The 115,343-nt window shown below is 41.7% G+C and carries 109 protein-coding genes, 1 tRNA gene, 3 pseudogenes and 1 CRISPR repeat array (2 of these 114 running past the window's edge); of the genes and pseudogenes, 101 read left to right on the top strand and 12 right to left on the bottom strand.

What is annotated here, in order from left to right; translation table 11 throughout:
- From J1C81_RS05245 to J1C81_RS05285, 9 genes are all read left to right on the top strand, one after another.
- Positions 1-325: the end of a uracil-xanthine permease family protein gene (locus tag J1C81_RS05245; protein ID WP_002900181.1), read on the top strand. 959 nt of this gene lie to the left of the window's left edge; only the last 325 of its 1,284 coding nucleotides appear in the window; its start codon lies beyond the left edge, outside the window; its stop codon occupies positions 323-325.
- A 107-nt stretch (positions 326-432) separates the two neighbouring features.
- Positions 433-1,350: an aspartate carbamoyltransferase catalytic subunit gene (locus tag J1C81_RS05250; protein ID WP_002914992.1), complete on the top strand. Its 918-nt coding sequence runs from the start codon at positions 433-435 to the stop codon at positions 1,348-1,350.
- Between the two features lie 114 nt (positions 1,351-1,464).
- Positions 1,465-2,541 (top strand): carbamoyl phosphate synthase small subunit, encoded by a 1,077-nt coding sequence (locus J1C81_RS05255; RefSeq protein WP_032909561.1) that lies wholly within the window; start codon positions 1,465-1,467, stop codon positions 2,539-2,541.
- Positions 2,542-2,564: 23 nt separating this feature from the next.
- Complete coding sequence (gene carB / locus J1C81_RS05260) at positions 2,565-5,744, top strand: carbamoyl-phosphate synthase large subunit (RefSeq protein WP_002914993.1); 3,180 nt, start codon at positions 2,565-2,567, stop codon at positions 5,742-5,744.
- A gap of 275 nt (positions 5,745-6,019) precedes the next feature.
- Positions 6,020-6,949: a metal ABC transporter solute-binding protein, Zn/Mn family gene (locus tag J1C81_RS05265; protein ID WP_002914994.1), complete on the top strand. Its 930-nt coding sequence runs from the start codon at positions 6,020-6,022 to the stop codon at positions 6,947-6,949.
- A gap of 9 nt (positions 6,950-6,958) precedes the next feature.
- A complete protein-coding gene (locus J1C81_RS05270; RefSeq protein ID WP_002914995.1) occupies positions 6,959-10,501 on the top strand; it encodes a pneumococcal-type histidine triad protein in 3,543 nt (1,180 codons plus the stop codon).
- Between the two features lie 154 nt (positions 10,502-10,655).
- A complete protein-coding gene (locus J1C81_RS05275; protein ID WP_002914996.1) occupies positions 10,656-11,183 on the top strand; it encodes a hypothetical protein in 528 nt (175 codons plus the stop codon).
- A 260-nt stretch (positions 11,184-11,443) separates the two neighbouring features.
- Positions 11,444-11,998: an NAD glycohydrolase inhibitor gene (locus J1C81_RS05280; RefSeq protein WP_002914997.1), complete on the top strand. Its 555-nt coding sequence runs from the start codon at positions 11,444-11,446 to the stop codon at positions 11,996-11,998.
- 40 nt (positions 11,999-12,038) lie between these two features.
- On the top strand, positions 12,039-12,614 hold the full coding sequence (locus J1C81_RS05285; protein WP_002914998.1) for a DUF6572 domain-containing protein: 576 nt from the start codon (positions 12,039-12,041) through the stop codon (positions 12,612-12,614).
- A 44-nt stretch (positions 12,615-12,658) separates the two neighbouring features.
- Here J1C81_RS05285 and pepT read toward each other — a convergent pair whose 3' ends face one another.
- Positions 12,659-13,882, bottom strand: a complete 1,224-nt coding sequence (pepT, locus tag J1C81_RS05290) for a peptidase T (RefSeq protein ID WP_002914999.1) — start codon at positions 13,880-13,882, stop codon at positions 12,659-12,661.
- Positions 13,883-14,020: 138 nt separating this feature from the next.
- Here pepT and J1C81_RS05295 point away from each other — a divergent pair, with 138 nt between their 5' ends.
- The 6 genes from J1C81_RS05295 to J1C81_RS05320 all read left to right on the top strand — a co-directional run bounded on the left by J1C81_RS05295 (position 14,021) and on the right by J1C81_RS05320 (position 19,535).
- Positions 14,021-14,791, top strand: a complete 771-nt coding sequence (locus J1C81_RS05295; RefSeq protein ID WP_002915000.1) for an SDR family NAD(P)-dependent oxidoreductase — start codon at positions 14,021-14,023, stop codon at positions 14,789-14,791.
- A gap of 2 nt (positions 14,792-14,793) precedes the next feature.
- Positions 14,794-15,936, top strand: a complete 1,143-nt coding sequence (locus J1C81_RS05300) for a glycosyltransferase (protein WP_002915001.1) — start codon at positions 14,794-14,796, stop codon at positions 15,934-15,936.
- Positions 15,929-16,576 carry a hypothetical protein gene (locus J1C81_RS05305; RefSeq protein WP_002915002.1) on the top strand — a complete coding sequence of 216 codons (648 nt, stop codon included), beginning with the start codon at positions 15,929-15,931 and terminating at the stop codon, positions 16,574-16,576. Before J1C81_RS05300 ends, J1C81_RS05305 begins: the two co-directional genes overlap by 8 nt.
- Complete coding sequence (locus J1C81_RS05310; protein ID WP_002915003.1) at positions 16,545-17,828, top strand: glycosyltransferase; 1,284 nt, start codon at positions 16,545-16,547, stop codon at positions 17,826-17,828. Before J1C81_RS05305 ends, J1C81_RS05310 begins: the two co-directional genes overlap by 32 nt.
- 195 nt (positions 17,829-18,023) lie before the next feature.
- Positions 18,024-19,118 carry a ferrochelatase gene (hemH, locus tag J1C81_RS05315; protein WP_002915004.1) on the top strand — a complete coding sequence of 365 codons (1,095 nt, stop codon included), beginning with the start codon at positions 18,024-18,026 and terminating at the stop codon, positions 19,116-19,118.
- 51 nt (positions 19,119-19,169) lie between these two features.
- Complete coding sequence (locus J1C81_RS05320; protein WP_002915005.1) at positions 19,170-19,535, top strand: TIGR02328 family protein; 366 nt, start codon at positions 19,170-19,172, stop codon at positions 19,533-19,535.
- 78 nt (positions 19,536-19,613) lie between these two features.
- Here the strand turns inward: J1C81_RS05320 and J1C81_RS05325 are convergent, their stop codons facing one another.
- On the bottom strand, positions 19,614-20,429 hold the full coding sequence (locus J1C81_RS05325; RefSeq protein ID WP_002915006.1) for a Cof-type HAD-IIB family hydrolase: 816 nt from the start codon (positions 20,427-20,429) through the stop codon (positions 19,614-19,616).
- Positions 20,430-20,551: 122 nt separating this feature from the next.
- On the opposite strand from J1C81_RS05325, the gene lepA reads away from it, so the two are divergent.
- The 14 genes from lepA (at position 20,552) to J1C81_RS05395 (ending at position 32,692) form a co-directional block, all read left to right on the top strand.
- The gene (lepA, locus tag J1C81_RS05330) at positions 20,552-22,375 is read left to right on the top strand and encodes a translation elongation factor 4 (RefSeq protein WP_032909703.1); all 1,824 of its coding nucleotides are present in this window, start codon (positions 20,552-20,554) and stop codon (positions 22,373-22,375) included.
- A 43-nt stretch (positions 22,376-22,418) separates the two neighbouring features.
- Positions 22,419-23,051, top strand: a complete 633-nt coding sequence (locus J1C81_RS05335; RefSeq protein ID WP_002915010.1) for a hypothetical protein — start codon at positions 22,419-22,421, stop codon at positions 23,049-23,051.
- Positions 23,052-23,380: 329 nt separating this feature from the next.
- Positions 23,381-24,172 (top strand): nicotinamide riboside transporter PnuC, encoded by a 792-nt coding sequence (gene pnuC, locus J1C81_RS05340; protein WP_002915011.1) that lies wholly within the window; start codon positions 23,381-23,383, stop codon positions 24,170-24,172.
- Positions 24,173-24,277: 105 nt separating this feature from the next.
- Positions 24,278-24,922: a hypothetical protein gene (locus J1C81_RS05345; RefSeq protein ID WP_080556974.1), complete on the top strand. Its 645-nt coding sequence runs from the start codon at positions 24,278-24,280 to the stop codon at positions 24,920-24,922.
- Positions 24,923-25,089: 167 nt separating this feature from the next.
- Positions 25,090-25,584, top strand: coding sequence for a YkgJ family cysteine cluster protein (locus tag J1C81_RS05350; RefSeq protein WP_002897432.1), 495 nt, complete (start codon positions 25,090-25,092; stop codon positions 25,582-25,584).
- 199 nt (positions 25,585-25,783) lie between these two features.
- Positions 25,784-26,617 carry an AraC family transcriptional regulator gene (locus J1C81_RS05355; protein WP_002915013.1) on the top strand — a complete coding sequence of 278 codons (834 nt, stop codon included), beginning with the start codon at positions 25,784-25,786 and terminating at the stop codon, positions 26,615-26,617.
- 51 nt (positions 26,618-26,668) lie between these two features.
- Entirely contained in the window at positions 26,669-27,595 is a 927-nt protein-coding gene (locus J1C81_RS05360) for a hypothetical protein (protein ID WP_032909704.1), read from the top strand.
- Positions 27,596-27,787: 192 nt separating this feature from the next.
- Complete coding sequence (locus J1C81_RS05365) at positions 27,788-28,477, top strand: YjjG family noncanonical pyrimidine nucleotidase (RefSeq protein WP_032909705.1); 690 nt, start codon at positions 27,788-27,790, stop codon at positions 28,475-28,477.
- Between the two features lie 175 nt (positions 28,478-28,652).
- Complete coding sequence (gene rpsP, locus J1C81_RS05370; protein ID WP_002895310.1) at positions 28,653-28,925, top strand: 30S ribosomal protein S16; 273 nt, start codon at positions 28,653-28,655, stop codon at positions 28,923-28,925.
- 19 nt (positions 28,926-28,944) lie between these two features.
- Positions 28,945-29,184: an RNA-binding protein KphA gene (gene kphA, locus J1C81_RS05375; RefSeq protein ID WP_002895313.1), complete on the top strand. Its 240-nt coding sequence runs from the start codon at positions 28,945-28,947 to the stop codon at positions 29,182-29,184.
- Positions 29,185-29,436: 252 nt separating this feature from the next.
- Positions 29,437-29,988 carry a putative immunity protein gene (locus J1C81_RS05380; protein WP_002915016.1) on the top strand — a complete coding sequence of 184 codons (552 nt, stop codon included), beginning with the start codon at positions 29,437-29,439 and terminating at the stop codon, positions 29,986-29,988.
- On the top strand, positions 29,985-31,334 hold the full coding sequence (locus J1C81_RS05385; protein WP_002915017.1) for a TrkH family potassium uptake protein: 1,350 nt from the start codon (positions 29,985-29,987) through the stop codon (positions 31,332-31,334). Before J1C81_RS05380 ends, J1C81_RS05385 begins: the two co-directional genes overlap by 4 nt.
- 10 nt (positions 31,335-31,344) lie before the next feature.
- Positions 31,345-32,010, top strand: coding sequence for a potassium channel family protein (locus J1C81_RS05390; RefSeq protein ID WP_032909706.1), 666 nt, complete (start codon positions 31,345-31,347; stop codon positions 32,008-32,010).
- Between the two features lie 160 nt (positions 32,011-32,170).
- The gene (locus J1C81_RS05395; protein ID WP_002915019.1) at positions 32,171-32,692 is read left to right on the top strand and encodes a GNAT family N-acetyltransferase; all 522 of its coding nucleotides are present in this window, start codon (positions 32,171-32,173) and stop codon (positions 32,690-32,692) included.
- On the opposite strand, the pseudogene J1C81_RS05400 reads toward J1C81_RS05395, so the two are convergent.
- Positions 32,671-32,925, bottom strand: a pseudogene (locus J1C81_RS05400) (VOC family protein); the annotation flags it as partial. The gene J1C81_RS05395 and the pseudogene J1C81_RS05400 overlap by 22 nt on opposite strands.
- A gap of 233 nt (positions 32,926-33,158) precedes the next feature.
- Between J1C81_RS05400 and J1C81_RS05405 the strand changes: the two are divergent.
- Positions 33,159-33,968 carry an alpha/beta fold hydrolase gene (locus J1C81_RS05405; RefSeq protein WP_002915020.1) on the top strand — a complete coding sequence of 270 codons (810 nt, stop codon included), beginning with the start codon at positions 33,159-33,161 and terminating at the stop codon, positions 33,966-33,968.
- 87 nt (positions 33,969-34,055) lie between these two features.
- Here J1C81_RS05405 and J1C81_RS05410 read toward each other — a convergent pair whose 3' ends face one another.
- Positions 34,056-34,514 carry a hypothetical protein gene (locus J1C81_RS05410; RefSeq protein ID WP_002915022.1) on the bottom strand — a complete coding sequence of 153 codons (459 nt, stop codon included), beginning with the start codon at positions 34,512-34,514 and terminating at the stop codon, positions 34,056-34,058.
- 198 nt (positions 34,515-34,712) lie between these two features.
- Here J1C81_RS05410 and rimM point away from each other — a divergent pair, with 198 nt between their 5' ends.
- The 3 genes from rimM (at position 34,713) to J1C81_RS05425 (ending at position 38,695) form a co-directional block, all read left to right on the top strand.
- Entirely contained in the window at positions 34,713-35,231 is a 519-nt protein-coding gene (gene rimM, locus J1C81_RS05415) for a ribosome maturation factor RimM (RefSeq protein WP_002915023.1), read from the top strand.
- Entirely contained in the window at positions 35,221-35,943 is a 723-nt protein-coding gene (trmD, locus tag J1C81_RS05420) for a tRNA (guanosine(37)-N1)-methyltransferase TrmD (protein ID WP_032909795.1), read from the top strand. The genes rimM and trmD overlap by 11 nt, the downstream gene beginning before the upstream one ends.
- A 190-nt stretch (positions 35,944-36,133) precedes the next feature.
- Entirely contained in the window at positions 36,134-38,695 is a 2,562-nt protein-coding gene (locus tag J1C81_RS05425) for a CAP domain-containing protein (protein ID WP_002915025.1), read from the top strand.
- 131 nt (positions 38,696-38,826) lie between these two features.
- Here the strand turns inward: J1C81_RS05425 and J1C81_RS05430 are convergent, their stop codons facing one another.
- From J1C81_RS05430 to J1C81_RS05440, 3 genes are all read right to left on the bottom strand, one after another.
- Positions 38,827-39,663: a sugar ABC transporter permease gene (locus J1C81_RS05430; protein ID WP_002904608.1), complete on the bottom strand. Its 837-nt coding sequence runs from the start codon at positions 39,661-39,663 to the stop codon at positions 38,827-38,829.
- Positions 39,663-41,021 (bottom strand): carbohydrate ABC transporter permease, encoded by a 1,359-nt coding sequence (locus J1C81_RS05435; protein WP_002915026.1) that lies wholly within the window; start codon positions 41,019-41,021, stop codon positions 39,663-39,665. Before J1C81_RS05435 ends, J1C81_RS05430 begins: the two co-directional genes overlap by 1 nt.
- Positions 41,022-41,102: 81 nt before the next feature.
- Positions 41,103-42,359 (bottom strand): extracellular solute-binding protein, encoded by a 1,257-nt coding sequence (locus tag J1C81_RS05440; protein ID WP_002915028.1) that lies wholly within the window; start codon positions 42,357-42,359, stop codon positions 41,103-41,105.
- Between the two features lie 364 nt (positions 42,360-42,723).
- Here J1C81_RS05440 and uvrC point away from each other — a divergent pair, with 364 nt between their 5' ends.
- From uvrC to J1C81_RS05590, 30 genes and pseudogenes are all read left to right on the top strand, one after another.
- Entirely contained in the window at positions 42,724-44,553 is a 1,830-nt protein-coding gene (gene uvrC / locus J1C81_RS05445; RefSeq protein ID WP_002915029.1) for an excinuclease ABC subunit UvrC, read from the top strand.
- Positions 44,554-44,706: 153 nt separating this feature from the next.
- The gene (locus tag J1C81_RS05450; RefSeq protein ID WP_002915030.1) at positions 44,707-45,252 is read left to right on the top strand and encodes a hypothetical protein; all 546 of its coding nucleotides are present in this window, start codon (positions 44,707-44,709) and stop codon (positions 45,250-45,252) included.
- Between the two features lie 259 nt (positions 45,253-45,511).
- Positions 45,512-46,117, top strand: a complete 606-nt coding sequence (locus J1C81_RS05455) for a nitroreductase family protein (protein ID WP_032909707.1) — start codon at positions 45,512-45,514, stop codon at positions 46,115-46,117.
- A 69-nt stretch (positions 46,118-46,186) separates the two neighbouring features.
- A complete protein-coding gene (gene pepV, locus J1C81_RS05460; protein ID WP_002915036.1) occupies positions 46,187-47,593 on the top strand; it encodes a dipeptidase PepV in 1,407 nt (468 codons plus the stop codon).
- 53 nt (positions 47,594-47,646) lie between these two features.
- A complete protein-coding gene (locus J1C81_RS05465) occupies positions 47,647-48,231 on the top strand; it encodes a uracil-DNA glycosylase family protein (RefSeq protein WP_002915038.1) in 585 nt (194 codons plus the stop codon).
- An 11-nt stretch (positions 48,232-48,242) separates the two neighbouring features.
- Positions 48,243-48,731 (top strand): prolyl-tRNA synthetase associated domain-containing protein, encoded by a 489-nt coding sequence (locus J1C81_RS05470; RefSeq protein WP_002915040.1) that lies wholly within the window; start codon positions 48,243-48,245, stop codon positions 48,729-48,731.
- Between the two features lie 275 nt (positions 48,732-49,006).
- On the top strand, positions 49,007-49,969 hold the full coding sequence (locus J1C81_RS05475) for a zinc-binding alcohol dehydrogenase family protein (protein ID WP_002915042.1): 963 nt from the start codon (positions 49,007-49,009) through the stop codon (positions 49,967-49,969).
- Complete coding sequence (locus J1C81_RS05480; protein WP_002915044.1) at positions 49,962-50,276, top strand: rhodanese-like domain-containing protein; 315 nt, start codon at positions 49,962-49,964, stop codon at positions 50,274-50,276. The genes J1C81_RS05475 and J1C81_RS05480 overlap by 8 nt, the downstream gene beginning before the upstream one ends.
- Positions 50,277-50,374: 98 nt before the next feature.
- Positions 50,375-51,412 carry a DUF6574 domain-containing protein gene (locus J1C81_RS05485; RefSeq protein ID WP_002915046.1) on the top strand — a complete coding sequence of 346 codons (1,038 nt, stop codon included), beginning with the start codon at positions 50,375-50,377 and terminating at the stop codon, positions 51,410-51,412.
- A 15-nt stretch (positions 51,413-51,427) separates the two neighbouring features.
- Positions 51,428-53,155, top strand: a complete 1,728-nt coding sequence (locus J1C81_RS05490) for a TcaA second domain-containing protein (RefSeq protein ID WP_002915048.1) — start codon at positions 51,428-51,430, stop codon at positions 53,153-53,155.
- Positions 53,156-53,159: 4 nt separating this feature from the next.
- A complete protein-coding gene (ldcB, locus tag J1C81_RS05495; protein WP_412774826.1) occupies positions 53,160-53,954 on the top strand; it encodes an LD-carboxypeptidase LdcB/DacB in 795 nt (264 codons plus the stop codon).
- 29 nt (positions 53,955-53,983) lie between these two features.
- On the top strand, positions 53,984-54,274 hold the full coding sequence (locus tag J1C81_RS05500) for a cupin domain-containing protein (RefSeq protein ID WP_002895366.1): 291 nt from the start codon (positions 53,984-53,986) through the stop codon (positions 54,272-54,274).
- 703 nt (positions 54,275-54,977) lie between these two features.
- Positions 54,978-56,885: a hypothetical protein gene (locus J1C81_RS05505; RefSeq protein ID WP_002915053.1), complete on the top strand. Its 1,908-nt coding sequence runs from the start codon at positions 54,978-54,980 to the stop codon at positions 56,883-56,885.
- Positions 56,886-57,188: 303 nt separating this feature from the next.
- On the top strand, positions 57,189-57,485 hold the full coding sequence (locus J1C81_RS05510; RefSeq protein WP_032909709.1) for a WXG100 family type VII secretion target: 297 nt from the start codon (positions 57,189-57,191) through the stop codon (positions 57,483-57,485).
- A 79-nt stretch (positions 57,486-57,564) separates the two neighbouring features.
- On the top strand, positions 57,565-57,975 hold the full coding sequence (locus J1C81_RS05515; protein WP_002915058.1) for a hypothetical protein: 411 nt from the start codon (positions 57,565-57,567) through the stop codon (positions 57,973-57,975).
- Between the two features lie 11 nt (positions 57,976-57,986).
- Positions 57,987-58,286 (top strand): hypothetical protein, encoded by a 300-nt coding sequence (locus tag J1C81_RS05520; RefSeq protein WP_235787735.1) that lies wholly within the window; start codon positions 57,987-57,989, stop codon positions 58,284-58,286.
- Positions 58,286-59,005 (top strand): DUF4176 domain-containing protein, encoded by a 720-nt coding sequence (locus J1C81_RS05525; protein WP_002915060.1) that lies wholly within the window; start codon positions 58,286-58,288, stop codon positions 59,003-59,005. Before J1C81_RS05520 ends, J1C81_RS05525 begins: the two co-directional genes overlap by 1 nt.
- A complete protein-coding gene (locus tag J1C81_RS05530) occupies positions 58,998-61,148 on the top strand; it encodes a T7SS effector LXG polymorphic toxin (protein WP_002915061.1) in 2,151 nt (716 codons plus the stop codon). Before J1C81_RS05525 ends, J1C81_RS05530 begins: the two co-directional genes overlap by 8 nt.
- Before the next feature lie 14 nt (positions 61,149-61,162).
- Positions 61,163-61,633 (top strand): hypothetical protein, encoded by a 471-nt coding sequence (locus J1C81_RS05535; RefSeq protein WP_002915062.1) that lies wholly within the window; start codon positions 61,163-61,165, stop codon positions 61,631-61,633.
- A gap of 9 nt (positions 61,634-61,642) precedes the next feature.
- Positions 61,643-62,029 (top strand): Imm48 family immunity protein, encoded by a 387-nt coding sequence (imm48, locus tag J1C81_RS05540; protein WP_002915063.1) that lies wholly within the window; start codon positions 61,643-61,645, stop codon positions 62,027-62,029.
- Positions 62,030-62,342: 313 nt separating this feature from the next.
- Positions 62,343-62,546 (top strand): hypothetical protein, encoded by a 204-nt coding sequence (locus J1C81_RS05545; protein WP_155114771.1) that lies wholly within the window; start codon positions 62,343-62,345, stop codon positions 62,544-62,546.
- A gap of 36 nt (positions 62,547-62,582) precedes the next feature.
- Positions 62,583-63,557: a hypothetical protein gene (locus J1C81_RS05550; RefSeq protein ID WP_002915065.1), complete on the top strand. Its 975-nt coding sequence runs from the start codon at positions 62,583-62,585 to the stop codon at positions 63,555-63,557.
- Between the two features lie 4 nt (positions 63,558-63,561).
- Entirely contained in the window at positions 63,562-64,038 is a 477-nt protein-coding gene (locus J1C81_RS05555) for a hypothetical protein (RefSeq protein ID WP_002915066.1), read from the top strand.
- 12 nt (positions 64,039-64,050) lie between these two features.
- Positions 64,051-64,590 (top strand): annotated as a pseudogene (locus J1C81_RS05560) (T6SS immunity protein Tdi1 domain-containing protein).
- 186 nt (positions 64,591-64,776) lie between these two features.
- On the top strand, positions 64,777-65,121 hold the full coding sequence (locus J1C81_RS05565; RefSeq protein ID WP_002915069.1) for a hypothetical protein: 345 nt from the start codon (positions 64,777-64,779) through the stop codon (positions 65,119-65,121).
- Between the two features lie 32 nt (positions 65,122-65,153).
- A complete protein-coding gene (locus J1C81_RS05570; RefSeq protein WP_002915070.1) occupies positions 65,154-65,348 on the top strand; it encodes a hypothetical protein in 195 nt (64 codons plus the stop codon).
- 36 nt (positions 65,349-65,384) lie between these two features.
- Entirely contained in the window at positions 65,385-66,239 is an 855-nt protein-coding gene (locus tag J1C81_RS05575; protein WP_002915071.1) for a DNA/RNA non-specific endonuclease, read from the top strand.
- 12 nt (positions 66,240-66,251) lie between these two features.
- A complete protein-coding gene (locus J1C81_RS05580; protein WP_002915072.1) occupies positions 66,252-66,695 on the top strand; it encodes a hypothetical protein in 444 nt (147 codons plus the stop codon).
- Between the two features lie 266 nt (positions 66,696-66,961).
- A complete protein-coding gene (locus tag J1C81_RS05585) occupies positions 66,962-67,687 on the top strand; it encodes an HNH endonuclease signature motif containing protein (protein ID WP_002915073.1) in 726 nt (241 codons plus the stop codon).
- A 12-nt stretch (positions 67,688-67,699) separates the two neighbouring features.
- Positions 67,700-68,143, top strand: a complete 444-nt coding sequence (locus J1C81_RS05590; protein ID WP_002915074.1) for a YrhA family protein — start codon at positions 67,700-67,702, stop codon at positions 68,141-68,143.
- Between the two features lie 361 nt (positions 68,144-68,504).
- Here J1C81_RS05590 and J1C81_RS05595 read toward each other — a convergent pair whose 3' ends face one another.
- Both J1C81_RS05595 and J1C81_RS05600 read right to left on the bottom strand, forming a co-directional pair.
- Positions 68,505-68,747, bottom strand: coding sequence for a type B 50S ribosomal protein L31 (locus tag J1C81_RS05595; protein ID WP_002895374.1), 243 nt, complete (start codon positions 68,745-68,747; stop codon positions 68,505-68,507).
- Between the two features lie 107 nt (positions 68,748-68,854).
- On the bottom strand, positions 68,855-69,790 hold the full coding sequence (locus J1C81_RS05600) for a DHH family phosphoesterase (protein ID WP_002915075.1): 936 nt from the start codon (positions 69,788-69,790) through the stop codon (positions 68,855-68,857).
- Between the two features lie 105 nt (positions 69,791-69,895).
- Here J1C81_RS05600 and J1C81_RS05605 point away from each other — a divergent pair, with 105 nt between their 5' ends.
- The 11 genes from J1C81_RS05605 to csn2 all read left to right on the top strand — a co-directional run bounded on the left by J1C81_RS05605 (position 69,896) and on the right by csn2 (position 80,645).
- Positions 69,896-70,336 (top strand): flavodoxin, encoded by a 441-nt coding sequence (locus J1C81_RS05605; protein WP_002915076.1) that lies wholly within the window; start codon positions 69,896-69,898, stop codon positions 70,334-70,336.
- A 124-nt stretch (positions 70,337-70,460) separates the two neighbouring features.
- Complete coding sequence (gene sufB, locus J1C81_RS05610) at positions 70,461-71,843, top strand: Fe-S cluster assembly protein SufB (protein ID WP_002915077.1); 1,383 nt, start codon at positions 70,461-70,463, stop codon at positions 71,841-71,843.
- Positions 71,844-72,494: 651 nt separating this feature from the next.
- Positions 72,495-72,758, top strand: coding sequence for a chorismate mutase (locus tag J1C81_RS05615; protein WP_002915078.1), 264 nt, complete (start codon positions 72,495-72,497; stop codon positions 72,756-72,758).
- Positions 72,758-73,132 carry a fluoride efflux transporter CrcB gene (gene crcB / locus J1C81_RS05620; RefSeq protein ID WP_002915079.1) on the top strand — a complete coding sequence of 125 codons (375 nt, stop codon included), beginning with the start codon at positions 72,758-72,760 and terminating at the stop codon, positions 73,130-73,132. The genes J1C81_RS05615 and crcB (J1C81_RS05620) overlap by 1 nt, the downstream gene beginning before the upstream one ends.
- Positions 73,129-73,455 (top strand): fluoride efflux transporter CrcB, encoded by a 327-nt coding sequence (gene crcB / locus J1C81_RS05625; RefSeq protein WP_002915080.1) that lies wholly within the window; start codon positions 73,129-73,131, stop codon positions 73,453-73,455. Before crcB (J1C81_RS05620) ends, crcB (J1C81_RS05625) begins: the two co-directional genes overlap by 4 nt.
- A gap of 118 nt (positions 73,456-73,573) precedes the next feature.
- Positions 73,574-73,921: a 50S ribosomal protein L19 gene (gene rplS, locus J1C81_RS05630; protein ID WP_009660455.1), complete on the top strand. Its 348-nt coding sequence runs from the start codon at positions 73,574-73,576 to the stop codon at positions 73,919-73,921.
- Positions 73,922-73,961: 40 nt separating this feature from the next.
- Positions 73,962-74,033: transfer RNA gene (locus J1C81_RS05635), tRNA-Arg, on the top strand.
- Positions 74,034-74,607: 574 nt separating this feature from the next.
- On the top strand, positions 74,608-78,786 hold the full coding sequence (gene cas9 / locus J1C81_RS05640) for a type II CRISPR RNA-guided endonuclease Cas9 (protein ID WP_002915084.1): 4,179 nt from the start codon (positions 74,608-74,610) through the stop codon (positions 78,784-78,786).
- Positions 78,786-79,652, top strand: coding sequence for a type II CRISPR-associated endonuclease Cas1 (gene cas1 / locus J1C81_RS05645; RefSeq protein WP_002915085.1), 867 nt, complete (start codon positions 78,786-78,788; stop codon positions 79,650-79,652). Before cas9 ends, cas1 (J1C81_RS05645) begins: the two co-directional genes overlap by 1 nt.
- Positions 79,649-79,993, top strand: coding sequence for a CRISPR-associated endonuclease Cas2 (gene cas2, locus J1C81_RS05650; protein WP_002915087.1), 345 nt, complete (start codon positions 79,649-79,651; stop codon positions 79,991-79,993). The genes cas1 (J1C81_RS05645) and cas2 (J1C81_RS05650) overlap by 4 nt, the downstream gene beginning before the upstream one ends.
- Positions 79,983-80,645, top strand: coding sequence for a type II-A CRISPR-associated protein Csn2 (csn2, locus tag J1C81_RS05655; protein ID WP_002915088.1), 663 nt, complete (start codon positions 79,983-79,985; stop codon positions 80,643-80,645). The genes cas2 (J1C81_RS05650) and csn2 overlap by 11 nt, the downstream gene beginning before the upstream one ends.
- Before the next feature lie 90 nt (positions 80,646-80,735).
- Positions 80,736-81,431: a CRISPR direct-repeat array (repeat unit 36 nt; unit sequence GTTTTAGAGCTGTGTTGTTTCGAATGGTTCCAAAAC).
- Positions 81,432-81,528: 97 nt separating this feature from the next.
- Here csn2 and mnmE read toward each other — a convergent pair.
- Positions 81,529-82,902, bottom strand: a complete 1,374-nt coding sequence (mnmE, locus tag J1C81_RS05660; protein ID WP_002915091.1) for a tRNA uridine-5-carboxymethylaminomethyl(34) synthesis GTPase MnmE — start codon at positions 82,900-82,902, stop codon at positions 81,529-81,531.
- A 176-nt stretch (positions 82,903-83,078) separates the two neighbouring features.
- On the opposite strand from mnmE, the gene rpiA reads away from it, so the two are divergent.
- From rpiA to csm6, 15 genes and pseudogenes are all read left to right on the top strand, one after another.
- Entirely contained in the window at positions 83,079-83,756 is a 678-nt protein-coding gene (gene rpiA, locus J1C81_RS05665) for a ribose-5-phosphate isomerase RpiA (RefSeq protein ID WP_002915093.1), read from the top strand.
- Positions 83,757-83,769: 13 nt separating this feature from the next.
- On the top strand, positions 83,770-84,981 hold the full coding sequence (locus tag J1C81_RS05670) for a phosphopentomutase (RefSeq protein ID WP_002915095.1): 1,212 nt from the start codon (positions 83,770-83,772) through the stop codon (positions 84,979-84,981).
- A 29-nt stretch (positions 84,982-85,010) separates the two neighbouring features.
- Positions 85,011-85,823 carry a purine-nucleoside phosphorylase gene (locus J1C81_RS05675; RefSeq protein WP_002915100.1) on the top strand — a complete coding sequence of 271 codons (813 nt, stop codon included), beginning with the start codon at positions 85,011-85,013 and terminating at the stop codon, positions 85,821-85,823.
- A gap of 335 nt (positions 85,824-86,158) precedes the next feature.
- Positions 86,159-86,872, top strand: coding sequence for a purine-nucleoside phosphorylase (gene deoD / locus J1C81_RS05680; RefSeq protein WP_032909800.1), 714 nt, complete (start codon positions 86,159-86,161; stop codon positions 86,870-86,872).
- Complete coding sequence (locus tag J1C81_RS05685; RefSeq protein WP_002915105.1) at positions 86,869-87,630, top strand: hypothetical protein; 762 nt, start codon at positions 86,869-86,871, stop codon at positions 87,628-87,630. The genes deoD and J1C81_RS05685 overlap by 4 nt, the downstream gene beginning before the upstream one ends.
- A gap of 11 nt (positions 87,631-87,641) precedes the next feature.
- Complete coding sequence (locus J1C81_RS05690; RefSeq protein WP_002915110.1) at positions 87,642-88,379, top strand: NAD-dependent protein deacylase; 738 nt, start codon at positions 87,642-87,644, stop codon at positions 88,377-88,379.
- A gap of 102 nt (positions 88,380-88,481) precedes the next feature.
- Positions 88,482-89,483, top strand: a pseudogene (gene cas1, locus J1C81_RS05695) (CRISPR-associated endonuclease Cas1).
- A gap of 2 nt (positions 89,484-89,485) precedes the next feature.
- Complete coding sequence (gene cas2 / locus J1C81_RS05700) at positions 89,486-89,812, top strand: CRISPR-associated endonuclease Cas2 (RefSeq protein ID WP_032909710.1); 327 nt, start codon at positions 89,486-89,488, stop codon at positions 89,810-89,812.
- 3,116 nt (positions 89,813-92,928) lie between these two features.
- On the top strand, positions 92,929-93,663 hold the full coding sequence (gene cas6, locus J1C81_RS05705; protein WP_002915117.1) for a CRISPR-associated endoribonuclease Cas6: 735 nt from the start codon (positions 92,929-92,931) through the stop codon (positions 93,661-93,663).
- Positions 93,644-95,941 carry a type III-A CRISPR-associated protein Cas10/Csm1 gene (gene cas10 / locus J1C81_RS05710; RefSeq protein WP_002915119.1) on the top strand — a complete coding sequence of 766 codons (2,298 nt, stop codon included), beginning with the start codon at positions 93,644-93,646 and terminating at the stop codon, positions 95,939-95,941. The genes cas6 and cas10 overlap by 20 nt, the downstream gene beginning before the upstream one ends.
- 130 nt (positions 95,942-96,071) lie before the next feature.
- Positions 96,072-96,461 carry a type III-A CRISPR-associated protein Csm2 gene (gene csm2 / locus J1C81_RS05715; protein WP_032909801.1) on the top strand — a complete coding sequence of 130 codons (390 nt, stop codon included), beginning with the start codon at positions 96,072-96,074 and terminating at the stop codon, positions 96,459-96,461.
- Complete coding sequence (gene csm3 / locus J1C81_RS05720; protein ID WP_002915121.1) at positions 96,458-97,168, top strand: type III-A CRISPR-associated RAMP protein Csm3; 711 nt, start codon at positions 96,458-96,460, stop codon at positions 97,166-97,168. The genes csm2 and csm3 overlap by 4 nt, the downstream gene beginning before the upstream one ends.
- A gap of 11 nt (positions 97,169-97,179) precedes the next feature.
- A complete protein-coding gene (gene csm4, locus J1C81_RS05725; protein ID WP_002915122.1) occupies positions 97,180-98,088 on the top strand; it encodes a type III-A CRISPR-associated RAMP protein Csm4 in 909 nt (302 codons plus the stop codon).
- On the top strand, positions 98,085-99,221 hold the full coding sequence (csm5, locus tag J1C81_RS05730; RefSeq protein WP_002915123.1) for a type III-A CRISPR-associated RAMP protein Csm5: 1,137 nt from the start codon (positions 98,085-98,087) through the stop codon (positions 99,219-99,221). Before csm4 ends, csm5 begins: the two co-directional genes overlap by 4 nt.
- Positions 99,218-100,534 (top strand): type III-A CRISPR-associated CARF protein Csm6, encoded by a 1,317-nt coding sequence (gene csm6, locus J1C81_RS05735; protein ID WP_002915124.1) that lies wholly within the window; start codon positions 99,218-99,220, stop codon positions 100,532-100,534. Before csm5 ends, csm6 begins: the two co-directional genes overlap by 4 nt.
- A 117-nt stretch (positions 100,535-100,651) precedes the next feature.
- On the opposite strand, the gene J1C81_RS05740 is transcribed toward csm6, so the two are convergent.
- The gene (locus J1C81_RS05740; protein ID WP_002897493.1) at positions 100,652-101,560 is read right to left on the bottom strand and encodes a LysR family transcriptional regulator; all 909 of its coding nucleotides are present in this window, start codon (positions 101,558-101,560) and stop codon (positions 100,652-100,654) included.
- A 308-nt stretch (positions 101,561-101,868) separates the two neighbouring features.
- Between J1C81_RS05740 and J1C81_RS05745 the strand changes: the two genes are divergently transcribed.
- The 11 genes from J1C81_RS05745 to nt5e all read left to right on the top strand — a co-directional run bounded on the left by J1C81_RS05745 (position 101,869) and on the right by nt5e (position 113,501).
- Entirely contained in the window at positions 101,869-102,726 is an 858-nt protein-coding gene (locus J1C81_RS05745; RefSeq protein ID WP_002915127.1) for a hypothetical protein, read from the top strand.
- Between the two features lie 206 nt (positions 102,727-102,932).
- Entirely contained in the window at positions 102,933-103,739 is an 807-nt protein-coding gene (locus J1C81_RS05750; RefSeq protein ID WP_032909711.1) for a dihydroorotate dehydrogenase electron transfer subunit, read from the top strand.
- Positions 103,740-103,750: 11 nt separating this feature from the next.
- The gene (locus tag J1C81_RS05755) at positions 103,751-104,689 is read left to right on the top strand and encodes a dihydroorotate dehydrogenase (RefSeq protein WP_002915130.1); all 939 of its coding nucleotides are present in this window, start codon (positions 103,751-103,753) and stop codon (positions 104,687-104,689) included.
- Positions 104,690-104,936: 247 nt separating this feature from the next.
- Entirely contained in the window at positions 104,937-105,629 is a 693-nt protein-coding gene (gene pyrF / locus J1C81_RS05760; RefSeq protein ID WP_032909712.1) for an orotidine-5'-phosphate decarboxylase, read from the top strand.
- A gap of 77 nt (positions 105,630-105,706) precedes the next feature.
- Complete coding sequence (pyrE, locus tag J1C81_RS05765; RefSeq protein WP_002915133.1) at positions 105,707-106,336, top strand: orotate phosphoribosyltransferase; 630 nt, start codon at positions 105,707-105,709, stop codon at positions 106,334-106,336.
- Between the two features lie 111 nt (positions 106,337-106,447).
- Positions 106,448-107,986: a glycosyltransferase family 39 protein gene (locus tag J1C81_RS05770; protein ID WP_002915134.1), complete on the top strand. Its 1,539-nt coding sequence runs from the start codon at positions 106,448-106,450 to the stop codon at positions 107,984-107,986.
- Positions 107,983-108,735, top strand: coding sequence for a DUF4336 domain-containing protein (locus tag J1C81_RS05775; protein WP_002915135.1), 753 nt, complete (start codon positions 107,983-107,985; stop codon positions 108,733-108,735). The genes J1C81_RS05770 and J1C81_RS05775 overlap by 4 nt, the downstream gene beginning before the upstream one ends.
- 36 nt (positions 108,736-108,771) lie before the next feature.
- A complete protein-coding gene (locus J1C81_RS05780) occupies positions 108,772-109,425 on the top strand; it encodes a uracil-DNA glycosylase (RefSeq protein WP_002915136.1) in 654 nt (217 codons plus the stop codon).
- 8 nt (positions 109,426-109,433) lie between these two features.
- Positions 109,434-109,898: an NUDIX hydrolase gene (locus tag J1C81_RS05785; RefSeq protein WP_002895418.1), complete on the top strand. Its 465-nt coding sequence runs from the start codon at positions 109,434-109,436 to the stop codon at positions 109,896-109,898.
- Between the two features lie 12 nt (positions 109,899-109,910).
- Positions 109,911-111,179 (top strand): dihydroorotase, encoded by a 1,269-nt coding sequence (locus J1C81_RS05790; RefSeq protein ID WP_002915137.1) that lies wholly within the window; start codon positions 109,911-109,913, stop codon positions 111,177-111,179.
- A gap of 162 nt (positions 111,180-111,341) precedes the next feature.
- Positions 111,342-113,501 (top strand): cell surface ecto-5'-nucleotidase Nt5e, encoded by a 2,160-nt coding sequence (nt5e, locus tag J1C81_RS05795; RefSeq protein WP_002915138.1) that lies wholly within the window; start codon positions 111,342-111,344, stop codon positions 113,499-113,501.
- Between the two features lie 39 nt (positions 113,502-113,540).
- Here nt5e and plsY read toward each other — a convergent pair whose 3' ends face one another.
- Positions 113,541-114,191 carry a glycerol-3-phosphate 1-O-acyltransferase PlsY gene (plsY, locus tag J1C81_RS05800; RefSeq protein WP_002915139.1) on the bottom strand — a complete coding sequence of 217 codons (651 nt, stop codon included), beginning with the start codon at positions 114,189-114,191 and terminating at the stop codon, positions 113,541-113,543.
- Positions 114,192-114,381: 190 nt separating this feature from the next.
- Here plsY and parE point away from each other — a divergent pair, with 190 nt between their 5' ends.
- Positions 114,382-115,343, top strand: the beginning of a protein-coding gene (gene parE / locus J1C81_RS05805; RefSeq protein WP_002915140.1) for a DNA topoisomerase IV subunit B. 988 nt of this gene lie beyond the right edge of the window; the window shows 962 of its 1,950 coding nt (coding positions 1-962); it begins with the start codon at positions 114,382-114,384; the stop codon falls past the right edge of the window.

Here is a 115,343-nt window from a genome sequence, read left to right on the forward strand (position 1 = left end):
TGTCATTGCTGGCGCAGCAGTGCTGGCTATTGTCATGAGCTTTGTTGGCAAGGTATCTGCATTGCTCCAATCCATTCCGAGTCCTGTACTGGGTGGTATTTCCATCGCCCTCTTTGGGGTAATTGCTTCGAGCGGTCTCAAAATTCTGATCGAAGCACAGACCAACTTTGACAATAAAAAGAACCTCTTGATTGCCAGTGTTATCTTGGTATCTGGTATCGGCGGTCTGACCTTGCAGCTGTCGGGTCTGCAAATCTCAGGAGTTGCCTTGTCAACTATTCTGGGAATTGTACTCTATCTTGTCCTGCCTGAGCCCAAGGATTGAGCTAGGTGCTAAATCATTAACTTTCGTTCAAAAATAGCTTGCTCTCAGAGCGACTTTACTTGCAGCACTCTGGAAGCCCTCATTCTTTCATAAAGGAGAATTACATCATGTCATCCAATCAAATCGCTCTTAAGAACCTTGTTTCTATGGAAACTCTGTCAAATGAAGAAGTTATGGCCTTGATTAAACGCGGAATCGAATTTAGAAATGGCGCTAAAGTCCATTATGATGAGCAGCATATCGTTTCTAACCTTTTCTTTGAGTCATCTACACGGACCCACAAGGCCTTTGAGGTAGCAGAGTTGAAGTTGGGTTGCGATCTTCTGGACTTTGATGTCAAGACCAGCTCGGTCAATAAAGGAGAAACCTTGTATGACACTATCCTGACCATGTCTGCCCTTGGCGTCGATGTTTGTGTCATTCGCCACCCAGAAGTGGATTATTACAAAGAGCTAGTGGAAAGTCCAACCATTACGACTTCTATCGTTAACGGTGGAGACGGTTCTGGTCAGCATCCTAGCCAAAGCTTGCTGGATTTGATGACTATTTATCAAGAGTTTGGTCGCTTTGAAGGACTAAAGGTTGCGATTGCTGGTGACTTGGACCATTCGCGCGTGGCTAAGTCAAACATGCAGATTCTCAAGCGCTTGGGGGCAGAGCTCTACTTTGCTGGTCCGGAAGAATGGCGGAGCCAAGAGTTTGCGGACTATGGTAAGTTTGTCACCATTGATGAGGTAATTGAAGAAGTGGATGTCATGATGTTCCTGCGCGTGCAGCATGAGCGCCATGACTACGAGTCCATCTTTTCTAAAGAAAATTACCACAGACTGCATGGGCTGACTCAAGAGCGGTATGACCGTATGAAAGATACAGCGATTCTCATGCATCCAGCTCCAGTTAACCGCGATGTAGAAATTGCGGATCATCTGGTCGAAGCACCAAAATCGCGTATCGTTGAACAAATGACCAACGGCGTCTTTGTCAGAATGGCTATTATCGAAGCGGTTCTGAAAGGTCGTCAATAATCTCGGACAGTAGGCCGGGAGTGGGTGAAGCTATGTGAAGCAATCCCACTCCCTATTATTATATATCTTATGTGGATGGTCATGGGCGGTCTGCATCTTGGACAGGAGGGAACAATGGCAAAGAGACTTTTAATATTGGAAAACGGCATGATTTTCGAAGGGGAAGCTTTTGGAGCGGATCTTTTTGTGACAGGTGAAATCGTCTTTAACACAGGCATGACAGGCTATCAGGAATCGATTACGGACCAGTCTTATAACGGCCAGATTTTGACCTTTACCTATCCCTTGGTTGGAAATTATGGTGTCAATCGAGACGACTATGAATCCATTCTGCCAACCTGCAAGGGAGTGGTGGTCTATGAGTATGCACGTCGTGCCAGTAACTGGCGCCAGCAATTGTCTTTGGATGAGTTCCTCAAAATCAAGAAGATACCAGGCATTTCGGGAATTGATACAAGGGCACTAACCAAGATTATCCGCCAGCATGGAACTATGCGGGCAACTATTGCCAATGCGGATGATAGTATTGAGCATTTGCAAGACCAGCTGCAGGCGACTGTTCTGCCAACTGATAACATCAAGCAGGTGTCTACCAAGCAGTCCTATCCAGCTCCGGGAACGGGTCGCAGTGTGGTATTGGTTGACTTTGGTCTCAAACATTCTATCCTGCGGGAGTTAGCTAAGCGCAACTGCAGCGTGACAGTGGTGCCTTATGATACCAGAGCTGAGGAAATTCTCCAGCTCAATCCTGACGGCGTCATGCTCTCAAATGGACCGGGAAATCCGGAAGATGTGCCGGAGGCTCTGGACATGATTCGTGGTGTTCAGGGCAAGATTCCAATTTTTGGGATCTGTATGGGACATCAGCTCTTCTCCATGGCTAACGGTGCTAAGACGCATAAGATGAAGTTCGGCCACCGTGGCTTCAACCATGCGGTACGCGAGATTGCGACAGGCCGAGTTGACTTTACCAGTCAAAATCACGGCTATGCAGTCAGTCGTGAGGATTTGCCAGAATGCCTGATTGTGACTCATGAAGAAATCAATGATAAGTCTGTCGAAGGTGTGCGCCATCGGGATTATCCTGCCTTTTCTGTGCAGTTCCACCCAGATGCTGCGCCGGGACCGCATGATGCAGACTATCTCTTTGACGAGTTTATGGAAATGATGGATGCCCATCAGGCTTACTAGGAAGCAAGATTGAGAGGTGCACTATGCCAAAACGTAAAGATATTCAGAAAATTATGGTCATCGGTTCTGGTCCTATCGTTATCGGTCAGGCTGCGGAGTTTGACTATGCAGGGACTCAGGCTTGCCTGTCCTTGAAAGAAGAGGGCTACAGTGTTGTCTTGGTTAATTCTAATCCAGCGACCATCATGACGGACAAGGAAATTGCGGACCGGGTTTATATCGAGCCTATCACGCTGGAGTTTGTTGCGCGGATTTTGCGTAAGGAGCGACCAGATGCTCTGCTGCCTACTCTGGGTGGCCAGACCGGACTCAATATGGCCATGGAATTATCCAAGTCAGGACTTTTAGAAGAGCTGGGAGTGGAACTCTTGGGAACCAAGTTATCGGCCATTGACCAAGCGGAAGACCGGGATCTCTTCAAGCAGCTAATGGAAGAGTTAGGTCAGCCCATCCCTGAGTCAGAAATTGTTAATACAGTTGATGAAGCACTGGAATTTGCAGCTGAAATCGGCTATCCAGTCATTGTCCGTCCGGCATTTACACTGGGAGGAACTGGCGGCGGTATCTGTAGCAATGAAGAAGAGCTGCAGGAAATCGCAGAAAACGGCCTCAAACTCTCTCCAGTGACTCAGTGTCTGATCGAGCGCTCTATAGCAGGCTTTAAGGAAATCGAATACGAAGTCATGCGGGATGGTGCCGACAATGCGCTGGTCGTATGTAATATGGAAAACTTTGATCCAGTCGGCATTCACACAGGTGATTCTATCGTCTTTGCACCTAGTCAGACTATTTCAGACTATGAATACCAGATGCTGCGGGACGCAAGTCTCAAGATTATTCGAGCACTGAAGATTGAGGGCGGCTGTAATGTGCAGCTGGCTCTGGACCCGCATAGTTTCAAATACTATGTTATCGAGGTCAATCCACGGGTTTCCCGCTCATCAGCCCTTGCCTCTAAGGCGACCGGCTATCCGATTGCCAAGCTGGCGGCGAAAATCGCAGTCGGACTTACATTGGATGAAATCATCAATCCAGTGACAGGCTCTACTTATGCTATGTTTGAGCCAGCTCTGGACTATGTGGTCGCTAAAATTCCACGCTTTCCATTTGATAAATTTGAGCAGGGTGAGCGCCGTCTGGGAACCCAGATGAAGGCGACGGGGGAAGTCATGGCTATTGGTCGCAATATTGAGGAGAGTCTGCTCAAAGCCTGCCGCTCTTTAGAAGTTGGTGTGGACCACAACGAGTTGCCTGCTCTCAGTCAAGTAAGCGATGACGAGCTGATGAGGAAGATTGTCAAGGCGCAAGACGACCGGATTTTCTACATCTCAGAGGCTATTCGCCGTGGTTATAGTCCGGATGAAATTGCCGAACTGACCAAGATTGATGTCTTTTTCCTGGATAAGCTGCTCCATATTTACGAAATTGAGCAGGAGCTGGCCAGTCATATCGGAGATAGCTATGTGCTTAAGAAAGCCAAGCAAAATGGTTTTGCGGATACTAAGATTGCATCCTTGTGGGACATGACAGCCGAGCAGGTGCGTCGCATCCGGCAGGAGCAGAAGATTGTGCCGGTTTACAAGATGGTGGATACCTGTGCCGCTGAGTTCGAGTCTGCGACACCTTATTTCTACTCTACCTATGGCTTTGAAAATGAATCTGTCAAATCCAGCAAGGAATCTGTTCTGGTGCTGGGCTCTGGTCCTATCCGAATTGGTCAGGGAGTGGAGTTTGACTATGCGACTGTTCATTCTGTAAAGGCTATCCAGGCAGCTGGCTACGAAGCGATTATCATGAACAGCAATCCAGAGACTGTATCGACTGACTTTTCTGTCTCTGACAAGCTCTACTTTGAGCCGCTGACCTTTGAAGATGTCATGAATGTCATTGAGCTAGAGCAGCCTAAAGGTGTTATCGTTCAGTTTGGCGGGCAGACAGCCATTAATCTTGCAGAGCCACTGTCCAAGGCTGGTGTGAAGATTTTAGGTACCCAAGTGGCGGACTTGGATCGCGCTGAGGATCGGGATCTCTTTGAGCAAGCTCTGAAGGAACTGGATATTCCACAGCCGCCGGGTCAGACAGCCACTAATGAAGAGGAAGCAGTAGAGGCTGCTCGTAAGATTGGCTTCCCCGTTCTGGTGCGGCCTTCCTATGTTTTGGGTGGCCGTGCCATGGAAATCGTAGAAAACGAAGCGGATCTACGCTCTTATATGCGGACAGCGGTTAAGGCCAGTCCAGACCATCCGGTTTTGGTGGATTCTTACATTGTTGGTGATGAGTGCGAAGTGGATGCCATTTCTGATGGCCGTCAGGTCTTGATTCCTGGGATTATGGAGCATATCGAGCGGGCAGGAGTTCACTCAGGGGATTCCATGGCGGCCTATCCTCCACAAACCCTATCTCAGAAAGTCAAGGATACTATTGCAGACTATACCAAGCGTTTGGCTCTGGGACTCAACTGTATTGGCATGATGAATATTCAGTTCGTCATCAAGGATGAGCAGGTCTATGTCATTGAGGTCAACCCGCGTGCCAGCCGGACTGTTCCTTTCTTGTCCAAGGTGACTGATATTCCGATGGCGCAAGTGGCGACTCGTTTGATTCTTGGGGAAACTTTAGCAGAGCTGGGCTATGAAGATGGTCTTTATCCAGAAAGTTCAATGGTTCATATCAAGGCGCCAGTCTTCTCCTTTACCAAGCTGGCGAAGGTTGACAGTCTTTTGGGACCTGAAATGAAGTCTACCGGCGAAGTCATGGGCAGTGACCGCACGCTCGAAAAAGCACTCTATAAGGCTTTTGAGGCTTCCTATCTCCATCTGCCAAACTTTGGAAATATCGTCTTTACTATTGCAGGCGATAGCAAGGAAGAAGCCTTGCAGCTGGCTCAGCGTTTTGCCAATATTGGCTATGGTATTTGGGCAACCAAGGGAACAGCCTCTTATTTTGAAAATCATGGCCTACACGTCCGTCTGGTGGAAAAAATCGGCAGTGATGATGATAAAGACATTCCAGCCTATATCCGCAAGGGTAAGGTTCAGGCTATTATCAACACAGTCGGAACCAAGCGGACAGCAGATAAGCATGGCCAAATTATCCGCAGCTCAGCTATTGAGCATGGAGTACCACTCTTCACAGCCTTGGACACAGCTGATGCCATGCTGAAGGTGCTGGAAAGCCGTAGTTTCACTACAGAAGCGATATAGAGCTGGAGTTTTCAGTTCCAGATTGTCATTTGACAGTCTGAAAAGTAATCTCATACAGCTAAGCTTGAGAAAAGCATCAGTCCAAGCTTATACTGTCATTGAATAGTAATAGCAAATAATGTTTCAAATATATTGAAATTAAAAGCAAAGTGGAAGTGGGAAAGAATCCTACTTCCTTTTTGCTTTATTTTCTTAAAAAGCTTGACAAAGAAGTTGACAAAGTGTATTATATTAACCAGTTAATAAACCGGTTAATAATGAGTTAAGGAGATATTGTGAAACGAGCTTTAAAATTCTTAGCCTGCCTTAGTCTGCTGGCCCTGGCCTTGTGTCTATGGGCTTGTCAGTCTCAAAAGGAATCCAGTCCCTCGCAAGGATTGAGGATTGTAACCAGCTTTTATCCTATCTACTCTATGGTCAAGGCTATATCGGGCGATCTGAATGATGTGCGCATGATTCAGTCTAGCAGCGGCATTCATGATTTTGAGCCTTCAGCCAATGATGTGGGAGCCATCTATGATGCAGATGTCTTTGTCTATCACTCACGGACCTTGGAGTCCTGGGCTGGCGAACTGAATCCTAGTCTCAAGAATTCCAAGGTTCAAGTTCTTGAGGCTTCCCAGGGAATGGAGTTGGATCGAGTCGCTGGCTTGGAAGATGTCCAAGCGGGAGAGGGAGTGGATGAGAAGACGCTCTATGACCCCCATACCTGGTTGGATCCTCAGAAGGCCGCAGAGGAAGCTCAGATTATCGCTGACAAACTGTCGGAGCTGGATAGCGACCATCGGGATACTTATCAGGCCAATGCTCGAAAATTTCAAGAAGAGGCCAAGGAGCTGACAGAACGCTATCAGGAGATTTTCGATAAAGTGCCCAACAAGACCTTTGTCACCCAGCATACAGCCTTTTCTTATCTAGCCAAACGCTTCGGGCTGACCCAGTTGGGCATTGCTGGTATTTCACCGGAGCAGGAGCCTAGTCCGCGTCAGCTGACAGAGATAGAAGACTTTGTCAAGGAGCATCAGGTGAAGACCATTTTTGTGGAAAGCAATGCTTCTTCCAAAGTGGCTCAAACCTTGGTCAAGGAGACAGGTGTACAAATCAAGGAGCTGAATCCTCTGGAAGCAGACCCAGCCAACCAACTATCTTATTTAGAAAATTTAGAAAAGAATCTAGCTGTTTTAGCTAAAGATTTGAAAGGATAAAAGACAACCATGAAAAAGAAATATTTCCTTGTTTCAGCAGCTGTATTAGCTCTCGGCGTCGGAACTTATGGGCTTATCCAATGGCAAGCTCAGCCCCGACCTCAGACCAAAGATAACAAAGTAGCCTATATTGAGGACAAGACTTCGGGTGACAAGACGGATAAAAATAAAAATTTGACATCTGAGCAATTCAATGATGAGGAAGGTATTGAAGCAGAGCAGATTGTCGTGAAAATCACAGACAAAGGCTACGTCACTTCTCATGGAGACCATTATCATTACTTTGACGGGAAGGTGCCTTTTGATGCCATTATCAGCGAAGAGCTGATTATCCGAGATCCTAACTACACGCTGCAGGAAGCAGATATTGTCAATGAGGTCAAGGATGGTTATATCATCAAGGTGGAGGGGAAGTATTATCTCTACCTCAAGGATGCCAAGCATACCAGTAATGTCCGCTCGGTGGATGAGATTGCTCGGCAGAAGAAGCTGCATAAGACCAAGGAAGAAGGCGATAGTGGCAAATCTTCCACAACAAAATCAAGTAGGACTCGCGATTTCAGCCAGCCCAGTAAGTCCTTAGCTGCGGGAAAGACAGCCGCAGACCTTGCAGGAGTTTCTTACCAAGGTCAAGGGGGATATAGGACGGATGATGGTTATACGTTTAGTCCCTCTGACGTCATCGAGGATACTGGCGATGCATTTATCGTGCCGCATGGCGGGCATTTTCACTATATTCCTAAGAGCGACCTGTCACCAGCAGAATTGGCTGCGGCTCAGAGCTACTGGAATAGCAGGCGGACCGGCGGAAGTGTGAATCCGCCTAACTACGGTAGGACAATAGCTTCTTCCAACACATGGAATCAGAATAGTGCTATCAATCAGGGTGGACTCGTCTCAAATCCGTCTCCACAGCTGCCAAATCATTCAAAGATTGAGCAGCCAAGTCCTGGCTTAGCGGTTACTCAGCCGAATTCATCTAATCCGCTTCTGCCGTCTCAGCCATCCTTGCCAAGTCTGCTGCAGCAACTCTATGCCCTGCCTCAGTCTCAGCGCTATCATGAAGGGGACGGCGTGGTGTTTGACCCGCTGAAAATCAGCCGCCGGACAGACAAGGGAGTTGTTATACCTCATGGAGACCACCATCATTTCATTCCTTATGACAAGCTATCAGACTTGGAAGCGAAGATTGCCCACTTGATTCCTATTGGCTATACTTACGAGCCGCTGGGCGATCCACTGCAAGCTTTGAAGCCTCAGCTACCGTCACAGCCTGATCACGACCATGGTTTTCATGCGGAGGCTGTCATTGGCAAGGACGACCAAGGCTACATGGTATCGCACGGAGACCATGCTCATTATTTTTACAAGAAAGACTTGACTTCTGAACAGATTCAAGCAGCGGAGCAGGTCTTGGCCAAGCAGCAGCCAGCAAAATCGTCTGCAGCAGTCAATGACGCTGAACGTTATTCACGCGATGCCAGCGATGAGGAAAAGATTGCTTATATCTGCCAAACCTATGGCGTTCCCAAGGAAGCAGTTCGCATCTCAAATGGCTTCTTTGTCTTTAATAACCCTGACCAAGCCTATGATCCGACTCATATCCACCCATATGCTGTTCGCAAGGAGCATGTCCGCATTCCTCTGGTAACGGGCAATGCAGAGCTGGACTTCATGAATGAGCTCTACACAACAGCCTTGCGCTCAGGTCTTTCGCCTTACAGTCTGCAGGTGGAAGATGGTCAGTTTGTCATTCCTCATGGCGACCACAATCACTATATTAAGATCCAGTCCAAGGGCGCAGCAGAAGCCTTGAAAAATCGTCTGCCTCAGATTCAATCTAAGTATGAGCAGGGCGATTATGATGAGGCCGCTATTTTGCAAAAAGTAGAAAGCCTAAAAGCAGACAGTCAGCGTCTCTATGCCGATGATCCTCTTATGCAGCGACGGATTGAGCTGGCTTTGGGGCAGTTTGTGGAAACCATGAAGAAGCTGCCTAGCAACTCAACAGCTGGTTATCTGAGCAGTCTGGATAACTTTGATAAGCAGTTTATCCATGTGGATCAGACGGTCAAGCCAATCCAAGAGACCGAGCTAGACAAGACCTATCAAGGACTTTTGGAGAGAATGAACCGGCTTGATACGGATAGCTATGGACTGAAGAAAGCTGACTTGCTGCAGCGTCTGCAAAATGCTTATGCTGGCCAGAATCAAGCTGAAATGGCAGAGCTAGGACAATTACTATCAGCTTTAGAAGATTATCATGATCGGACAGGCGTCACAGCGGTTGATTATATTCGTTATTTCTACCAAGCTTTAGAGGATGGGCGTTTGAGCCCTGAGCTGCGCAGAAAAGCAGCTGGGCTGACCTTGACACTTTATAAGTCTCAAGCCTTTATAGAAGCGACCAATCTTCAGCAGCTTTTCCCTGCCCTATATCAGACTAAAAAAGAGATTGCAGCAGCCCTTGCTAGCGGCCAGCCTTCTCCGTCCTATGAAAAAACCGAGCTGGATCAGGGAGAGCCAAATCAGCCAACCTACAAAGCCATGATTTATGACTTTTTGAAGGGGATTTATGATGATTTTGGCACCTCGGATGATAGCGAGAAGAGCGCTCAAGCGCTTGTCTTTCTTGGAAAAGCGCAGGAACTGCTTGGAGAGGTAAAGGACCAAAACAGCCGAGCAGACTATGCAGCTAGAATCTTAGAATTAGACAAGGAATTAAAGAGCAGCAGCTCAGATAAGCAAGCTCTGCTGGCAGCCAGTCAGAAGCTTTTGGATCAGATGAGCCGGACCATTGCCGGACAAAAGGAAGAGCCAGCTAATACGGAAAATCAGGAAGTTTATCAACAGCTTTATAATCTGCTCATGTCTATTCATCAGTATTTGGAAAAGAATCAAGGAAGTGAGCAGCAATACCAGCAGCTGGACCAGCTTTTTGATAAGCTCGGACAGAGAGCTACAGACAAGAAAGAGCTGCTTAAGGAAATCCTGGCCTTCCAGCAGTCACTCGTCCATCCTGAGAGAACAAACGAGTCTGATTCTCAGCATAGGGAAGATGATGACTATCATTTTAATCTGCAGGATATGGTCGGAGCGGATGAGCAAGGCTATCGGGTAGCCCATTTGGATCACGAGCACTATATTTACAAGAAAGACTTGTCAGAAGCCGAGCGTCAAGCAGCAGATGCCTATGCGGTGCAAAAAGGTTTCTTGAAAGCACCGGTTGAACAGCCTTCTTCTGCTCAGCTAGCAAGTAGCAGTGTTTCAGAAACTGCGCAAAGTGATAATCTACTTTCCGAATCTGCCACTAGAGAAGCAGCTCAAAACCAATCTGACAAACCAGCAGAAGCTTTGACAGCAACAAACCCAATTGGTCAATCAAGCTTAGCTGCGAGTTTTGGCATGACAGAGGAAGCATTCAACCAGAAATTGCAGGAGCTTTCTCAGCTCTACGGTGTCAGCCCAGAGGCTTTCAGCTACAATCCAGCAACCAGAAGCATCAGCTTTACAGGAGCAGATGGCCAGCTAAAAACTGTTCAGATTAGCTAAGCTTACATTTTGATGTAAAACAACAATAAAACGAATGATGAAGACCAAGCCAAGTCTAAAACCATCATTCGTTTTTGATTTTCACAACCCTATACTTATTTGATTGATATTGTGTTAAAATAAACAGAGACTGATAGATGAAAGGATTATCACCGTGAGAGAAAAAGAACTACCCATCAAAGAATATCTTAGAGTAAAAAAAGAAGCTATTTATAGCCGTGTTATTTTTTTGCTGACGGCCATTACAGGAGCTATTCTATCCTTTATTTTGATTCATTCAGGATCTAGGAATCTAATCTTTGAAAATGTTTCAATTGGCTTCGTTGTTTTTGCTGGTATTGTTATATCAAGGCCTTATTGGACAAAAAAGCAACAATACGAGGCCCAGTATCCAGAATTGAAAGGAATGTCTACAAGAGGTGCTGAAGCTTCTGGGAATTTTTGGGGAAAACATCTGATTGTATATCCAGCCATTCTTGTTTATATGGTTTGGGCCTTTTTCGCTTATTATCATCCTGTTCAAAATCAGGAAATAATAGATGTTGATCTTCCGGTGATTAGTACAGAAACTGAGTATAGTTTGGATTTTCCAAAATCAGATAGTTCAGCCAGCACTGGAGACAGTCAAGGAGACAATCAATCAGATGCTTCGTCGGTCGGACAAGATGAAAATGGAGAGTAGAGATAGATAAAGTTATAATTTGAAAGTTAGATTAAGGGATTGATTGCTAAAAAATTGTAAAATATTTAAGTAGTGAAATTTGAATCATAAAAAAAGAAACGAGAGAAAAATGAACAAAGAAGAATTCTTACGATGAATTTTTATCTGCGATTGAACGTCAAGGATACTATGAAATCAAAAATCCACGTGTCTATAAACCAGGCACTAATAAAATTGAGCAAGTTGAAGGAATTTTTAGAATTAACCAATGGAGTAACTAAATGAAGACATACAAACTCAAAAATAAAGAAAATTATAAACACTTTGTCAAACATTATCTAGAAGTAATGAGGGAAGGAAAAGAAGCAGAAGCTTTTCTAGGAACGGAAGCGAAGTATTGTTTTCGACAACGGGATTCTTATGAAGTGGATAGCACAGATATTAACGTATTAATGGAATATTGCTTGTACCCTCTGTATGTAGAAGGTGATAGGGATATAGCGCGCAGAACCTTTGATATCTTGAAAAATTTTAGCTTATCGATTGACTTAGTCAAATTAGATAAGGTGACTGATTTTATCTCTATTCAAAACTGGTTTTTAACTGAATATTCTAATCTTCCCTTTACCATTGAGACGGATGAATTGGTAAGAAATATTATAGAAAGTATCTCAAAATTATCAGATGAGCAGAAACGTACTTATACCTATGAAAGACTCTGTAATGTATCAGACCGTAGTCCATTATACAGACAGTGTGATGTAGAAAAGGTAGAGAAGATCCTTAAAGAATTCAAGGAAAAATACTACAATCCACCTAAGGTAGTAGAATTGTAGGAAATTAAATTAAGGATGTAGGGAGAATGGAGGAATTTTGATGACAAAACAGGAATTATTAGACTTTTTAAAATTTAATAGCAATAAGCCTAGATATTATACTGTACACTTAAATAAAAAAGTTTTAGAGCAGTTTGCGATAGGGTATTATCAGGATTTAAGTGCAAATAGATTTATAGTGTATGAGGTTACTGAACGTCAACAGTTACATGAAAAAGCTAGTTTTGAAAGAGAAAAGGATGCTATTGAAGAATTATATGAGATTGTAAAGTTTAGATGTAGGATTAAAAGTATACCTATTCAGTTAGATGTTTCAGAGATTGATGCAATCGGAACAAGTGATAAAGACTTGGAACTTTTATTAATAGATGGCAATCTTTGGCTTCCGGATACCGAAGAAGAGCATCTCTTGAGACTTCAAGAAAAACTCAACAACTATATCTACTTCCTCGAAAGCAAGCAGTATGTAGAACGATATGGTGATAACTTTGATAAAAAAGTCATTCATATCACATTACAGTATTCTCCATCTGACAACGGTCTAGCCTTTCTCGCAGCTGTTCAGAAAGTGTTACAACCTACAGATATGAGCTTGAAGGTAGAATTGCCAGAGTGAGAAAAAACCACAGAAATTCTTCGTGAACTTCTGTGGTTTCTTTTTTAATCTTGATAGGAAACAATGCCGATGATGGTATCGACAGCGCGTTCCATGGTTTCTAGGCTGACATATTCGAAGCGGCCATGCATGTTCTCGCCGCCGGCAAAGAGGTTAGGAGTCGGGATGCCCATAAAGGAAATTTTAGAGCCGTCAGTTCCGCCGCGGATAGGCTCGATAATAGGCTGGATGTCCAGACTTTCCATGACTGCTTTGGCGATATGGATAGGTGTCATGTCCTTTTCAATGACCTGCTTCATATTGTAATACTGGTCTTTGAGGGTCAGGCTAATGCGCTCGCTGCCCAGCTCTTGGTTCATTTTATCAGCAATGGCCTGCATAGCAGCTTTGCGATTTTCAAAAGCCTCTGTCTCAAAGTCGCGGACAATGTAGCTAGCTTGGGCTTCTTCGACAGTACCGGTCAAGTTCATCAGGTGGTAGAAGCCTTGGTAGCCCTCGGTCTTCTCTGGTCGGTCGGCTTCTGGCAGCTGGTTGTGGAAGTCAATAGCCAGCTGGAGAGCATTGACCATCTGGTCTTTAGCAGTTCCTGGATGGACATTGAGGCCTTGGAAGGTCAGCTCTGCTCCAGCAGCGCTAAAGGTTTCGTACTGGAGTTCTCCTAGAGGGCCGCCGTCTACTGTATAGGCAAAGTCCACATCGAAGTCTTCAGCGTCAAACTTATCAGCCCCGATACCGATTTCCTCATCTGGTCCAAAGCCAACTCGGATTTCTCCATGCTTGATTTCTGGATGGGCAGACAGGTATTCGATAGCAGTCATGATTTCAGCAATACCCGACTTGTCGTCTGCTCCCAGAAGGGTGGTTCCGTCAGTTGTAATTAAGGTTTGGCCCTTGTATTTATGGAGACTGGCGAAGTCTGCCGGATCTAAGTTAAAGTCGGACTGACCAAGCGGAATCACACCGCCGTCATAATTCTCAATGACCTGCGGCTGGATGTTTTCTGCGTTGAAGTCCGCCGTATCCATGTGGGAAATAAAGCCAATCTTGCGGGTAAAGCTAGGGTCGTTAGCAGGCAGAGTTCCAATCGCAAAGCCGTTGGGCAAGTAGTAGACATTTTCCAATCCAACCCGCTTCATTTCAGGGATAAGGACATTTTTGGCGAAGTCCACCTGACTTTGGGTGCTGGGTGTAGTAGTAGATGTCTCGTCTGAGCGCGTGTTGACCTTGACATAAGTCAGGAAACGCTCTAAAAGATTAGGATATTTCATAAATGCTCCTTTTTCATTTCATTTAAGTCTATTTTAGCATATTCAGGAGAGAGTGAGAAATGTTTTTCGTTTCTTGAGGGCAAAGGTAAAATCTAGCAATTAGTTTTATATCTTGTCGAAATCTGGTAAACTATATCTATGCAAATGGAAAAAACAATCAGCAAAGCTGTGATTTTGGGGGCTTCGGGAGGTATAGGTCGTCAGTTGGCTAAAGAACTGGCTCAAAGGACAGACCAGCTAGTCTTAGTCGGCAGAGATAAAGTTAAACTTACTCAGCTGCAAGAGGACTTGTCTGGAGTTCAGGCCAAGCTTTCCTGTAGAGTTTTGGATTTGTTGGATGCGGCTGCGGTAGACGATTTTGCTCAGCAGCTAGAGGCAGATCTACTGATTAATTGCTGCGGTCTGGCGAACTTTGGTCCAGCGCTATCTCTTTCGGAAGCAGATGAAAATGCCCTATGGCAAGTTAATTACCAAGTGCCAATTCGGCTAATGAAGCAAGTCGCAGAGCGCAATCGCAAGATAAGTCTTGTCCAGCTTTCTTCTTTAGCTGCCTTTTGTCCCCATCCTTATTTGGCAGCTTATAGCGCAAGCAAGGCCGCTTTGCAGACTTACTGTCTAGCCTTGCAAGAAGAGCTGCAACTTAAAGGCTCTGAGGTGACGGTTTGTCTTTACGTTTTAGGACCGGTTCGGACTGCTATCTTTCCTCCAGAGCTACAGGATGCTTTGGGTGGAAGTCAGTTGCAGATGAGCCCAGAGATAGCAGCACGGCGCATCATTAGACTTCTTCAGCAAGGCAGTTCTTATGCGATAGTGGGCAAGAGATATCGATTACTGGCTTGGCTCATGAAGCTACTTCCGCAAAGATGGATTATCCGTTTTATTGGTGCTTATCTACGAAAGGGGCTTTAATCATGAAACTTATTTTTTTCCTGCTGGCTACTGCTTATCTGCTTCTCTTTATCTTGCGTTGGCTCTTGTCTTTGGCTTATTTGAAAAAAGGGCAGAGCTCTGCATCGGACTTTCAAGAGGAGCTTTATACGGTGGTTCAGCCCATCCTATCTGGTGACCCTCGTTTGGAAAATGATTTATTAGCCAATCTCCAACAGACAGAAGCGGTTGAGTTTTACTGGCTGATTGATCAGTCTGACCCAGAGGCGCAGCGAGTGGCTGACAAGATTTGTCAAAATCCTTCTTATGCTCAGCGCATTCGCGTTTTTCTCATGGAGGATGTCCCTCAGGGGATTAATCCTAAGAGTTATAAGATTGAGCAGATTATAGATGAGCTGACTCGACCATATCTGATTGTTCTGGACGACGACAGCGTCATTGATTTTTCAAAAATGGGAGAATTGACAGATTATCTGGGTGAGAATGTTATTTTGACAGGCATTCCCTATAATCAGGAGCGAAGTAATTTCTGCTCCAAGCTAGTAGCAGCTTTTGTCAATGGAAATTCTTTCATTACTTATTTTACCATGGCAGAAGTCAAAGCCAATCACTCGATTAATGGAATGTTCTACATCCTACCACTTGAACTGGCTAGGGAGCAGAAGCTTTTCAGTGCTATAAAAGACTACCTATGTGATGATTTGGCTGTAGCTGATTTTCTGCGCAGCAAGGGAGTGGAGATTATCCAGACGCGGGTGACTTGTAATGTCCGGACTACCATCAAGGATGCCAAGCAATATTTGCTGCAAATGAAGCGTTGGCTACTTTTTAGCTCTATCTATCTGAAGGAACACTTGGACTGGAAGGTTATTATTTTAATTGCTCTACCTAGTTTCCTGCCCCTTCCAGCCTTGCTTATTAGTTTCTTTCTTGGTTGGTCTTTTGTACTGCTGGCTTTGCTTTTGCTCTTGGTCAAGGCGGTTTGGATGCTGGCTTATCGTCGCCTTATCCTAACCGGCCGGCCGTATCTGGATGAGGTGTTTTACGAGGTACTGAATGACCTTATCTTGCCTTGGCTTTTCCTCTATGTCTTGCTTAGTCCGCCTCTGATTAACTGGCGGGGAAGGAAGATTCGAGTGACGGATGGGAAAATCCGCTATGAGTAAGATGAAGCAGTACTTGGATAAGTTGGATTCTCTGTCGCCAGACCAAACCATGTTGAAATCTAGTAAGGTCTTGTTTTTTCTCAGTGGCAGCAGTCATTTGGAGAGCGCTAGTCTGACAGCAGGACAGCTTGAGTTTCTTGAGCAGATTTGTCCACCAGATTTCTCAGTAGTGCCCAGTAATTTTCCATTTAATCAGGGATTTGAGCACGGGAGAAAAACCCAAGTTTCCTTGTTGACAGCTTCCATTTCCAATATCCGTTACTATTGGCATACTCTCTACAATTCTCGCTTTCAGGAGGCTTTGCAGCGTCACTTGTCTCCTTTACTGGATGTTGAGGAGGCTGTCATTATCTGCAAAAGCTCAGGACTCAATATGCTAACCCAGTGGCTGGAGGATTTGGGTGAGGAAAATCTGCCGATCAGACTGAGAGTGATTGCGCTGGGGCCTGTTTCACGGAGACTCCTAAATCGCAAGGATATTGACTTGCTGGTCATCAAGGGCAGGAAGGATATTTACAGCAGATGTCTAGATGGCCATCTAACTGATGTGATGGTGGATAGCAACCATTTTGATTATGAATACAGGGAAGATGTGAAAGGATTAGTTTATGACTGGATTAGAAAAAGTGATAAAGATTGATGTGATTAGTGTGCCATTTAGTGGGCATTTGCTGCCTACTTTGACCTTAGTCAAGCCTCTGCTAGCGGATCCGCGTTTTCAGATTCGGGTCATCACTGGATGCCAAAAGAAAGAGTTAGTAGAGGAAATCGGTTTTGATTGTCTAGCACTCTTTCCAGAAAGACCGACAGTGATGGAGGACATCGCCAACACCCCGCAACAAAGCAATCCCCTGATTACCTATCAGCAGTTTCGGGCTAATTCTAGACTAATTCCAGAAGTTATAGACGAATTAAATCGAATTTGGCAAGAGGGCAGCAAACCGGATTTGGTCATAGCAGATTTTGTTGCTTCGCCAGCGGGAATGATTTCTGATCGCTTTGGCATTCCCTGGATAACTACGATTCCGAGTCCGGTTGCAATTGAGTGCCGGACGACAACGCCGACCTATTTGGGAGGATGGAAACCTCATCAGGGTGTTTTATACAAGTTCAGAGATGCCTTAGGCAGGCAAGCTATTCGCTGTGGAAAGAAAATGGCCTTTGCCTTGGTCCGGAAGAGTTTGGGAGACTATCAAGATTTTAAACTCTATCGGGAAGATGGGACAGAAGCCATTTATTCGCCTTATTCTATCTTGGCTTTGGGCATGAAAGAGCTGGAGTTTCGAGATGATTTTCCTAAGCATCTTCGCTGGGTTGGCTACAAATGCCTGTCCTTTGATCGCCTGCCTGCAGATCATGAGTCTTATTTTGAGACCGATAAGAAGAGGGTTTTAGTGACTTGCGGTACGCATTTGAAATGGGAGAAGGAGCGCATGGTGGAGCGAGCGAAAAAGCTGAGTCAGCTCTACCCAGATTACCTCTTTTACGTCACCTTGGGAGAAGCTAGTGGCTTGGGAAATGTTCCGAAGAGACTGGCGGAAAACCTGCTGCTCTTTGACTATCTGCCTTATACAGATATTCTGGATAAGATAGATTTTGCCATTCACCATGCGGGGACGGGTATCATGATGGCCTGTATTGAGCATGAGATTCCCAGTCTCATTTTGCCGCAGGATTATGACCAATTTGACAATGCAGTTCGTGCTGAGCTAGCCCAAGTAGGGCTGGTAGCTCGCAGAAAGACCGATGCAGAAGTGCTGCGCATTTTTAAGGAATTGACGAATCGCACGGACTGGTCTCAGTTGAAAATCCTTGCCCAGAAAAGTAAAGAATATCAGCCTACAGAGATTCTCTATCAGGAGCTGGGGCGCCTGCTCAAGCTTGATTTATAACTGGAGAATTCAACAAACTATTAAAGCATATCTCCAACATTAAAATATCTGAATTATTAAATTTCCCTATTCTTTTCAAGGAATAGGTTTTTTGGTCTATTCAAGTCTTTTTTAAGATGTTAAAATGAAAGTGATTACAAGAAAGTCGTTGGAAAGTCAACTTGGCTTTCTCGGTGTGACTGAAGAGGAAAGATAATGAAGAAAGCAATTCTAATGATGACTTTTGGCTCGCCAGAGGAGATTAGCTTTGAGGGAGTGGCTGAATTTTTTACCAATATTCGCCGCGGTGTCAGGCCGCAAGACCATGAGATTCAGACCCTCTATGATAACTATGTCCTCATCGGTGGAACGCCTCTGCAGCGTATCAGTCTAGAAGAGGTGGAAAAGGTCCGTCAGCGTTTATCTGGTGAGTATGCGGTTTATTTTGCCAATAAATTCTCACGTCCTTTTATCCCAGACGTGATCGAGCAGATGGAAGAGGATGGTATTGAGGATTGTATCTGTTTGATTCTAGAGCCGCATTTTTCTTACTATTCTGTCATGGGTTATGAGAAGTTTATCCAGAGTGATCGTATCCGCTTTAATATCATTAAGGAATGGTATCAGGAAGAAGCTATTCTTGGTTATTGGGCAGAGGAGCTGAGAAAGATTCTTACAGAAGAGGTTAGAGAAGATACCTTCAAGATTTTCTTTTCAGCCCACAGTGTGCCTATTCTGGCCTTGGATTTCGGAGATCCTTACATTGATCAGATCTATGACAATGCCCGTTTGATTGCTGAAAGGTTAGGTCTGACAGAAGAGGATTATCTCAATGTTTGGCAAAGTGAGAGTGACATCGGACTCCCTTGGATCAAACCTGACGTGCTGGACTACATGCGCCAGCAAGAAACACATCCGCAGCATTATATTTTTGTGCCGATTAGCTTTATCAGTGAGCATATAGAGGTCCTTTTTGACAATGACGTGGAGTGTAAGGAACTTTGCGATGAACTGGGTGTTGCTTATCACAGACCTCCTATGCCCAATGCAGACGACCGTTTAATTGAGGCCCTGATTCAAACTATCCGTCGCCATGAGCATGAACCCTTCAAAGAATGTTTTCCAGAAGAAGAAACCTTCGATGAATTGCAGCCGTCGGAGGAGAGCAGCCAGATTCTTGCAGAGGATGAAGAGCTGAAAATGCCAGATTTCGTCAAGAAACTGATTGAGAAAAAAGGGCGCGAGAATGTTAAGATGCCGTATTTTGTCAAGAAAATGCTGGAGAAAGCAGGAAAGCTGCCCAAGAGTTGATTGTTCATATTCGTTGATGATTTTATAAGATTATTCTAGAAGGAGAAAACCGTGAGACTTTGGCACCAAGATTTGATTGAAAAACTTCCGCGCCAGCAGCTTTTAGGCCAGCATCGAGAGTGCGCAGCTTTACGTGGACGAGGTTGGGGCAAGCCGCATGCGACGGTCAACTATGTTTTTGAGCACAGCCCTTATCGTCTATATGCTTATCACCTGCTTATTATGGGGGAGATGCAGAAGCGGGGCTATCAGCCAGATACCCTTTGGATGGACAAGGACTACCGTGGCAAGACCTGCCCGCCTTACCATGAGTTGCCAGCTGAGGAGCTCGAACATCCCATTTATCCGGAGCATGACGCAACCTATCTGCAAGAATGCTTGGAAAATCTGAAAGAAAAGGGAATAGAAATTTTTTGATTTCCAAGTGCCAAGACGGCATGGTATTAAGGTTATAGAACAAAAAAAGGAAGAGACGTTGCTCTTCTTTTTTGACTTTTACAAATTCAAAATAAACTTTTCAATAGCAGTAGCAACCCCATTTTCTTCACAGCTGTCTGTGACGGCATCAGCTAGGCTTTTGACATAGTCTGAAGCATTTCCCATGGCAACACCGAGACCTGCATATTCCAGCATCTCGATGTCGTTGTTGGCATCACCGATTGCCATGATTTCCCGAGGGGTGATGTCTAATTGTTTAGCCAATCGCTCTAGGGCAAAGGCTTTGGTCACACCGGCTGGCATGGCCTCGTAAATGACTGGCTGGGAGCGAACGCCGCTGAAACGCTGGCAGATTTCTTGGCCAAAGTCAGCTTCAAAAGCATCAACCTGCTCTTGGCTGCCTAAAAACATAGCTTGAAACATTCTGTGTTGACCGCTGCAAGCCTCATCGAGACTAATCTCGGTTGGAGAAGTAAAGACCAAGCTAGCATCATTCACGACATAGGAACTGGCTTTTTCTCCGACGACGAAATAATGCTCTTCATCAAAGAGAGTCAGCTGGACAGGGCTATTTTCAGACAGGGAGTAGAGATAGCGAATATCCTGACCGCTCAGCTCTTGCCAGTCCACCAGACTCCAGTCGCTGGTCTGGTGTGTAGCGCAGCCATTGTCCACGATGACATATTCGTTTTCTTGTGCAAGGCCCAGCTTGTCATAATAGGACTTGACGCCAAACAAGGGACGGCCTGTGCAGAGAACCAATTTGACTCCTTTTTCAATAGCTCTGTGCAGAGCTTCGATGTGAGCCTGGGGAATTTCTTTTTTGCTGTTGAGCAAGGTGCCGTCCATATCAAGTGCAAGAATTTTTATCATAAAGTGTCTCCAAAATTATTCTCTGACTAGTATAGCATAATTTATAGAGAAAGTCCGAGTCTATAGGAAAAATAACTGGTCTTGTGTTATAATAAATAGAATACCCTAAAAGGATGAGAAAAATGAATTTAGAAGATTTGAAAAAACGTCAGGAGAAGATCCGCAATTTCTCCATCATTGCCCACATTGACCACGGGAAATCAACCTTGGCTGACCGAATTTTGGAGGCGACTGAGACGGTTTCCAGTCGGGAAATGCAGGCCCAACTCTTGGACAGCATGGACTTGGAGCGGGAGCGCGGTATCACCATTAAGCTCAATGCTATTGAGCTCAATTATACTGCCAAGGACGGTGAAACCTATATCTTCCACTTGATTGACACGCCGGGACACGTGGACTTTACCTATGAGGTATCGCGGTCGTTAGCGGCCTGTGAAGGGGCTATTTTGGTCGTTGATGCGGCTCAGGGGATTGAGGCTCAGACCTTGGCCAATGTCTATCTAGCACTGGATAATGACTTGGAAATCCTGCCAGTCATCAATAAGATTGACCTGCCAGCTGCGGATCCAGAGCGGGTGAGGGCAGAGATTGAAGACGTGATTGGGTTGGATGCTAGCGAAGCCGTATTGGCTTCTGCCAAGGCTGGCATCGGAATTGAGGAAATTTTAGAGCAGATTGTGGAAAAAGTTCCAGCTCCGACTGGAAATGTAGAAGCACCACTCAAGGCCTTAATCTTTGACTCGGTCTATGATGCCTATCGTGGGGTAATCCTGCAAGTGCGGGTGATGGACGGTGTGGTCAAGCCGGGAGATACCATTCAGCTCATGAGCAATGGCAAGACCTTTGACGTGACTGAGGTCGGCATCTTTACGCCCAAGGCCATTGGACGCGATTTCCTAGCAACAGGGGATGTTGGTTATATCGCAGCCTCTATCAAGACGGTACAGGATACTCGGGTCGGAGATACAGTGACCTTGGCGGACCATCCAGCTGCAGAGCCACTAGCTGGCTACAAGCAGATGAATCCTATGGTATTTGCCGGACTCTATCCGATTGAATCTAACAAATACAATGACCTACGCGAAGCTTTGGAAAAACTCCAGCTCAATGATGCCAGTCTGCAGTTTGAGCCAGAAACATCACAGGCATTAGGATTTGGTTTCCGTTGTGGTTTCCTGGGTTTGCTGCACATGGATGTCATTCAGGAGCGTTTGGAGCGTGAGTTTAATATCGATCTCATTATGACGGCACCGTCCGTTATCTATAAGGTCAATATGACAGATGGGGCGTCTATTGATGTGTCCAACCCGAGCGAGTTTCCAGACCCGACCAAGATTGATTCCATCGAGGAGCCTTATGTTAAGGCGCAGATTATGGTTCCCCAGGAATTTGTTGGAGCGGTGATGGAGTTGGCTCAGCGCAAGCGTGGGGATTTTGTGACCATGGACTATATCGATGATAATCGGGTCAATGTCATCTATCAAATCCCACTTGCTGAAATCGTCTTTGACTTCTTTGACAAGCTCAAGTCCTCTACTCGTGGCTATGCTAGCTTTGACTATGAAATTTCTGAGTATCGCTCGTCCAAGCTGGTGAAGATGGATATTCTCCTCAATGGCGACAAGGTTGATGCCCTTAGCTTTATCGTTCATAAGGAATTTGCCTATGAGCGTGGCAAGCTGATTGTAGACAAGCTCAAGAAAATCATTCCTCGTCAGCAGTTTGAAGTACCTATTCAAGCCGCTATCGGACAGAAAATCGTGGCTCGGACAGACATCAAGGCCTTGCGTAAGAATGTCTTAGCCAAGTGTTACGGTGGTGATGTTTCTCGGAAGCGCAAACTCCTAGAAAAACAAAAAGCCGGTAAAAAACGGATGAAAGCTATCGGTTCTGTCGAAGTCCCACAAGAAGCCTTCCTCAGTGTCCTGAGTATGGATGAGGAATAAAGTCTTATAGCCCTAGGTAATATATCCTAAAAGGAGGAAAATCATGAAACGATCGTATCTGCTTGGAGCAGTTCTGGCATTAACTTCACTTACTCTTGCATCGTGTGCCAATTCTGGACAAAAGACTGGTCAATCTAGTTCTTCAACCAGTTCCAGTGCACAAGTGAAAAAGAAGTCTTCAAATTCTTCTTCTAAAAAAAGCAAGAACAAAACCAATCAAGAAACAAAACGTGTTGGTTCTCCAGAGTTTGGTTATATCGATATCCCAAGTAAATGGATTAAATTTTTTGATGCAGAGGTTGAGGGACTTATCCAATATACCGACGGTTCTGCTTATAATATCGTTACCATGAATGCTGTTTCCAAGGCAGAAGCTGAAGTAGCAGATGGTGAGACTTTCAATGCAGAAACAATTGCTCAGCATGTAGCCTATAATTGGAGTCAAAAAGATAATATTGAGAAGATGTGGGGCTCTAAAAGTACTGTCTCAGGAATAGAAGCCTTTCAAATAAACATCATTCTGAAATCGGGGCAACTTGCTAATACATTAGTTTTCCAAAAAGATGACAAAGTCTATATACTATCCTTTGAAGGCGACGAAGAAACTCTTGATGATTTCATTACAAACATGAAAGATACTTGGAGCCTTGATGGCAAGGGAGCAGTCAGCGAATAATAGTTTAAAAAACAAGAGGCTTATTTAGTAAGTCTCTTATTTTTTCAGTGTAGAAGCTAATTATGTTTCACAAAAATATAGTAACAAATCAGAAAAAACGTTCAACTACTATCAAATCTAAGTAAAAAGGCTTACAAAAATTTGTAGGTCTTTTCTTAAAATCCGAACGTTAGGAAATCTTTTTTTGATTTTACTTGACATTTTCTGAAATAGGAATATGATAAAATGTGAACACTGCATAAGACAAATCTTGTGCGTGTTCGAAAATAATAGAGCGTTGCATCCGTAAGTCAATTTGACACGGCTCTTAAAAAACAAAAGGAGAAAGAATGAATACTTATATCCAAAAGAAAATCGCAAACATGAAGCTGACGCTTTCTGAAATGTCTGGTGGCTACAAACGAATGGTGACTAGCATGAAGAAGCTCGGCTTTTCTGGTACCTTGAAGCTTATCTGTGACGATTTGTTTGCTCATCGCAGTCTAGGTCAATGGGTTTATCTCTTGATTCTAGGGAGTTTTCCGCTCTGGCTAGAGCTGATATATGAACATCGCATCGTGGATTGGACAGGGATGATTTGCAGTCTGACTGGGATTATCTGTGTGATCTTCGTTTCTGAAGGACGGGCTAGCAATTACCTCTTTGGTTTGATCAATTCTGTGATTTACTTGATTTTGGCTTTACAGAAAGGCTTCTATGGCGAGGTTCTGACGACTCTTTACTTTACCATCATGCAGCCAATTGGCCTCTTAGTGTGGATTTATCAAGGTCAGTTTAAGAAAGAAAAGCAAGAGTTTGTTGCTCGTAAGCTAGATGCTAAAGGATGGACAAAATATCTATCACTCAGTGTGCTTTGGTGGTTGGTCTTTGGTTTGATTTATCAGTCTGTGGGGGCCAATCGTCCTTATCGTGATTCAATCACGGATGCGACAAATGGTGTAGGACAAATCTTGATGACGGCTGTTTATCGCGAACAGTGGATTTTCTGGGCAGCGACCAATATTTTTTCTATTTACCTCTGGTGGGGTGAAAGTCTTCAGATTCAAGGAAAATATTTGATCTATTTAATCAACAGCTTGGTCGGATGGTACCAGTGGAATAAGGCTGCTAAAAAAGCATAGTCCTATAAACGGAAAAAGAAATCGGATGCTACAATATCTCTCTTTCCTTTTGTCCTAAAAATATGGTAAACTAGTATTAGTAAAATTTATTAGATTTAGGAAGGAATGACCATGAAAAAGAAGTACTTTCTGCTCTCCCTGACAATCTTAGCCGGTCTCTCTCTATCTTCCTGTAGCCTTATTAAGAGCTATAGCAGTCGGAAACCATCTGATTCTTCCAGTCGGGTTTCCCTGAGAGATGACAGCGATACAAGCAGTAGTAGTCGTAGAGAAAAAGATTCGTCAAAGACAACTGGTACTATGCGCGTCGGCTCTGATGATTATGGCTATATCAGTATTCCTGATAATTGGATTAAGTTTACAGACGTAGATGGTGGCGACAGTGTCCAGTATACGGATGGAAGTGGCTATAACATTGTCACGATGAACGCTTATACAAAAGAAAAAGCCAATATCGGAGAAGGTGAAGAATTCAACGCTGAAACCATTGCCCAACGTATTGCCTACCACTGGAAGGATAATAAGGAAGTTGATGATTTTTGGGGAGCAAAGAGTACTGTAGCCGGCAATGAAGCCTTTCAGATTAATGTTATTTTAAAATCTACTCAAAATTTAACGGTTTGGGTCTTCAAACAAGGCGATAAGGTCTATATGATGTCCTTTGAAGGCGATGAAGATACTCTGTATGAGTTTATCCCCTATATCGAAGATACATGGAGCGTCAGCAAGGACGGTGGAAAAAGCATTTAGCAACCGCATTTGATAATTGCTCTCTAAGTTCATAAAAAGCAAATCTGGGACTCGTTCTCAGATTTTTTTGTGAGATGGATTATATCATATTCTTTGAGTTTGATAAGATTTAAGAAGGCTCATTTTATGATATAATAAAAAGAATTTGAATAAAGAAAGAAAAATATATGACTCAAGAAATCGACCTTGAAAAGTACCATCAGTTAGCTCTGCAGAAGCAGAAAGAGCACCGAAAATTTTTAGCCAGTCTCAAGAAAAAGCCACCAAAAGACCTCGATAAGATTGCCCAGCAAATCCATGATGAGGTCTTTGAGGAGATTGACTGTACAGCCTGCGCCAATTGCTGTAAAACTCTGGGGCCAGACTTTAAAGAAGCCGACATTGTCCGCATTGCCAAGTATTTCAAGATGAAGCTGCCAGCTTTTGAAGAGGAGTTTCTGCAGGTGGACGAAGACGGTGACAAGGTTTTCAAGGCCATGCCTTGTCCTTTTTTAGGTGGTGACAATCTCTGCTCAATCTACGATGTCCGTCCCAAGGCCTGCCGTGAGTTCCCTCACACAGACCGCAAGAAGATTCATCAGATTAATCATCTGACAATCAAAAATACCCTGACCTGTCCTGCGGCTTATCTCTTTGTGGAGAAGCTGAGGGATAGGTTGTAGAATCCCCCCCTCTAAATCTTGTACAAAAATTCTAGGGCGGAAGTACCTTATATCTGTTAGACTATAGTTAGAATTGAACACGGTCTAAAAGCTGTGTGAAAAAGATAAAATTTTCTCGGAGCAGGAGCCCCTCCGTCAATTATCCAATTTTCACTTTGCTTTTAACGGCCTTAGTATCTTTTGTGAGGTGAAAAAGAATATGATGCATCAATTCAATCGAACCATGGAATATCTGGAAAGCAAGTTGGACGCAGAAGTGGATTTGCAGCAATTCCAGCAGCTGTCAGGCTATTCTTATGCTCTCTTTAGCAGACTCTTTTCTATTCTAGCAGATATGACTTTAGCAGAATATCTACGCAATCGCAGGCTGTCAGAAGCTGTGACGGACTTGCGGGAAAGTTCTGAGAAAGTCATTGATATAGCACTGAAATACGGCTATGAGTCTGCGGATGCCTTCAGCGCAGCCTTCAAGAAATTCCATGGTGTGACCCCCTCAGAAGTTCGAAATGGAAAACCTTATCGGGTCTTTCCTAGACTTCAATTATCCTTAAAGATTACAGGAGGAAAGAACATGGATATCAAGATTCAAAAGAAACCTGCTTTTACCGTGGCAGGCGTCCTATTGGAAGCTATTGACAATAGTCAGTGCCCGTCTGCATGGGAGCAGCTCTATGCAAATCACAGCTTTGAAAGCCTAGAAAGTCTGGGCAGTGGCCAATCCTTTGGTGTCTGCTCGGATGTCAAAGAAGGCGAAATCATCAACTATATGGCTGCCTATGATGTGAAGAATAAAGCTAAAGCAGAAGAACTAGGTCTGTCAATTAAAGAAATAGCAGAAGCCGAGTATGCCATCGTACCGGTCAAAGGGGCTATACCAGCCAGTATCCACCATGCTTGGAAATATGTCTTGGAAGTCTTTTTTCCAGAAACTGGCTATCGCCACACAGGAGCACCAGACTTTGAAGTTTACACAGAGGGAGATATGTCCTCGCCAGACTATCAAATGGAACTCTGGATACCAGTGGTGAAATAAAATGGTGATTTCAAGTCGTTTTAGGTGTTGATTACAGAGGAGGATGATGCTATGCAGATGTATTTTGGGGACGTTTCTCTTTGTTATACATATTCACTTGCGATGGCGCTGCATTCGTATGGTTATGATGTTCGCCCTGAGTTTTTGGAAGCCATTATGGTGATGGGAAATGGCGCTAGTATTGTAAAGGAAGATGAAAAACACCCGCTAGTCTTCTTTGATAATGGGATGCCAGATAGTTCTATCAGTCATTCTTTAAACATTCTGGGTTTTACCTATGATGAATACTATATAAAGGATTCTAATACAGTGAATCTTCTGTCTATCAGAGAAATGTTAAGTAAGTTTTTGCTAAGTGGCCCTGTTGTTCTTGGCCCTTTGGACATGGGTTATCTCACTTATAATCCCAATCATATCCATTTGTATGGGGTGGACCATTTTGTTTCGGTTTATGATCTAGATGATGACTTTATCTATTTGCATGATCCAGCAGGCTTTGCTTGTATGAAAATGAGTTTCTCAGAATTTTCGAAAGCCTGGGAAGCCAAAAATATCGACTATAAAAGAGGTTCTTTCTCCATGTGGGGAAACTTTAAAAAAATCAAATCTCCTACTTCCAAAGAAGTTTACCAGAAAACATCTATGCTGATGAAGCAACAATATGAATGTGGCGAGGAGAACGTGATAGTAAGATATGCTAAGTCGGTAGCGGACAATGGCTTGAATGAAGAACAAAAACATCTTCATCAATACTTTAGTTTCAAATTAGCTTCTATCAGAAATTTATACATGAGCAACTTCTTAAAAGACCACGATACGGTCAGATCTGAACTAAAAGAAAATTTAGCAAAATTGTTCGGCCAAGCTCATCTATGTTGTATCAAGGAAGATTACCAGAAACTATCAGAAGTCTTGTTTGATATTGCAGCACTAGATAATAAATTTAGAGATTTGTGCCTTCGCTATAAAGTAGAGTAGAAGAAGTGGGAAAAACGAAAATGCTGTTTGGTAATGTAGCAGGATCGAAACAAGAGCCACCAGACTATCAAATGGCTCTCTGGATACCAGTGGTGAAATAGATTAGAAACCAGCCGTTCGTTTTTGAGCGGCTGATTTTTTGGTGGCTTGTGGTATAATGAAGCTACTACAGTTACAGAAAGGATTTCAACCTTGTCATACAAATTTCTACTATTCGACCTTGACCATACGTTGCTGGATTTTGATACGGCTGAAGATATTGCCTTGACTCATTTTTTGGAGGAGCAAGGCGTAACGGAGATTCAGACCTACAAAGACTATTATATTCCCATGAACAAGGGGCTTTGGCGGGAACTGGAGCAGGGTAAAATTACCAAGCCAGAGCTGGTCAATACTCGCTTTTCTAGACTTTTTGCACATTTTGGTATTGAGAAGGATGGAGCAGAGCTGGCCTTTCTTTATCAGCAGCATATTGCTCAGCAAGGACAAACTTACGCTGGTGCTAGCGAGCTTTTGGACAACTTGACAGCTGCTGATTATGAGATTTACGGAGCGACCAATGGCATCACGGCTATTCAGACCGGCCGCATGGCCCATTCCGACATTTCTCCTTATTTTAATCATATTTTTATCTCGGAAAAGATGGGGACTCAGAAGCCTGAAGCTTTATTTTATGAAAAAATAGCAGAGCAGATACCAGATTTTGACCTGTCTCAGACTTTGATGATTGGAGACTCCTTGACAGCTGATATTGCTGGCGCTAATAATGCCGGACTAGACTCTGTCTGGTACAATCCCAAGCAGTTAGAAAATGAAAGTCTTTTTCAACCGACCTATACCGCTTATTCTTATGACGACATTATCAGACTATTGGTTCCATAAGGAGACTGCAAATGAAAAACTATTGTTCTTTTAAACAAGAAAGACTAATCTAAAAAAATTTTAACTCTGTCAAGAAAAAAACTTGACAGCTGTTTTTAATCTGCTATAATAGAACATGTGCTTAATAGCTTTGCTATTTCACCAAAAGAAAAAATAAAGAAAAGAGACCTTAATAATGGCAGTAAAAATCCGTTTGACTCGTATGGGTTCTAAGAAAAAACCTTTCTACCGTATCAATGTTGCAGACTCACGTTCACCTCGTGACGGACGTTTCATCGAAACAGTTGGTACTTACAACCCACTTGTAGCTGAAAACCAAGTGACTTTGAAGGAAGACCGTATCCTTGAGTGGTTGGGTAATGGTGCACAACCTTCTGATACTGTACGCAACATCCTTTCAAAAGAAGGCGTATTGAAGAAATTCCACGATTCAAAATACTCTAAATAATAGAAGCGTAGGTTGACATATGGACACGATTGAAAATCTAATTATTGCGATAGTGAAACCTTTGATTTCACAGCCTGATGCCTTAACTATCAAGATTGAGGATACACCTGAATTTTTAGAATATCACCTGGATCTTGATCAGAGTGATGTTGGACGTGTAATCGGTCGTAAAGGTCGTACTATATCCGCTATAAGGACGATTGTTTACTCTGTCCCAACCGAGTACAAAAAAGTTCGCATCGTCATTGATGAGAAATAAGAAGAACGGGACCAGTATGTCCCGTTTTTTTCTATTTCTCTTAGTGAACTGAGTGCGGAGCTCTCAAGTGAGCTTAGGGAAATTGATGCCCAGCAAAGCGTGGGTACAAGCCCCTTAATGAAATAAGCCGTTAGGCGCAGTTGAATTTAGGGGAATTGATGCAGTTCGAGCGTATGTGAGAACTAGACACTTCATTTAAGAGAAGAACGAAATGCAGGGGCGAGTTTAGAGAAATTCGAAACCGGAGGACATATGAAGTCAGAAGATTATGCTTGGAACGCTCATGAGCGCAAGTCTTATGAGAATGATCAAGTGATTTTACCGAGCCCTTATAAGCTAAAAATTCTGGATGATAGTGAGAAGAGATTGGAATTGGAGCTTGTTTTGGAACAGCTTCCTCAGGGGCAACTGGCTCGATGGGCTATGAAAATGGCGTCAAGCTTTATAGCTCTGATAGATGCGGAAGATGAGTCTGAAAAGCAGAAGATTTTGACTCAGGTAAGAGCAATTTTTCAGGCTCGACTTGATGGTAGGGCATCTGCCTATGAACTAAGGCAGGCTGGTTTCTTGGCTAACAAACTGTCGCAGCAAGCCCAATCACAAATCGGTAAATATGCTGCGCGTGTCTTTGCCCAAGCAGTCGCAACAGGCCACATGCGGGGCCATGCTATTGTCGCAGCGGATTATGCCATCAAAGTCAGAAACTTGCGGAGTCCGGATGATTTGCAGCGGGCTGGCAAGGAAAGAGAAGGGCAGATAGAGCTAGCCTCTGCTTTTATTAGATCAGGAAAGGAAACTTTATGAAGCATTTATTTTCACGCTTGTCACCAGCGCAAAAGATTATCTTGTCTTTTCTTCTGGTGATATTCTGTGGCTCCTTGCTACTCAGTCTGCCTTGGGTGCAGACGGCTAGTTCCCAAGCGGGCTATCTGGATCATCTTTTTACAGCTGTCTCGATGGTCTGTGTGACAGGGCTTTTTACTCGATCGGTTGTGGATACATACAATGTCTGGGGGCAGCTCCTTTGCATGTTACTGATTCAGATTGGTGGCTTGGGCATCCTGACCTTTATCGGTTTTTTCACCATGGAAAGTCGGAAAAAGCTCAGCCTCAAGGATCGCCGTATTCTGCGGGATAGTTTTAGTTATGGTCACAATCGTACCTTAGGTCAATTTGTCCGTTCGATTTTTATCACGACTTTTAGTATCGAAGGACTTGGTGCGCTCCTTCTCATGATTCGCTTCATTCCCAAGTTTGGTCTGAGAAAAGGGATTTTTAATTCTATCTTTTTAGCCGTTTCTGCATTTTGTAATGCGGGCTTTGATAATTTTGGCAATGATAGCCTACTAGGCTTGCAGACAGATGTTTTGGTCAATATCACCTTGGCTCTCCTCATCATTACTGGAGGACTGGGCTTTATGGTCTGGTTTGACTTGGCGACTAAATTGGGAGGAAAACAGAAGGGGCTGCACTTTCATACTAAGGTAGTCTTGCTGCTGACTGCTGGTCTCCTCGTTTTTGGGACGGTCACGAGTCTCTGGACGGAGTACAATAATCCTGGAACGATTGGCAATCTTTCCTTTGGCGATAAGCTACTGGTCAGCTTTTTTCAGACAGTCAGTATGAGGACAGCTGGCTTTGCTTCCATTGATTATACAGCTGCTCGTCCAGTAACCCTGTTTATCTATCTGCTCCAGATGTTCCTGGGAGGGGCTCCGGGTGGTACAGCGGGCGGTCTGAAAATTACGACCTTCCTAGTTCTTTTGCTTTTTGCTCGAAAGGAAATCCTGGGCTTGCCTCATACCAATATGGGGCGGAGAACACTGGCTCCTCAGCTAGTGCAGAAGGCTTTTGGTGTGACAGTGATTTTTCAGCTGACATTTCTACTTGGTCTTTTGGCTCTTGGGCTAGTGACTGATAGCAGTCATCGCTTTATTTACCTGATATTTGAGACTGTGTCAGCACTGGCTACAGTTGGCGTGACGGCCAATATCACTACCAGCCTCAATACAGCTGGTATGATTGTCATTATGGTGCTGATGTTTATTGGACGGGTAGGGCCGCTGACTCTTATGGTCAGTCTTAACCATTATCAACCGAAGAAGGCGGCTACCTTGCATTACAGCAAGGCGGACATTATGATTGGATAGGAGAAAAGAAATGGCAAATCAAACAGTTGGAATCCTTGGCTTGGGGATTTTTGGACAGAGTATCATTGAGGCCTTGATTTCTCAGGATGTAGAAATCATTGCAATTGATAATCACGAAGAGACAATCAATCAGTATGAAGACATGATTGCCGTCGGTGTGATCGGGGACATTACTGATATGGAGCTTTTGGAGGCCGCAGACGTCGGTTCCTGTGATACGGTCGTCGTGGCGACGGGAGAAAGTCTGGAATCCAGCGTCCTAGCGGTCATGCACTGCAAGGCATTGGGCGTAAAAAATGTCATTGCCAAGGTCAAGGATGAAGTGACCCAGCAGGTGTTGGAAAAGGTGGGAGCTGATTTGGTTATCCTGCCTGAAGTGGAGGCTGGTATTTCATTGGCTAAGACCATTCTCTTTAACCATTCGATTGAGGTTTTCCAGCTGGATGACGATGTAGTGGTGGCTGAGTTTGAGTTGCCTGCTAGCTGGGTCGGGAAAACAGTTCGTGATGTAGACGCTCGTAGACTGTATCATCTCAATATTATCGGCTATCGTCTGACAAAAAATCAGCCTTTGGAAAGCCAGTTTACTCCAGACTTTGTCTGGCCAGCAGGAGTCAGCATTATGGCTGTGACTGATAATCAGCATTTGGATAATTTACGTGAAATAGTGAAGTAGCAGCTAGGAGTCCAATCGGGACCAACTATCGGTAGTTCTTAGGAACTCGGCACCTTTCTATTATATGAAGAAAAAATCGATACATAGGAGCTCTTTCAGGGCTCTTTTTTGAAACCAGTTGTAAAATTTGTTATACTACCACTAGAAAAGGAGTGATTTTATGAGCTTAACCAGCCAGATCATTACAGCAGATTTTCCGGATTTGGATAAGGTAGAAGCCTTGAATAATGAAGCTTTCCCAGAAGAGGAAAGGATACCGCTCAGTGAATTTTTACGATATGAGGAACAGGAGGATGCTAATTTTTTCGCCTTTTATCATGAAAAGGAATTTGTTGGTTTTGCCTTTGCCATCTCCAACGCGCAAGCCTTTTATGTTAGTTTCTTTGCTATTATGCCCCACTTGCGCAGCTATGGCTATTGCGGTGAAATCATCGAAAAGCTGGTCAATTTCTATCAGCGAACCATGCTTTTAGGAATCGAGCGCCTAGATGAGCCGTGTGATAATCTTGAACAGCGTCAGGCTCGCTGGGAATTTTATAAAAGCAAGGGTTTCCGCTCGTCGAATGCATTTCTGGAATATGAGGATCTTAGCTTTGAAATTCTTGATCGAGGGGATTCTTTTGACGAAGAATCTTTTTCGATACAAAGTCCTTGCCAGCCTTCCTCGCACTCATCCCAGTAGAAAAAGCGCTCCAGATTTTTAGGTCTGCCAAATAGTTTAGCTATGATTTTGGCTATTACAGGAATGCCTGTATTTTCAAGGAGCTCAATATAGGGGCCTTGACTAAAGTATATTAAGGCATTGTTGTTTTTTTTCCTTCTGCCGTATTCGACGACAAAACCCTTTTCTTCCCATTCCTTGACCGCCTGCCGTAAGCCTTTTACCTTGTAAATCAGATGGCCGCTTCTTATCATAGTAGCCCCTCCTTTTCGTATTCTGCCTTTACCTTAGCATAGATTTTTAGGAAAAACAAGCCTTGAGATTAGCCTTCATTCACAGTGCAAGCAACTGCCTCTTGTGATACGATCCTTGGTTGAATATGAAAAAATTCTGGTATAGGGGTGTCCTTATTCTGCTAGTAAAATAGCTATCTCTCAGATAGTAGTGTGTGCCCAAATAATATTTTTAAGAATTGATTGGAAACATTATGAAAGAAAAAATAATCAAAACGAAAGTAGGACAGCTATTTGTATCTTATCAACCTGCGGAAAAGATTGCTGTATTTTTAAGCGGTGCAGGGAGTCTGCCGACCTATGAAAATTTTTTGCCAGTCATACGGAAGTTACCTAAAAAATGGGGCTATTTAACCATAGATTACCCTAATGCTGGCCAAAGCCCGCTGGAAAATCAAGAAAATTTTGTTTTGGACGATTTGGTTCAATCTATTTTGGAGGTTTTATCGCATTTTAAAGTCATCCAGTATGCTGTTTGCGCGCACAGTATTAGTGGTCTTGTAGCAGTTAAAATTGCTGAGTCAGAGCCGTTTTGTCAGGGACTAATCTTAATTGAGCCGACCACTTATTCTGTTCTATATGGAGAATTAGCTCAGAATCCTTATCCCGAATTTTTATCCTTACAGGAGAAAGTTCAGATGCTCGGTGGGGGATATGAATATCTGAAAAAATTAGGACAAGAGAGTTTTTCAGTAGCTGATTTTAAAATCTTATGGGCTAAGGCAGAAAAGAGTTCTGATAGATTAAAATCTGTACAAGAAGGATTTCAACATTACTGCGGTATCGCAAAAAGCGATTTTCAAAACTTAGATATTTCTTTTCAATTCCCGATTTTTATCCTGAGTCAGGCCTATCGAGAACAAGAATATAAAGATTCCGAATTTGCTTCACAAAATACTCAGATTATTTTAGGAGGCAACCATCATTATTTACATTGGAGTCATTCAGAAAAGATAGTTGAGCTTCTTTTGAAGTGTGATGGGCAAGATGTATACAAACTTTAATAGTATATTGAAAGCGGGAATAAAAAAAACATACTAAAATAGCTGAGATTTTAATCTCAACTATTTTAGTACATATTTATGAGGGTTTTATCCCAGAATCTCAGCAATAGCATCTCGAATCTCCTGAACGGTTGCGGATTTGCTATGGTTACTGGTATCAAACTCGATATATTGGCCATCATCATCAACAGTTCCCCCGACAGGCCCTTCGGATCCATCGACTGATGTTCCAATGGCAGGGGGGATGCTTGTGTCTGCATAGTCTATATCAATAACGATGATGCGCGTATTGGCCTCTAAATCATCTATCATTGGAAGAGACGATGCGGAGGTCATGTTCTGACTAGCATAGTATTCTAGGAAAGCCTTGATGGTTAGGTTATCAATTTGAGCAATTTTTTCGTCAAGGGCTGAGATATTTCTAGTTTCCCTTGTTTCATTTTCCATTGCTTGGCCTTTTTTGACCTGTGTCAAAGCAGTCAGACTGGCAGCTGTTGTGGCTAGAAGAGCAGTAGAGAGCAGGAGTTTGCTTAACTTTTTTCCCATAGGTATCACCAACTTCTTTCTAGTTTTGCGTAAATACACTTGGGTATTTATAGTGTTGAGGTTCTATATGTATAATTATACGTTAAACAGCAACTTTAATCAAATAAATATAGGCAAGGGAATTCCCCCTTATCTCCCTTGTACATTCCCCTATATCATGATAAAATACTAGGCAGAGTATAATATGTTGGAGTCGAGATGAATTATTTTAATGTTGGAACAATTGTCAATACGCAAGGTCTGCAAGGTGAGATGCGGGTTTTGTCAGTGACGGATTTTGCAGAAGAGCGTTTTAAAAAAGGCAATACCCTTGCCCTGTTTGACAAGAAAGATCAGTTTGTCATGGATGTGGAGATTGCTAGCCATCGCAAGGTCAAGAACTTTGATATTATCAAGTTTAAGGGGATGTACCACATCAATGACATTGAGAAATTCCGTGATTTCACTCTGAAAGTCCGAGAGGAAGATTTGACGGACTTGGAAGACGGAGAATTTTACTACCATGAAATCATCGGCCTTGAAGTCTATGAAAATGACATTCTTCTTGGTACGATTAAGGAAATTCTGCAGCCAGGAGCCAATGATGTCTGGGTGGTCAAGCGTAAAGGCAAGCGCGACTTGCTTCTGCCTTATATTCCGCCAGTGGTGCTGGGGATTGATATTGAGCAAGGTCGGGTTGATGTAGAGATACCGGAAGGACTGGATGATGAAAATTGATATTTTGACTCTCTTTCCGGAGATGTTTGCTCCCTTGGAGCACTCTATCGTCGGTAAAGCTCGGGAAAAAGGTCTCTTAGAAATCAACTACCACAATTTCCGAGAAAAGGCTGAAAAATCCCGGCATGTAGACGACGAGCCTTACGGTGGAGGTCAGGGGATGTTGCTACGGGCACAGCCTATTTTTGATGCCTATGATGCCATTGAAAAGAAGCAGCCGCGCGTGATTTTGCTGGATCCTGCTGGCCGGACTTTTGATCAAGCATATGCGGAGGAGTTGTCTAAGGAAGAGGAACTCATCTTCATTTGCGGCCATTATGAAGGCTATGATGAGCGGATCAAGACTTTAGTGACAGACGAAATCTCACTTGGGGACTATGTTCTTACTGGTGGAGAATTAGCAGCTATGACAATGATTGATGCTACAGTTCGCCTGATTCCGGAGGTTATTGGCAAGGAAGCCAGTCATACAGATGATAGTTTTTCATCTGGGCTCTTGGAGTATCCTCAGTACACTCGACCTTATGAATATCGGGGTATGGTCGTTCCGGAAGTCCTCATGAGTGGTCATCATGAAAATATCCGCAAATGGCGTCTCTATGAAAGTCTGAAAAAGACCTATCTAAGACGTCCAGACTTGCTGGAACACTATGAAATGACGGCCGAAGAAGAAGCAATGTTAGAAGAGATTCGACAAGCTCAATCGGACTGACAAGCAAAGTTAACTCTTAGAAAGGATCTAGGAGTTTTTGCTTTATTCGATACAGAAATGCTCATTTTTGTTTGGAAAACAACCTTATTTTTCTAATAAAACATTTTTGTAACTAAATTGTAACAAAAAAACTATTAAAAGGATACGTTTGCTACTAGTTAATAATAGCGTTTTGTGATAGTATATTACTATGCGGGCTGCTATACCCAGGTTAATTATAGTATGTGAGATTATAAAAAGGAGATTGATTATGGAAAAGAAAATAGGCAAGTCTGTTGTAGCGACTGGTATCGCGGCTACAACTATTATTTCTGGTGGACTGACCCATCAAGTGCACGCGGATGAGTTGGTTGAATCAACTGTAACAGCTCCAAAAGCGACTGAAGTAACTGAGAAACCAGTGACAGCAGCAGATGTAGCTGTTGCCCAAGAAAATGCTGAAGCAGCCAAAGCTAAACTTGATGAGCAAAGATCGATAGTAGATACTGCGAAAACAGAAGCTGAAGATGCAAAAACTAGCGTGAAAGTGGCTGAAGCCGCTGTTGAGACTGCTAAAGAAGTGCAGGCAGAAGCAACAGAAGAAAATGTTGCTAAGGCCGAGACGGAAGCAAAAACAGCAGAGCAAGAGGTTGGCGCAAAAGACACTGCTGTTCGAGAAGCAGCGGCTAAAGCTGCCAAGGCAGACCAAGCTGTTAAAGATCAAGCGAATACTGTTAAGGCGAGCCAATCTCTGGTAGACGTTGCCGAGACTGAATTGAAACAAGCTAAAACACCAGTTAACTCAGAGGAGCAAGCTGTAGCAACTGCTAAGAGCCAGCAAAGTCAAGCACAGACCGCTTTAGACAATGCAAAGACTGAGTTGACAAAGGCGGAACAAGCAGCGTCTTCTGTTCCACAAGTGCAGGCTGAAATCCAGAATAAAATCAACCAGGCAAAGGCATCTTTGAGCCAAACCAATCAAGCTATCAGCTCTCTTGAAGGACAAATTCCTGCTGCCGAGAAAGCAGCAGCAACAGCTCCTGTTGACCTTCGTAATACGACTTATTCTCAATTTTTAGAAAATGTTCGTAACAATGCGGCTAATCAAGAAATTCGTGATGCTGCTAACAATGCTCTTGCAGTTTACCAACGCGGACAAAATGAATTTGGTATTTCAGTTAATTCTGACCCAACAAGTCCAGCTAGTCTAGAAAATAACCTTCATGCTTTGGAGTTGGTGAAGGCGATTAATGCTTACCGTCGTAATGCTGGCTTACAAGAGTTGTTGGTTGATCCGTATGCTAATGTAGCCAGCCAGATTCAGACTATCTACTTTGAGCGTAATAACTGGCACATGGGTAAGCTGATTGGTAATGAAAATGTAGCCATTAGCTTTGACCCGCAAGGTGCTGTGAATTTCTGGCACAAAGAAAAAGAAAAGTATCAAGAGATTGCAGCGCAATATGGACTGCCTACTGATGAAACTCAGCTTGATGCTAATGCTATCTATATGCGGGTTGGTGCTGGCGTATTTGCTCAGATTGGACACTATGTTCAGATGATGGATAATAAAGCCAATGCTATCTCAGCAGCTTATGATAAGCATCCAAACCAATGGGGCACACCTCATGGTACATCCGAAGTTGGTTTCCATCATATTAGCAACTTTGACCAACGTGTTAATAATGGTACTTTGCTGACTGTTGCGGCTATGGAGCAGTTATTACGTGCTGGTGGTGGTCGTTCTGCAGGTTCTAACGCTAATGTTACAGCACTTAAGAATCAATTGGCTGAACTCAAGGCTCAAAAAGTTGGTCAGGAATCAGCTATCAATATCCTCAATGCTCGATTAGTTGATGCTCAAAAAGCAGCGGCAGTTCAAATTGCAGCAGTTGATGCAGCTCGTCAGAAGGTAGCTACTGCTGAAAATAATCTAGCTTTGACCAAGCAAAATGTTGCCCTTAAGCAGGAAGCTCTTGACAGAGCGACAGCTAAGATTGCAGCAAACCTAGCACCTTATCAGACTAACTTGAGCAACGCTCAGGCAGTTCTAGCAGCAGCTAAGGATAAGTTGGCAGAACTTCAGTCAGATCAAGAAGCTGCGAAAGCTAGTTTGACAACTGCTCAAGAGGACTTCATGGCTGCTCAAAAAACATTAGCAGCAGCTAAAAAGAAAGTCATTGACCTTCAAAATGCTCCTCAGTTACTTGCAGAAGCAGAGCGGGAGTTGGCAGAAGCGCAGCTTGATTATGAAGCTAAACAAGCAATCTTAAATCAAGAAACTGCAACTTTAGCAGTTCTTGAAGAGGCTTACAACAGTCTTCAAGCGAATTATGAAACTCTCTTGAGTATCTTGAATCAAGCATCTCTCCTGTATGGAAATGCTCTGAATAGTAACTATCGCTCAGGTGAAGATAAACAGCCTCTAACAGCTGTAAAAGGCGGAGCTGCTGGTCCAGGTGCAGAGGATGAATCTAAGAAAGATTCAGATGCTAAGACTGCAGAAGTTCATGCTAACACTCGTGAAGTCAAAGGAGCAACTACTGGTGCCGTTCAAGCGGCAGGTGGTGGTGCATTTACTGATTTTGTTGTAAATCCTGCAGCTCAGCTTGCTAGCGTGGCTACAACTGCTGATAAGGCTCCAACAGTTCCTGCTATTCTGCCAAATACTGGTTCAGAAGCAGAACGCCTAGCAATTTTTGGTATGGCACTTGGTGCAGCGGCCTTTTTTGGAACCAACAAGCGCCGTCGCAGAGACGAAGATTATAATTAAAGAAATACAAAATGAGTCTGGAATAATTTCCAGACTCATTTTTTTGTGTCTTCAGCAATTATCTAATTTAAAAAGAAAGATAAAAACTTCCGATATTAACTGTCGGAAGTTATCAATATACATATTAGTTTCTATTTGACTGCTCCGCCTGTTACACCTTCTACGTAGTATTTCTGCATGAAGATGAAGAGAAGAGTGATTGGGATAGCGATGATAATCGCTCCAGATGTAAAAGGTAGGAACCATTTATTGATGGCGTCCTTATTAAGCATTTGGAAAAGTCCTAAAGCAACTGTGTATTTTTCCTTGACATCGCCTAGGATGACAGAGGCAAAGATGAAATCAACCCAAGGTCCCATGAAAGCCATAAGCGCTGTATAAACGATAATCGGTTTTGAAAGCGGCAATGTAATAGTCCGGAAGATTTGGAAGCGAGTCGCTCCGTCGATCATAGCAGATTCGTCCAAAGAATATGGGATGGTATCAAAGAAACCTTTAGCTATATAGAAGCCTAGAGCTGCTCCAGCTGAATAAACCAGAATCAGTGATGTCAGGGTTTGTGTCAAATTGAGTGCTTTCAAGATGTAGTAAACCGCAATCATAGACATGAAGCCTGGGAACATGTTAAGAACCAAAGCCAGCTTGAGGAAACGGTTTTTATGCTTGAATTTGATACGGCTGAGTGAGTAAGCCATACCCACAGTAATCAAAGTAGACAGGATACAGGTCGCTGTGGCAACAATCAGGGTATTCATAAACCACTGAAGAAAAGGATATGTGTTGTTATTAAACAGTCTGATATAGTTATCAAGAGTATAGGTCTTAGGGAAGAAGTAAGGGACCGCATTAGAACCTTCACCACGGAAGCTGGTCAGAAAAATCCAGATAATCGGCGTTAGCCAGATGAGTGCTAAAACAGCCAGTAAGACATAAATCCCTAATAAACTGAGTTTTTTTCTATTTTTCATTATTTAGCAGTTCCTTCCTTGAATGATGCGGATCTAGTATAAGCTAAGAGACTGAAGGCTGCAGAGATTGCAAAGATCAGGATACCGATAACAGATGCTAGATTATAGTCCTTGGCTGAAACAGTCAGTTTATAGAGCCAGGTAACCAAGAGGTCAGTTGAGCCTGCCTGATAGTAGGAAGAGTTAGTAGGTCCACCGCCTGTCAGGAAGTAGATGACGTTGAAGTTGTTGATGTTTCCGATAAACTGCTGGATGAGTGATGGCGCCATAATCAAGAGAATTTGAGGGAAAGTAATGCTCTTGAAGATTTGAAGCTTGCTAGCTCCATCAATCTCAGCAGCTTCGATTTGCTCGCTAGGCAGGTTCATGATAATCCCAGTCGCTACCAGCATGGTAAATGGAATACCAATCCACATATTGACAAGGATGATGGAGAACTTAGCCCAAACAGGGTCACTCAAGAATGGAATTGGATGCTGAATGAGATGCAGGCTTTGCAATAATCCGTTCAAAGGTCCATTGTCATTCAGGAAGTTGCGCATCAAGAGCAGGGATACGAATTGCGGCACAGCAATAGTGATAACGAAGAGCGTGCGCCAAACTTTCTTGTACTTGAGGCCTTTGGTATTGAGCAAGAGAGCTAAAACGATACCGAAGAAGAAAGTAGTAGCTGTTGCAGCAACCGCCCAAATCAAGGTCCAGCCTAAAAGTGGGAAGAAGGTGCTAGCCATACGACCTGAGAAAACATCACCAAAACTAGAGAAGCCAACCCAGTCAAAGAGTGATTTAGGAGCTGGATGTTTATGGTCAAAGTTAGTAAAGGCCAAACAGATCATATAGATCAGAGGCAAGATGGTAAAGAGCAGTACTCCGATAAGAGGAATACTCATTAGGCCCATGTGAAAGCGGCCGTCAGCAAGCGTCTTAAAGTCCTCAACGAAGTTGGGAATCTTCTGGCCTGACTGCTTGAGAGCCATCAAATGACGAGCACTTTTCAGATTACACCAGTAGATGTAGGCGAAGACTGCACAGAAGATGAGAGAAGCAAGTCCAAAAATCAGCATCAGCATAGAGTTGTCACCCGCTACTTGAACGGTGATTTCCAAGCCGTTAACTTTTTTTATAGCCTCTCCTTGCTCTTGAGTTCCCAATGTAATCATGCCGCCAATAGCTGGTATGATTTGGACTGCAAAAGCAATCAGGAAAGCAATTTCTGAGAAGAGGAAGAGCAGCCCCTTGATAAATTGTTTGTTTACAAGGTTGCTCAGTCCCATTACCAGAAAAGAGAGTTTGACATCCCATGTTCCCTCTTTAAAGATCTGAACCATGGATGCATTGTCATAGGATGACTGAGTCATAGTATTCTCCTTATATTTACAAAGAAAGAAGTGAGGAGGCTGCCCTCCTCACTTCAATGCTTATTTTTATTCGTTTGAGTATTATTTAGCTGCTGCTAAATCTTTATCAAACTGTTGTAATTTTGCGAGGTATTGATCTTCACCAAATTTACCGTTGTAAGCATCGCTGAGGATTGCAGCACTTTCAGTCCAGAAGACAGACATTTGGCTAAGTTTAGGCATAACTGTTGTGTAGGTATCAGAAGATCCCATTGTGATAACAGCTTGTGCCAAGGCATCTTTCTTAACATCTTCAGACTCTTGCACTTCTTTGTTAGCAGGGATGATGTGACGTCCTTCAAACTTGAATTGGTTTTCTTGGCTTTCTTTGCTAGTAAGCACTTGAGCCAGTTTGTAGCTTGCTGCGATACGGTCAGTGTCGCCGTTTGAAGGTGTTTGGTTAACTGCGTAAAGTTTTACACCGAGGAAGGCTTTTTGTTGAACGTCTTGTCCACCGATGTTAACAGTTGGGTAAACAGAGATACCAAGGTTGTCTTTGCCGACAGCTTTTTCAGCAGCTGCGTAGTCCCATGGACCTGATTGGAAAGCGTCAACTGAACCATCTTCAAATTTAGCAAGAAGGTTAGAAGCATCTACGTTTACAAAACCGCTGTTATTCTTTTGAGCTGCGATGAACTTCAGAACGTTCACACCGGCTTCGTTACCCCAGTTTGTTCCGTCTACTTGCTCACCATCTTTACCAAAGAGAGTGTCGCCAACAGAAAGGAAGAGTGGAGCAGTGATGTATCCATTAGCCTCTTTCAAGTTTCCACCAAATTTAGCTTTAGAAGTGATGGTTTCATAAGACTTAACATCATCAGCGGAAAGTTTTGATTTGTTATAGTAGGTTACTTGTGATTCGATACCGTATGGGAAAGCATAAGTTTTGCCTTTGTATTGAGCACCAATTGCTGCTTGTTCAGTATCGTTTTTCTTGACTTCTTCTGCCATTTTAGAAGGAACTTCTTGAATAGCTCCAGCTTCAACTAATTTACCAAGTTGGTCGTGTGGCAGAGAGAAAACATCGGCAGCAGTACTAGCATCTTTTGTCAGATTTTCCTGAGCGTTTGGATCTTCCATTTCGACTACGTCAACTTTGTAGCCTGATTCTTTCTCGAACTTGCTAACTGTATCAGAGTAAGAATCTTTAGAACCAGTTGGTACCCAAAGTTTCAAGGTCTTGCTATCGGCTTTAGAAGAAGAGTTCTCCTTGCTACTGTTCGAGCTACAAGCTGCTAACAGCGTTCCTGCAGCCAGCAAGCTGACACTGCCCAATACTACTTTTTTCCATGTTTTCATTCCTATTTCCTCCCGGAATTTTTATTTACAATCCTATTATGCAACCGTTTGCAATTTTTGTCAAGTCTTTTTTGAAAAATTTTTTAAAAATATATTAATTTTTCTAAAATTTTTCTATTTTATTTCTGTTTATTTAATCAAAGCCTATTAAAATGGGTGTGCAATCGCTTGCTTGATTTTTACTTAGAAAACGCTTTGTTATAAAGAAAATCATGTTTCTTTTGAGATTGATTTTTGATACTTGCAAGAAGATATAAAGGCAAGTTAAAGTTCAGTATTACCTAGGAAAAGAATCAAACTTATGATTTTCTAATAATCTAGTCTCTACCTGTTGAATGCTTCCCTTTTCTGCTATAATAGACCTATGAACAAGCTAATCCAATCAAAGCTGGAACTGTTGCCGACCAGTCCTGGCTGTTACATTCACAAAGACAAAAACGGTACCATTATCTATGTCGGCAAAGCTAAGAATCTTCGCAATCGGGTCCGTTCTTATTTCCGTGGCAGTCATGATACCAAGACGGAGGCTCTGGTTTCTGAGATTGAGGATTTTGAGTTTATTGTCACCGAGTCCAACATTGAGGCTTTGCTTCTTGAGATTAATCTAATTAAGGAAAACCAGCCCAAGTACAATATCATGCTCAAGGACGATAAGTCCTATCCATTTATCAAGATTACCAACGAAACATATCCACGCCTGATTATCACGCGCCAAGTCAAAAAGGATGGCGGACTTTATTTCGGGCCTTATCCGGATGTCGGTGCGGCCAATGAAATCAAACGTCTCTTAGATCGGCTCTTTCCTTTTCGTAAGTGTACCAATCCGCCTGAGAAGGTTTGTTTTTACTACCATCTGGGGCAGTGCAAGGCCCACACTATTTGTCAGGTAGACAGCCAGTATTTCAAGGACCTGGCCCAGGAGGTAGCAGCCTTTCTCAAGGGTCAGGATGACCAGATTATTGAGGATTTACGGGGGAAAATGGCTGGCGCAGCGCAAGCTATGGAGTTTGAAAAGGCAGCTGAGTACCGCGACTTGATTCAGTCCATTGGCACCCTGCGAACCAAACAGCGGGTCATGGCCAAGGATTTGCAGAATCGTGATGTCTTTGGCTACTATGTGGATAAGGGCTGGATGTGTGTACAGGTCTTCTTTGTCCGCCAGGGCAAGTTAATCGAGCGTGACGTCAATCTTTTTCCCTATTATAATGATCCGGACGAAGATTTTCTGACCTATATTGGCCAGTTCTACCAGGAAAAATCCCACCTCAAGCCCAATGAAATTTTGATTCCGGCAGATATTGACGAAGAAGCTGTCCGAGCCATGGTGGATACCAAGGTGCTTAAGCCCCAGCGAGGCGAGAAGAAGCAGTTGCTCAATCTCGCTATCAAAAATGCTCGAGTCAGTCTTCATCAGAAATTTGATCTCTTGGAAAAATCTATTGAAAAGACCCAAGGTGCTATTGAGAATCTAGGGCAGCTCCTTAACATTCCGACACCTGTTCGTATCGAGTCTTTTGATAACTCCAACATCATGGGGACCAGTCCTGTATCAGCTATGGTGGTCTTTGTCAATGGTAAACCAAGTAAGAAGGACTATCGCAAGTATAAGATCAAGACTGTGGTAGGCCCGGATGACTACGCAAGTATGCGTGAGGTCATCAAGCGGCGCTATAGTCGGGTTATTCGGGATGGACTGACTCCGCCTGATTTGATTGTCATTGACGGTGGACAGGGCCAGGTCAATGTCGCTAAAGAAGTTATTCAGGAGCAGTTGGGATTGGATATTCCCATCGCTGGACTGCAAAAAAATGACAAGCACCAGACTCATGAATTGCTCTTTGGCGACCCTCTGCAGGTTGTAGAATTATCCCGCAATTCGCAGGAATTTTTCCTACTCCAGCGAATCCAAGATGAGGTCCACCGCTTCGCCATTACCTTCCACCGCCAGCTCCGGTCTAAAAATTCCTTCTCATCGCAGCTAGATGGCATTGAAGGCTTGGGACCAAAACGCAAGCAAAACCTTATGAAACACTTCAAATCCCTAACCAAGATTAAAGAAGCCAGTGTTGACCAAATCGTCGAAGTCGGCGTACCACGAGCGGTAGCAGAAGCAGTGCGGGAGAAGTTGAATCTAACTGACCAGCAGAAAACATCCTTGCCAGAAGTAGCAGAGCCACAGGTGGATTTAGAATAGACAAATCTCATATGAGGACTGTGTATGCAGAATTTCTTTAATAATTAGGAAAAAATTAACAGAAATGGATGGACTATTATAATGCCTATAATGTTTGACAATAAAATAATTTTGTATTATAATATGTCTATTCTTTATTAATAGGAGACAGTAATGAGAAAAATTATTACAGCTAGTGTAGCGCTTTTATCGGTTATAACTTTAGCAGCATGTTCTGGAAAAACAACATCAGATTCTTCTGAAAAAGCTTCAAGTTCTGTAGAAAAAAAATCTACTTCAAAGAGTAAATCAAGTAGCTCTGAAACTTCATCAAAAACAGCTAGTTCAGATGTAGAAATCCCAGAAATTGTTCTTTTGACAGATGAAGAAATCGACAATGCTAAAACAATTGGTGACATGAAAGCTCTCTTTAGTAAGTTGATTGATAATTATAAAAAGTACATTGATGAAATTGGGAACAAAGTACCTGAGGCTGGGAAAGAAGCATACAATCAACAAGTAGAACCAGCTATTCAATCTATGGAAACTTCAAGAGAAACTTTTAATGAAACGCTCTCAAGTGCTGGTTCAGATGATACAGAAATTCCAGAACAAAATCGTGCTCTATTTGCTCAGCAATTGAAAACAGGACGTGATGCTATGAAGAAGGCTATTGAAGGGGCTTATAAAGCTCTTGGTCAGCTTAAATCTGGACAATAATATTAACAAAGCAGGTAAGAACCACCTGCTTTTTTTGTAGCAAAATGTAAAATAGGTGGAAATTTAAGTGACTTAAAAGATAAGATTGAATCAAAAAATTTTTAAATAAAATATTGTTTATACTCAATTATAAATAAAAATAGGCATAATTTAAGCATTTCTAATAATGATTTAGTGAAATTTATGAAAGGAAAAAAACTGCAAACTCTTACAAAATATGATAAAATGAAGCTAGTATATTTAGAAAAGGATGCAACTTATGAAATTTCTAGAACTCAATAAAAAGCGTCATGCGACCAAGCATTTCAATGACAAACCTGTGGATCCAAAGGATGTTCGCACAGCCATTGAAATTGCTACTTTGGCACCCAGTGCCCACAATAGCCAGCCATGGAAGTTCGTTGTGGTGCGGGAGCGTAATCAGGCTCTAGCTGAGACGGCTTTTGGTGGAAATGTGGACCAGATTAAGGAAGCACCAGTGACCATTGCTCTCTTTACAGATACTGATTTGACCAAGCGGGCTCGCAAGATTGCGCGTGTGGCTGGAGTTAAGAATTTCTCTGATGAGCAGCTTCAATTTTACATGCAGAATCTGCCTGCTGAGTTTGCTCGCTATAGTGAGCAGCAAAAGAGTGATTATTTAGCTCTCAATGCTGGTCTGATAGCTATGAATCTTGTTCTGGCTCTGACTGACCAAGGTATCGGCTCGAACATCATCTTAGGCTTCGATAAATCTAAGGTTAATGAGGTTTTGGAAATTGATGAGCGTTTCCGTCCGGAACTCTTGATTACTGTTGGTTATACAGATGAAAAACTAGAACCTAGTTATCGTTTGCCAGTTGATGAAATCATTGAGAAACGTTGATATAAAAGTTTTTACGTTTTAATTCGTAATGATATCGATTTAAATCAAATTATAGATTGAGGTAATATAATGACAATTGATTTTAAAGCAGAAGTTGAAAAACGCAGAGAAGCTCTCTTGGCCGATCTGTTCAGCCTTTTGGAAATTAACTCAGAGCGGGATGACTCCAAGGCAGATAAGGAGCATCCTTTTGGACCTGGACCTGTTCAAGCCTTACATAAGTTTTTAAAAATCGCTGAGCGCGATGGATATGAAACCAAGAATGTAGACAATTACGCTGGTCACTTTACTTTTGGTGAGGGTCAAGAAGAACTAGGGATTTTTGCCCACATGGATGTGGTTCCTGCTGGAAGTGGCTGGAATACAGATCCTTACAAGCCTGAAATTATTGATGATAAGCTTTATGCGCGTGGTTCGTCTGATGATAAAGGGCCAACCATGGCTTGTTACTACGGTTTGAAAATCATCAAAGACTTGGGCTTGCCAGTATCTAAGCGTGTGCGCTTTGTGGTGGGGACAGATGAGGAATCCGGTTGGCAAGACATGGACTATTATTTCAAGCATGTTGGTCTGCCTGAGCCAGACTTTGGTTTCTCACCAGATGCTGAATTCCCAATCATTAACGGTGAAAAAGGGAATATCACAGAATATCTCCACTTTGGTAACAGTAATGATGGCTGCTTTAAACTCAAGAGCTTCACTGGCGGACTTCGTGAGAATATGGTGCCAGAATCAGCGACAGCTATTTTTACAGCAGCAGTTGATGCAGCGGAATTGGATAAGAAATTACAAGACTTTGCTTCTGCCCACAAGCTTTCAGCTAGTCTAAAAGAAAATGGAGACGCTCTTGAAGTGACAGTTATTGGGAAATCAGCTCATGGTTCTACACCAGAGGATGGTATCAACGGAGCAACCTATTTAGCTCTCTTCCTCAACCAATTTGACTTTGCAGGTGACGCCAAAGCTTATCTGGAAGTGGCAGCTCAAGTTCTGCACGAGGACTTTGCAGGTGAGAAGTTAGGAATTGCTTATACAGATGCTAAAATGGGTGCTCTTAGCATGAATGCTGGTGTTTTCCATTTTGACAGTGCCAAGGCTGACAATACCATTGCTCTGAACATCCGTTACCCGCAAGGAACTGATCCGAAAACGATTCAGGCCGGTCTTGAAAAAGTTGCTGGTGTTGTGTCTGTGAGCTTGTCTGAACACGGACACACTCCGCACTATGTCCCAGCAGATGATGAATTGGTAGCAACACTTTTGAGTGTTTACGAAAAACAAACTGGTCTCAAAGGACATGAGCAAGTCATTGGTGGTGGAACCTTTGGCCGTCTTTTGAAGCGCGGTGTGGCTTTTGGGGCTATGTTCCCAGACTATGTCAACACTATGCACCAAGCCAATGAATTTACAGATGTAGAAGACCTTTTCCGTGCTGCGGCCATTTATGCGGAGGCTATCTACGAATTAATCAAATAAAAAAGAAGAACTCGTTTGGTCTTGCCAAATGAGTTTCTTTGCAAGGAGTTGCTATGCATACTTTAGAAGATATTACTAAGGCCATCATGGCCGACCCAGAAAATAAAGAATTTACGGAGCAAGGGATCAAGCCGCTTTTTGCGGCACCAAAGAATGCTCGAATTAACATTGTTGGTCAGGCGCCGGGGCTGAAAACTCAAGAGGCAGGGCTTTACTGGAAAGATAAGAGTGGTGACCGGTTGAGAGAATGGCTGGGTGTTGATGAAGAGATGTTTTATAATTCTGGCTACTTTGCAGTTTTGCCCATGGATTTTTATTTTCCAGGACATGGAAAATCTGGTGATTTACCGCCTCGTAAGGACTTTGCGGATAAATGGCATCAGCCGATTTTAGAGCTTTTGCCAGATATTGAGCTGACTATTTTGATTGGTCAGTATGCACAAAAATACTACCTGCATCAAAAAGGAAATATCAAGCTGACAGAGACAGTTCAGCATTATCAAGACTACCTGCCTGACTTTTTCCCTTTGGTACACCCATCGCCCCGCAACCAAATCTGGATGGCTAAAAATCCTTGGTTTGAGGCAGAAGTGGTTCCAGACTTACAAGCATTGGTACAAAAGATTATTCATCAATAAAGGAAAAAACTATGGATTCTTATCAACAAGTAGCTAATAAGTTGCAAGAGTTGGGGATTGCCTTTGATGTGGTAGAGCACCCACCTGCATTTACGACAGAGCAGGCAGATAGCTATATTGAAGGAATGGAAGGTGTTCGGACTAAGTCCATGTTTTTGACCAACAGGAAGAAAACTCAGTATTATTTGCTGATTATGGATGACAAGAAACGATTGGATATGAATGACTTTAAAGTTAAAGTGGGAGCTGATCGGATTCGCATGGCCTCATTGGCCTCCTTGGCAGAGAAAATGAACCTACCAGCAGGAACGGTATCGCCTTTTGGTCTGCTTAACAACGAGGAAAAGGACATTCAAGTTTATTTTGATAAGGACATTGTATCTGAGGATATCATGACTTTCCATCCTAATACCAATGAAAAGACTATCTTTATCTCTACAGAGGATTTGTTCAAGTTTCTGAAAGATTTGGGCTACTCTTACCAAGTGCTGGAGCTTTAGTAAGCTGTTTTGCTGTGATAGAGTAGTGCTATCCAGCTTCTCTTTCAAGTGATTAAACCTAGCAGATTGTTATCACTCGTTTGCTAGCGTCTTGTCCCTCTATCTTGATCTTGGATGAAGGACATATCCAGCAACGTGCTTCCCCTCAGGAGATTCTCCAACAGCCGGCTGATGGATTTTGTAAAAGCACTATTAGAACTTGCAGGAGCAGCTGCTTGACTTTTTGATAAGTCTAAGCTTAGAATGCTAAACTTTGTAGAAAGCGAGGTGATTCTATGGAAACGATGAAAGCTATAGTCATTTACGAAGCAGGTGGTCCAGAAAAGCTTCTGCTGGAAGAAAGACCGATTCCACAACTTCAAGAAGGCTGGACCTTGGTCAAGGTCAGAGGGTTTGGGATTAACCGATCGGAGATTTTTACTCGTGAGGGTTTATCGCCTAGTGTCGCCTTTCCTCGGATTTTAGGTATTGAGTGTGTTGGCCAAGTGGCCAAGACGACTCGAGAAGATTTAGAGGTCGATCAAAAAGTGGTTTCCATCATGGGAGAAATGGGGCGATCTTTTGATGGTTCTTATGCTGAGTATGTCCTCCTGCCTAACGACCAAATTTATACGGTCGAGACCAACCTGACCTGGACAGAGTTGGCAGCAGTGCCAGAGACCTATTATACTGCTTTAGGCTCTATGAAAAATCTACGCATTGAGCCTAATGACAAGATTTTGGTTCGGGCTGCCACTAGCGGTGTCGGTTTGGCCTTTGCTCGTCTGGTCAAGGCACAGTTTCCAGACACACATATCGTGGGCTCGGTCAATAGCGGTTCCAAACAGTTTCTACTCAAGCACCAAGCCTACGACGATATCATCATAGATCAGGATGGACGGCTGGAAGCAGAGGAGAAGTTTGACAAAATCCTAGAGTTGGTCGGTCCGGCAACTGTCAAGAATTCTTTTGACCATATCGCAGAGGGCGGGATTATCTGTGTGACCGGCCTCTTAGGAGGTCAGTGGGAGCTGGATGATTTCAACCCAATTGAAGAAATTAAAAATAACAGTTTTCTGACAAGTTTTCACTCTGCTCATGTGAGTCAAGACTTGATGAATGAATTATTTGACTATATTGACCGCTATCAGGTCAATGTTACACCAAGGCGTGTCTTTTCCCTAGAGCAGGTGCCCAAAGCTCATGCATTTGTCGAGGGGACGGCAGGTTTTGGAAAAATCGTGATTATGAATGAATAGGAGAAAAATGATGCAAAAAATTAGTGCGAAAGATTTATATGACAAATTACAGGCAGAAGAACTGCGCTTGATTGACGTTCGCGAGGTGGATGAATTTACTGCTGGACATATCTCTGGGGCTCAGAATCTGCCTCTCAGCACCTTGCCTGAAAATTATAGAAAACTAGATAAACAAATCCCCTACCATATCATCTGTCAAAAAGGCGGACGCTCAGCGCATGCCTGCGAATTTTTGGAAGCTAAGGGTTACCAAGTAACTAATGTCGAAGGAGGAGTGGAAGCTTTTCCTGCTAAATTGACGATATGACAAGCGATTAAGAAGAGCAAATGCCGGAATAGATTGAATTTCCGGCCCTTTTTTTGTATACTATAGTAGTATAATAATTTATAGATAGGAGATATTTTATGTCAAAACAAGATTGGCTTGAATATTTTGAGGCCGTTAATGGACGCTCGGCTACAGAGGAAGAAATTGCCCAAGCATTGGCTGCCGGGGAATTTGTTGAAGCTGAACAGGTAAGTGCGGAGCAAGCCTCTAGTGAAGCTAGTCCGGCTTCATCAAGCTTTGAACAGCCGCAAAACTTCCAACAGCCTTTTGCTCAGCAGGCTTCTCAACAATATCAAGAAGTTCCTCAGCAACAAGCAAATCCAAATCAATTTGCAAATCAGGGACAAGCTTATCAGCAACAAGGATTTCAGCAAGCAAGTCCCTTTGCTGGACAGCCTCAGTCTTCTGGTCCGCAAGCTTATCAGAACAACCAGCAGCAAGGACAGTTCAATTCACAAATACCTCAACAAGGACCACAGGCTTATTACAGTCAGCAACCTCCTCAACCCAGCGAGTTTTCTAAAACAATGAAAGGTTTCTGGGCTTGGCTCGTTTCAGCTTGGAAATCACCGACATCTGAAGTTGAGAGCAGTAAGGTGAATGGTTACCTTTCTCTAGGTTTGACAGCGTTCTTTTTTGCTATTGTTGCAAACTACAATATTTTCAGTACCATTGGTATCATGAGTTTTGGTATGTATAATGGACCGACTTTTAATTTCAAAGTCTTCTTTGTTTCTCTGATAGCAGCGGCTCTCTTCCTTTTCTCTATTATATTAGGTGGTTTTGTTGTGAAGCGTTTGGTCTACCAAGATAGAAGTTTTACCTTTAATAAGGCTTTTGATTGGTATGGTCGACTTTATGCCATTGTTCTTCCATTTATTGCTGCTTCAGCTCTGTTTGCTCTGTTGGGTATTATTCATTTATCTCTGTTTTTCACATGGATTGTTCTTTTGTTAGTCGGAGTTGGAGCGACCTTTGCTTTGATTTATTCCAAGACAAACAATTCTATGGATCCTTTTTATAAATATCTATTGGCCATTATTATCAATGGTGTGATTACAATTATCTTCTCTTTCATCGCTTTTTCTCTACTAGCTAGTATCATAATGATGTAATCTTGGAGGAGATTTATGGCAACAAAAGAAAAATGGGTTGATCTCTTTGAAAAAGTAATTGGTCGAAAACCAACTGCAAGTGAGTTCCAAGCCGGCAAACAATCTAACTTTGATCCAAAAAAGATTAAGGAGATTGCAGGTGAAGCAGAGGAAGAAACCACAGATACTTCGTCAGTAGAAAATACTACTGATGAAGCTTCTGATAATCAAGATATTGTTCAGGAGACACCTTCTGAAGATTCTGTCACAGAAGAATCGGTTCAACCATCTTCCCAAGATGAGAAGCAAGGCGCATTTGAATCTAGCCAATATGAAGAACTTCGCAAGAATTGGCTGCAAGCTTTTGAAAATAATATTGGTCGAAAACCTACCAAAGAAGAATTTGCAGAAGCTAAGAGTCAAGGGTTCTCTAACTTGCCTATTCGGTCTGAACTGCTCGATTCGCAATTACCACAGAAACCAGTAAAAAAGGCTAAAAAGAGAATATCAAAGAAGCAAGCAATCATGATTGGGGCTCCAACCGTTTTAGTTGCCACTTTGATTGGAGCTTTCTTCTATCTAAACTCTATAACCGGAGTTAAAGTAGTTACAGACCATTTTGCAAAAGCCGTCTCTAGTAAAGACTTTGATGAAGTGGCAAGTCTTCTGTCTACTCAATCCGATAAGTGGACACGTGCTGAAGCAAGAGCTTTAGTTGAGCACCTAGAGAGCCAGGAGATTAATCTCGAAACTGAGCTAGATAACATTGTTGAGTCAAATGGCAAATCTGCTTATATCGATGACAACAATAATAAGATTTTAGGTGTTACTGAAAAGAGTAAGAAATTTGGTATTTTCCAGGAATATCAGATGGTTTCCTACCCAGTCAAAGTTAAAGTCAATACCAATTTGGATAATGCTACCATTAAACCTGGTGAGAAAAAAACTATTACTCTTAAGAAAAATACAGACACTGAATTGGGTGAATATCACTTTATCAAACAAGACTTTACACTCAAAGGTAAGACAGATGTTGGAGATGTAGAGAGTAAAGTTCAGCTTGATTTAGCTACAGCTAAGGATAATGAAATCAAACTGGATCTCAAGTCTGAAAAGAAACAGCTAAAAATTACGATGCCTTCTGAAACTTCAAAAGCAACAGATATTAAAATTGTTGTTAATGGTAAAGAAAGTGGTAGCAGTTTGACCCCTGAGTTGCAGCTTGTTCCTTATCAAGAACTTGAAATTTATGCTAAGTTTACTATCTCTGATACTACCTTTACTACCAATAAAGAGACAGTGATTGTGGAAGATGATACCACGAATGTGAAATTATCTCTTCCTAAGGAAGTAGTTTCTAAGATTAGAGAAAAGAACGAAGAAGCGAAAAAGGTTGAGGCTCAAAAAGCAAAAGTCTCTACTTTCCTTAATGACTACCGCAGTGCTGTTTTCAGCTCAGTTTCTAACAGGAGCAACAACTATTCTCAATACTACGATACCTCTAGTGCAGTATATCGAGAAATGGTTGAGTGGACCACTGGTGGTGTTAAGAAAGCGAAAATTAACTATTATGAGCCAGGAGCTCTGGATATCCGCGAAATCAAGGAAGAAAATGGTTCCTATATCGTGACAACATATGAGGACTATACGGTCCACTATACCGATAACACTCCAAATAGTGTAAATCGTAAAAATAAGACTTATTACTTGAAACCTAGCGGGGATTCTTTTGTAATCTATAATCTTGAAGTTTCAGAAGGTTGATATTATGACAATGAAATACAGTAAACTAATTTTTCTTGCAGCATCTGTTCTTGTTCTAGGCGCGTGTTCGTCTGGTAAAGACACTACTGGAGATAGCTCTGATAAACAAGCGGCTAGCTCAACTAGTACAGTTAAGAAACAAGATGCTGAAAAAGACAAAATTTCTAGACAAGATACGACACCATCTTCAGATAGCACTGATACTAAAAAGGAGCAAAATCACGAGGCCAAAACTCTTGATCAAAATGTTTCTTATAATGGAAGCTACTACAGTGTCAAAGGGAAATATGATGAGATTCTTGTTGTCAACAAACACTACCCTTTGTCTGCTTCCTATAACCCAGGTGAGAATGCGACTGCTAAAGCAGAATTGCTCAAACTGATTGCAGACATGCGGGCACAAGGCTATGCCATTAGCGACCAATACAGTGGTTTCCGCAGCTATGATACTCAAACCGAGCTCTATCAAAACTATGTCAATCAGGATGGTAAGGCAGCTGCAGACCGCTATTCAGCTCGACCAGGCTACAGCGAGCACCAGACTGGTTTGGCATTTGACTTGATTGACAAGAATGGCAATCTCGTACAAGAAGCTGGAGCAAGTCAGTGGCTTCTAGATAACGCCTATAAATACGGTTTTATCGTTCGCTATCTAGAGGGTAAGGAAGGTTCAACTGGCTATATGCCTGAAAGCTGGCATCTGCGCTATATTGGTCAAGAAGCCAAGGAAATTGCTCAATCAGGCAAATCTTTAGAAGAATATTTCGGCATTACCGGTGGAGGATATGAAGATCAGTAGTCACATCATCCATTAGAAGGAGGAAGAAAATGAAATTTTTTGTTACCAATCCCAATAATGATTTTGCAGAAACACCTGTGCAAGAAGAAGGCAGAATCATCCATCATCTGCATCTTGCTAAAGGAAAAGAAGTACCAGAGCACAGTGCTGATGCACTGGTAACAGTTGTTTGTTTGTCGGGAGATGTAAGCTTTTCTGCTGGAGAACAAACCGTGCGGCTAGTGGCAGGTTCCTTTTTGACGATGGAGCCCAATGAGCCACATAGCTTGGTCGGTGAGGAAGATAGCCACCTCTTGGTTATCAAACAACTCAAATATTAATAAATACAAAAATACTAGAAGCTGGAATAAATGCTTCTAGTATTTTTTACTACTTTTTAATTTCTATTCATTTATATAGATAAAAACCCATAAGCAAGAAAAATTCAAACAGATTCTTTGATTCTTAAAACAAACTTAAGTTTAGCTTAAAAAAGGCTTAATATAAGCTTAAAATAAACTTAAACAAAAAATCGGAATGATAGGGTGAAGAGTTTTTATAAATTAACAGCAAAAATAATTTACAACATGTAAACCAAATTATAAACATTTTTCTATTATTTTAGTTCGTTAAAAAGAAGAATGTACAGATTTTTAAGGCTATAAAACAGAAAAATAAACAAAAATACGAACTATAAAAAATTACCCATAAAAATAATTTACACCTTGTTAACTAAAATGCTTGCATTCAAAAATTTCTTGTGCTATAATTCATCTCGAGGGTGAGATATGCATAAAAAAGTATTTTCAAGCATATTGACTTCTTTCTTTCTAAATCAAATGCTATAAAAACATTTATGTGCAACCTTTAACAAGGTGGATTCACTAACTAGTGATTCGTTTTTTGCGTTTGATATTGATGGAGAAGTCAACTGTCAGCCGGCTGTATTTTCGTAAAATTCTTTTTTATGAAGTTGTGCACAAAAGATAAATTCCCCCCACAAAAATATGAAGTGATGTTGGTCACTTTGGAGGTTTAATTAATATGAACAATCGTTTCAGACTCTTATCAAGATCTGTTGTAGCGGCTGCGGCTATTATTCCAGCATTTGCTCTTGCGAATAATGCTCAGGCTCAAGATTATGGCTATGGTTATAATTACTATCAACCAGGCTATAATTACTGGAATGGCGGCTATAACAATTATAATTACGGCTATAATAACCGTTACAACAATTATAACTATGGTTACAACAACTATAATTATGGCTATAACAACTATAACTACGGATATAACTATGGCTACAATGGCTATAATTACAACTATGGTTATAATAACTATTATCCAGGCTATAACAACTGGAATTACAACTATAGCAACAACTACGGCTATAATGGTTGGAATAACTACAACAATCTTGCAAACGATGAAAACTACATTTACTGGAATGGTAACCATTACTACCGTATGACGGATGGTTCTTACCGCATCTATCGTGATGGTGAGTGGAAACCATTGACAAATACTAACAATAACAGCACATCCAATAACAACTTGGAAAACGATCCGCATTATCGTTATGAAAATGGTTATCATTACTATGTATTAGATAATGGTGATTATTACTATTATAAAAATGGTAAGTGGGTGTTTGTTAAGGATTCTGCTGATAACTCAACTAATCCAACAACTCCAAGCCAGCCGGAAGAACCAAAACCAGAAGTTCCAACTCCGACACCAGCGGAACCAGAGCAACCAACTCCAGCTCCAAATGATAGACCGGAACAACCAACAACTCCAGCAGAACCAAAACCTGAGGTACCAAGTGTTGATTTGCCAGAAAATCCTCCAATTAACGGTGCAGAAGGTGAGTTTGATCCATTTGCTCCGAAACCAGAGCAACCAGCAGAACCAAAACCAGAAACTCCAACAACACCTGCTGTGCCAGAAACTCCTGGTTTGGTAACGACTGATAAACCAAGTGAAGATCAAATCCCGTCATACGTTGAAAAACCTGCAGAAGGTCTTGAGCATTTAGCTTGGGCACCAAATGGACAAACTCCAAAATTGGTTTACCCACCAGGAAAACCAGGTGATAAAGCCCTTGAGAATGATAAAAATTACTACTTCGATGGTAGTACACACTACTATTATGTACCATCTAACACAGAGCGTACAGGTTATTCAGCATACTGGAAGTGGATTGGACAAAAATGGAAACTGCAAGGTATGACAGATCCAAACGATCCAGGTGTTGATCCAAAACTTCACGAAAACACTGCTGATGATGAATACATGTACAGTGATAAAAACTCTAGCGTGAAATTGTACTCAACTAACCTAGTGACAACTGCTAAAGCAGGTCAACCATTGCCATTCAAGAACGTTGAAGAGTTCAAGAACTACGTTATCGAAAAAATGAATCCTAAGTTCCTTGATAACGCAGGATGGGATGCCAAGGTTGAATGGGAAATCGAAGATCCAGAAATCTTTGAGAATACTAAAGAAAACCCATATGCTAAGGATTATGTCTTGATCGCAAACCTTAAGAGTGGTGTTGAGGATAAGAAATACAGTGATGTAGAATTTGGTTATGTTAAATTTGTTTACCGTGTTGAAGCAACAAATGATACAAACTATGACTATCTTTCAAAAGCTAAAGAAGCTTTCGCTAAAATCAATGAAGAACGTAAAGCTCAAGGTTTGAAAGAGTTGACTTGGTCAGAAGATATTTATCAAAATCAAGCACTTCCAAAAGTAAATGAAATCTCACGTCAATACGATAGTTCAGGCTTTGTTGGACGTCGTGATGAAGATCCATCTGTTGTCGTTAAGAAATGGGCTAACAGCGGTCTGAGAGAATTGCTTCTTGATCCTAACGTAACTGAAGGTGCAGTAGCGACAGTTGTAGACGGAAATGGCGTATACTACTGGGCTTATAGCTATAAATAATAAGGAATTTTCAACTTTTTTAAATTTAATCTATTTGTTGTAGTTTTTTACCAACTATTTCATAGTTGAAGAATCTTTATGAATTGAGAAGACCAAGTAGGTCTTCTCTTTTTAATCGGTATTTCATTATTTGGAATAGAAAAAGCACTCAATGAAGGTATTGTTTACTGTTCTATTTTTACCAACTAGATAGAGTAAATAGAAGAAATTTTAAATTTAGTTGTTAAACTTATGTTATTTTTTATTAACATCTATTTTTCTAAACTATATAATATTATTATTAAAACAATTAAGGAGTCAACTATGTCAACAATTTCATTATCTCCAGAAGAACTAACTGCTCAAGCAGCAGTTTATTCAAATGCACGTGATCAAATCGAAACAGCGATTCAGACAGTAAATGCAGCTAATGGTGAGATGGAAGCCCATTGGAAGGGTAGTGCTTTTAAGTCATACTTGGATCAATACAACCAACTCCACGGCGATGTAGTGAAATTTCAAGAGCTCTTGTCATCTATTAACCAACAATTAGTAAGTTATGCGAACACTGTCTCTGAGCGTGATACAGCAGATGCTAATAGCTTCGGTTTCAAAGGTTAATGCACATTTTGATAAAAGGACTAGGACCTTGTCCTAGTCCTTTTTTGAAAACCTAAAGAAAAAGAAGAAAGGGAACTTAATGGGAAAAATCGTTGACAATGAAATATATGCTCAAAATGCGAGAAATTGCCAAATAAATGGAGATCAAAAAAAGCAAGAAGCAGATAATGCAGGCGCAAAAATAGAGCGACTAAACGCCGCGAAGAAAATTTTAGAAGAACAGTTAGTTCTGCTAAACGGAAAAATTGATGGTGCAGAAAAATTTTTTAATGGATCTGCAGGTGATTGGAAAGGGGATTTAAAAAACGAATGTAAATTTCATTTCGAGCGTGGAATTAAAAATCTGTCTGAGATGGAAAACAATTATCAAGATACCTTGAAAAACATTAATGGTGAATTAGTGAAATTGAAAGCTTCTCAGATAGATTTATTGGGAGCAGCCCAAAGTTTTTGGGACCAAGCACAATCTTGGTGGAATTCTATTCAGTAAAAGGAGAAAATATGTCTCAAGATCAAGTAGGTGTACAACCAGAAGAATGGTCTAGCGTTGTTAGTAATGCTAAGAAAGGCGTTCATGGGATTATAACTTTGTCAAAAAAAGAAATTAGTAAGACAACTCTTTCGCGCTTTAAAAAATTTAATACTATTCAAGATAGTTGGAACTCAGCTTTAACTTCTTATAAGTCGTATGGAGAAGCGAGGACGGATATGATGACTAAAATGGGTGAGAAAATCGTTGAGGATGATGCTGTCTATGCTAGTCAAATTGATAAGAATAAGAATTATGTGAGGTTTAACTAATGGCAGGTACTAAAGAGTTAGAGAGTTTTCGTTCTGTCTTGTCTACGTGGCCGGACACCGATTTTGAAATAACAGATACGGTTGTTAAATTTGGAGAATTTCTGGGAGATCGACCTCCTTTAATGAGAGAATTATATAAGTTAATCAAGTTGAAAAAATCTCAGTATGAATACAATTCATTGCTGGGTACAACTATTCTTTTTACCCGCACTCAGAAAGGTGAGGTAACCTTTACTTTTAATGGTGAAGACCAAGTGTGGTCTGAGGATTCTTTTTTTCTTTTTTTAGCTATTTTAGATGTCTATTTTGGGAAAATTTATCCCCTTGGTTCAGTTGTTGAGATTGATTTGGATTTGCTGAACAGTGAGCTTAAGGAGATGTTTTCTGAGGAGCCAGGGGCACTTGTCATGCTGACTGGACGTAAGGCTCCTTTGGCAGAAGGTTTTGATCCCTACGTGATAGATTATTTTGGTCGGGTATGGCCGTTTGGTGAGGTTGCTGCATTTCCACCAGTATTTGTTAGCAACATGATGATTAAGAATGTCGTTCATTTAGGTTATGAAAATGAATGGGAAGAGCGGATATCTGAAGAAGTCATTCGCCAAACTTATATCAAAAATCACCAGTTGTCAACAGCCTTTATGACTATGGTAGATCAGTTGGCTTATTTAGCCTTTTTGAATGAGAAAGTAGTTGAGAAGGAGGGGTTAGATGAGTGATGGATTTTACGTTGATGTAGACGAACTATATACTGTTTTTGAGGAGCTACAATCGCAGTCCGAAAAAATAATTTCTAGCTTGGAGGCTGCTAAAAGTTCTTATAATTCTGTGATTACTTCTAATTCTATGTACGGAGATGTAGGACAGGCTATCGCTGGTGAGATTAATAGTTCGCATAATATGCTGCTAATGCAACTAAAGGATCTTCTTTATAGTCTGCAAAGTGACTTTTCTAAGGAAGTTGAGAGTTTTCAATCAGCGACTGGCGAGAAGTCAAGTACAGCGATAATTAGCCATAGTTATTTGAAGTCTACAGGTGAATATTTTGATACCCTAAAAGGTGAGATTGATCAAATTAGAAAGACAATCAACAGCGCAACGGATAGCGTCAGTGACCTAGTTTCTGTGACCAGCGATGCTAAGAACTATGAATATTTTGGTGGCAATCTCTCCAATGCTAAGGATGTAGTAACCAATACAATAGAAAAAGTTTCTGCTTGGGATAGCCAGGGTACTGCTCTAACAACTGAAACAAGTCTCCAGAATCTGCAAGAATTGCTAGGCCAACTGCACCAGACAGATGGGCTTGACTATAGCGATCCCATCATTAGTCAAGTAGTCAATAATCTTTCTCCTATAGCAGATAAGGTCAAGGAGATTGATGACCAGATTGATGAGAGTGTCCAGAAAGCCAAGTTAGAGGCACAAAAAGCCAAGGAATTGGAAGAAAAGGAAAGGGATCGAATAGAAAAAGATTGGCGTCTTCATCACCCGATCCAAGCAACACTACGAGATTGGCGTAAGGGGCTTTCCGATGGCTTAGATAATATGACTAACTGGATGAAGGATAATCCTAACTGGAAATGGTTAAAAGGTTTTGGAGATGCAGCCTTTGGGGCTGTAGGGGATGCAGTTTTTGGAGTTGCGGAGTTTGGCGTTGATCTTGTTCAGTATACCTCTGAAGGTGTGATATTAGGCTATAATTCTCTCATGGGAAATGAGACTCCACAGTGGATGAAGGATGATTTACAAGGTGGAATAGAGACTTTTGGGAACGTGATTCTAAATACGCTTGGAAATGCGTTTGGATTGGTTACAATGATTCCAGAAGTAAATAATCTTATTAATGACTTAGATAACAGTACTCGTGATGGTAGCATTATGGGAGCGATTCTCCATGATGTGCGTCATGCAAAAGATTTGATGCAGCAACCGATTCGTGATAAAATTAGGAAAGCAGGTAGTCTTTCTGGCTACGAGAGCGGTCATGCGGCAGGTGAAATCGTTAGTGAAATTGTTTCATGGATTGGTCCTGCTAAGTTAGCCAAGATGGCTGGTGGGAGCAAGCTAGTCAGCCGTTTGGCTCAGATGCCCAAGATTCAGAAGGGGATATCTTATTATAAAAAAGCTCGCACTATGCTGGCTAATAGTCATCTGGGTATGTTGGCTCGAGAAAGTTATGGCGCGACCAAGAACTTCTTTACTAGTCGATTTGGCAATTTATGGGATGACTTTAGCCGCACGAAGTTCGCCTTTGCAGGCTTAGACGATTTCCGTTATGCGGATGACATTGGCAAGCATACAGCTCGACTTTACCAGAGCACGAGTGAAGGAGCAGAGTATCAACGCTTGCGTCGGGCTCTCTATAGCGAGGCAGCTGAGCAGAGTGGTCGGAAAATTAGCCAAGAATTCCGTCAAGAAGCCAGTGAACAACTGGCTAAGCATGGGGATGATATTTTGGTTGAACCTTATAAAACCCTGAGGAGAAATAAAGAAATTTCAGGGCAAGCTCATCATCTTAATCAAAATGCTGCTTTTAAAGATGTAATACCACAAAAAGAAGGGCTTTCAATAAAATCGGAAGGAAATGTTCGAAAGGATATTGGCAGTCCTCACTACAAAGCCCATGAATCCTTAGAAGAATTCTGGGATCAGTATAGAAAGGGTGGGGAACTTCATCGTACCCGTCCAACTATGGCAGAATATAATGTTGCTTTAGAGAAATCATTGGTTGATGCAGGACTTACGCCAAATCAAGCCAAGGATGTTTTATCCAAAGCTATGGAACAACAGATTTCTTATGGTCTAACACCAGAAAAATTTGTTCCGAGAATACCAGGAAAAATGTATCTTCCCAAATAAGATAGAGGTTATATATGAGAATACATGATGACGTTATTAAAAGTTTGATTTCGCTCCCCTTTTTAAAGGAAAACAGAGAAACTACTATTCTCATAAAACAGATAAATAGACTTAAAGAAGCGGAGAAGAATATTAATAGTTTGAAGTGGGAGAATTTTGTATTAGAGAAAGATGGTGATTTTAGTGTCTATCTTTTTAAAAACCAGAGTGACATTTATAAACACTGGAATTCACTTGCAAATAGTGCAAAAGAGGAAATAACTCCTGAAATTGAAGCACGATTAGATAACCTGATCGGGGAAGGTAAACTGGTAGCATCCATGAAAGATCAGATTATATTTGATATCATCGGCTTGGCTATCTACTTGACCATCAAAAAAGAGGTTCCCCAAGCTGAGTCAACATTTTATGATGATTTGTATGCTTTATATCAAGCAGGTTACATCCCTTGCGGTTATGCCAAGGGGTACTATAAGGTTTTATAAGGAGAAAACATGAAAGAAAACATTGTAAATGAAGCTATCGAAATGGTCGACAAATTTTTAAGTTTAGTCACGATTGATTTGGAAGATGACCTTGATAGACAGTTAGTTGCAGCTTATATCTTTGGAATGTTGAATGGGAAAGCTCATCAAGAATCAATACCGCCAACTGACGTTCAAGCACTGATGATTCGTATCGGCATTGATAAACTCAGTTATCCAACGGAAACTGCTTATCAGATGACGCAATTTATGATTGATGCGACAGATAGAGAATTTCACCCTACTGTAAATGCTATTATTCATAGAGGTATAGAAGGCTACTTCCTATATGCAGACAATCAATATGCTGCTCTTTCAGATGATTTTCAAGATATCGTTCAATTAGTGAAAAGCTAGTTATCATAGTGGAGTAAGTTCGGTTTTATCATCGGACTTATTTCTTTAGTATTCATATCATAATTGGTCGTGCCAACATTAGATTCACGACTCTATACATCTAAGTAGGAGAAGAGTTATTTGTGGTATATTAAATAAGGATAGAGGTGCCATATTTTGCTTTGGTAAGACATGCCCTTCCACTGAAGGTGTGATATTAGGCTATAATTCTCTCACGGGAAATGAGACTCCACAGTGGATGAAGGATGATTTACAAGATGGGATAGAGACTTTTGGGGACGTTTTTCTAAATACGCTTGGAAATGTGTTTGGATTGGTCACAATGATTCCAGAAGTGAATAATCTGATTAATGACCTAGACGACAGTACTCGAGATGGTAGTATTATGGGAGCGATTCTCCATGATGTGCGTCATGCAAAAGATTTGATGCAGCAACCGATTCATGATAAAATTAATAAAGCTGGTCAATTTTCAGGCTATGATAGTGGTTATGCGGCAGGTGAAATCGTTAGTTAAATTGTTTCATGGATTGGACCTGCTAAGTTAGCTAAGATGGCTGGTGGGAGCAAGCTAGTCAGCCGTTTGGCTCAGATGCCCAAGATTCAGAAGGGAATATCTTATTTTAGAAAAGCTCGCACAGCGCTGTCTAACAGTCATCTGGGTATGTTGGCTCGGGAAAGTTATGGCGCGACCAAGGACTTCTTTACTAGTCGTTTAGGGAATCTGTGGGATGACTTTAGCCGCACGAAGTTCGCCTTTGCGGGCTTAGACGATTTCCGATATGCGGATGACATCGGCAAGCACACAGCTCGACTGTACCAGAGTACGAGTGAAGGAGCAGAGTATCAACGCATAAGTCGAGGTCTCTATAGCGAGGCGGGTGAGCAGAGTGGTCGTAAAGTCAGTCGAGAGTTCAGCAAAGAAACAAGCGAGCAATTAGCTAAGCATAGTGATGATATGGCGAGAGGTTTGGAAGAGACCGGCAAGGGCAAAGAAGCTGTGGAAGAATTGCTTGATGGAGAAGGTGTCTTTAAGAATGCGGAACTGGAAGAACGGTATCAGGAATATGTTGTTCGGAACACCAACCGAGGTAGGCGAATAAGCGATCGTCTCACTTGGAAACAAGATAGTGATTTCTTTACTCAAAACTCTCCAATAGCACGAGGTAATCGTTTCAATGAAACCGTCCAGGAGCGAAAGACATATCCACATCACGAAGTGAATTTGGAAAACGGAAAACGCTTAGATTCATATGACCCAACTGCAGGAGAAATTATATCTCGCAAGGCAACTGATTTGGATAGGATTCAAGAAGAAACATTTAGAGGGTATTTACAGGAACTTCAGGATAAATACTCGGTTGGTGAAACAATTCGTTCAAATAAATATCCTGAAATTGATGGTTTAAAACTAGATGGTAAACATATATTGGAAATACCAGACAGTAATAAACATTTACCAGATATTGAAAAGTTTAAGGAAATTGCGAAAGAGTACGGTGTTGAACTAAGATTTACAAAGGAGTAGACAGATGAAATTAGATAGCAGAGTTGAACAGGCTTTGCAGGCTATAAATTTTGTGGAGCGGTATAAGGAGCTTTCAGATAAATTTAGCTTAGATAGAACGCCTAAAGACAAACGCTTAAATATTATTACAGGCGAGTTGGTATTTGATGTTTTTGAAGATTTAGGGTATAGAGCTAAATTTGATGGACGTGAAAAATTCTTTTATATTGAGCCTTTTGAAGAAAATGGCTATACTTTTGGATTCCATATTAGTATCTTTAAAGGATTAGTAGAATTGATATGGATTGTTAGGGACTCTCAAAACAAAGTTATACTGGGGACCCCGCTGATAGAGTTTTCTAGGAGGCTCATCTCTCCGGACTATAGAATCATGGATCCAGTGATTTCCAATTATGATGATTTTGAAAATGTCATGAAAATTGCTTTTGAGATGTACGAAGATTTCAAACAGGCTTTTCTGAAGATTGCCACAGAGGGATAGTTTTTTGAGAAGATGTTAAAAGATTTTACTAAAGTGGCGGATATGCTACAAGAAGTCATTGAAAAGTATAAGGAACAAGTTCCTGCTGAGTTGCTACAAATTTGGCAGGAGGATGGTCTAGGAGCCTTCTTAGATGGCTATTTGAAGGTGATTAATCCAGATGACTATCTTGAGCTTCTCCAAGATAGTTATTTCAGAGGAGATGTCGCTTTTCCTATGTTCATAACAGCATTTGGAGATATTATTACTTGGGAAAAGAATGAATTTGTTGGTATTGTAAAATATAACCTTCAAGATTGTGACATTATTTTAAAAAAGTTTAAAATATTTTCTTCAGTATTTAGATAACTCGTATGTGACTGATAACCTTGAACCTGATTTATATAGACAAGTTGTGTTAAAACACGGTCCTTTGTCTTATAACCAATGTTTCAGTTTTGTTCCTTTACTAGCCTTGGGGGCGTGAAAGATGTGGAGTATATGGATAAGGTAAAAACCTTGGAGCATATTTACCTCATGTACCAACTTACAGGCGGAGTAATGGACGATTGATAGTAAAAAATCACCTTTTGGGGTGATTTTTTTAGCTGAAGGTGATTGGCGATATGGTCGCTTGTGATATTCTAGGATTGTAGAGCCAGCAAATTTGGTGATAATCTGGCAAAGATATCACCGAGCTCCAACGGCTTTCGTGAGAGTGTCCAGAAAGCCAAGTTAGAGGCACAAAAAGCCAAGGAATTGGAAGAAAAGGAAAGGGATCGAATAGAAAAAGATTGGCGTCTTCATCACCCGATTCAAGCAACACTACGATATTGGCGTAAGGGGCTTTCCGATGGCTTAGATAGTATGACTAACTGGATGAAGGATGATCCTAACTGGAAATGGTTAAAAGGTTTTGGAGATGCAGCCTTTGGGGCTGTAGGGGATACAGTTTTTGGAGTTGCGGAGTTTGGCGTTGATCTTCTTCAATATTCCACTGAAGGTGTGATATTAGGTTATAATTCTCTCATGGGAAATGAGACTCCACAGTGGATGAAGGATGATTTACAAGGTGGAATAGAGACTTTTGGGACGTTTTTCTAAATACGCTTGGAAATGCGTTTGGATTGGTTACAATGATTCCAGAAGTAAATAATCTGATTAATGACTTAGACAACAGTACTCGTGATGGTAGCATTATGGGAGCGATTCTTCATGATGTGCGTCATGCAAAAGATTTGAAGCAGCAACCGATTCATGATAAAATTAATAAAGCTGGTCAATTTTCAGGCTATGATAGTGGTTATGCGGCAGGTGAAATCGTTAGTTAAATTGTTTCATGGATTGGACCTGCTAAGTTAGCTAAGATGGCTGGTGGGGGCAAGCTGGTCAGCCGCTTGGCTCAGATGCCCAAGATTCAGAAGGGGATATCTTATTATAAAAAAGCTCGTACTATGCTGGCTAACAGTCATTTGGGTATGTTGGCTCGAGAAAGTTATGGGGCGACCAAGAACTTCTTTACTAGTCGATTTGGCAATTTATGGGATGACTTTAGCCGCACGAAGTTCGCCTTTGCGGGCTTAGACGATTTCCATTATGCAGATGACATCGGTAAGCACACAGCTCGACTGTACCAGAGTACGGGTGAAGGAGCAGAGTATCAACGCATACGTCGAGGTCTCTATAGTGAGTCGGATGAAGTTGGTAGAAACTTAAGAAAGTCTCAAACGAGAAATTGGATAGATGAAGCTAGTGAAATTTTAACAGATGGAAGTCATATGGATGGAAAAGTTCCTAAACCTAATGTGGTATATGAGGCTGGAGAACATCGCTATATTTATCGTACTGATGAGGTGGGGCGTATCGATCGGGCGTATGCCGAAGATTTACAATTAAAACTCCATGAAGATAGATTACGCCATAACTCCAATACTCTAGATAAAGAAATCGGGGATCATGCAGGGCATATATTCGGAGATTTGTTTGGTGGATCACCCGAGTTGGATAACCTTGTTTCACAAGCTAAAGATGTCAATCTAAAAGAATATCGTCGTATTGAACGAGATTGGGCAGATGCTTTAAAATCAAATCCACCAAAGAAAGTTGAAGTGGACATTAAGATTAACTACGAGGGCTCTTCAATGAGACCGAGTAGTTTTGAAGTCAATTATAAGATTGATGGGAAAAAATATAACGAAATAATTCCAAATATAAACAGATAAAGAGAGAATAATATGACACAATTTGAAGATAAATTTATGGAAATCCAGATTGATATGGTTTCATTAGCTATGGAATATGTCCAAAATCAAGCAGATAAAATTTTTATTTATTGTGTTGCTGATGGTTTTTATAGATTTGATGTATTTTTTAAAACTAATAATCATTATCTGGATAGAGATGAGATTGCGGGTTACCTTCCTAATGAAATAGATAGTTCAGATGAAATTCAGTTTAGTCTATTAAGAATTGGGGCACAAGATATAGAAAGAATGGTTAAGCTGTGCCAAGAATATGACCGCGAACACCCAACTGAAATGTGGTTGATTTATGATGCTCAGAAAAATAGCCTTGATAGTCGCTATAGTTATGAAGGACGTTATGATAAGGATGAAGAATTACTTCCACGACTAGAGTTTGAAAAATGGTTTGAGGAAGTTAAGGAAAAGCAGGTATAAAGTAAGAGAAAGCGATTTTCACAGCACTCATCTTATTTTTGTTCTAAGTAAAAAAGCTGAATCAACTTTTCGATTCAGTTTTTTTGAAAGCTCCTTATCTGTAAAAATATAGTGAAGTTTGATTAGCTATAGGAAGTTTCATGGATTGGACCTGCTAAATTATTTAAGATGGCCGGTGGGAGCAAGCTGGTCAGCCGCCCAAGATTCAGAAGGGGATATCTTATTTTAGAAAAGCTCGCACAGCGCTGGCTAACAGTCATCTGGGTATGTTGGCTCAAGAAAGTTATGGGGCGACCAAGAACTTCTTTACTAGTCGATTTGGGAATCTATGGGATGACTTTAGTCGCACGAAGTTCGCCTTTGCGGGCTTGGATGATTTCCATTATGCGGATGACATCGGTAAGCACACAACTCGCCTGTACCAGAATACGAGTGAAGGAGCAGAGTATCAACGCTTGCGCCAGAAGCTCTATAGCGAGGCGGGTGAGCAGAGTGGTCGTAAAGTCAGTCGAGAGTTCAGCGAAGAAGCAGTTGAAAACGTTTCAAGAGACATAAGTGAGCCTCGAAGCCATTTTGTTGGAAAGCTTAGAGGTGAGGATGTTACTTTATATGACATAGAAATGAAGAAAATAAATTATGTGAAACGTGATAGAAGTGTTCTAAAAGAATTAAGAAATGATTTTAATAAGTCTGTTCGAAAAGATTTTTTGAAATCAATTTCATCAGATATTAAAAATTTGAAATCTCATGGGCTTAGTGAAACAGATATTCAAAAGTTGAAAGATGGATTGGTGCCGAAAGGTTATCAAGTGCACCATGAATTGCCACTCGATGATAGTGGAACCAACGACTTTAGCAATTTGGTCTTGATAAAGAATGACCCTTACCATAAAGTTATTACCAATTATCAAAACAGTATTGCTAGAACAATGAAAATCGGGGAAAGTAAGGAAGTTTTGTGGCCAATCATTGGAAAAAACATATATAATTAGTGAGGTAAATAAATGTGGCTTGAACTTTTAGAAAAAATAGAAAGAATTGAATCTGGTTATGGGGAAAAGTTAAATTCTCCAATTGATTTAGATAAAATTAAATCTCTTAGCAAAAATGAAATAAACGAAGTTAAAATATTTATGGAACAAGAATATTCACGATTTTTAACAAAAGTAAATGGTCTTGATTTTAATGGGAGTGTACTTTATGGTTTAAAAACAGATGATAGTTGTTCTGCTGAGGTTTATGATTTCTTTGAGTATAATAAAATTTGGCATGAAGTTGAAGAAAATAAACGGTTTGTTTTTATCGGAGAGAACAATATTAGTTGGTTTGTATATAATCCTAGTAACTATGAATATTTAGAATTAGATATGCCATCTGCGGAGGTAGTAGAGAAATTTAATTCTTTGGATGATTTACTTGAAAGTTTTCTTTCAGATGCTATTGAATAGTTTAGCAATATCTATTTTATTTCAGACAATTTCACGGATTTTTTAGCAATACTTCATCAATAATATTATAAAGTAATTAAAAAGGTCAGTTTTGCTGATCTTTTTACATAGTGAGTTATTATAATCTTTAGCTGCTGTGATGAAAATTCAAATAACTTATTCTTTCAGTCAGAGCAGAGGGATATAGAGAACTGCTCAATTAATTCATAAATTATCAAATTCTCATAGTCATGAGCGTGATAACATAATTCAATATACTTTATAAATTTTGTACAAAAATTTATGCATTTTCATATGGATAATTCTAGTACTTTGTTGTTTAGTGTTCAAATACAAAAAAAGCACCGATTGGTGCTTATGATTATTTGAGACCGTATTTTTTGTTGAAACGATCCACACGTCCATCTGCTTGAGTGAACTTTTGACGTCCAGTGTAGAATGGGTGTGAGTCTGATGAAATTTCTACACGGATCAATGGGTAAGTTTCCCCTTCGAATTCAACTGTTTCGTTTGAACGCTTAGTTGAACCACTAAGGAACTGGTAGCCGGTAGAAGTGTCCATGAAGACAACTGGGCGGTATTCTGGATGAATATCTTTTCTCATTTTACAAAAATTTCCTTTCTGCCATGGTCTCTTTGCGAGCCATAGATTAGTTACTTTGATAGTTTATCAAATTCTGGTTGATTTGACAAGACTTTTAGACTAATTTCTTACTTTTTTGCCAATTCTTTCATCTCGGTGTAGATTTGCTCTATTTCTTCTTTTGAAAATGCATTGGCTCCGCTGGCTAGGGGGTGTCCTCCGCCGTGATGATTTTTAGCAATACCGTTGATAGGAATAACCTTGCTGCGCATGCGGACACGGTAGTGACCATCTGGCTGCTCAACAAAGATAGCCCACAGACCGACATCTTCAATTCGTCCAGGTGCCCCGACGATGGCTGCTGTATCAGCATCGGTCAGTTGATAGGCTTGTAAAATTTCCTGAGGCAGAATGACCCGCGCAGTTCCATTTTCATCTATTTCCAACTGCTCATAGACATAGCCCTGCAGTTTAGCTACTTGGCGGCTGATAGAGTCCATTTTGCGAGACAAGGTTGATAAGTCGAAATCGTACTGGCGCAGCTTGGCAGCTACTTCGAATGTGCGGGCGCTAGTAGAAGGATAAAGGAAGCGGCCAGTGTCACCAATGATACCGGCATAGAGGAGTTTCGCAGCTTCCTTGCTCAAGTCTAAGTCATTTTCAAAGGCAAAGAGAGCAATCATTTCACTGGCACTGCTGGAGCTTGTATCTACCAGAGAAATATCTCCATAAATCTCATCATCAGGATGATGGTCGATTTTGATGAGGAAGTCGCCTGTCGTATAGCGTTGGTCATCAATACGGGCTGTATTAGCAGTGTCACACACAATGACTAAGGCCTCTTGGTATTCTTCATCTGTGACTTGGTCCATTTGTGCCAACCACATGAGATTGGGCTCATCGTAGCCTGTTACTTTTATTGTCTTTTCTGGGAAGTGGTACTGAAGCAGCTTTTTCAGTCCGACCTGACTGCCAAGAGCATCGGGATCTGGTCGCATATGGCGGTGGATAATAATAGTATCGTATTCTTTGATCTTACTTAAAATATCATGATAAAGAGTCATAAATAACCTCGTCAACTTTCTTTACCCATTGTAGCATAAGAGTTTTTATTTTTAAAATAAAAAAGATATGATATAATGAGAGCAGATTAGAATTTGGAGGAAACTATGACCTTAGCGAAAATTGTATTTGCCAGCATGACTGGAAACACCGAGGAAATTGCTGATATTGTGGCGGATAAGCTAAGAGACCTGGATGTAGAAGTTGAAGTGGACGAGTGCACCACTGTCGATGCAGAAGATTTCTTGGAAGCAGATATTGCGATTGTAGCGACCTATACCTATGGTGATGGTGAGCTGCCTGATGAGATGATGGACTTCTACGAAGACTTGTCTGGTTTAGATTTGTCTGGCAAGGTCTACGGAGTAGTCGGTTCTGGCGATACTTTCTATGATGAATTCTGCAAGGCTGTCGATGACTTTGATGCTGCTTTTGCTGCTACAGGAGCGGTGAAGGGTGCAGAAAGTGTTAAAGTTGACCTATCTGCGGAAGATGATGATATTGCACGCTTGGAAGCTTTTGCGGAAGGCTTGGTTAATAAAGTTTAAAGTGATAGATAGATGAAACGGCTGCGGCCGTTTTTGTTTTGCTAAAGTGTTATTTTCTGACAATTCTCATGATTAGGAGTATAATATAGGTAAGTGCTATCCATCAGATAAAGGAGGAGTTCCTATGAAAGAACGCGACTATGCTTTTGGCTTTCATGATGATGTCAAGCCGCTCTTTTCGACTGGTAAAGGCCTGACCGAAGAAGTAGTTCGAGAAATCTCAGAAATCAAGAATGAGCCCCAGTGGATGCTGGACTATCGTCTGCGCTCCTTGCAGCTCTTTCATAAGCTACCCATGCCCGACTTTGGCCCGGATTTGTCAGGGATTCGCTTTGATGATGTTATCTACTACCAGAAGCTAAGCGGAGATCGGGCTCGCAGTTGGGATGAGGTTCCAGAAGAGATTAAGAAAACCTTTGACCGCTTGGGAATTCCGGAAGCTGAGAAGCGCTTTCTATCTGGAGCGGTGGCTCAGTATGAATCTGAAGTAGTTTACCACAATATGAAGGAAGAGTTTGCCAAGCTGGGGATTATTTTCACTGATACGGATACAGCTGTTCAGGAATATCCGGACTTGGTCAAGCAGTATTTTGGTACTGTGATTTCAAATGCTGAGCATAAATTTTCTGCGCTTAATAGTGCAGTTTGGTCCGGCGGAACCTTTATCTATGTGCCCAAGAATGTCCAGTGCCAAGTTCCTGTTCAGACCTATTTCCGTATCAATGGTGAAAATGCCGGCCAGTTTGAGCGCTCTTTGATGATTATCGAGGAGGGCGGCTCCATTCAGTATATCGAGGGTTGTACAGCACCGACTTACACAAGCAATAGTCTTCATGCCGCAAATGTCGAAATCATTGTCAAAAAGGATGCCTTTTTCCGCTATACGACCATTCAAAACTGGTCGGACAATGTCTATAACCTTGTAACGGAGCGGGGAATTGTTGAAGAAGGTGGCACCTTAGAGTGGATTGATGGGAACTTAGGCAGTAAGGTCAATATGAAATATCCTTGTAGCATTCTTAATGGACGCAATGCACGGACTTCTGTCCTCTCTATGTCCTTTGCCAACTATGGCCAGCACTTGGATGCTGGCTGCAAGGTCTTTCATAATGCGCCCAAGACTTCCAGTACCTTGATTTCTAAATCAGTGGCCAAGGATGGCGGTAAGACGGACTATCGTGGTCAGGTTCGCTTTGGCAAGAATAGCGCTGGCTCCAAATCTCATATCGAGTGCGATACCATTCTCATGGATGGCGAGTCCAGTTCCGACACCATTCCTTTTAATGAAATCCATAATTCTAATGTTGCCCTAGAGCATGAAGCCAAGGTTTCCAAAGTGTCTGAGGACCAACTCTACTATCTGATGAGCCGAGGTATCAGCGAAGAAGAAGCCACAGCTATGATTATCAATGGATTTATGGAACCTATTACCAAAGAACTTCCAATGGAATACGCCGTCGAACTCAACCAACTCATCAACATGAGTATGGAAGGCTCAGTTGGTTAAAAAGGTTCGGGGAACCTTTTTAATCTGTAGATAGGGGCTCGCCTTTGCGAGTTCTCCTTAATCCAAGGTCAGGAGGACTGTTTTAGATTGCGGATAAGCACTTAGTTAAGCAAGTGCTCTTTAATAAGGTTCGAGGAAGCCTTTTAATCATGGTCCATTGGACCTTTTTAATCTGCGGATAAAAACTCGCCTTCGCGAGTTCTCCTTAATCCAAGGTCTGGGGGACTGTTTTAGGTTGTGGATAAGCACTCGGTTAAGCGAGTGCTCTTTAATCTAAGGTTCGGGGAACCTTTTTAATCTGTAGATAGGGATTCGCCTTTGCGAGTTCCCCTTAATCTAAGGTCCGGGAGACTGTTTCAGATTGAAGAAAAAGTCCATTTTGGACAATTTTCTTCAATCTTTTTCTTTTGCTAGAGAAAATAAAAAAACTCTTAAAAATAGTATTAGATCAGCATTCCTAAGAGTTTTCACTATTTGACAACTAACCTCGATAAGGGGCATTTTTTAATTACTGATATAGTTTGTCTACGTTCTGAAACTCGCATAAGCGAGTTTTCTTTTAATCACGGTACTTGGAGCTTTTTATTTAGAATTGAACTAGAAAATTTTACTATTTTTTGATATGATAGATAGAATACAAGGAGGAAGTAGATGACGTTAGAAGAAATCAGACGGGAAATTGATCAAGTTGATGATGCAATCGTTGCCCTGTTGGAGCAACGCATGAATCTGGTTGGCCAAGTTGTGGCTTTAAAAAAATTAACAGGCACAGCTGTCTTGGATAGCAAGAGAGAAGATGTGATTTTTGCCAGAGTGGCGGATAAGGTTGAAAACAAGGGCTACAAGGAAACTGTTGTCGCGACCTTTTCTGACATTTTAAAACGTTCGCGTGAATTTCAGAATAAAAATATCTAATGAAAGAAGTACAGAATTCGATAGCTGTGGCTTTATCTGCTATGGCAGGCGGTTGGCTACGTTACCAAGTAGCGCTCATATCAGTTTTTGATGATTCATTTCCGCTAGGTACCTTACTGGTCAATTATTTGGGAACTTTTTTGCTAGTCTATATTATCAAGGGCTATCTTAGCAGTAAAGTTAAGTCTCAGTGCCTAATTCTAGCTCTTTCGACCGGTTTTTGCGGAGGTTTGACGACCTTTTCTGGTCTTCTGCTAGACAGTATCAAACTAGCAGATTCAGGGCGCTATATGGAGCTTCTTATCTATCTAGTTTTAAGTGTAGGTGGTGGCCTTGCAATCGCCCTATGGGCTGGGAAGCAGGTGAAGTCATGATGTGGGCGATGTTAATCTGCTGCGGCGCTGGTTCTCTTGTGCGTTATGTTTTCTCCAAGGTCAATAGCAGAGTATATCTGCCGATTGGAACTTTATTGGCAAATTTGCTAGGTGCTTTTTTCATTGGATATTTTTATAATCATATAGAAGACAAGCAGCTTTATGTGATTTTGGCAACAGGCTTCTGTGGTGGACTGACGACCTTTTCCACCTTGAATGCTGAGCTGGCAGATCTCTTTTCGGAGCGAAAGAAATTTCTTCTCTATTTGGCTTTGACTTATATCCTCGGATTTTTAGCGATTCTTTTGGGAATTTTCATTTAAACATCTTTACATTTTTAGAAATTTTGATATAATATAGTTTGTGCCTAATGGAAGCACAAAAAACGGCTAATCCGCTGCGGTCATGAACTTTAAGATTAGTAAGATAGGAGTAGAAAAAATGAATCCATTAATCCAAAGCTTGACTGAAGGTCAACTTCGTACTGACATCCCTGCATTCCGTCCTGGTGACACTGTCCGCGTTCACGCGAAAGTTGTCGAGGGAACTCGCGAACGTATCCAGATCTTTGAAGGTGTGGTTATCGCTCGTAAAGGTGCTGGTATCTCAGAAACTTACACCGTTCGTAAGATCTCTAACGGTATCGGTGTTGAACGTACTTTCCCAATCCACACTCCACGTGTTGACAAGATTGAAGTCGTTCGTTACGGTAAAGTCCGTCGTGCTAAATTGTACTACCTTCGTGCATTGCAAGGTAAGGCAGCACGTATCAAAGAAATTCGCCGTTAATCTTAGAAAGACTCTGTCATTGGGCAGAGTTTTTCTCTAAGTCCCCTTAGTTCAATGGATATAACAACTCCCTCCTAAGGAGTAGTTGCTGGTTCGATTCCGGCAGGGGACATGTATATGAAAAAAACTACGTCATTTAACGTAGTTTTTTTTCTATTTTTAAATGAAAGCGCTCTAAAATAAATTGTTTTTTAGGAAAATAGGAGTACAATAAGTTAGTGTAGTAATTAAAAAAGCACCGAATCGGTGCGCACTTTTTCAAGTTGTGTACGGACAAAGCCTTATTTTAACTTGCTGTGTTGTTTCGAATAGTTCCAACAATCTCATTGTACCATACTTGTTAAAGATTATCAAGTGAAATGTAAATTATTTTGCAGATACGACAAAAAGGTAGTTTATCATCATTTGAAACAATACAGTTCTAAAACTAAAATATAACTTATGATCAATTTTAGCACATTTTTACCGATATTTCATCATTATTCTATTGAAATTTTTAGCTAGAATGATATAATTAAATAAAGTTATATTTTAAGGAGTTTATTGTGGAAAAGTTCAAAATCACTAAAGATAATTTAGCTACTCTAACTGAGTTAGTAAAGTTTATGAAGGGGGGCATTGAGTTAATCAAAACTCTCATTTCTTAATTTGTAAATTATAACTTAATACAAAGGAGGATTTTATACATGGAAAACAAAAATTACTCTATCGGACTCGATATCGGAACTAACAGCGTCGGATGGGCCGTCATTACGGATGACTATAAGGTGCCATCGAAAAAGATGAAAGTTTTTGGCAATACTGATAAACACTTTATCAAGAAAAATCTAATTGGAGCTTTATTATTTGATGAAGGGGCTACTGCTGAAGATAGACGTCTAAAACGAACAGCGCGCCGTCGCTATACCCGTCGAAAAAATCGTCTTCGCTATCTTCAAGAAATCTTTTCTGAGGAAATAAGCAAGTTGGATAGTAGTTTCTTTCATCGATTAGATGACTCTTTTTTAGTTCCTAAGGATAAGAGAGGAAGTAAATACCCTATTTTTGCTACCTTGGAAGAAGAAAAAGAATATCATAAGAAATTCCCGACTATCTATCATTTGAGAAAACACCTGGCGGACTCAAAAGAAAAAACTGACTTGCGCTTAATCTATTTGGCATTAGCTCATATGATTAAATACCGCGGACATTTTTTATATGAAGAATCTTTCGATATTAAAAACAATGATATCCAAAAAATTTTTAATGAATTTATAAGCATTTACGATAACACCTTTGAAGGAAGTTCACTTAGTGGACAAAACGCACAAGTAGAAGCAATTTTTACTGATAAAATTAGTAAATCTGCAAAGAGAGAACGCGTTCTAAAACTCTTTTCTGATGAAAAATCCACTAGTCTCTTTTCAGAATTTCTCAAGTTAATTGTAGGAAATCAGGCTGATTTTAAAAAACATTTTGACTTAGAAGAAAAAGCTCCACTACAATTCTCTAAAGATACCTATGATGAGGATTTGGAAAACTTACTCGGACAAATTGGAGATGGTTTTACAGACCTTTTCCTAGTTGCTAAAAAACTCTATGATGCTATTCTTCTATCAGGAATTTTGACTGTCACAGATCCTTCAACCAAGGCCCCACTATCAGCATCTATGATTGAGCGCTATGAAAGCCACCAAAAAGACTTGGCAGCTTTAAAACAATTCATCAAAAACAATCTTCCAAAAAGATATAATGAAGTTTTTTCTGACCAATCTAAAGACGGGTATGCTGGATATATCGATGGCAAGACCACTCAAGAAGCATTTTACAAATATATCAAAAATCTTCTCTCTAAATTCGAAGGAGCAGATTATTTCCTTGATAAAATTGAACGTGAAGATTTTTTGAGAAAACAGCGCACCTTTGATAATGGTTCTATTCCTCATCAAATTCATCTTCAAGAAATGAATGCCATTCTCCGTCGACAAGGAGAACATTATCCATTTCTGAAGGAAAACAGAGAAAAGATTGAGAAAATCTTGACCTTCCGTATTCCTTACTATGTTGGTCCATTGGCTCGTGGCAATCGTGATTTTGCTTGGCTTACTCGAAATTCTGACCAAGCAATCCGACCTTGGAATTTTGAAGAAATTGTTGATAAAGCAAGCTCTGCAGAAGAATTCATCAATAAGATGACCAACTATGATTTGTATTTACCAGAGGAAAAAGTTCTGCCTAAGCACAGTCTGTTGTATGAAACATTTGCTGTCTATAATGAATTAACAAAAGTAAAATTTATTGCAGAAGGATTGAGAGATTATCAATTTCTTGATAGTGGGCAGAAGAAGCAAATTGTCAATCAATTATTCAAAGAAAAAAGAAAAGTAACTGAAAAAGACATCATCCATTATCTACATAATGTTGATGGCTACGATGGAATCGAACTAAAAGGGATTGAAAAACAATTTAACGCAAGTCTTTCTACTTATCATGATTTGCTCAAGATTATCAAGGATAAAGAGTTTATGGATGACCCTAAAAATGAAGAGATTCTTGAAAATATAGTCCATACTCTCACAATATTTGAAGATCGTGAGATGATTAAGCAACGCCTTGCTCAATATGACTCCATCTTTGATGAAAAAGTGATTAAAGCACTGACTCGTCGACATTATACTGGTTGGGGAAAACTCTCTGCCAAGCTGATTAACGGTATCTGTGATAAACAGACAGGAGATACGATTCTTGACTACTTGATTGATGACGGTAAGATCAATCGCAACTTTATGCAGTTAATCAATGATGACGGGCTTTCTTTCAAAGAAATTATCCAAAAAGCACAAGTAGTTGGTAAAACAGATGATGTGAAGCAAGTTGTCCAAGAACTTCCAGGCAGTCCTGCTATTAAAAAAGGAATTTTACAAAGTATCAAGATTGTTGATGAGCTTGTCAAGGTTATGGGCTATGCTCCTGAATCGATTGTAATTGAAATGGCTCGCGAAAATCAGACAACTGCCAGAGGGAAAAAGAATTCACAACAAAGATATAAACGTATTGAAGACTCACTGAAAAATCTAGCACCTGGACTTGATTCAAACATATTAAAAGAAAATCCTACAGATAATATTCAACTTCAAAATGATCGCCTCTTCCTCTACTATCTCCAAAATGGGAAGGATATGTACACAGGAAAACCTCTTGATATTGACCAATTGAGTAGCTATGACATTGATCATATCATCCCTCAGGCTTTCATTAAGGATGATTCGATCGATAACCGTGTCTTGACTAGTTCAAAGGATAATCGTGGTAAATCCGATAATGTTCCAAGTTTAGAGGTTGTTCAAAAAAGAAAAGCTTTTTGGCAACAATTGTTGGATTCCAAATTGATTTCAGAACGTAAATTTAATAATTTAACCAAAGCTGAACGAGGTGGACTAGATGAGCGTGATAAAGTTGGCTTTATCAGACGCCAACTAGTTGAAACACGGCAAATAACAAAACATGTTGCACAGATTTTGGATGCCAGTTTCAATACAGAAGTGAATGAGAAGAACCAGAAAATTCGTACCGTCAAAATCATCACTTTGAAATCCAATCTAGTTTCCAACTTCCGTAAAGAGTTTGAGTTATACAAGGTACGGGAAATCAATGACTACCACCACGCGCATGATGCCTATTTAAATGCAGTAGTTGCTAAGGCTATCCTTAAGAAATATCCTAAACTAGAACCTGAATTCGTCTATGGTGACTATCAAAAGTACGATCTTAAGAGATACATCTCAAGATTCAAACCCTCTAAAGAAATTGAAAAAGCAACTGAGAAGTATTTCTTTTACTCAAACTTGTTGAATTTCTTCAAAGAAGAGGTGCATTACGCAGACGGAATAATCGTAAAAAGAGAGAATATCGAATACTCCAAGGACACTGGAGAAATCGCTTGGAATAAGGAAAAAGATTTCGCAACAATCAAAAAAGTACTTTCCTATCCACAGGTGAATATTGTTAAGAAAACAGAAATTCAGACACATGGTCTAGATAGAGGTAAACCTAAAGGCTTGTTCAATTCTAATCCATCTCCTAAACCGTCAGAAGATAGTAAAGAAAATCTTGTTCCAATTAAACAAGGGCTTGATCCACGGAAATACGGTGGTTACGCTGGTATTTCTAACTCGTACGCGGTCTTAGTTAAAGCTATTGTTGAAAAAGGAGCGAAAAAACAACAAAAGACAATTCTTGAGTTTCAAGGTATCTCTATTTTAGATAAAATAAACTTTGAAAATAACAAAGAAAACTATCTTCTTAAAAAAAGATACATAGAGATTCTATCAACTATTACTTTACCTAAATATAGTTTGTTTGAGTTTCCTGATGGTACAAGAAGAAGACTGGCAAGTATTCTATCGACAAACAATAAACGAGGAGAAATTCATAAAGGAAATGAATTAGTACTTCCTGGCAAATATACTACACTTTTGTATCATGCTAAGAATATTAATAAAAAACTTGAACCAGAGCACTTAGAGTATGTTGAGAAACATCGAAATGATTTTGCTAAACTTTTAGAGTGTGTACTTAATTTTAACGATAAGTATGTAGGCGCATTAAAAAATGGAGAAAGAATCAGACAAGCATTTACTGATTGGGAAACAGTTGATATCGAAAAGTTGTGTTTCAGTTTCATTGGTCCAGAAAATAGTAAAAATGCCGGATTATTCGAGTTGACCTCACAAGGAAGTGCCTCTGATTTTGAGTTTTTAGGAGTAAAAATTCCACGATACAGAGACTATGCACCGTCATCGCTTCTCAAGGCCACCCTCATCCACCAATCCATCACTGGTCTTTACGAAACTCGGATTGACTTGAGCAAACTAGGAGAAGACTAATGGGATGGAGAACGGTTATTGTCAATACGCACTCTAAACTCTCCTACAAGAACAACCACTTGATTTTTAAAGATGCCTCTCGGACAGAATTGATTCACCTGTCCGAGGTAGATATCTTACTTTTGGAGACAACAGATATCGTTCTCTCCACTATGCTGATTAAACGCTTGGTTGATGAAAATATTCTAGTCATCTTTTGTGATGATAAACGCTTGCCAACTGCATACTTAATGCCTTACTATGGTCGGCACGATTCCAGTTTGCAACTCTCTCGGCAAATCACTTGGAGTGAGGAGGTTAAAGCACAAGTTTGGACCACCATTATCGCACAAAAAATTCTCAATCAGGCTTTTTATCTTGGGAGTTGTGGTTTTCTAGAAAAATCTCAGTCCGTCATCGATCTCTATTATGGGTTGAATTTATTTGATCCTAGTAACCGTGAGGGGCATGCAGCTCGAATTTATTTTAATACCTTGTTTGGGAATGATTTTAGTCGTGAGCAGGATAATGATGTCAATGCTGCCTTGGACTACGGCTACACTTTGATTTTGAGTATGTTTGCGCGTGAGATTGTTTTGTCTGGCTGCATGACCCAATTTGGCTTGAAACATGCCAACCAGTTCAATCAATTCAACCTGGCTAGCGATATTATGGAGCCTTTTCGTCCGATTATTGACAGGATTGTCTATGAAAATCGAAAAAGTTCTTTTGTCAAAATCAAGCGAGAACTTTTCACTATTTTCTCGGATACCTTTCACTATAATGGTAAGGATATGTATCTGACCAATATCGTCAGTGACTATACTAAGAAAGTCATCCAAGCTCTCAATCAACCAGAGAAAGGAGTTCCTGAGTTTAGGATATGAGTTATCGATATATGCGTATGATTTTAATGTTTGATATGCCTGTTGATACTGCAGAGGAACGCAAGGCTTATCGGAAATTTCGAAAGTTCCTCATAGATGAAGGATTTATCATGCACCAATTCTCCATCTATAGCAAGCTCTTGCTCAACAACTCTGCCAACAGTGCTATGATTGAACGCCTTAAGACGCATAATCCTAAAAAGGGAAACATTACTCTCTTAACTGTCACGGAAAAGCAATTTTCTCGCATGATTTACTTAAATGGTGAGCGAAATACCAGCGTAGCAAACTCGGATACACGCTTGGTCTTTCTAGGAGAGGAGCCTGGATATGAAGATTAATTTCCCGCTATTGGATGACCCATTAGCTATTGAAAATGCAACCTTTTTAGTGCTTGAAGACCAGTTTACCTTTTCAACTATAGTCAAGCAGTTCTACCAATATACTGATGATGGGGAGTTGAAGTTGTTTGATAGAAATCTAAAATCTCTGAAAGAGACTGAATTACTAGTGATAACGGATGTCTTAGGATACAATCTCAACTCACCTGCCATGCTCAAGCTGATACATGCTGATTTAGAAAATCAACTCAATGACAAGCCCGAAGTCAAGTCCATGATTGAAAAGCTGGTAGCTACGATTACAGAATTGCTGGCATTTGAGTGTTTGGAAAACGAGTTAGACCTAGAGTATGATGAAATCACCATTCTAGAGTTAATCGATGCACTTGGTGTCAAAGTCGAAACTCTAAGTGATACACTTTTTGAAAAGATGCTAGAAATTGTCCAGGTTTTTAAATATCTTTCTAAAAAGAAACTCCTTGTTTTCATCAATGCGACCGCCTATCTATCAGAGGATGAGTTAGTAAATCTGATAGAGTATATCCAACTAAATCAACTAAGGGTTTTATTTGTCGAACCTCGAAAAGTCTATGATTTTCCGCAGTATGTGCTGGATCAAGACTATTTCTTGAACCCTGAAAATATGGTATAATAAGAGTAACAATTGGAACCTGACGAGCTGAAGTCTAGCAGGGACGAATAGTGCGATTACGAAATTTCGTGAGAAAAATTTTTCTACGAGGTTTTAGAGCTGTGTTGTTTCGAATGGTTCCAAAACCAGACGACGCAATCTATATCATCGACGCATGTTTTAGAGCTGTGTTGTTTCGAATGGTTCCAAAACCGCAGAAGCTCCGAGCACTGGCAGCGTATCGTTTTAGAGCTGTGTTGTTTCGAATGGTTCCAAAACCCTTCCTCTGTCTGTTCGCTTTCCTCCAGCGTTTTAGAGCTGTGTTGTTTCGAATGGTTCCAAAACCCAGACTTCTCTGAGACGTGCATCCACAGCGTTTTAGAGCTGTGTTGTTTCGAATGGTTCCAAAACGTTCCAGGCTTTGATGGTTCGGCAGATTTCGTTTTAGAGCTGTGTTGTTTCGAATGGTTCCAAAACATAATCATAAGCATGACTAACACCATCTCTGTTTTAGAGCTGTGTTGTTTCGAATGGTTCCAAAACAAGGGATACATATAGATTTTGTTTACAGAAGTTTTAGAGCTGTGTTGTTTCGAATGGTTCCAAAACTCTGAATGTACGCAAAACTCCAAGCCTTACGTTTTAGAGCTGTGTTGTTTCGAATGGTTCCAAAACGTAATAATTCCTCAGAAAACAAAGAGTAGGGTTTTAGAGCTGTGTTGTTTCGAATGGTTCCAAAACGCAACAGGACTACGAATATTATTACGCCGCGTTTTAGAGCTGTGTTGTTTCGAATGGTTCCAAAACTAGAGCAAACGCCCGCAGGTATCGCAGCCGGTTTTAGAGCTGTGTTGTTTCGTTTTTTTGTTATAAAAAGGACTGAGTAAATCAGTCCTTTTGTTCTCTATTTCCCCAAGCAAAATTGGCTGAAGAGTTGGGTGATGAGTTCGTCTGGTGCGGCGTCACCAGTGATTTCGCCGAGGATTTCCCAGGTGCGGGTCATATCGACTTGGAGAAGATCTACCGGCATACCCATTTCCAAGCCTTGGTTGACGGCTTGCAGGCTTTCTAGGGCTTTTTCAATCAAGGAGATATGGCGGGCGTTGGACAGGTAGGTGGCGTCTTGTTCAACGATACCAGCATTTTCAAAGAAGAGCTGATTGATGCGTTCTTCAATTTTATCGATATTTTGATTGTGGAGGACAGAAATCTTGATGACATCAGTTGGCAGCTGATCCAGCTCAATCTTTTCCTCAAGGTCAGTCTTGTTAAGCAGGACGATACGATTACTATCTTGACTGATTTCGAGCAATTGTTTGTCCTGATCCGTCAGAGGCTCGCTGACATTGAGGACTAAAAGAACCAAGTCAGCTTCCTGCAGGGCTTTTTTAGATCGTTCAACTCCAATCTGTTCTACAAGGTCATCGGTTTCTCGAATCCCTGCGGTATCGATGAGCTTGAGCGGCACACCCTTGATATTGACATACTCCTCGATCACATCACGGGTCGTACCCTCGATATCAGTCACAATGGCCTTGTCCTCGCGCAGGAGATTGTTGAGCAGGCTGGACTTGCCAACATTAGGCCGGCCGATGATAGCAGTGGAAATGCCTTCGCGTAAAATCTTACCTCGTCGTGCAGTATCGAGAAGATTGCTCAACAGAGCCTCGAACTCAGCTGTTTTTTCTCGCATAAGCTGGGTTGTCATTTCTTCCACATCGTCGTACTCGGGATAGTCAATATTGACCTCGACCTGAGCCAGTGTGTTGAGGATTTCCTGACGAGTATTGTTGATAAGGTTGGAGAGGGAGCCATCCAGCTGCTTGACAGCGTTGTTCATAGCTTTATCGGTCTTGGCGCGGATGATGTCCATGACAGCCTCAGCCTGAGTCAAATCCACGCGCCCATTGAGAAAGGCCCGCTTGGTAAACTCACCAGGTTCAGCCATTCTAGCGCCCTCGCGGATAGCCAACTGCAGGATTTCATTCGTGACCGCAATCCCGCCGTGGGTGTTAATCTCAATGATATCCTCGCGCGTGAAGGTCTTGGGAGAGCGCATAGCACCAACCATGACCTCGTCCAAAATTTCCTGATTTTGAGGGTCAACGATATGGCCATAGTTGAGTGTGTGACTTTCTACTTTGCTTAGATTTTTCCCTTTGAAGATCTTTTGGGCAATAGCAAAGCTGTCAGTTCCGCTTAGTCTAACGATACCGATGGCTCCTTCGCCAAGAGGTGTAGAAATCGCAGCGATTGTATCAAATTCTCTGGTAATCATACTGTATCTTTCCTTGTGTTTAAAATCAATTAATCTAATTGTAACGCAAAAATCAAGGAGGAGCAAGGCTTTCGATTACCAAGCGGAAGGAATGAAATTTAAGTCCGGTAAAGAGAACACTTTCATGTTAGTGAGAATCATGATATAATAAAAGTAGTGTGATTTGAGGAGGTGCTATGGAAAATCTAAAGAAACTGGCAGGAATCAAGGCTGCTGAATTTGTCCAAAGCGGGATGATAGTTGGTCTCGGGACGGGTTCGACCGCTTATTATTTTGTCGAAGAGATTGGCCGTCGTATAAAAGAAGAAGGACTGAAGATTACAGCTGTGACGACTTCCAGTGTCACTAGCAAACAGGCGGAAGGATTAGGTATTCCGCTCAAATCTATCGACGATGTGGATCAGGTGGATGTCACTGTTGATGGTGCTGATGAGGTTGATTCAGCTTTTAACGGTATCAAGGGCGGTGGCGGCGCACTTCTCATGGAGAAAGTCGTAGCGGTACCTACCAAGCACTATATCTGGGTGGTCGATGAGAGCAAGATGGTAGAGAAGCTAGGCGCCTTCAAACTACCAGTAGAAGTTGTTCAGTATGGTGCTGAACAGCTCTTTCGTCGCTTTGAGCGTGCTGGATATAAGCCTGCTTTTCGTCAGAAAGATGACCAACGTTTTGTCACGGACATGCAGAATTTCATTATTGACTTAGATTTAGGTGTGATTGAAAATCCAGTTGAGTTTGCACAAGAACTTGATCATGTTGTGGGAGTAGTGGAGCATGGATTGTTTAATCAAATGGTAGACAAAGTCATTGTTGCTGGAAAATCAGGTCTTCAAGTTTTAGAGGCCAATAAATAGAAAGAGGTTTTTTATGCCAAAATTTAATCGTATTCACTTGGTAGTCATGGACTCAGTTGGTATTGGTGCTGCACCAGATGCTAATAACTTTGTCAATGCAGGAGTACCAGATGGTGCATCTGATACTCTGGGACATATTTCCAAAACGGTGGGACTGAATGTTCCAAATATGGCTAACATTGGTCTGGGAAATATTGAGCGTCCTGCTCCTTTGAAGACAGTTCCTCAAGAAGAAAATCCTAGCGGCTATTATACCAAGCTGGAAGAAGTATCACTCGGAAAGGACACGATGACAGGGCACTGGGAAATCATGGGTCTCAATATTACTGAGCCTTTTGATACTTTCTGGAATGGTTTCCCAGAAGAAATCCTGACTCAGATTGAAGAATTTTCTGGTCGCAAGGTCATTCGTGAGGCTAACAAGCCATACTCTGGTACAGCAGTTATTGATGACTTTGGTCCTCGTCAGATGGAAACAGGCGAGCTGATTATCTACACTTCTGCTGATCCAGTATTGCAAATTGCAGCACACGAAGAAGTGATTCCTTTGGAAGAGCTCTATCGTATCTGTGAATTCGCCCGTTCTATTACCTTGGAACGCCCTGTGCTTCTAGGACGTATTATCGCTCGTCCTTATGTAGGTGAGCCAGGCAACTTCACTCGTACAGCCAACCGTCACGACTACGCTGTTTCTCCGTTTAATCCAACTGTACTTGATAAGCTCAATGAAGCTGGAATTGCTACCTATTCTGTTGGTAAGATTAACGACATCTTCAACGGCGCTGGAATTAACCATGACATGGGACACAATAAGTCTAACAATCATGGTGTAGATACTTTGGTCAAAGCCCTGAAAGACGAAAACTTCAAAGAAGGTTTCTCATTTACTAACCTAGTAGACTTTGATGCTCTTTATGGTCACCGCCGTGATCCACATGGCTACCGTGACTGTTTGGAAGAGTTTGATGCTCGCATCCCAGAAATCATTGAAAATATGCGTGAAGATGATTTGCTCATGATTACTGCTGACCATGGTAATGACCCGACCTATGCCGGAACTGACCACACTCGTGAGTACATTCCGCTTTTGGTCTTCGGAAAATCGCTGAGCGGTCATGGTCATATTCCTGTCGGACACTTTGCGGATATCTCAGCTACCGTTGCTGAAAACTTCGGAGTGGACAAGGCGATGATTGGTGAAAGCTTCTTGGACAAATTGGTATAAGCATAATAAGAGAGTGAGGAAAATGTTTTATGACAAGTTTATCAGAAAAAATCAAAGCAACAGCAGCCTTCTTGAAAGAAAAAGGTATGACAGAACCTGAATTTGGTCTGATTTTGGGATCTGGTTTGGGAGAATTGGCTGAAGAAATCGAAAATGCCGTTAGTCTTGACTATGCGGATATTCCAAACTGGGGCCGCTCAACTGTTGTTGGTCACGCTGGTAAATTAGTTTATGGAGACTTGGCAGGACGGAAAGTCTTGGCACTGCAAGGCCGTTTCCACTTCTATGAAGGAAATCCTTTAGACATCGTTACTTTCCCAGTGCGTGTGATGAAGGCTCTTGGTGCGAAAGGTGTTATTGTCACTAATGCTGCCGGTGGTATCTGCTATGGTCCAGGTACGCTTATGGCCATCACTGACCACATCAATATGACTGGCCAAAATCCTTTGATTGGTGAAAACTTGGATGAATTTGGTCCACGTTTCCCTGATATGTCTAAATCTTACACTCCAGAATACCGTACCGTCGCTCATAAAGTTGCTGATAAGCTTGGTATCAAACTGGATGAGGGGGTCTATATCGGTGTAACTGGACCGACTTATGAAACACCAGCAGAAATCCGTGCTTATAAGACGCTTGGGGCGGATGCAGTCGGCATGTCTACTGTTCCTGAAGTGATTGTAGCAGCACATTCTGGTTTGAAAGTCCTTGGAATTTCATGCATTACAAACTTTGCTGCTGGTTTCCAAGAAGAGCTTAATCATGAGGAAGTGGTTGAAGTAACAGAACGTGTCAAGGGTGATTTCAAACGACTGCTTAAAGAAACGCTTGCTGAATTGTAAAAAAATGTTGAAAGGCGTAGTGTCTGGGTTGGTAATTAAATCCGGAACAGCCTTTCTATCTAGCCGATAAAATCATTAAACTAAAGAAAGGTAGAGCGAGGCGTTCAGATTTGAACACGAGAGGAAAACTATCTTTCAAATAAACACAGAAAGGAAGGGCGTCTGAGTTTGAATTGAACTCGGGCTAGTCTTTCTATGAAATATTAAAAATAAGAAAGAAAGGAATTGAACCCGCCCTAAAAGCGGTGGGAAAAAGATAGATGGTCTTGCGAGCATCGCTCACTGCGCCTATCTCCTATTTTCCCTTTGCTTTTGACGGGTTTGGTATCTTAATTATGTCTATTCATATTTCTGCTAAACAAGGCGAGATTGCTGATAAAATCCTTCTTCCGGGGGATCCGCTTCGAGCTAAATTCATCGCTGAGAACTTTTTAGAGGACGCTGTTTGCTTCAATGAAGTCCGCAACATGTTTGGCTACACTGGAACTTATAAAGGCGAGCGTGTTTCTGTTATGGGGACAGGGATGGGAATGCCATCAATCTCTATCTACGCGCGTGAGTTGATTGTTGACTACGGTGTGAAAAAGCTAATCCGTGTCGGAACTGCTGGCTCGCTTAATGCTGATGTCCATGTCCGTGAATTAGTACTGGCGCAGGCGGCTGCAACTAACTCCAACATTATCCGCAATGACTGGCCACAGTATGATTTTCCACAAATCGCTAGCTTTGATTTACTAGATAAGGCCTATCATATCGCCAAAGATCTCGGTATGACAACCCATGTTGGGAATGTTTTGTCGTCAGATGTCTTTTACTCAAACTACTTTGAAAAGAATATTGAGCTTGGAAAATGGGGAGTTAAAGCTGTTGAAATGGAAGCTGCGGCACTTTACTATTTGGCTGCTCAGCACCATGTAGATGCTCTGGCTATTATGACCATTTCTGATAGTTTGGTTAATCCTGAAGAGGACACGACTGCAGAAGAACGCCAAAATACCTTTACCGATATGATGAAGGTTGGTTTGGAAACCTTGATTGCAGAAGCATGAAACTAGATGTCAAAGAAGCCATTCTCTTTGCTATTTCCCGCTATGACTATGCTTATGCGTATAAGCTGGCTGAGCGAGCAGGAAGCAATGTCCAGTCTGACTTGGTCTGTCTTCTTGGGGCTTTAGCGGAGCGAAGAGAGCTCAACATCCAATCTATGATGAATCTAAAGTTGGAAATCACTGGGTCTGACCTAGCTGATTTTCAGCTTTTTTGCCATGAAAATGAAGCGGACGAGCAGCTGGTCAATTACCTGTATGATCTGGAAGCCAAGCTTAGAAATGAGCAGCTGATTGACTTTATCCGAGCTGTCAGTCCGGCTATTTATCGGATTTTTATGCGGCTGATTCGCATGCAAATACCGGATATTGACAGCTATATTCATAATTCTAGAGAGGCCAGTTACGACCGTTGGAAGTTTGAGAAGATGAGGAATTCTGATAATCCTGACCTGCAAAATTTTCATGCGGAAAGCACGGTCAATTCTTCTAGTTTGACGGAGCTGATTTTGCAGTTGAATTTGTCCGAGTCTGTCAAAGAATCAGCACAGCAGCTAAGAGAGTTAGAAAAGTCAGTCCGCAATCCACTGGCTCATCTTATCAAGCCTTTTGATGAGGAAGAATTGCACCGGACGACTGGTTTCTCATCTCAGCACTTTATGGAGCTTCTTGTTGATTTGGCGCAGGAGACAGGCATTGTTTATCAGAGGGAACCTTTTTACTTTGACCGAGCGAATGGGCTCATAGAAAGTCTCTTATAAGGAGTAGCAGGATGGATAAGATTGCAAGGCTGCAAGAATTGATAGACCAAAGTCAGAATATCGTCTTTTTCGGTGGTGCGGGGGTTTCGACGGAGTCCAATATTCCAGACTTCCGCAGTTCAGATGGGATATATAGCGTTAAGCTGGGACGGCATTTTACAGCGGAGCAGCTGGTTTCTCACACAATGTTTGAGCGCTATCCGCAGGAGTTTTTTGACTTTTACAAGAAGTACCTGCTCTATCCAGATGCTAAGCCCAATGCTGCTCATGCCTACTTGGCGGACTTGGAGAAGACAGGCAAGCTCAAGGCTGTAGTGACTCAAAATATCGATAGCTTGCATGAAATGGCTGGTTCGAAAAAGGTTTTCAAATTACATGGCAGTGCGGATAGAAATTTTTGTCTGAATTGTCAGCGATTCTATGATTTGGATGGCTTTCTGGCTCTGCAGAGTACCATTCCTCACTGCCTTGACTGTGGCGGTATTGTCAAGCCAGATGTGACCCTCTATGAAGAACCGCTAGATATGGAAGTTTTCCAGCAGGCAGCCCAAGCTATCCATCAAGCTGACCTACTGATAATCGGCGGCACTTCCTTAGTCGTCTATCCCGCAGCCAGCCTCATCCAGTACTTTACAGGTAAGCATCTGGTCGTCATCAACAAGACCAGCATCCCTAAAGACAACCAGGCAGATCTGGTCATTGAGGGCAAGATAGGAGAAGTGTTGGGGAAGTTGAGAAGAGATGGCTAGAATCTATTTCTAAAAATAAGAAAAAAAGGACTCTTGTAGATTTTGCAAGGGTTTTTATTGACAACTTAAAATGGCTATATTAAAAAAAGAAAGTGTTTTAATATGGCCGATTTGTATATTCAGAACTCTTCATACAGTTTATCAATTAGTGACCGTAAGTTAATGATAAAGAACCAAGAACGCACTATGCTCAAGGCTATTTCATTAGGTCTAATTGATAACATTCTTATATTTGGTAATTCTCAGTTATCAACACAATTACTGAAATCTTTATCTCGCCATGGGATTCCAGTCTTCTATTTTTCTAGCAAGGGTGAGTTTTTATTTTCGATGGATTCTTTTAAGGAAGCTGACTATTAAAAGCAGAGAGAGCAGGCCCAAGCTTCTTTTGATAAAAGTTTCTGTCTCAAGATGTCGCAGAGAATAGCTTCGGCAAAAATCATGAATCAATTAAATCTGCTAAAAGCACACGATGAGCAAGGGCTATTTGACGAAGAGGACTTTAAACGCTTTAAAGCTGCTTGTGAGAGCCTTGAATCTGCCAAAAGCATATCAGAAATTATAGGGATTGAAGGCAGGATTGCTAAATCTTATTTCTACTATCTAAATCTACTGGTAAAAGAAGATTTTCAGTTTTATTGTCGCAATAGGAGGCCATCCTTAGATCGTTTTAATGCGCTGCTAAATTTTGGGTATTTAATTTTGTATTCCTGTTTTATTGGCTTGATTCGGAAAAATGGTCTTAGTGCAGGCTTTGGAGTTACCCATCAGCCACATACCCATCATGCAGTACTAGCCAGTGACTTAATGGAAGAGTGGCGGCCAGTCATCGTAGATGATACTGTGATGAGTCTGATTAAGCAAGGTGATATTAGGGGAGAGCATTTTGAGAAGAATGGGGAGGAAATGCATTTGACTTCGAAAGGGATTGAAGTATTTTCTCGAGCTATGAGGGAGCGCATCTTAGAAATCCATCATTATGTCGAATTGGATAAGAATCGCTACACTTTTTTGTACATAGCAGATCAGCAAGTCAAGTCTTTGATTCGATGTTTTAAGTCAAGGAATGCTGACGACTATATCAGCAGTTATACGGGAGAGTGAAGATGACTTTTTATAATCTTGATAGTGTCAGCAAGGAATTTGCCAGGAAGAAAACAAAGTTTTGTCTGGTTATTTATGATATCGTAAGTAATAAAAGGCGTTTAAAACTAGCCAAGCTTTTAGAAGGCTATGGTACAAGGGTTCAGAGTTCTTGCTTCGAAGTCAATATAGAAAAGCTGAATTTTGAGCTTTTGATAAAAGATATAAGAGACTTTTATCAAGCCGATGAAGGAGACAATATCATCGTATATGTCGGGCATAAAGAAGAAACTGTAGTCTTTAATCCCTATGCTGGCGCTGAGTTGCTGGAAGAGATATTATTCTTTTAATCTTTAAATTTTGCTGGCTTCATGGTATAATAAGGATAAGTTTCAACTGGGATGTCAAACTAGATCTAGTGGTTCGACGCGAAGACCCTATACAAGATATGGGGTTAGAAACCCCAGTCACCTCGAGAGGGGACGGAAACATTTGGGTTTTCTGGGCATACTCAATGTCTTCCATGTAAGACACCCCAGTGACCTCGAGAGGGGACGGAAACTCTTTCCGCCTACAAAAGGCTTTTTATTTTTCAAACTAGTAAGACACCCTAGTCACCTCGAGAGGGGACGGAAACCTCAAATCTAGTGTCCGTACTTGGTAAGGCTCTGCGTTAGAAACCCCAGTCACCTCGGGAGGGGACGGAAACAAATTTACAATCATGTCTTTTGTATATTGTTTATAACGTAACAATCCCCATTCACCTCGCGAGGGGGCGGAAACAGAGCCTTCCTACACGTCGTAAGGTCACGAACACCAGTAAGACCCCTCGGTTACCTTGAGAGGGGGCGGAAACGCAATATCCGTATATTCATTCTCTGGATCCACAATAATAAGAAATCCTAGTCACCTCGAGAGGGGACGGAAACCTCAAATCTAGTGTCCGTACTTGGTAAGGCTCTGCGTTAGAAACCCCAGTCACCTCGGGAGGGGACGGAAACAAATTTACAATCATGTCTTTTGTATATTGTTTATAACGTAACAATCCCCATTCACCTCGCGAGGGGGCGGAAACAGAGCCTTCCTACACGTCGTAAGGTCACGAACACCAGTAAGACCCCTCGGTTACCTTGAGAGGGGGCGGAAACGCAATATCCGTATATTCATTCTCTGGATCCACAATAATAAGAAATCCTAGTCACCTCGGGAGGGTACGGAAACGGGTGCTCTTTAAAGTAATCATTAAATGTAGTTGTGTAAGAACCCCCATTCACCTCGAGAGGGTACGGAAACTATCGAAACAGACCGTGACATCTTGAAGAAGACAACAGGTTAGAAACCCCAATCACCTCGAGAGGGGACGGAAACTAGTTTACCGTCTTGAGCTTTGATTGTGACTGTGCCGGTTAGAAACCCCAATCACCTCGAGAGGGGACGGAAACTAATGATGACTTGACCGTCATAGTTCATCAAACCAAGGTAAGAAACCCCAGTCACCTCGAGAGGGTACGGAAACTGTTGTGCTAATTGTTTTAATATGTGGTTTCTCCGTAAGAAACCCGATTCACCTCGAGAGGGTACGGAAACATGCAAAATGAACTAGCTTCATCACTTGTAACATAGTAAGAAACCCCAGTTACCTCGAAAGGGTACGGAAACCGCCGTAGTTCGACCGATAAGTTGTACATTATTCAGGTAAGACCCCCCATTCACCTCGGGAGGGGACAAAAACTGTCATTTGGTGACCTCCTTGCTTGTGCTTGGCTTGGTAATACCCCCTATCAGGTCGTAAGAAACCCTAGTCACCTCGGAAGGGTACGGAAACATACTCTAACTTAGCTTCTTGATGTTTAGCCAAGGTTAGAACCCCCAATCACCTCGAGAGGGGACGGAAACCGAGCAGCAGCGCGCTCAGCGTCAGTCATCTTGTAAGACCCCCCAGTCACCTCGGGAGGGGACGGAAACAGCCATGATTGTACCCGTTGGAACATGGCGACCCTACGTAAGACACCCCAGTTATCAGAAAGGAAGGATCTGGACTAGCTGCGTAATAACTCCCATTCACCTCGGGAGGGGGCGGAAACAAATAGGTCTTAGTCTCATAGACATAGTGAGCAAGCTTGTAAGACCTCCCAGTCTCCTTGAGAGGGGACGGAAAAGCCAGGAAGTCTTCAGACACTTCAACTTTGTCTTGGTAAGAACCCTCAGTCTCCTCGGGAGGGTACGGAAACAGTTCCAGATATTCAGTATCTAGTTTTTTGTCAAAAGGTAAGACCCCCCATTCACCTCGGAAGGGTACGGAAAACTAGTAACGCCAATAAGGACAGGAACAGCAACGTCTTTGTAAGAAACCCCAGTCAGCTCGATAGGGTACGGGAACTAAGTCCTAATTGAGATACGCCGTGTTCGTCTTTGTGTAAGAACTCCATTCATCTCGCGAGGGTACGGAAACGGAGGTTTTACGTTGTTGTTTCAATTTTCTAGCGTAAGAATCCCCATTCACTTCGAGAGGGTACGGAAACTTCTTCTCCAAAATAACTATCTTTTAGTTTCAAGCGATGTAAGACCCCCCCATTCACCTCGGGAGGGGACGAAAACGGAAATTTTGTCCTTCCTTTAGGTCTTCCTGGCTTTCGTAAGACCTCCCATTCACCTCGAGAGGGGGCGGAAACTTGCTTTAATTTGGAGTTAGATGTGAGCGCTTCAGTAAGAACCCCCAGTGACCTCGGGAGGGTACTGAAACTATGAAATGTTACCTACTTTTACTTCGGTAGTATATTTTGTAAGAACCCCCATTCACCTCGAGAGGGAACGGAAACATATCTGGCTTCAGGTCATACCCAACTACTGATTGAGGTAAGAACCCCCATTCACCCCGAGAGGGAACGGAAACTAGACGGCATTAGCGTGTATAAGAACAGCAGCAAGATAGGTAAGACCCCCCAGTCACCTCGAGAGGGGGCGGAAACATGTCTGTTTGTTCTCGGTAACTGTAATACTCTAGTCTGTTAGAACCCCCATTCACCTCGGGAGGGTACGGAAACTCCGCATAGTAGCCTGTAATGGTTGAGCCATAAGCTCCGTAATAACCCCCAGTCACCTCGAAAGGGGGCGGAAACTCCGCTAGACCAATGATTTTTAAATACAATGTAATCAGTAATTCACCCCAGTTACCTCGAAAGGGGACGGAAACGCAAACTGAATAACTTGGATATTATAATTGATTACTTCGTAAGAACCCCCATTCACCTCGCGAGGGGACTGCAAACTGGGGAATTATGATGCAATTTTTAAAATAGGCTTAGATATTTAAAATAAGAAAAACCTTGACATCGCTTTCAAGATTTGATATAATAACAATCGTAAAAACAGTACTGATAATAACTAAAAAAGGGCGCCCTAGATTCGGTGAAAAATACTTTCACCGTTTTTAGGCGCTTTTTCTTATATAGAAAGGAATGGAAATGTGAAGAAAATACGATTGCATCTTTCAAAGGCTTCTTTGAAGGATGATGACTTAGTCAGTAAACTGCAGGGTTTTCTCATGGAGAAGCTTTCGGATGACTTTGCCTCCTTCCTCCATCAGCAAGAGACCAATCCCTACTCGATGAATCTTCGTTCGGAGCGGGAGGAGTCTATTTGGACGGTAAACTTACTTTCGGAAGAAGCAGAGCAGCAGATATTGCCCCAGTTATTGAGTCTTGAAACGATAAAATTAGAGACTTATTCTGAGGAGATTCTGGTGAAGAATATCGAGATCCAGTCCCTTTCGTCCCAGTCCTTGCTGGAGGTTTTTCAGGGAGATGAGGCTTCGCACTTGATCAGTCTGAACTTTTATACTCCGACGACCTTTAAACGTCAGGGGCAGTTTGTACTTTTTCCAGATACACGTCTAATCTTTCAGAGTCTCATGCAGAAGTACAGCCGGCTGGTAGAAGGCAAAGCAGAGATAGAGGAGGAAACGCTGGAGTTTTTAGCAGAGCATAGTCAAATCACTAGTTATCGTCTGAAGAGTCATTATTTTCCGATTCATGGACGAAAATACCCTGCCTTTGAGGGCAGGGTGACGATTCGAATCCAGGGAGCATCTACCTTAAAGGCCTATGCCCAGATGCTTCTGAGATTCGGGGAATATTCTGGAGTCGGAGCTAAATGCAGCTTAGGAATGGGAGGGATGAGAATTGAAGAAAGAAAAACTTGATTTGATTTACCAGGCCTTGTTTCACAATCTTGGCCGAGTTGTTAGTCGCTCGCACGGTCAGCCTGATGATATAGACCTAGGAAAAGCATGGTTAAAAAAACAACTACCCCAGCTGGATTTTGGTGGTAATTGCAGAGCAGAAAAAATTATCGCTTTGGCAAATAATATTGCCAGTGGCTCATTAGATGAAAACGAAGTTTCAAAAGAGCAGCTTTTCAAACCGCTGGCTGATATCTTCAACGCCTTCAAAAAGAAAGAGGAGTCTCGTTATCAGAAGTTTGAAGTCTTAACAGATGAGATTGAGCTCAATATTGCCGGCCACGAAGCTGTTGATATTAGTCAGGACTGCTATGAAGAACTACTGAATGTTTTGAATGAAAAACTGCAACAACTTCCCTTAGAGGAAGAAAGCTTGCCTTCCTTTTTCAATCTTTGGCGGAGCTTGTTTTCGAAAGTTCCTCTACTTCCTGGAGACAAGGAGCTGGGAGATCTCTCTCTGGCAGAGCATAGTCGATTAACAGTTGCTTTTGCTACTGCGATTTTTGATTATCTGGAAAGCCAAGACCAATATACTCTACTAGATGATGAATCCAAATTTTATAGAGAATCAGCCTTCTTGCTAGCTAGTTTTGATCTTTCTGGTATCCAGGACTTTATCTACAATATCGCCAGCAAAGGGGCTGCTAAGCAACTCAAGGCTCGCAGTCTTTATCTGGAATTTATGAGTGAAAATATTGTGGATAGTCTCTTGGAGAAGTTGGCTCTATCACGCGCCAATGCCCTTTATGTTGGCGGTGGCCATGCCTATTTTGTTTTACCCAATACAGAAGCTACAGTGACAGTTTTGGAGCAGTTTGAAATGGAATTTAACAGTTTCCTCCTGAAGCATTTTCAGACGGGTCTCTATGTTGCTTTTGGTTGGGCACCATTTGCCGCAGAGCAGATTATGAAATACCGTTATGGTTCGGTTGCTAGTTATCTACAACACTATCGCGAGATATACCAAGAGACTAGTCGGATGATTTCTGAAAAGAAAATCTCTCGCTACGATGCAACTACCCTGCGAGAGCTCAATAAGGGTGGTAAACAGTCTGAACGAGAGTGTGAAATTTGCCATGCAGTTGGGGATATTAAGGAGCTGCGGATAGGTGGCGAGGATGTACAAAATCTTTGTCCTATTTGTCGTGAGCTTAGAGGATTTGCTGCTAAAATTCATACTTTTGACGAGACTGAAAATCCTGAAAGGGAAGACTATTATTATTTTCAGATTGTAGAGGGAGAAGAAGGACTTCCGATTGGCCCTGGAGCTGTATTGTTGGCTGTGGGTGAAGATGATATTCCCACTTCAGGTCGTTTATATGTGAAAAATAAATTTTCTACGAACAATGCTGCTATTCATGTCTATATCGGAGATCGTCAGGCAGCAAATATTGAAGACTATGCAGGTCTGTCTCAAAAAGAAATCGAAGGAAATGAGGGTGAGACTAAGGGAATTAAGCGGCTGGCTGTTTTGCGTTTGGATGTAGACAATCTAGGTGCGGCCTTTATGGCTGGATTTTCTGAACAAGCAGCTGGAAGTTATAATACTCTTGCTCGTTCTGCTGTATTTTCTCAGCAGATGAGTCTGTTCTTTAAGTTTCATATTAATCAATTTGCAAAGGATAAGAATTTGACGATTATCTATGCAGGTGGTGATGATGTGTTTGCGATTGGTAGTTGGCAGGATGTTATTGATTTTGCGGTTGATATTAGGCAGAAATTTATTGCTTTTACAAATGGGAAATTGACCTTATCAGCAGGCATCGGGCTTTATCCGGATAAAACCCCGATTCATCTGATGGCTTTGGATGCTGGACATCTTGAAGAGGCCGCTAAGTCCAATGGCAAAGATAGCATTTCTCTTTTCAATGAACGGTACACTTTCTCGTTTGATGACTTTATTGATGAGATTTACAAAGGAAAATTAAAAGATATTCGGAGATATTTCTCTGGGCAGAAGGAGCGGGGTATCAATTTTCTCTATCGCTTGGTCGAACTTTTGCAACTTAATGATAAAACGATGTATAAGGGATATGGGCCGGAAGATGATAGAAGGATGAATGTTGCCCGCTTGGCTTATCTATTGGCGCGAATGGAAGATGAAGCTGGCAAAGAGGGGAAGGAGCACTTCAGAGAATTTAAAAATGCTTTTTGGGATTGGTACAAGAGCAGCAGTAAAACACAGAGAGAAGCAGAGTTCGCTCTCATCTACTATCTATATGAAATTAGAAAGGCATAAAATGATGGCACCGCATGAAAAAAATAGAAACAACCGAACTAACAGCAGAAATCAATGTCAAAACAATCGTAGTAAAGGTAATTATAGTAGTCAAAATAATAAACAAAAATTTTTCAAGCTGGACCCGCCTATTTTGACGGATGATTATGTTGATAAAGCTGACCTGGTCATTCATAGCTTGAAAAATTCAGGGACATACACAGAAGGGCCAAACAAAGGGAAGATAAAATTCAAATTAACCAGTACACAAATTCGTAATTTAGCAGCCTTGACCAGCAATCTTTTTGACGAAAGTAAAACAAAAAATGATATTGAGGAATTAAGAGAAAAAATTTCCTATTTGAGGATTCAGTTTGTCTACCAATCCGGAAGAGAACCAGCTGTAGAAGATTTTGTTAAAAAAGCAGGTTTATTAGAAGCGTTGACAGAAATTCAAGATATACCTAGTTTACAGCGCTTCTGTCGATATATGGAAGCTTTGATTGCATATTTTAAATTCAATGGAGGAAGAGATCAATGACCTATTCAAAAGTAAAAATTTCAGGAATTATTGAGCTGAAAAGCGGACTTCATATTGGGACAAGTAATGCTTTCGCAGCTATTGGTGCTACCAATAATCCTATTATCAAAGATCCCCTTACGAATCTTCCCTATATTCCTGGCTCCACTTTAAAAGGAAAAATGCGCAGCTTACTTTATCGGACAGACTATAATAGCAACACAACAGAGAAGTTAAGTAAAGATAGTTTGGAAATTAGCCGTCTCTTCGGAAATTCAGAAACTTATAAAATTGGCCGCTTGGTTTTTCGAGATGCCTTTCTAAACAACAAAGAAGAGCTAGGTAAAAGAGTATCTACTTACACAGAAGTTAAGTTTGAAAATACGATCAATCGCATTACAGCTGAAGCAACTCCTCGACAAGTTGAGCGAGCTATTCGTGAAAGTGAATTTGCTTTTGAGATTATCTATTCTATTCAGGAGAAAGAACTCACTGAGGTCGAAAAGGATATGGAAATTCTCAAAGCTGGTTTTGAATTGTTAGAATGGGATTACTTAGGCGGTTCTGGCAGTCGCGGCTATGGTAAAGTGTGTTTTAAAAACTTTGAGGTTAAGACTGTCTTTGGTGAATTTGATGAGGATAGGATTAAAAAAGCCCTGAAACCATTTACTAATGATGAGTCCGACGGTGGAGGAAGTACAGAGATCCCAGATTCAGAAATTAAGTAAGGAGGTCTGCTATGGCCTATCAACTCTATAAATTAGATTTTAAGTCTGCTCATTTTGGAGAAGGTCATTTGGATGATTCGGTCATGACTTTCACGGCAGCTCGTCTTTACTCTGCCTTAGTGCTTGAAGCTATTAAGGCGGGGGTCTTAGATGAGTTTGAGAATTTATCTCTACAGGATGAGTTTGTACTGACTGATGCTTTCCCCTATATGGAAGCCCCTTATCTCCCTAAGCCAATCGGCTATCCATTGTTGGATAAAGTCAACCGAAATGAAGATATTATCAAACAGCGGGAAGAAGCAAAAAAAGCAAAAAAATTAGCTTTTATTAAGCTGGGGGATTTTGACTACTTTCTATCTGGAAATAGTATTGTTGGTGAATCTCTGGCTACAAAATCAATTAACACAAAAAACCAGCCCTTCCAAGAAGGAAATCTTTATCAAGTTGCTTCAGTTCACTTTGACAAAAACAGTCTGTATTTCATCGCCAATCAATCTGATTTGTTGGATCGTTTATTGGAAAGTCTTCAGTTTAGTGGTATCGGAGGAAAGCGCAGCAGTGGTTACGGTGGTTTTACTCTGGATAAAACTGTTCAACAACCGCTTGATTTTTTTAAAAGATTAACTGTTAAATATACAGGGAAAGTAATGGCTTTGACGACTTCTTTGCCGGTAGATAGTGAATTGAAAGTCGCAATGAATGAGGGGAGATACTTACTGAAAAAGTCAAGTGGCTTTGCATTTAGTGAGGAGACGGAGTCTAATTATCGCAAGCAGAATCTTTACACTTTTAAGGCAGGTTCAACCTTTTCCGAAACTTATAATGGGCAAATCTGCGATGTCAAGCCAAGTGATGAGTTTCCTCATCCAGTCTGGCATTATGCTAAACCCTTATTCTATATGTTGGAGGAATCCAAATGAAGACAAAATATAGGAAATTCAAGCTGACTCTGTGGACCTTGGGACCAGTGCATATCGGTAGTGGTCAGCTTCATACTGCTCGTGAGTATATTCTTGAAGGGGATGAATATTATTTTCCGGATATGACTCTGCTTTATGACGAACTTATCAAACGAGGTATTGATGAAAAATTCCAAAAGTTCTTAATTGATTCGGATAATAAAACCAATCGAATAAGTGATTTTCTTGCTGAGCATGGCATAACAAAACGCAATTTTGGGGGCTATAGACTTAAAGCAACAGGACTTGAAAAGCCTAAAGGAGAGAATGTACCTAGAAATCAGGAAACGACAGATCCAGGAGAAATAAATGGCGTTCATCAATTTATGAGAGATTGTTACGGTAACCCTTATGTCCCTGGCAGCTCTCTTAAAGGTGCTATTCGCACTATTTTGATGAATACGCATTGGCATTCAACTGATTTTAAGCAGGAAAATAAAAAAGGCAAAATCGTTGAAAATAAGAAAGCGATTCCATGGGGACCAACTAGACGACAGAGACATGAAAAGATAAAACCTTTTGATGATATTTTTAATGAAATTCGTGTCTCAGACAGTCAGCCTCTGACAAATGATGATTTAATTCTCGTTCAAAAGTGGGATTTTACTCCAGATCATACAAAGCCGCATTCACTGAGTATCTATCGTGAAGCTCTGAGGCCTGGAACTAAGATGGAATTTGAAATCATTACCTCTTTAGGTTTCAAAGATGGAAGAGCCGGTGAGCTCATTTCTTCTCTTGGGGAATATGCACAAAAATTTTACTTTGGAATGACAGAAGATGAAGGCTATGAAGGATATAAAGATTTCTTTCTAAAAAAATTTCCTAATCATTTAATTCAAAACAATCTATCCTATCCCCTCTATCTAGGTGGTGGTAGCGGCGCTTGGACCAAAACAGTATTTAGGCAAGCGGATGGCGAAGTTCAAAAACGACATAAGAAAATGTCTGAACGAGGAGCTCTAAAATTGACAAAGGCGCCCCAGCAAGTTATAAAAACTACTAAAGGTGAAAAAAGTTTGATAAATAATGCTCAAAATTTCTATGAAATGGGCAAAACCTGTTTTACGATTACGGAGGTAGGTACAAGATGAAGACATTAATCACATTTATTAGTCAGTATGATCCGATTGGTGTAAAATTTAAACATCCTACAAAAAAAGATGAAACGGGTCGAGAAAAAACGGACAATTTTCGAAGAGCCTTGTCTATAGGGGACATTCATACATATGAGCATGATGGATACCAACAGGAAATTTCAGATGGTCCTGCACTCGTAATTATTAAAGATGAATTACCTGACAAGCTTATTGTTATATATAGTGATGAGATGAAGGTAAAGCAGGAAAACTTTGAAAGGACTGTTAAAACTGTTTATAGAAAAAAAGCAGTCCAAATCCCTGTGATTCAAAATGAGTATGTAACAGAGGGTGTTCATGAATTTGAAGCAATGTATAAATTTGTAGAAAAAATCCTTGATAGAGAAGATATGTCCAACGGAGATTATATTTTAAATATTACAAGTGGTACTGCTCAATGCCAGGCTGCCATGTACTTTATCAATTTTATCAAGGATTATCATACAAGACTTGCTCGGGTAGATTCTCCAAATGGGAAGAAAACAAATAGGTCTAATCAGGGCGCTCCTTATTTTGAAGAAGTTGTTTTAGATGATTTATTGAAAAAACAAACAGCAGAAAAGGAAGATGAGCGTAAACCAGAAATTGAAACAGGCGAAAAGTTAAAAAACAATTTATTGCAACGGACCTATAAAGATTTCATTTTGAAGTATGAATACAAAGCAGCATTAGATATCTTAAAGGGAAATCCCGATATCATTTCTGATAAACAAGATCAAGAAAAATCAAAAAATATATTAGAAAGCATGATTAGTGTTTTTCAAAAACAGAGAGTTCTTGAAGAGATTGTAGCTGATGATAATTTGCAATATGGTGACACAGATGAGTTTCAAAAAGTGTTAAATTATTATCTGATGATTGATATTCTAAACCGTAGAGGTCAAGTGACTGATGTGCTAGTCAAGGCAAAATCCTTTGCGGAGTTTATCTTAAAATCTGTGATTGAAAGAAGACATTCAGATTTAGAACTAATTAAAAAGAATAAGAGAATTAATATTTTTGATATGATTAAAATTCTCAACCATTATCATGAATATTCTAAATTTGAAACTCCAATTTCAAAAATTATAGCTGTAAATAAGCAAAGGAATGACGTTGCTCACGGACTGGTTGTGATTTCAGTGGAGCAAGAGGAATTGGACGAATTGGTGAAGGGGTTGAAAGAGCTCGTCATTGCTGCATATTTTGATATGAATGCCTCTTTATATCAGAAATATTTTGATTATTATGATATAAAGAATCAAGATTTAATCAGCTGTCTTAAATAGACTTCCACTTTCCCTACCTCTTTCCTCCATCTGATAGACCTGAAGTGAAACCAAGTCTGAAAAATAGAAAAAACACCTATAGCCTGCAGTAAGCTGCCTGCTTCTAGGTGTTTTACTTTATTTATCAAACTTCACTTCCTCAATCAGATACTCAATGAAGCGTTCTCCCATCTTAGACAGGCTGGCTTTTTCGTGCTGGATGTAGACCAGTTCAATCGGATCATCAATGTCCAGTGGGATAGAGACAATGTTATCACCATTGAGGTTGCTGTTGAGAATACCAGTTGCAATTGTGTAGCCGTCCAAACCGATCAAAAGGTTAAAGAGGGTCGCACGATCGCTGACCACGATGGATTTTTTATGGTGTTCCTGAGAGAGAATTTCCTCAGAAAAGTAGAAGGAGTTGTGGGTCCCTTGGTCGTAGCTGAGATAGGGGAAGTTTTCTAAATCAGATAATTGAACCAGCTTTTTCTTGGCCAGCGGATTGGACTTGCTGACAAAGATATGGGGCTGAGCTGTAAAGAGATGAGTAGCAATCAGGTGATTGTCATCCAGCATCTTGGATAGGACATCGCGGTTGTAGCTATTGAGAAAGAGGACGCCGATTTCGCTGCGGAAGTTTTTTACGTCGTCAATAATTTCCCAAGTCCGAGTTTCCCGCAAAAAGAGCTCGTATTTCTCCATATCGCTTTTTTTAAGAAGGGAGACAAAGGCATTGACCACAAAGGCATAGTGCTGGGCAGAAACGCTGAAAAGTTCACGGTGGGCGACGGGGTTTTTGTATCGCTCCTCTAGAAGTTGCGTCTGCTCAACTACCTGCCGAGCATAAGAAAGAAACTCCATGCCGTCCTTGGTCAAGGTAATTCCTTTGGGATTGCGAATAAAAATCTCGATGCCCATTTCATTTTCCAAATCCCGCACAGCATTGGACAAACTAGGCTGAGTAATGAAAAGCTGCTTGGCAGCTTCGTTCATACTGCCAGTCTCGACGATTTTGATAATATAGTGTAACTGTTGAATTCTCATAGGACTATTTTATCACAAACTTAGTTGATTTTTCTAGTGATTGCTAGTTCTGAGGAGAAACTTCACATATGTAATAACTTATATATTTCACTATGGATATAGAATGGTGGGAGTAGATTTTCTTAATCTACTTGAATAAAGATTTTTATAAGATTGGTTGCATCTGGATTTTGATTTTTTGAAATAGCCATGATAAAATAAAAGTTGGTCTTAGTCTATTAGATAGGGTTAATGAAATCTGTTTTGAATACTATATATGTAGTCTAAACTAAATCTATAAGTTAGTAAGGTAATTAAATCAAGAAGTTATGAAAAAAGATGATGAATCATTCGAAGAAATATTTTCGGATATTTCCATAGAGGAGAAAAAGAATAAAAGGACTGCATTTATTGTCATAGGTTCTTTAGTTTACGGAGCACTTGTTTTGACGGCTGTTGTTTTTTCATTTCTTCATTCGCATAAACATTCAACTTCTAGAAAAACTAGTTCAACACAGGAAATAGTATATTCTACAAGTTCTGATTCTGAACAAAATGAGGCAGAAATTTTTGCTAGAAAGTTGATAAGTGACGAAAAAGAATATCAATTTTCTTGGGAAGTTCAGGATTTTGATGGTTTAAGATTTGACAAAAATCTTGGAGGGACAAGTCTGGATGCGATAATCAGCAGATATGGGAGGCCTGATTCGGGTGAAGGATGGATAGCCTTGAATTATGGGAAAGAAACTCCTCAAATTCGGTTGCGATGGCATAGTATCGAGCGTTATAAGTATGCTTATGTAAGCTTAGTTTTTGAAAAATTTAAAGATGAATACAAACTTATCTCTAAAGAATACTACAATTTAAATAGTTCTAAATTACCCATTGATACCGAAGCGAGCAGAGATTTCACTTGGACTCAAGCAGCGTTCGATAGTTTGCTTTTGGAAAATAAGGAAGGAAATTCTCAAACGGGTTCTACCTATGAAGAAATTATCAGTCTGTATGGACCACCGCAAAATCAAAATCTGTCAGCTGAAGATTATATTTCTAATTTAAAAGTTTCTTATGTGTCACCTAAGCCAGATGAAAGCAATATGAAGCTTAGGCAAGTCGATTTAGAGTTTATTAAGATAGATTCGGGCAGCTGGTATCTTGTGAAAAAAGATTCTGTAAATTTGAACTAGTTCTAGATTTTATTTTCTGATGCATTATTTTTTTGTAGTCACCTTGACATTCCTCATCTCTAACGATATAATGTTTACAATTTAACCTTTAATCAAGTCCAGTGAGGCTGCAAGGTGGGAAAAGCGGTATAAGAGGCAGTTAGCTGCCTTGTTTTTTGCGAAACCTTGCTGCGGCGAGGTTTTTTCTTGTAGAAAGTGAGGTTGTCATGGTTAGTGACAGTTGTAAAAAGAGATTTGGAAAGATTATGCTCGAGCAGATGGAGCTGTTGGAGCAAGTCAAAATTGCACCTAATATTTTTTCTATGACTCTAAAGGGGCAAATGGTCAGCCAGATGCAGGCTGGGCAGTTTTTACATATTCGGGTACCAGATGACAGCAAGCTTTTGCGCCGGCCTATCTCGATTGCAGAGATTGACCGAGACAATCTGACTTGTCGCATCATCTATCGGATAGAAGGCGGCGGGACGGCTATTTTTTCTCAACTGCTAGTTGGATCTTTTCTTGATGTTATGGGGCCTCAGGGCAATGGCTTTGATTTGAGTCCTGTAAGGGAAGGTGAGCGAGCTTTGATTATCGGTGGTGGGATTGGTGTCCCTCCTCTGCTTGAGGTTGCTAAAGAATTGCATGCCAAGGGAACTCAAGTGACTGCTGTTCTGGGATTTGCTGATAAATCTGCTGTCATTTTAGAGGAAGAAATGAAAGAATACGCCGAGGTCATTGTTACAACGGATAACGGCTCTTATGGCTGCCAGGGCTATGTATCAGCCGTTGTGGATGAGTTGTCCCAAGACTATGCGGCTGTTTATTCCTGTGGTGCGCCAGCTATGCTTCAGTATGTGGATCGTAAGTTTCAGGACCATCCGCATGCTTATCTCTCCATGGAGTCTCGTATGGCTTGTGGCATGGGCGCCTGCTATGCATGCGTAGTTCATGTTGCAGGTCAGGACGAGTCAGTCAATAAGCGCGTTTGTGAAGACGGTCCGGTCTTTGAGACGGGCACGATTATTGTTTAGGAGGGGAAAGAATGAGTGACCAATGTTTAAGAGTTTCTTTGCCAGGCTTGGACCTGAAAAATCCAATTATTCCAGCATCTGGCTGTTTTGGCTTCGGTCAGGAATATGCCAAATACTATGACCTAGACTTGCTAGGCTCTATCATGATAAAGGCTACGACTTTGGACCCCCGCTTTGGCAATCCAACTCCGCGTGTGGCAGAAACGCCAGCTGGTATGCTCAATGCCATTGGCCTGCAAAATCCAGGTGTTGAGGTTGTTCTAGCTGAAAAACTGCCCTGGCTGCAAAAGCATTATCCCTACCTTCCAATCATCGCTAATGTAGCGGGCTTTTCCAATCAAGAGTATGCTACAGTGGCTGGGAAAATCTCCCAAGCTCCAAACGTCAAGGCTATTGAGCTCAATATCTCTTGTCCTAATGTTGACCATGGAAATGCTGGGCTTTTGATTGGTCAAGTTCCGGAGTTGGCTTACGAAGCAACCAAGGCAGCAGTAGATGCTTCTGCTGTACCAGTCTATGTCAAATTAACCCCGAGTGTGGCAGACATCACTCAGGTAGCTAAGGCTGTTGAAGACGCAGGTGCTGCTGGTTTTACCATGATTAATACCTTGGTAGGTATGCGATTTGACTTGAAGTCGCGCCAGCCTATTATTGCTAATGGCACTGGAGGTATGTCAGGTCCGGCTGTCTTTCCGGTAGCACTCAAGCTAATCCGCCAAGTTGCACAGGCAAGCAAACTCCCCATTATTGGTATGGGTGGAGTTGATTCGGCGGAGGCTGCTCTGGAGATGTTTATAGCGGGCGCTTCAGCTGTTGGAGTGGGCACTGCCAATTTTACGGATCCTTATGCTTGTCCTACCATCATTGAAGACTTGCCAAAGGTTATGGATAAATTCGGTATCGAAAGTCTTGAAAGTTTACGAAAAGAAGTTCGAGAGAATTTGCTTTAAAGTTACATTTTTACTTGACAATCCTGCTGTGAAATTATAGAATAAACTAAATATAACCTTTAAAGAAGTCCAGAGAGGCTACTAAGGTACATACGTTTGAATGGCAGATACTGCCACATTTTCGTGTAACCTTGCTCTCGGGCAAGGTTTTTTCTATGTCTCTGAGCCTAATGTGAAGGTGGTTTTGAGATATAAATGTCTAATGGACCTCTTTGAAGATAATAATTTAAAAGGAGATTTTCCCCTCATGCGTGAAGAACGGCCTATTATCGCCCTCGACTTTCCATCTTTTGACGATGTCAAAGATTTCTTGGAGCATTTTCCGGAAGATGAAAAACTCTATGTCAAAATCGGTATGGAATTCTTCTATGCCATCGGTCCAGAAATCGTTCATTATCTGAAAGGTCTCGGACACAGCATTTTCTTGGATTTGAAACTGCACGATATTCCCAATACGGTGCGCTCAGCCATGTCTGTCTTAGGTACTTTTGGTATCGACATGGTGACGGTTCATGCAGCAGGCGGTGTGGAGATGATGAGCGAAGCCAAGAAGGTCTTGGGAGATGAGGCTAAGTTGGTTGCGGTGACCCAGCTGACCTCGACCAGTGAGGAAGATATGCGTGATTGCCAAAACATCCAGACCACAGTTCAGGAGTCTGTTGTCAATTACGCTCGCAAGGCTAAAGAAGCTGGTTTGGATGGCGTAGTTTGTTCAGCTCAAGAGGTTGAACTAATAAAGGCGGCTACTGCAAATGACTTTCTATGTGTGACGCCGGGGATTCGGCCAGCTGGAGCGGAAATCGGAGACCAGAAACGGGTCATGACTCCGCAGGAAGCCCATCAAATCGGCAGTGATTACATTGTAGTAGGTCGTCCGATTATCCAAGCTGAGAATCCTTGGGATGCTTATCACGAGATTAAGAAGCAGTGGAATAGCTAGGAAAAACAAGAGATTCGAATTAAATCGTTATACAAAATTAACAGCATCATAAAATTTCAAATTTATAAGGAGAAAAAATGACTTTAGCAAAAGAGATTGCGCGTGATTTATTGAAAATCAAAGCTGTGTATTTGAAGCCAGAAGAGCCTTTTACATGGGCGTCAGGCATCAAGTCACCTATATATACGGACAACCGTGTGACCTTGGCATATCCAGAAACTCGGACCTTGATTGAAGATGGTTTCGTCGAAAAGATTCGGGCGGAATTTCCAGATGTAGAAGTCATTGCTGGAACTGCGACAGCAGGTATTCCTCACGGAGCTATTATTGCAGATAAGATGAACCTGCCATTTGCCTATATCCGCAGCAAACCAAAAGATCACGGAGCGGGCAATCAAATCGAAGGTCGCGTAGCGCCTGGGCAGAAGATGGTTGTCATCGAAGACTTAATCTCGACTGGCGGTTCGGTCTTGGATGCTATCGCTGCCGCTAAACGTGAAGGTGCGGATGTGGTTGGAGCAGCGGCTATCTTTACCTATGAGCTGCCAAAGGCAGAAAAGAACTTCAATGAAGCGGGTGTCAAATTGGTGACCCTTTCTAACTACACTGAGCTAATCACTCTGGCTGAAGCAGAAGGTTATGTCAGTCCTGAGGGCTTGTCCTTGCTTGAGAAATTTAAGCATGACCAAGAGAATTGGCAGGCCTAGACCGAATAGAAATAAAATGATCTGACTCTTATTCAGGTCATTTTTCAGTAAAACGTCCTTGTCTTGCCTTTAAAAATGGCTTAAAGTCTCGGCGTTTGGTATAATAGAGCTATGTCTAAGATTTATCATCTATCCTTTTCAATATTACAGAAAGTGTTGCTGATTACGGCTGTTCACTGGTTTCTGATTTCCATCTGGCATGTTGCAGAGCTGAATAGTATAGCTATGATTGCTTTTGCTGTCTTGGCTTATCTGGCCTATCGCTATCGGCATTTGCTAGAAAAAGCTTATCATTGGTTGATGAAGCATAAACTTCTTATTATGCTAGCAGTCTTTATTTTTCAGCTGATTATGCTCTTTTCAGCAGAGCTTTTGATTAGGCGGGATGCAGCAGTAGTCTTTACAGGAGCTTTCAAAACTCTGAAAGAAAGCTCCATTTCCAGCTATCTGACCCGGAATCCTAACAATGTCTCACTATTTCTCTACGAGCGTTTTTTCTTTAATGTATTTGGGGAATCTGGTCTATGGGTCATGCAGACCTTGAATATTCTTTATACTAACGTGACGGCCTTGATTCTCTATAAGGGCTGCCAAAAGTATTTTTCCCAAAAGACTGCAGATGCTGTCTTTAGTCTTTATGTGCTCTTACTAGGCTTTTCACCTTATTTCTTTTCAATGTATACCGATATTCCGCCCCTGCCTTTCATTAGTCTGCAGATTTTTCTAGTTCTTGGATTGCTGAAGGGAGAGGAAACCAGTAGACAGCTGGTTTGGCGCAGTATTTTGCTTGGGTTAATGACTAGTCTGGCTTTCTTCTTTAGACCAACAGTAATGATTCTGCTGATAGCTGTCTTCGGAGTCCTCTTTTTCAAAAAGAACTGGAACAAGTTTTTTCTGACACTAGTCGTTTTTGCTTGCAGTTTTGCGATTAGCTATGCCCCGCTGCATTACTGGTCCAAGCACCAGACGGAAGTGCCGATTATGGAGGGAGAGGGATTGGCAAAAGGTCCTTTGCTCTTTATTAATCTAGGTCTGACCTTCAATGGCCACAATCAGGAAGATATGAAAGAAGGGCTCTTGCAGTATATTGAGCCTGACAAGCAGTATGACTATAACAATGGCATGTTTGCTAAGGAATATGTTATCAAGGAAATCAAGCGGCGCTTAAGTGAATATAATCCTTTGACTTTAGCTCATCATCTCTTCCACAAGCAGTCTCTGACTGTAGCAGAAGGAGATTTGGGCTGGCTCTACCGCAGTGTTGAAAATGAAAAGACGCCTTATATATCGCCTTTTTACCAAGATACGAAAGATAATCCTTTAACTCAGTTTGTCCGTGACTTCTTCCTGAACACTGACAAGTCAGAATTTGTCTATTTCTCGCTGTCTAAGCAGGCGGTCTGGATTGTCATGGCAGCAGGACTTGTCTTTGCTCTTTGGAAATATCGATCCAGTGACGAACTGAATTTTCTAACCTTAGCTGTTTTTGGCGGCCTGCTTTTTCTGCAGATTTTTGAGGGAGGAAAGACGAGATATCTGATTCAGTTTTTGCCACAGATTCTGATTCTATCCGCCCTAGGATTAGCCCAGTACCCTCAATATCTAGGGAAGTTTCGCTTTTGGACTAGAAAGAAGGACTCTTTGAAATGAAAAGACCTGTTCCTATCTATGAACCGCTTTATAGCTTAAAGCCCATTGCTGAGAATATCTGGATTGTTGACGGTGATTTGATTGAGATGGATGCGGTGCTGACAAAGTTGCCCTTTTCTACCCGCATGACTGTTATTAAGTTAGCAAATGGCCAGCTCTGGTGCCATTCACCAATCCAGCCAAATCAATCCTTGTTTGACCAGTTGGACGCTTTGGGACCAGTCGCACATCTCATTTCACCTAATAAGATTCACTATGCCTATATAGCTGACTGGAAGAAGCGTTATCCTGAGGCAATTGCTTGGTCTAGCCCAGGAGTTGAGGAGAGAGCAGCCAAGCAGAAAATCCCGGTCTCTTTTGATGAAAAGCTGACGGATGAGGCTCCTGAAGCTTGGGCAGACCAGATAGAACAGTTGGTTTTCAAGGGAAGTACTTATATTGAGGAAGTTGTCTTTTTTCATAAGGACAGTCAAACCTTGATTTTGACAGATTTGATTGAGAATTTTGAAACAGAGCATTTTCCAAGTCAGATTCGCGGCAAGGCTTATAAATTAGTTCGAGTTGCAGCTCCGGATGGCCAGACACCTATTGACTACCGTATGACTTTTATCGGTCATCAAAAAGAAGCCAAAGAATGTCTAGAGCAGATGCTGGCTTGGCAACCAGAAAAAATCATCCTAGCCCACGGTTCTTGTTTTCTGGAAAATGGCAGAGCTGAACTCAAAAGAGCACTTAGGTGGATTAAGTAATAGAATTTTTATCGTAGGAAATGAGAGGAGACATATATGCAACATTCAGCTTGGCACGCTTTGATTAAGGAGCAGCTGCCGGAAGGTTATTTTGCAAAAATCAATCATTTTTTAGACGAAGTGTATGCTTCAGGGACCATTTACCCACCTCGGGAAAAAGTGTTTAATGCGATTCAGACGACTGATTTAGCGGATGTTAAGGTGGTTATTTTAGGGCAGGACCCCTACCACGGACCGAGACAGGCACAGGGCTTGAGTTTTTCGGTACCTGATGATATTCCAGCTCCGCCTTCTTTGCAGAATATTCTCAAAGAACTGGCTGATGATATCGGAGTGAAAGAGTCGCATGATTTGACTTCCTGGGCTCAGCAAGGGGTTCTCTTGCTTAATGCTGGGCTGACAGTGCCTGCTGGTCAGGCCAATGCGCATGCCGGCTTAATCTGGGAGCCTTTTACAGATGCTATTATCAAGGTGGTCAATGCAAAGTCAGATCCAGTTGTCTTTATCCTCTGGGGTTCTTACGCTCGCAAGAAAAAAGCCTTGATTAGCAATTCCCAACATTTGATTATCGAGTCAGCTCACCCAAGCCCGCTGTCTGCTTACCGTGGTTTCTTTGGCAGCAAACCTTTTTCTCGTACCAATGATTTTTTAGTGGCTAAAGGCTTGGAGCCTATCAATTGGTTAGCCTAGGAGGTAGTATGGTTCAGTTAGCAACGATTTGTTATATCGATAATGGCCGGGAGTTTCTCATGCTGCACCGCAACAAAAAGCCCAATGATGTCCACGCTGGGAAATGGATTGGTGTCGGTGGCAAGTTAGAACGTGGAGAAACTCCGCAGGAATGTGCGGCGCGCGAGATTCTAGAGGAAACAGGTCTAAAGGCCAAGCCTGTTCTTAAAGGCGTTATCACTTTTCCAGAGTTTACTCCCAACTTGGACTGGTATACCTATGTTTTCAAGGTGACGGAGTTTGAGGGGGAATTGATTGACTGCAATGAAGGGACTTTGGAATGGGTGCCCTATGATCAGGTTTTATCTAAACCAACCTGGGAAGGCGATCATACCTTTGTTGAGTGGCTTTTAGAAGACAAGCCTTTCTTTTCAGCAAAGTTTGTTTATGACGGGGATAAACTCCTGGATACGCAGGTGGACTTTTACGAATAAGGAGAGAAGACGATGCTATTAATCAAAAACGGACGAGTTATGGATCCTAAGACTGGTTTTGACCAAATTGCTGACCTCTTGGTTGAGGGGAAGAAGATTGTTAAAATCGGTCAAGATTTGCAGGTGGAAGATGCAAAAGTTATTGATGCCAGTGGTTTGGTTGTGGCTCCAGGTTTGGTGGATATACATGTGCATTTCCGGGAGCCAGGCCAGACTCATAAGGAAGATATTCATACGGGGGCTTTGGCAGCAGCAGCAGGTGGCTTTACGACAGTTGTTATGATGGCCAATACCAATCCGACTATCTCTACGGTTGAAACTCTGAAGGAAGTACTGGAGTCGGCTAGTCGGGAAAATATCCATATCAAGTCGGTTGCAACAATTACAGAGAATTTTGATGGACAACATCTGACAGATTTTCAAGGTCTCTTGGCAGCTGGTGCAGTAGGTTTTTCTGATGACGGTATTCCACTGACCAACGCTGGCATTGTCCGCAAAGCTCTTGTTGAAGCGAGCAAAAACGATACTTTTATCAGCTTGCACGAGGAAGATCCCAATCTCAACGGCATACTTGGTTTCAATGAACATATTGCCAAAGAGCATTTTCATATCTGCGGCGCGACAGGTGTGGCAGAATACAGCATGGTTGCACGCGATGTCATGATTGCTTATGATGCAAAGGCTCATGTGCATATCCAGCATTTGTCCAAGGCTGAGAGCGTAAAGGTGGTTGAATTCGCTCAGAAGCTAGGGGCTCAAGTCACCGCTGAAGCAGCACCTCAGCATTTCTCTAAAACAGAAGCTCTGCTATTGACCAAGGGCAGCAATGCTAAGATGAATCCGCCTCTGCGCTTAGAATCGGACCGTCTGGCGGTTATTGAGGGGCTTAAATCTGGTGTCATTTCTGTCATTGCGACGGACCATGCTCCACATCATGCTGACGAGAAAAATGTGGCCGATATCACTCAGGCGCCTTCTGGCATGACTGGTCTTGAGACTTCGCTTTCTCTGGGACTGACCTACCTAGTTGAGGATGGTCATCTGAATTTGATGGAACTTTTGGAAAAAATGACAGTCAATCCGGCTCAATTGTATGGTTTTGATGTTGGCTTCATCGCTCAGGATGGTCCTGCTGATTTGACAATATTTGACTCAGAAGCAGATAGACTTGTGACTGACCATTTTGCCTCCAAGGCAGCCAATTCACCTTTTGTTGGTGAAAAGCTTAAAGGCCAAGTGAAGTTTACCATCTGTGATGGGGAAGTTGTCTTTAAAGGATAATGCAGATTAGACTCTGATGAATTTCAGGGTCTTTTTAACACAGAAAATTTTCTAGTAATTTTCTGAAAAACCGAATGTTTGTTGAAATAGTAGTGGTTTAGTTCCTTTTTGAGCCAAAAAGATGTATAATATAACAAAATACTAAAGAGGAGTGTTCGTTATATGAAGAAGAAATTTTTCATCTTACCTGTTCTATCGACAGTGCTTTTGGCACCTGCTTTTTTGGCTCATCAAGTCTCTGCAGAAGAGGCACAGGCTAGTCCAGAGCCGGCAACGACTGAGTTGACCAATCAGCCAGCTGCTGAGACAGCTTCTGAAACGCAACCAACTGCTCCAGCAGCTTCAGCAGAAGAAAAGCCAGCAGCAACTAGTCAGAATGCAGCAGCTCCGGCTAGTCCAGCTGCGACAGAAGCCGCTGCAGCGCTAGCCCAGTCTGAAAATCTGCCAGAGGCTACGATTCTCCATACCAACGATGTGCACGGTCGCATTGTAGAGGAAAAAGGCGTTATCGGTGATGCCAAGCTAGCTACTGTCATCAAGGAAGAGCGCGCTAAAAACCCTAAAGCACTAGTTGTGGATGCGGGTGATGCCTTCCAAGGTCTGCCAATTTCAAATAGCTCAAAAGGGGAAGAACGGGCTAAAATCCTCAATGAAATAGGCTACGATGCTATGGCAGTCGGGAACCATGAGTTTGACTTTGGTCTAGATGAGGCAAAGAAATACAAGGAAATTCTTAAATTCCCACTCCTCAGTTCTAACACCTATGCCAACAATGCTCGAGTTTTCCAAGCATCTACCATTGTAGACAAGGATCCAGCGGTTGAGGGGGATGAGTTTGTGGTAATCGGTGTGACAACACCTGAAACTGCTACAAAAACTCACCCTAAAAACATCCAAGGTGTGACCTTCACTGATCCAATCACAGAGGTTAATCGGGTTATTGATGAAATTGAAGCACGCGCAGCGGCAGAAGGAAAGAACTACAAAAACTACGTTGTTCTAGCTCACTTGGGTGTTGACACGACAACTCCGACTGAGTGGCGCGGCTCAACCTTGGCTGAAGCTCTTTCTAAAAATCCTAAGCTCAAAGGCAAGCGTGTAACCGTTATTGACGGCCACTCCCACACAGTAGAGTCTACGACTTATGGTGATAATGTCACCTACAACCAGACCGGTAGCTACCTTCACAATATCGGAAAAGTAACTTTCAAGGCCAATCAACTTCTGGGAAATCCTCAGCAAATCCCTGCTGAAACAGCTAAGAAAGTCGCTCCAGACCCAGTTATTGCAGACATGGTCAGCAAGATTAAAGCCAGGTACGACGCAGATAATGCCAAGGTTATCGTGGCAAACAGCCCAGTAGAGCTTAATGGCGACCGTGAAAATGTCCGCGTTCGCGAAACCAATCTGGGCAATGTGGTTGCAGATGCTCTCTACGATTATGGTCAAACTGGCTTTGCCAATAAAACAGACCTGGCTGTTACTAACGGAGGCGGTCTGCGCGAAACTATTGCCAAAGACAAGCCAATCACCAAGGGAAATGTTATCGCCGTATTGCCTTTTGGGAACACCATTTCACAAATCAAGGTAACCGGTCAAAATATCGCAGATATGTTTGCCAAATCTCTAGGCTCTATTCTTCAGGAAAAAGATGGCAAGCCTGTGCTGGATGAGAACGGACAACCCTTGCTAGAACCGAGCGGTGGTTACCTGCAAATCTCTGGGGCTAAAGTCTACTACGACACCACTCTGCCAGCTGATCAGCGTGTCCTCCACATTGAGATTAAGAACAAAGAAACGGGTGTTTATGAGCCTCTTGATCCAAATAAGACCTACTATCTGACGACCAATGACTTCTTGGCTGCTGGTGGTGACGGCTATACCATGCTGGGTGGCCCTCGCGAGGAAGGACCATCTATGGATGTGGCCTTCGCTGACTATCTGGCAAAAGCTGATTTGACAGCCTATGCGGTTATCAATCCAAACTCACGTGCTATCTCTATTTCATCTACTAAGGATACAGATGGTGATGGCTATACAGATATTGAAGAAATCAAGCAAGGAACGGATCCAGCTAATGCGGCTTCCTACCCAACTAGTGCCAAAGCAGCTGATCCAGCAAAACAGGCAGCTCCACTAGTTAATACTCCAAAACAAACCAAGCAAGTACCTGTTCATGTTGCCAAGACCTTCACTAAGGACCCTGCAGCTAAAGAACTGCCACAGACAGGCAGCGAATCAGCAGTTGCCTTGAGCCTAGTTGGTATGGTTTTAGGATTCTTTGGATTGGCAGGAATCAAGAAAAGTCACAAAGAAGACTAGTTAGAAGACACAATAAAACGGAAGTTGTTCACTTCCGTTTTATTTCTTAGTCTCAGGATTCTGATGTGTGATATTCAAGCCCCAAGGGATTAAGTTTTCTTTTTTCTGTTTGATACGTTGGATATTGTCCTTGTGCCGGAGGATAATAATCAGAGCCAGCGCAATGATAATCAGAGTGAAGAAGAGGTCATAGGCGGGCAGGATAAAGCCAACTAGAGGAAAGAGCAGCGCCGACAGGATAGCGATGACTGCTGAGAGCACACTTGCCAGAGAAATCATACTTCCCAGATAAAGGATGCTGGCAAAGATGATAATCAGATAGACAAAGAAGGCTGGTGAGAAGCCTAGAACAACCCCTGCACTGGTTGCCACTGCCTTGCCACCCTTAAAGCCAGCAAAGATAGGAAAGGTATGGCCAATCACAGCCAAGAGGCCAAAGACAAGCGGCGAAACTCCCTCAATATACAAAAAGAAAGGCAGCAGGGTCGCTGCAGTTCCTTTGAGAAAGTCAATAGCAAAAGTAGCCGTCCCCGCTGTCTTTCCTAAAATACGGAAAGTATTGGTCGTTCCGGTATTGCCGCTGCCGTATTCTCTCAGGTTCTTTTTAAAGAAAATTTGCCCAATCCAAAGTCCGGTCGGAATAGAGCCCAGTAAGTATGCTAGTATTAATCCAATTATCGTGTTCATCATGATTTTATTATACCATTATTTCGCTTTCTGACAATAGAAAAGGATAGAATTTATAGCAGGAAATGTCTACTCGGATATTGGATTGTTCTTCGTTTAAAATCAGTCCTCATCAGCATTATTTTCAAAAAAATCTTTGCAATATTTGCCAAAAACTTGTAAGATAGAAAAGATGAATCATTAGGAGGTTCTTGTGGCAAAAAAGGAAATCAATATTAACAATTACAATGATGATGCCATTCAGGTATTAGAAGGGTTGGATGCGGTCCGTAAACGTCCAGGGATGTATATCGGATCGACCGACGGAGCGGGACTCCACCATCTGGTCTGGGAGATTGTGGACAATGCTGTCGATGAAGCCCTATCAGGCTTCGGTGACCGGATCGATGTGACGATCAACAAGGACGGCAGTCTGACTGTCGCAGACCACGGACGCGGGATGCCAGTCGGCAAGCACGCTATGGGCATTCCCACGGTTGAGGTCATTTTCACAGTTCTCCACGCTGGCGGTAAGTTCGGCCAAGGTGGCTATAAGACCTCAGGCGGTCTCCATGGTGTAGGTTCCTCTGTTGTCAATGCCCTGTCCAGCTGGCTGGAAGTGGAAATCACGCGGGATGGGACTGTTTACAAGCAGCGCTTTGAAAATGGCGGAAAACCAGTCACTACGCTCAAGAAAATCGGTACTGCACCTAAGTCCAAGTCTGGAACCAAAGTGACCTTCATGCCGGACGATACGATTTTTTCAACGACAGACTTCAAGTACAACACTATTGCGGAGCGGCTTAAGGAATCAGCCTTCCTGCTCAAGAATGTCCGCCTGTCTCTGACTGATGCGCGGACTGGCGAAGAAGTAGAGTTCCACTATGAGAATGGGGTTGAAGACTTTGTCACCTATCTCAATGAAGACAAGGAAACCCTGACTCCTGTCCTCTATTTCGAAGGAGAGGAGAGCGGCTTCCAAGTCCAGGTGGCTCTCCAGTACAACGACGGCTACGCCGATAATATCCTGTCCTTTGTCAATAACGTCCGCACCAAGGACGGCGGTACCCACGAGACAGGGCTCAAGACCGCTATTACCAAGGCCATGAACGACTATGCCAGAAAGACGGGACTGCTCAAGGAAAAGGACAAGAATCTGGAAGGCTCGGACTACCG

The sequence above is a fragment of the Streptococcus sanguinis genome (assembly GCF_050225395.1).
Lineage (GTDB): Bacteria > Bacillota > Bacilli > Lactobacillales > Streptococcaceae > Streptococcus.

What these genes read in the sequence shown, in the direction of transcription:
- J1C81_RS05585 (WP_002915073.1), top strand. Translation starts at nt 66,962, where the DNA reads ATGTTGGCTCAAGAAAGTTATGGGGCGACCAAGAACTTCTTTACTAGT.
- J1C81_RS05750 (WP_032909711.1), top strand. Translation starts at nt 102,933, where the DNA reads ATGGTTAGTGACAGTTGTAAAAAGAGATTTGGAAAGATTATGCTCGAG.
- J1C81_RS05505 (WP_002915053.1), top strand. Translation starts at nt 54,978, where the DNA reads ATGAACAATCGTTTCAGACTCTTATCAAGATCTGTTGTAGCGGCTGCG.
- J1C81_RS05430 (WP_002904608.1), bottom strand. Translation starts at nt 39,663, where the DNA reads ATGAAAAATAGAAAAAAACTCAGTTTATTAGGGATTTATGTCTTACTG.
- J1C81_RS05350 (WP_002897432.1), top strand. Translation starts at nt 25,090, where the DNA reads ATGACTCAAGAAATCGACCTTGAAAAGTACCATCAGTTAGCTCTGCAG.
- J1C81_RS05780 (WP_002915136.1), top strand. Translation starts at nt 108,772, where the DNA reads ATGCAACATTCAGCTTGGCACGCTTTGATTAAGGAGCAGCTGCCGGAA.
- J1C81_RS05775 (WP_002915135.1), top strand. Translation starts at nt 107,983, where the DNA reads ATGAAAAGACCTGTTCCTATCTATGAACCGCTTTATAGCTTAAAGCCC.
- rpiA (WP_002915093.1), top strand. Translation starts at nt 83,079, where the DNA reads ATGGAAAATCTAAAGAAACTGGCAGGAATCAAGGCTGCTGAATTTGTC.
- plsY (WP_002915139.1), bottom strand. Translation starts at nt 114,191, where the DNA reads ATGATGAACACGATAATTGGATTAATACTAGCATACTTACTGGGCTCT.
- J1C81_RS05435 (WP_002915026.1), bottom strand. Translation starts at nt 41,021, where the DNA reads ATGACTCAGTCATCCTATGACAATGCATCCATGGTTCAGATCTTTAAA.
- lepA (WP_032909703.1), top strand. Translation starts at nt 20,552, where the DNA reads ATGAATTTAGAAGATTTGAAAAAACGTCAGGAGAAGATCCGCAATTTC.
- J1C81_RS05490 (WP_002915048.1), top strand. Translation starts at nt 51,428, where the DNA reads ATGGCAACAAAAGAAAAATGGGTTGATCTCTTTGAAAAAGTAATTGGT.
- csn2 (WP_002915088.1), top strand. Translation starts at nt 79,983, where the DNA reads ATGAAGATTAATTTCCCGCTATTGGATGACCCATTAGCTATTGAAAAT.
- J1C81_RS05425 (WP_002915025.1), top strand. Translation starts at nt 36,134, where the DNA reads ATGCGGGCTGCTATACCCAGGTTAATTATAGTATGTGAGATTATAAAA.
- nt5e (WP_002915138.1), top strand. Translation starts at nt 111,342, where the DNA reads ATGAAGAAGAAATTTTTCATCTTACCTGTTCTATCGACAGTGCTTTTG.
- J1C81_RS05550 (WP_002915065.1), top strand. Translation starts at nt 62,583, where the DNA reads ATGGCTGGTGGGAGCAAGCTAGTCAGCCGTTTGGCTCAGATGCCCAAG.
- J1C81_RS05325 (WP_002915006.1), bottom strand. Translation starts at nt 20,429, where the DNA reads ATGATAAAAATTCTTGCACTTGATATGGACGGCACCTTGCTCAACAGC.
- J1C81_RS05440 (WP_002915028.1), bottom strand. Translation starts at nt 42,359, where the DNA reads ATGAAAACATGGAAAAAAGTAGTATTGGGCAGTGTCAGCTTGCTGGCT.
- J1C81_RS05380 (WP_002915016.1), top strand. Translation starts at nt 29,437, where the DNA reads ATGAAGTCAGAAGATTATGCTTGGAACGCTCATGAGCGCAAGTCTTAT.
- J1C81_RS05500 (WP_002895366.1), top strand. Translation starts at nt 53,984, where the DNA reads ATGAAATTTTTTGTTACCAATCCCAATAATGATTTTGCAGAAACACCT.
- J1C81_RS05600 (WP_002915075.1), bottom strand. Translation starts at nt 69,790, where the DNA reads ATGACTCTTTATCATGATATTTTAAGTAAGATCAAAGAATACGATACT.
- J1C81_RS05515 (WP_002915058.1), top strand. Translation starts at nt 57,565, where the DNA reads ATGGGAAAAATCGTTGACAATGAAATATATGCTCAAAATGCGAGAAAT.
- J1C81_RS05785 (WP_002895418.1), top strand. Translation starts at nt 109,434, where the DNA reads ATGGTTCAGTTAGCAACGATTTGTTATATCGATAATGGCCGGGAGTTT.
- pepV (WP_002915036.1), top strand. Translation starts at nt 46,187, where the DNA reads ATGACAATTGATTTTAAAGCAGAAGTTGAAAAACGCAGAGAAGCTCTC.
- pepT (WP_002914999.1), bottom strand. Translation starts at nt 13,882, where the DNA reads ATGAAATATCCTAATCTTTTAGAGCGTTTCCTGACTTATGTCAAGGTC.
- J1C81_RS05465 (WP_002915038.1), top strand. Translation starts at nt 47,647, where the DNA reads ATGCATACTTTAGAAGATATTACTAAGGCCATCATGGCCGACCCAGAA.
- kphA (WP_002895313.1), top strand. Translation starts at nt 28,945, where the DNA reads ATGGACACGATTGAAAATCTAATTATTGCGATAGTGAAACCTTTGATT.
- J1C81_RS05285 (WP_002914998.1), top strand. Translation starts at nt 12,039, where the DNA reads ATGACAAAACAGGAATTATTAGACTTTTTAAAATTTAATAGCAATAAG.
- csm4 (WP_002915122.1), top strand. Translation starts at nt 97,180, where the DNA reads ATGGCCTATCAACTCTATAAATTAGATTTTAAGTCTGCTCATTTTGGA.
- pyrF (WP_032909712.1), top strand. Translation starts at nt 104,937, where the DNA reads ATGCGTGAAGAACGGCCTATTATCGCCCTCGACTTTCCATCTTTTGAC.
- J1C81_RS05480 (WP_002915044.1), top strand. Translation starts at nt 49,962, where the DNA reads ATGAATAGGAGAAAAATGATGCAAAAAATTAGTGCGAAAGATTTATAT.
- rimM (WP_002915023.1), top strand. Translation starts at nt 34,713, where the DNA reads ATGAATTATTTTAATGTTGGAACAATTGTCAATACGCAAGGTCTGCAA.
- J1C81_RS05670 (WP_002915095.1), top strand. Translation starts at nt 83,770, where the DNA reads ATGCCAAAATTTAATCGTATTCACTTGGTAGTCATGGACTCAGTTGGT.
- trmD (WP_032909795.1), top strand. Translation starts at nt 35,221, where the DNA reads ATGAAAATTGATATTTTGACTCTCTTTCCGGAGATGTTTGCTCCCTTG.
- J1C81_RS05270 (WP_002914995.1), top strand. Translation starts at nt 6,959, where the DNA reads ATGAAAAAGAAATATTTCCTTGTTTCAGCAGCTGTATTAGCTCTCGGC.
- J1C81_RS05385 (WP_002915017.1), top strand. Translation starts at nt 29,985, where the DNA reads ATGAAGCATTTATTTTCACGCTTGTCACCAGCGCAAAAGATTATCTTG.
- J1C81_RS05770 (WP_002915134.1), top strand. Translation starts at nt 106,448, where the DNA reads ATGTCTAAGATTTATCATCTATCCTTTTCAATATTACAGAAAGTGTTG.
- csm6 (WP_002915124.1), top strand. Translation starts at nt 99,218, where the DNA reads ATGAAGACATTAATCACATTTATTAGTCAGTATGATCCGATTGGTGTA.
- J1C81_RS05335 (WP_002915010.1), top strand. Translation starts at nt 22,419, where the DNA reads ATGAAACGATCGTATCTGCTTGGAGCAGTTCTGGCATTAACTTCACTT.
- carB (WP_002914993.1), top strand. Translation starts at nt 2,565, where the DNA reads ATGCCAAAACGTAAAGATATTCAGAAAATTATGGTCATCGGTTCTGGT.
- J1C81_RS05685 (WP_002915105.1), top strand. Translation starts at nt 86,869, where the DNA reads ATGAAACTAGATGTCAAAGAAGCCATTCTCTTTGCTATTTCCCGCTAT.
- J1C81_RS05410 (WP_002915022.1), bottom strand. Translation starts at nt 34,514, where the DNA reads ATGGGAAAAAAGTTAAGCAAACTCCTGCTCTCTACTGCTCTTCTAGCC.
- J1C81_RS05755 (WP_002915130.1), top strand. Translation starts at nt 103,751, where the DNA reads ATGAGTGACCAATGTTTAAGAGTTTCTTTGCCAGGCTTGGACCTGAAA.
- J1C81_RS05255 (WP_032909561.1), top strand. Translation starts at nt 1,465, where the DNA reads ATGGCAAAGAGACTTTTAATATTGGAAAACGGCATGATTTTCGAAGGG.
- J1C81_RS05405 (WP_002915020.1), top strand. Translation starts at nt 33,159, where the DNA reads ATGAAAGAAAAAATAATCAAAACGAAAGTAGGACAGCTATTTGTATCT.
- rplS (WP_009660455.1), top strand. Translation starts at nt 73,574, where the DNA reads ATGAATCCATTAATCCAAAGCTTGACTGAAGGTCAACTTCGTACTGAC.
- J1C81_RS05450 (WP_002915030.1), top strand. Translation starts at nt 44,707, where the DNA reads ATGAGAAAAATTATTACAGCTAGTGTAGCGCTTTTATCGGTTATAACT.
- rpsP (WP_002895310.1), top strand. Translation starts at nt 28,653, where the DNA reads ATGGCAGTAAAAATCCGTTTGACTCGTATGGGTTCTAAGAAAAAACCT.
- J1C81_RS05525 (WP_002915060.1), top strand. Translation starts at nt 58,286, where the DNA reads ATGGCAGGTACTAAAGAGTTAGAGAGTTTTCGTTCTGTCTTGTCTACG.
- J1C81_RS05345 (WP_080556974.1), top strand. Translation starts at nt 24,278, where the DNA reads ATGACCATGAAAAAGAAGTACTTTCTGCTCTCCCTGACAATCTTAGCC.
- sufB (WP_002915077.1), top strand. Translation starts at nt 70,461, where the DNA reads ATGAAAGAACGCGACTATGCTTTTGGCTTTCATGATGATGTCAAGCCG.
- J1C81_RS05615 (WP_002915078.1), top strand. Translation starts at nt 72,495, where the DNA reads ATGACGTTAGAAGAAATCAGACGGGAAATTGATCAAGTTGATGATGCA.
- J1C81_RS05580 (WP_002915072.1), top strand. Translation starts at nt 66,252, where the DNA reads ATGACACAATTTGAAGATAAATTTATGGAAATCCAGATTGATATGGTT.
- crcB (WP_002915079.1), top strand. Translation starts at nt 72,758, where the DNA reads ATGAAAGAAGTACAGAATTCGATAGCTGTGGCTTTATCTGCTATGGCA.
- J1C81_RS05455 (WP_032909707.1), top strand. Translation starts at nt 45,512, where the DNA reads ATGAAATTTCTAGAACTCAATAAAAAGCGTCATGCGACCAAGCATTTC.
- J1C81_RS05675 (WP_002915100.1), top strand. Translation starts at nt 85,011, where the DNA reads ATGACAAGTTTATCAGAAAAAATCAAAGCAACAGCAGCCTTCTTGAAA.
- mnmE (WP_002915091.1), bottom strand. Translation starts at nt 82,902, where the DNA reads ATGATTACCAGAGAATTTGATACAATCGCTGCGATTTCTACACCTCTT.
- pnuC (WP_002915011.1), top strand. Translation starts at nt 23,381, where the DNA reads ATGAATACTTATATCCAAAAGAAAATCGCAAACATGAAGCTGACGCTT.
- J1C81_RS05310 (WP_002915003.1), top strand. Translation starts at nt 16,545, where the DNA reads ATGACTGGATTAGAAAAAGTGATAAAGATTGATGTGATTAGTGTGCCA.
- J1C81_RS05595 (WP_002895374.1), bottom strand. Translation starts at nt 68,747, where the DNA reads ATGAGAAAAGATATTCATCCAGAATACCGCCCAGTTGTCTTCATGGAC.
- csm3 (WP_002915121.1), top strand. Translation starts at nt 96,458, where the DNA reads ATGACCTATTCAAAAGTAAAAATTTCAGGAATTATTGAGCTGAAAAGC.
- J1C81_RS05510 (WP_032909709.1), top strand. Translation starts at nt 57,189, where the DNA reads ATGTCAACAATTTCATTATCTCCAGAAGAACTAACTGCTCAAGCAGCA.
- J1C81_RS05295 (WP_002915000.1), top strand. Translation starts at nt 14,021, where the DNA reads ATGCAAATGGAAAAAACAATCAGCAAAGCTGTGATTTTGGGGGCTTCG.
- uvrC (WP_002915029.1), top strand. Translation starts at nt 42,724, where the DNA reads ATGAACAAGCTAATCCAATCAAAGCTGGAACTGTTGCCGACCAGTCCT.
- J1C81_RS05360 (WP_032909704.1), top strand. Translation starts at nt 26,669, where the DNA reads ATGCAGATGTATTTTGGGGACGTTTCTCTTTGTTATACATATTCACTT.
- csm5 (WP_002915123.1), top strand. Translation starts at nt 98,085, where the DNA reads ATGAAGACAAAATATAGGAAATTCAAGCTGACTCTGTGGACCTTGGGA.
- J1C81_RS05690 (WP_002915110.1), top strand. Translation starts at nt 87,642, where the DNA reads ATGGATAAGATTGCAAGGCTGCAAGAATTGATAGACCAAAGTCAGAAT.
- crcB (WP_002915080.1), top strand. Translation starts at nt 73,129, where the DNA reads ATGATGTGGGCGATGTTAATCTGCTGCGGCGCTGGTTCTCTTGTGCGT.
- cas2 (WP_032909710.1), top strand. Translation starts at nt 89,486, where the DNA reads ATGACTTTTTATAATCTTGATAGTGTCAGCAAGGAATTTGCCAGGAAG.
- deoD (WP_032909800.1), top strand. Translation starts at nt 86,159, where the DNA reads ATGTCTATTCATATTTCTGCTAAACAAGGCGAGATTGCTGATAAAATC.
- J1C81_RS05570 (WP_002915070.1), top strand. Translation starts at nt 65,154, where the DNA reads ATGATTCCAGAAGTAAATAATCTGATTAATGACTTAGACAACAGTACT.
- J1C81_RS05305 (WP_002915002.1), top strand. Translation starts at nt 15,929, where the DNA reads ATGAGTAAGATGAAGCAGTACTTGGATAAGTTGGATTCTCTGTCGCCA.
- J1C81_RS05745 (WP_002915127.1), top strand. Translation starts at nt 101,869, where the DNA reads ATGAAAAAAGATGATGAATCATTCGAAGAAATATTTTCGGATATTTCC.
- J1C81_RS05520 (WP_235787735.1), top strand. Translation starts at nt 57,987, where the DNA reads ATGTCTCAAGATCAAGTAGGTGTACAACCAGAAGAATGGTCTAGCGTT.
- J1C81_RS05300 (WP_002915001.1), top strand. Translation starts at nt 14,794, where the DNA reads ATGAAACTTATTTTTTTCCTGCTGGCTACTGCTTATCTGCTTCTCTTT.
- cas1 (WP_002915085.1), top strand. Translation starts at nt 78,786, where the DNA reads ATGGGATGGAGAACGGTTATTGTCAATACGCACTCTAAACTCTCCTAC.
- ldcB (WP_412774826.1), top strand. Translation starts at nt 53,160, where the DNA reads ATGACAATGAAATACAGTAAACTAATTTTTCTTGCAGCATCTGTTCTT.
- hemH (WP_002915004.1), top strand. Translation starts at nt 18,024, where the DNA reads ATGAAGAAAGCAATTCTAATGATGACTTTTGGCTCGCCAGAGGAGATT.
- J1C81_RS05475 (WP_002915042.1), top strand. Translation starts at nt 49,007, where the DNA reads ATGGAAACGATGAAAGCTATAGTCATTTACGAAGCAGGTGGTCCAGAA.
- J1C81_RS05790 (WP_002915137.1), top strand. Translation starts at nt 109,911, where the DNA reads ATGCTATTAATCAAAAACGGACGAGTTATGGATCCTAAGACTGGTTTT.
- J1C81_RS05485 (WP_002915046.1), top strand. Translation starts at nt 50,375, where the DNA reads ATGTCAAAACAAGATTGGCTTGAATATTTTGAGGCCGTTAATGGACGC.
- J1C81_RS05575 (WP_002915071.1), top strand. Translation starts at nt 65,385, where the DNA reads ATGGCTGGTGGGGGCAAGCTGGTCAGCCGCTTGGCTCAGATGCCCAAG.
- J1C81_RS05590 (WP_002915074.1), top strand. Translation starts at nt 67,700, where the DNA reads ATGTGGCTTGAACTTTTAGAAAAAATAGAAAGAATTGAATCTGGTTAT.
- J1C81_RS05355 (WP_002915013.1), top strand. Translation starts at nt 25,784, where the DNA reads ATGATGCATCAATTCAATCGAACCATGGAATATCTGGAAAGCAAGTTG.
- J1C81_RS05280 (WP_002914997.1), top strand. Translation starts at nt 11,444, where the DNA reads ATGAAGACATACAAACTCAAAAATAAAGAAAATTATAAACACTTTGTC.
- imm48 (WP_002915063.1), top strand. Translation starts at nt 61,643, where the DNA reads ATGAAAGAAAACATTGTAAATGAAGCTATCGAAATGGTCGACAAATTT.
- J1C81_RS05470 (WP_002915040.1), top strand. Translation starts at nt 48,243, where the DNA reads ATGGATTCTTATCAACAAGTAGCTAATAAGTTGCAAGAGTTGGGGATT.
- cas9 (WP_002915084.1), top strand. Translation starts at nt 74,608, where the DNA reads ATGGAAAACAAAAATTACTCTATCGGACTCGATATCGGAACTAACAGC.
- J1C81_RS05555 (WP_002915066.1), top strand. Translation starts at nt 63,562, where the DNA reads ATGAAATTAGATAGCAGAGTTGAACAGGCTTTGCAGGCTATAAATTTT.
- J1C81_RS05740 (WP_002897493.1), bottom strand. Translation starts at nt 101,560, where the DNA reads ATGAGAATTCAACAGTTACACTATATTATCAAAATCGTCGAGACTGGC.
- pyrE (WP_002915133.1), top strand. Translation starts at nt 105,707, where the DNA reads ATGACTTTAGCAAAAGAGATTGCGCGTGATTTATTGAAAATCAAAGCT.
- cas2 (WP_002915087.1), top strand. Translation starts at nt 79,649, where the DNA reads ATGAGTTATCGATATATGCGTATGATTTTAATGTTTGATATGCCTGTT.
- J1C81_RS05535 (WP_002915062.1), top strand. Translation starts at nt 61,163, where the DNA reads ATGAGAATACATGATGACGTTATTAAAAGTTTGATTTCGCTCCCCTTT.
- J1C81_RS05530 (WP_002915061.1), top strand. Translation starts at nt 58,998, where the DNA reads ATGAGTGATGGATTTTACGTTGATGTAGACGAACTATATACTGTTTTT.
- J1C81_RS05390 (WP_032909706.1), top strand. Translation starts at nt 31,345, where the DNA reads ATGGCAAATCAAACAGTTGGAATCCTTGGCTTGGGGATTTTTGGACAG.
- J1C81_RS05395 (WP_002915019.1), top strand. Translation starts at nt 32,171, where the DNA reads ATGAGCTTAACCAGCCAGATCATTACAGCAGATTTTCCGGATTTGGAT.
- J1C81_RS05605 (WP_002915076.1), top strand. Translation starts at nt 69,896, where the DNA reads ATGACCTTAGCGAAAATTGTATTTGCCAGCATGACTGGAAACACCGAG.
- J1C81_RS05250 (WP_002914992.1), top strand. Translation starts at nt 433, where the DNA reads ATGTCATCCAATCAAATCGCTCTTAAGAACCTTGTTTCTATGGAAACT.